This window comes from Anaerobacillus sp. ABD4_527 (assembly GCF_056160805.1).
This window is the reverse complement of the sequence record NZ_JBSWXZ010000001.1, coordinates 1,608,562-1,723,904: the sequence shown is the minus strand read 5'-3', so window position 1 is coordinate 1,723,904 and position 115,343 is coordinate 1,608,562. Positions and strand designations below refer to the sequence as shown.

113 protein-coding genes, 1 tRNA gene, 1 pseudogene and 1 riboswitch (2 of these 116 only partly in view) are annotated in these 115,343 nt (G+C 40.9%); of the genes and pseudogenes, 90 read left to right on the top strand and 25 right to left on the bottom strand.

The window, feature by feature from the left end; genetic code table 11:
- Positions 1 to 595: the 3' portion of a MetQ/NlpA family ABC transporter substrate-binding protein gene (locus ACXAHI_RS08970; protein WP_474847221.1), read on the top strand. It extends 248 nt beyond the left edge of the window; the window shows 595 of its 843 coding nt (coding positions 249-843); its start codon lies off the left edge, out of view; the stop codon is at positions 593 to 595.
- 41 nt (positions 596 to 636) lie between these two features.
- Here ACXAHI_RS08970 and ACXAHI_RS08965 read toward each other — a convergent pair whose 3' ends face one another.
- Positions 637 to 1,587, bottom strand: coding sequence for an L-lactate dehydrogenase (locus ACXAHI_RS08965; RefSeq protein ID WP_474847220.1), 951 nt, complete (start codon positions 1,585 to 1,587; stop codon positions 637 to 639).
- Positions 1,588 to 1,751: 164 nt separating this feature from the next.
- Here ACXAHI_RS08965 and ACXAHI_RS08960 point away from each other — a divergent pair, with 164 nt between their 5' ends.
- From ACXAHI_RS08960 to ACXAHI_RS08895, 14 genes are all read left to right on the top strand, one after another.
- The gene (locus tag ACXAHI_RS08960) at positions 1,752 to 2,123 is read left to right on the top strand and encodes a carboxymuconolactone decarboxylase family protein (protein WP_474847219.1); all 372 of its coding nucleotides are present in this window, start codon (positions 1,752 to 1,754) and stop codon (positions 2,121 to 2,123) included.
- 246 nt (positions 2,124 to 2,369) lie between these two features.
- Positions 2,370 to 2,522 carry a YuzK family famiily protein gene (locus ACXAHI_RS08955; RefSeq protein WP_474844473.1) on the top strand — a complete coding sequence of 51 codons (153 nt, stop codon included), beginning with the start codon at positions 2,370 to 2,372 and terminating at the stop codon, positions 2,520 to 2,522.
- A 317-nt stretch (positions 2,523 to 2,839) separates the two neighbouring features.
- Positions 2,840 to 3,625, top strand: coding sequence for a Fe-S cluster assembly ATPase SufC (gene sufC / locus ACXAHI_RS08950; RefSeq protein WP_270179913.1), 786 nt, complete (start codon positions 2,840 to 2,842; stop codon positions 3,623 to 3,625).
- An 18-nt stretch (positions 3,626 to 3,643) separates the two neighbouring features.
- Positions 3,644 to 4,951: a Fe-S cluster assembly protein SufD gene (sufD, locus tag ACXAHI_RS08945; protein ID WP_474847218.1), complete on the top strand. Its 1,308-nt coding sequence runs from the start codon at positions 3,644 to 3,646 to the stop codon at positions 4,949 to 4,951.
- A complete protein-coding gene (locus ACXAHI_RS08940; RefSeq protein ID WP_474847217.1) occupies positions 4,951 to 6,174 on the top strand; it encodes a cysteine desulfurase in 1,224 nt (407 codons plus the stop codon). Before sufD ends, ACXAHI_RS08940 begins: the two co-directional genes overlap by 1 nt.
- Positions 6,164 to 6,610, top strand: coding sequence for a Fe-S cluster assembly sulfur transfer protein SufU (gene sufU / locus ACXAHI_RS08935; RefSeq protein ID WP_270179910.1), 447 nt, complete (start codon positions 6,164 to 6,166; stop codon positions 6,608 to 6,610). The genes ACXAHI_RS08940 and sufU overlap by 11 nt, the downstream gene beginning before the upstream one ends.
- A 101-nt stretch (positions 6,611 to 6,711) precedes the next feature.
- Positions 6,712 to 8,109 carry a Fe-S cluster assembly protein SufB gene (gene sufB / locus ACXAHI_RS08930; protein ID WP_474847216.1) on the top strand — a complete coding sequence of 466 codons (1,398 nt, stop codon included), beginning with the start codon at positions 6,712 to 6,714 and terminating at the stop codon, positions 8,107 to 8,109.
- Positions 8,110 to 8,283: 174 nt separating this feature from the next.
- Complete coding sequence (locus ACXAHI_RS08925; protein ID WP_270179908.1) at positions 8,284 to 9,096, top strand: ABC transporter ATP-binding protein; 813 nt, start codon at positions 8,284 to 8,286, stop codon at positions 9,094 to 9,096.
- Positions 9,097 to 9,162: 66 nt separating this feature from the next.
- Positions 9,163 to 10,104 (top strand): iron-hydroxamate ABC transporter substrate-binding protein, encoded by a 942-nt coding sequence (locus tag ACXAHI_RS08920; protein ID WP_474847215.1) that lies wholly within the window; start codon positions 9,163 to 9,165, stop codon positions 10,102 to 10,104.
- Between the two features lie 15 nt (positions 10,105 to 10,119).
- Positions 10,120 to 11,163 carry a FecCD family ABC transporter permease gene (locus ACXAHI_RS08915; RefSeq protein WP_474847214.1) on the top strand — a complete coding sequence of 348 codons (1,044 nt, stop codon included), beginning with the start codon at positions 10,120 to 10,122 and terminating at the stop codon, positions 11,161 to 11,163.
- Positions 11,160 to 12,164 (top strand): FecCD family ABC transporter permease, encoded by a 1,005-nt coding sequence (locus ACXAHI_RS08910; protein ID WP_474847213.1) that lies wholly within the window; start codon positions 11,160 to 11,162, stop codon positions 12,162 to 12,164. Before ACXAHI_RS08915 ends, ACXAHI_RS08910 begins: the two co-directional genes overlap by 4 nt.
- 354 nt (positions 12,165 to 12,518) lie before the next feature.
- Positions 12,519 to 13,196, top strand: a complete 678-nt coding sequence (locus tag ACXAHI_RS08905; protein ID WP_474847212.1) for a response regulator transcription factor — start codon at positions 12,519 to 12,521, stop codon at positions 13,194 to 13,196.
- On the top strand, positions 13,193 to 14,551 hold the full coding sequence (locus ACXAHI_RS08900) for a sensor histidine kinase (protein WP_474847211.1): 1,359 nt from the start codon (positions 13,193 to 13,195) through the stop codon (positions 14,549 to 14,551). The genes ACXAHI_RS08905 and ACXAHI_RS08900 overlap by 4 nt, the downstream gene beginning before the upstream one ends.
- A 68-nt stretch (positions 14,552 to 14,619) precedes the next feature.
- Positions 14,620 to 17,745, top strand: a complete 3,126-nt coding sequence (locus ACXAHI_RS08895; RefSeq protein WP_474847210.1) for an efflux RND transporter permease subunit — start codon at positions 14,620 to 14,622, stop codon at positions 17,743 to 17,745.
- 43 nt (positions 17,746 to 17,788) lie between these two features.
- On the opposite strand, the gene ACXAHI_RS08890 is transcribed toward ACXAHI_RS08895, so the two are convergent.
- Positions 17,789 to 18,835: an NAD(P)/FAD-dependent oxidoreductase gene (locus tag ACXAHI_RS08890; RefSeq protein ID WP_474847209.1), complete on the bottom strand. Its 1,047-nt coding sequence runs from the start codon at positions 18,833 to 18,835 to the stop codon at positions 17,789 to 17,791.
- 484 nt (positions 18,836 to 19,319) lie between these two features.
- Here ACXAHI_RS08890 and ACXAHI_RS08885 point away from each other — a divergent pair, with 484 nt between their 5' ends.
- The 8 genes from ACXAHI_RS08885 to ACXAHI_RS08850 all read left to right on the top strand — a co-directional run bounded on the left by ACXAHI_RS08885 (position 19,320) and on the right by ACXAHI_RS08850 (position 27,473).
- Positions 19,320 to 20,171, top strand: coding sequence for a DUF72 domain-containing protein (locus ACXAHI_RS08885; protein WP_474848120.1), 852 nt, complete (start codon positions 19,320 to 19,322; stop codon positions 20,169 to 20,171).
- Between the two features lie 15 nt (positions 20,172 to 20,186).
- Entirely contained in the window at positions 20,187 to 21,008 is an 822-nt protein-coding gene (locus ACXAHI_RS08880) for a sulfite exporter TauE/SafE family protein (RefSeq protein ID WP_474847208.1), read from the top strand.
- 15 nt (positions 21,009 to 21,023) lie between these two features.
- The gene (locus tag ACXAHI_RS08875; protein ID WP_474847206.1) at positions 21,024 to 22,412 is read left to right on the top strand and encodes a bifunctional metallophosphatase/5'-nucleotidase; all 1,389 of its coding nucleotides are present in this window, start codon (positions 21,024 to 21,026) and stop codon (positions 22,410 to 22,412) included.
- 74 nt (positions 22,413 to 22,486) lie between these two features.
- A complete protein-coding gene (locus tag ACXAHI_RS08870; RefSeq protein ID WP_270179897.1) occupies positions 22,487 to 22,789 on the top strand; it encodes a YunC family protein in 303 nt (100 codons plus the stop codon).
- A gap of 103 nt (positions 22,790 to 22,892) precedes the next feature.
- Positions 22,893 to 23,663 carry a sporulation protein YunB gene (gene yunB, locus ACXAHI_RS08865; RefSeq protein ID WP_270179896.1) on the top strand — a complete coding sequence of 257 codons (771 nt, stop codon included), beginning with the start codon at positions 22,893 to 22,895 and terminating at the stop codon, positions 23,661 to 23,663.
- A gap of 76 nt (positions 23,664 to 23,739) precedes the next feature.
- Positions 23,740 to 23,920: riboswitch (Lysine riboswitch) on the top strand.
- A 116-nt stretch (positions 23,921 to 24,036) separates the two neighbouring features.
- Complete coding sequence (locus ACXAHI_RS08860) at positions 24,037 to 25,608, top strand: Na+/H+ antiporter NhaC family protein (RefSeq protein ID WP_474847205.1); 1,572 nt, start codon at positions 24,037 to 24,039, stop codon at positions 25,606 to 25,608.
- A gap of 232 nt (positions 25,609 to 25,840) precedes the next feature.
- Positions 25,841 to 27,367 carry a sodium-dependent transporter gene (locus ACXAHI_RS08855; protein WP_474847204.1) on the top strand — a complete coding sequence of 509 codons (1,527 nt, stop codon included), beginning with the start codon at positions 25,841 to 25,843 and terminating at the stop codon, positions 27,365 to 27,367.
- A 1-nt stretch (position 27,368) separates the two neighbouring features.
- Positions 27,369 to 27,473 (top strand): methionine/alanine import family NSS transporter small subunit, encoded by a 105-nt coding sequence (locus ACXAHI_RS08850; RefSeq protein ID WP_270179893.1) that lies wholly within the window; start codon positions 27,369 to 27,371, stop codon positions 27,471 to 27,473.
- 30 nt (positions 27,474 to 27,503) lie between these two features.
- Here the strand turns inward: ACXAHI_RS08850 and ACXAHI_RS08845 are convergent, their stop codons facing one another.
- Complete coding sequence (locus ACXAHI_RS08845) at positions 27,504 to 28,496, bottom strand: M23 family metallopeptidase (protein ID WP_474848118.1); 993 nt, start codon at positions 28,494 to 28,496, stop codon at positions 27,504 to 27,506.
- Positions 28,497 to 28,677: 181 nt separating this feature from the next.
- On the opposite strand from ACXAHI_RS08845, the gene lipA reads away from it, so the two are divergent.
- Positions 28,678 to 29,565 (top strand): lipoyl synthase, encoded by an 888-nt coding sequence (gene lipA, locus ACXAHI_RS08840; protein WP_474810668.1) that lies wholly within the window; start codon positions 28,678 to 28,680, stop codon positions 29,563 to 29,565.
- A 33-nt stretch (positions 29,566 to 29,598) separates the two neighbouring features.
- On the opposite strand, the gene ACXAHI_RS08835 is transcribed toward lipA, so the two are convergent.
- On the bottom strand, positions 29,599 to 30,258 hold the full coding sequence (locus ACXAHI_RS08835) for a YhcN/YlaJ family sporulation lipoprotein (protein ID WP_474847203.1): 660 nt from the start codon (positions 30,256 to 30,258) through the stop codon (positions 29,599 to 29,601).
- A 124-nt stretch (positions 30,259 to 30,382) separates the two neighbouring features.
- Here ACXAHI_RS08835 and ACXAHI_RS08830 point away from each other — a divergent pair, with 124 nt between their 5' ends.
- On the top strand, positions 30,383 to 30,688 hold the full coding sequence (locus tag ACXAHI_RS08830) for a YutD family protein (RefSeq protein WP_270179889.1): 306 nt from the start codon (positions 30,383 to 30,385) through the stop codon (positions 30,686 to 30,688).
- A 23-nt stretch (positions 30,689 to 30,711) separates the two neighbouring features.
- Here the strand turns inward: ACXAHI_RS08830 and ACXAHI_RS08825 are convergent, their stop codons facing one another.
- Complete coding sequence (locus tag ACXAHI_RS08825; protein ID WP_474847202.1) at positions 30,712 to 30,987, bottom strand: hypothetical protein; 276 nt, start codon at positions 30,985 to 30,987, stop codon at positions 30,712 to 30,714.
- 49 nt (positions 30,988 to 31,036) lie between these two features.
- Positions 31,037 to 31,309: a DUF3055 domain-containing protein gene (locus ACXAHI_RS08820; protein ID WP_474847201.1), complete on the bottom strand. Its 273-nt coding sequence runs from the start codon at positions 31,307 to 31,309 to the stop codon at positions 31,037 to 31,039.
- A 146-nt stretch (positions 31,310 to 31,455) separates the two neighbouring features.
- Between ACXAHI_RS08820 and ACXAHI_RS08815 the strand changes: the two genes are divergently transcribed.
- Both ACXAHI_RS08815 and ACXAHI_RS08810 read left to right on the top strand, forming a co-directional pair.
- Entirely contained in the window at positions 31,456 to 31,890 is a 435-nt protein-coding gene (locus ACXAHI_RS08815; RefSeq protein WP_474847200.1) for a DUF86 domain-containing protein, read from the top strand.
- Between the two features lie 66 nt (positions 31,891 to 31,956).
- Positions 31,957 to 32,721, top strand: coding sequence for a TIGR01457 family HAD-type hydrolase (locus tag ACXAHI_RS08810; protein ID WP_474847199.1), 765 nt, complete (start codon positions 31,957 to 31,959; stop codon positions 32,719 to 32,721).
- A 35-nt stretch (positions 32,722 to 32,756) separates the two neighbouring features.
- Here ACXAHI_RS08810 and ACXAHI_RS08805 read toward each other — a convergent pair whose 3' ends face one another.
- The gene (locus ACXAHI_RS08805; RefSeq protein WP_270179884.1) at positions 32,757 to 33,254 is read right to left on the bottom strand and encodes a phosphatidylglycerophosphatase A family protein; all 498 of its coding nucleotides are present in this window, start codon (positions 33,252 to 33,254) and stop codon (positions 32,757 to 32,759) included.
- A gap of 167 nt (positions 33,255 to 33,421) precedes the next feature.
- Here ACXAHI_RS08805 and yutH point away from each other — a divergent pair, with 167 nt between their 5' ends.
- A complete protein-coding gene (gene yutH, locus ACXAHI_RS08800) occupies positions 33,422 to 34,423 on the top strand; it encodes a spore coat putative kinase YutH (protein WP_474847198.1) in 1,002 nt (333 codons plus the stop codon).
- Between the two features lie 43 nt (positions 34,424 to 34,466).
- Here the strand turns inward: yutH and ACXAHI_RS08795 are convergent, their stop codons facing one another.
- Complete coding sequence (locus ACXAHI_RS08795) at positions 34,467 to 34,694, bottom strand: NifU family protein (RefSeq protein ID WP_270179882.1); 228 nt, start codon at positions 34,692 to 34,694, stop codon at positions 34,467 to 34,469.
- A gap of 206 nt (positions 34,695 to 34,900) precedes the next feature.
- Between ACXAHI_RS08795 and ACXAHI_RS08790 the strand changes: the two genes are divergently transcribed.
- Positions 34,901 to 35,206, top strand: coding sequence for a DUF1462 family protein (locus ACXAHI_RS08790; RefSeq protein WP_474847197.1), 306 nt, complete (start codon positions 34,901 to 34,903; stop codon positions 35,204 to 35,206).
- A 37-nt stretch (positions 35,207 to 35,243) separates the two neighbouring features.
- Here the strand turns inward: ACXAHI_RS08790 and ACXAHI_RS08785 are convergent, their stop codons facing one another.
- Entirely contained in the window at positions 35,244 to 36,305 is a 1,062-nt protein-coding gene (locus ACXAHI_RS08785; RefSeq protein ID WP_474847196.1) for an NAD(P)/FAD-dependent oxidoreductase, read from the bottom strand.
- A gap of 220 nt (positions 36,306 to 36,525) precedes the next feature.
- Between ACXAHI_RS08785 and ACXAHI_RS08780 the strand changes: the two genes are divergently transcribed.
- The 18 genes and pseudogenes from ACXAHI_RS08780 to ACXAHI_RS08695 all read left to right on the top strand — a co-directional run bounded on the left by ACXAHI_RS08780 (position 36,526) and on the right by ACXAHI_RS08695 (position 52,434).
- Complete coding sequence (locus tag ACXAHI_RS08780; RefSeq protein WP_474847195.1) at positions 36,526 to 36,744, top strand: DUF1450 domain-containing protein; 219 nt, start codon at positions 36,526 to 36,528, stop codon at positions 36,742 to 36,744.
- Positions 36,745 to 36,979: 235 nt separating this feature from the next.
- Positions 36,980 to 38,203: a NupC/NupG family nucleoside CNT transporter gene (locus tag ACXAHI_RS08775; RefSeq protein WP_474810674.1), complete on the top strand. Its 1,224-nt coding sequence runs from the start codon at positions 36,980 to 36,982 to the stop codon at positions 38,201 to 38,203.
- 111 nt (positions 38,204 to 38,314) lie between these two features.
- Positions 38,315 to 38,554, top strand: a complete 240-nt coding sequence (locus ACXAHI_RS08770; RefSeq protein ID WP_270179877.1) for a hypothetical protein — start codon at positions 38,315 to 38,317, stop codon at positions 38,552 to 38,554.
- Positions 38,555 to 38,575: 21 nt separating this feature from the next.
- On the top strand, positions 38,576 to 39,433 hold the full coding sequence (gene dapF / locus ACXAHI_RS08765; RefSeq protein ID WP_474847194.1) for a diaminopimelate epimerase: 858 nt from the start codon (positions 38,576 to 38,578) through the stop codon (positions 39,431 to 39,433).
- Between the two features lie 78 nt (positions 39,434 to 39,511).
- Complete coding sequence (locus ACXAHI_RS08760; RefSeq protein WP_270179875.1) at positions 39,512 to 39,709, top strand: aspartyl-phosphate phosphatase Spo0E family protein; 198 nt, start codon at positions 39,512 to 39,514, stop codon at positions 39,707 to 39,709.
- Between the two features lie 73 nt (positions 39,710 to 39,782).
- Positions 39,783 to 40,139, top strand: a complete 357-nt coding sequence (locus ACXAHI_RS08755) for a HesB/IscA family protein (RefSeq protein WP_270179874.1) — start codon at positions 39,783 to 39,785, stop codon at positions 40,137 to 40,139.
- Between the two features lie 139 nt (positions 40,140 to 40,278).
- Positions 40,279 to 40,518: a hypothetical protein gene (locus ACXAHI_RS08750; protein WP_474847193.1), complete on the top strand. Its 240-nt coding sequence runs from the start codon at positions 40,279 to 40,281 to the stop codon at positions 40,516 to 40,518.
- A gap of 427 nt (positions 40,519 to 40,945) precedes the next feature.
- Entirely contained in the window at positions 40,946 to 42,739 is a 1,794-nt protein-coding gene (locus ACXAHI_RS08745) for a hypothetical protein (RefSeq protein WP_474847192.1), read from the top strand.
- 117 nt (positions 42,740 to 42,856) lie between these two features.
- Positions 42,857 to 42,943 (top strand): annotated as a pseudogene (locus tag ACXAHI_RS08740) (iron-sulfur cluster assembly accessory protein); the annotation flags it as partial.
- Positions 42,944 to 43,085: 142 nt separating this feature from the next.
- On the top strand, positions 43,086 to 43,835 hold the full coding sequence (locus tag ACXAHI_RS08735) for a sugar phosphate isomerase/epimerase family protein (RefSeq protein ID WP_474847191.1): 750 nt from the start codon (positions 43,086 to 43,088) through the stop codon (positions 43,833 to 43,835).
- A 128-nt stretch (positions 43,836 to 43,963) separates the two neighbouring features.
- A complete protein-coding gene (locus tag ACXAHI_RS08730) occupies positions 43,964 to 44,953 on the top strand; it encodes a LacI family DNA-binding transcriptional regulator (RefSeq protein ID WP_474847190.1) in 990 nt (329 codons plus the stop codon).
- A 73-nt stretch (positions 44,954 to 45,026) separates the two neighbouring features.
- Complete coding sequence (locus tag ACXAHI_RS08725) at positions 45,027 to 46,337, top strand: ABC transporter substrate-binding protein (protein ID WP_270179869.1); 1,311 nt, start codon at positions 45,027 to 45,029, stop codon at positions 46,335 to 46,337.
- A gap of 66 nt (positions 46,338 to 46,403) precedes the next feature.
- Positions 46,404 to 47,747 carry a carbohydrate ABC transporter permease gene (locus tag ACXAHI_RS08720; RefSeq protein ID WP_474847189.1) on the top strand — a complete coding sequence of 448 codons (1,344 nt, stop codon included), beginning with the start codon at positions 46,404 to 46,406 and terminating at the stop codon, positions 47,745 to 47,747.
- A 30-nt stretch (positions 47,748 to 47,777) separates the two neighbouring features.
- Positions 47,778 to 48,605, top strand: a complete 828-nt coding sequence (locus tag ACXAHI_RS08715) for a carbohydrate ABC transporter permease (protein WP_270179867.1) — start codon at positions 47,778 to 47,780, stop codon at positions 48,603 to 48,605.
- A gap of 19 nt (positions 48,606 to 48,624) precedes the next feature.
- A complete protein-coding gene (locus ACXAHI_RS08710; RefSeq protein ID WP_474847188.1) occupies positions 48,625 to 49,344 on the top strand; it encodes a ThuA domain-containing protein in 720 nt (239 codons plus the stop codon).
- A 24-nt stretch (positions 49,345 to 49,368) separates the two neighbouring features.
- A complete protein-coding gene (locus ACXAHI_RS08705; protein ID WP_474847187.1) occupies positions 49,369 to 50,397 on the top strand; it encodes a Gfo/Idh/MocA family protein in 1,029 nt (342 codons plus the stop codon).
- A 4-nt stretch (positions 50,398 to 50,401) separates the two neighbouring features.
- Complete coding sequence (locus tag ACXAHI_RS08700) at positions 50,402 to 51,439, top strand: Gfo/Idh/MocA family protein (RefSeq protein WP_474847186.1); 1,038 nt, start codon at positions 50,402 to 50,404, stop codon at positions 51,437 to 51,439.
- 26 nt (positions 51,440 to 51,465) lie between these two features.
- Positions 51,466 to 52,434, top strand: a complete 969-nt coding sequence (locus ACXAHI_RS08695) for a sugar phosphate isomerase/epimerase family protein (RefSeq protein ID WP_474810681.1) — start codon at positions 51,466 to 51,468, stop codon at positions 52,432 to 52,434.
- A gap of 52 nt (positions 52,435 to 52,486) precedes the next feature.
- Here the strand turns inward: ACXAHI_RS08695 and ACXAHI_RS08690 are convergent, their stop codons facing one another.
- Complete coding sequence (locus tag ACXAHI_RS08690) at positions 52,487 to 53,308, bottom strand: SDR family oxidoreductase (RefSeq protein ID WP_474847185.1); 822 nt, start codon at positions 53,306 to 53,308, stop codon at positions 52,487 to 52,489.
- A 724-nt stretch (positions 53,309 to 54,032) separates the two neighbouring features.
- Here ACXAHI_RS08690 and ACXAHI_RS08685 point away from each other — a divergent pair.
- Positions 54,033 to 54,227 carry a hypothetical protein gene (locus ACXAHI_RS08685; RefSeq protein ID WP_474847184.1) on the top strand — a complete coding sequence of 65 codons (195 nt, stop codon included), beginning with the start codon at positions 54,033 to 54,035 and terminating at the stop codon, positions 54,225 to 54,227.
- Positions 54,228 to 54,277: 50 nt separating this feature from the next.
- Here ACXAHI_RS08685 and ACXAHI_RS08680 read toward each other — a convergent pair whose 3' ends face one another.
- A complete protein-coding gene (locus ACXAHI_RS08680; RefSeq protein WP_270179860.1) occupies positions 54,278 to 54,406 on the bottom strand; it encodes a hypothetical protein in 129 nt (42 codons plus the stop codon).
- Between the two features lie 13 nt (positions 54,407 to 54,419).
- Entirely contained in the window at positions 54,420 to 55,427 is a 1,008-nt protein-coding gene (locus tag ACXAHI_RS08675; RefSeq protein WP_270179859.1) for an NAD(P)/FAD-dependent oxidoreductase, read from the bottom strand.
- 370 nt (positions 55,428 to 55,797) lie between these two features.
- Between ACXAHI_RS08675 and ACXAHI_RS08670 the strand changes: the two genes are divergently transcribed.
- The 5 genes from ACXAHI_RS08670 to ACXAHI_RS08650 all read left to right on the top strand — a co-directional run bounded on the left by ACXAHI_RS08670 (position 55,798) and on the right by ACXAHI_RS08650 (position 59,042).
- Positions 55,798 to 57,000, top strand: coding sequence for an NAD(P)/FAD-dependent oxidoreductase (locus tag ACXAHI_RS08670; RefSeq protein ID WP_474847183.1), 1,203 nt, complete (start codon positions 55,798 to 55,800; stop codon positions 56,998 to 57,000).
- A gap of 170 nt (positions 57,001 to 57,170) precedes the next feature.
- Positions 57,171 to 57,641, top strand: coding sequence for an NUDIX domain-containing protein (locus ACXAHI_RS08665; RefSeq protein WP_474847182.1), 471 nt, complete (start codon positions 57,171 to 57,173; stop codon positions 57,639 to 57,641).
- A gap of 140 nt (positions 57,642 to 57,781) precedes the next feature.
- Positions 57,782 to 57,922 carry a YuiA family protein gene (locus ACXAHI_RS08660; RefSeq protein ID WP_270179856.1) on the top strand — a complete coding sequence of 47 codons (141 nt, stop codon included), beginning with the start codon at positions 57,782 to 57,784 and terminating at the stop codon, positions 57,920 to 57,922.
- A 95-nt stretch (positions 57,923 to 58,017) separates the two neighbouring features.
- Positions 58,018 to 58,335 carry a YuiB family protein gene (locus ACXAHI_RS08655; RefSeq protein WP_474847181.1) on the top strand — a complete coding sequence of 106 codons (318 nt, stop codon included), beginning with the start codon at positions 58,018 to 58,020 and terminating at the stop codon, positions 58,333 to 58,335.
- A gap of 101 nt (positions 58,336 to 58,436) precedes the next feature.
- A complete protein-coding gene (locus tag ACXAHI_RS08650; RefSeq protein WP_442865094.1) occupies positions 58,437 to 59,042 on the top strand; it encodes a 3D domain-containing protein in 606 nt (201 codons plus the stop codon).
- Positions 59,043 to 59,079: 37 nt separating this feature from the next.
- On the opposite strand, the gene ACXAHI_RS08645 is transcribed toward ACXAHI_RS08650, so the two are convergent.
- Positions 59,080 to 59,880, bottom strand: a complete 801-nt coding sequence (locus ACXAHI_RS08645) for a cobalamin-binding protein (protein WP_474847180.1) — start codon at positions 59,878 to 59,880, stop codon at positions 59,080 to 59,082.
- Positions 59,881 to 59,889: 9 nt separating this feature from the next.
- The gene (locus ACXAHI_RS08640; RefSeq protein WP_474810687.1) at positions 59,890 to 60,375 is read right to left on the bottom strand and encodes a divergent PAP2 family protein; all 486 of its coding nucleotides are present in this window, start codon (positions 60,373 to 60,375) and stop codon (positions 59,890 to 59,892) included.
- A gap of 85 nt (positions 60,376 to 60,460) precedes the next feature.
- Between ACXAHI_RS08640 and ACXAHI_RS08635 the strand changes: the two genes are divergently transcribed.
- The 3 genes from ACXAHI_RS08635 (at position 60,461) to ACXAHI_RS08625 (ending at position 62,918) form a co-directional block, all read left to right on the top strand.
- Positions 60,461 to 60,829, top strand: coding sequence for a DUF309 domain-containing protein (locus ACXAHI_RS08635; RefSeq protein WP_474847179.1), 369 nt, complete (start codon positions 60,461 to 60,463; stop codon positions 60,827 to 60,829).
- Positions 60,830 to 60,919: 90 nt separating this feature from the next.
- The gene (locus tag ACXAHI_RS08630; protein ID WP_474847178.1) at positions 60,920 to 62,239 is read left to right on the top strand and encodes a Na+/H+ antiporter family protein; all 1,320 of its coding nucleotides are present in this window, start codon (positions 60,920 to 60,922) and stop codon (positions 62,237 to 62,239) included.
- Between the two features lie 82 nt (positions 62,240 to 62,321).
- Positions 62,322 to 62,918, top strand: a complete 597-nt coding sequence (locus ACXAHI_RS08625) for a sulfite oxidase-like oxidoreductase (RefSeq protein ID WP_474847177.1) — start codon at positions 62,322 to 62,324, stop codon at positions 62,916 to 62,918.
- A gap of 26 nt (positions 62,919 to 62,944) precedes the next feature.
- Here ACXAHI_RS08625 and ACXAHI_RS08620 read toward each other — a convergent pair whose 3' ends face one another.
- Positions 62,945 to 64,336, bottom strand: coding sequence for an N-acetylmuramoyl-L-alanine amidase (locus ACXAHI_RS08620; protein ID WP_474847176.1), 1,392 nt, complete (start codon positions 64,334 to 64,336; stop codon positions 62,945 to 62,947).
- A 96-nt stretch (positions 64,337 to 64,432) separates the two neighbouring features.
- Positions 64,433 to 65,017 carry a YiiX/YebB-like N1pC/P60 family cysteine hydrolase gene (locus ACXAHI_RS08615; protein WP_474847175.1) on the bottom strand — a complete coding sequence of 195 codons (585 nt, stop codon included), beginning with the start codon at positions 65,015 to 65,017 and terminating at the stop codon, positions 64,433 to 64,435.
- A 140-nt stretch (positions 65,018 to 65,157) separates the two neighbouring features.
- Between ACXAHI_RS08615 and ACXAHI_RS08610 the strand changes: the two genes are divergently transcribed.
- The 11 genes from ACXAHI_RS08610 to ACXAHI_RS08560 all read left to right on the top strand — a co-directional run bounded on the left by ACXAHI_RS08610 (position 65,158) and on the right by ACXAHI_RS08560 (position 77,573).
- A complete protein-coding gene (locus ACXAHI_RS08610) occupies positions 65,158 to 65,871 on the top strand; it encodes a hypothetical protein (protein ID WP_474847174.1) in 714 nt (237 codons plus the stop codon).
- Between the two features lie 214 nt (positions 65,872 to 66,085).
- The gene (locus ACXAHI_RS08605) at positions 66,086 to 66,775 is read left to right on the top strand and encodes a DUF4867 family protein (protein ID WP_474847173.1); all 690 of its coding nucleotides are present in this window, start codon (positions 66,086 to 66,088) and stop codon (positions 66,773 to 66,775) included.
- Positions 66,768 to 68,549, top strand: a complete 1,782-nt coding sequence (locus ACXAHI_RS08600; protein ID WP_474847172.1) for a solute:sodium symporter family transporter — start codon at positions 66,768 to 66,770, stop codon at positions 68,547 to 68,549. Before ACXAHI_RS08605 ends, ACXAHI_RS08600 begins: the two co-directional genes overlap by 8 nt.
- Before the next feature lie 27 nt (positions 68,550 to 68,576).
- Entirely contained in the window at positions 68,577 to 70,619 is a 2,043-nt protein-coding gene (locus ACXAHI_RS08595) for an alpha-glucosidase (RefSeq protein WP_474847171.1), read from the top strand.
- 93 nt (positions 70,620 to 70,712) lie between these two features.
- A complete protein-coding gene (sftI, locus tag ACXAHI_RS08590) occupies positions 70,713 to 72,056 on the top strand; it encodes a sulfoquinovose isomerase (protein ID WP_474847170.1) in 1,344 nt (447 codons plus the stop codon).
- 13 nt (positions 72,057 to 72,069) lie between these two features.
- On the top strand, positions 72,070 to 73,233 hold the full coding sequence (locus tag ACXAHI_RS08585) for a diphosphate--fructose-6-phosphate 1-phosphotransferase (protein ID WP_474847169.1): 1,164 nt from the start codon (positions 72,070 to 72,072) through the stop codon (positions 73,231 to 73,233).
- Positions 73,223 to 73,951, top strand: coding sequence for a GntR family transcriptional regulator (locus tag ACXAHI_RS08580; protein ID WP_270179841.1), 729 nt, complete (start codon positions 73,223 to 73,225; stop codon positions 73,949 to 73,951). Before ACXAHI_RS08585 ends, ACXAHI_RS08580 begins: the two co-directional genes overlap by 11 nt.
- A gap of 16 nt (positions 73,952 to 73,967) precedes the next feature.
- Positions 73,968 to 74,861, top strand: coding sequence for a class II fructose-bisphosphate aldolase (locus ACXAHI_RS08575; RefSeq protein ID WP_474847168.1), 894 nt, complete (start codon positions 73,968 to 73,970; stop codon positions 74,859 to 74,861).
- 16 nt (positions 74,862 to 74,877) lie between these two features.
- A complete protein-coding gene (locus ACXAHI_RS08570; RefSeq protein WP_474847167.1) occupies positions 74,878 to 76,311 on the top strand; it encodes an aldehyde dehydrogenase family protein in 1,434 nt (477 codons plus the stop codon).
- Between the two features lie 73 nt (positions 76,312 to 76,384).
- Positions 76,385 to 77,293, top strand: a complete 909-nt coding sequence (locus ACXAHI_RS08565) for an AEC family transporter (RefSeq protein WP_474848117.1) — start codon at positions 76,385 to 76,387, stop codon at positions 77,291 to 77,293.
- Positions 77,294 to 77,432: 139 nt separating this feature from the next.
- Positions 77,433 to 77,573, top strand: coding sequence for a hypothetical protein (locus ACXAHI_RS08560; protein WP_474847166.1), 141 nt, complete (start codon positions 77,433 to 77,435; stop codon positions 77,571 to 77,573).
- 31 nt (positions 77,574 to 77,604) lie between these two features.
- Here the strand turns inward: ACXAHI_RS08560 and modB are convergent, their stop codons facing one another.
- Positions 77,605 to 78,267: a molybdate ABC transporter permease subunit gene (modB, locus tag ACXAHI_RS08555; protein WP_474847165.1), complete on the bottom strand. Its 663-nt coding sequence runs from the start codon at positions 78,265 to 78,267 to the stop codon at positions 77,605 to 77,607.
- A gap of 5 nt (positions 78,268 to 78,272) precedes the next feature.
- Positions 78,273 to 79,016, bottom strand: a complete 744-nt coding sequence (gene modA, locus ACXAHI_RS08550; protein WP_474847164.1) for a molybdate ABC transporter substrate-binding protein — start codon at positions 79,014 to 79,016, stop codon at positions 78,273 to 78,275.
- A gap of 416 nt (positions 79,017 to 79,432) precedes the next feature.
- Here modA and ACXAHI_RS08545 point away from each other — a divergent pair, with 416 nt between their 5' ends.
- Positions 79,433 to 79,762 (top strand): hypothetical protein, encoded by a 330-nt coding sequence (locus ACXAHI_RS08545; RefSeq protein ID WP_270179835.1) that lies wholly within the window; start codon positions 79,433 to 79,435, stop codon positions 79,760 to 79,762.
- Between the two features lie 24 nt (positions 79,763 to 79,786).
- Here ACXAHI_RS08545 and ACXAHI_RS08540 read toward each other — a convergent pair whose 3' ends face one another.
- Positions 79,787 to 80,614 (bottom strand): alpha/beta fold hydrolase, encoded by an 828-nt coding sequence (locus tag ACXAHI_RS08540; RefSeq protein ID WP_474810697.1) that lies wholly within the window; start codon positions 80,612 to 80,614, stop codon positions 79,787 to 79,789.
- Positions 80,615 to 80,787: 173 nt separating this feature from the next.
- A complete protein-coding gene (locus tag ACXAHI_RS08535) occupies positions 80,788 to 82,128 on the bottom strand; it encodes a sodium-dependent transporter (RefSeq protein ID WP_270179833.1) in 1,341 nt (446 codons plus the stop codon).
- 300 nt (positions 82,129 to 82,428) lie between these two features.
- Here ACXAHI_RS08535 and yugI point away from each other — a divergent pair, with 300 nt between their 5' ends.
- Positions 82,429 to 82,842: a S1 domain-containing post-transcriptional regulator GSP13 gene (gene yugI / locus ACXAHI_RS08530; RefSeq protein ID WP_270179832.1), complete on the top strand. Its 414-nt coding sequence runs from the start codon at positions 82,429 to 82,431 to the stop codon at positions 82,840 to 82,842.
- Between the two features lie 40 nt (positions 82,843 to 82,882).
- Here the strand turns inward: yugI and ACXAHI_RS08525 are convergent, their stop codons facing one another.
- Positions 82,883 to 83,113 carry a DUF378 domain-containing protein gene (locus tag ACXAHI_RS08525; RefSeq protein ID WP_270179831.1) on the bottom strand — a complete coding sequence of 77 codons (231 nt, stop codon included), beginning with the start codon at positions 83,111 to 83,113 and terminating at the stop codon, positions 82,883 to 82,885.
- Positions 83,114 to 83,273: 160 nt separating this feature from the next.
- Here ACXAHI_RS08525 and ACXAHI_RS08520 point away from each other — a divergent pair, with 160 nt between their 5' ends.
- From ACXAHI_RS08520 to ACXAHI_RS08510, 3 genes are all read left to right on the top strand, one after another.
- The gene (locus ACXAHI_RS08520; protein ID WP_474847163.1) at positions 83,274 to 84,437 is read left to right on the top strand and encodes an iron-containing alcohol dehydrogenase; all 1,164 of its coding nucleotides are present in this window, start codon (positions 83,274 to 83,276) and stop codon (positions 84,435 to 84,437) included.
- Between the two features lie 222 nt (positions 84,438 to 84,659).
- Positions 84,660 to 86,027: a glucose-6-phosphate isomerase gene (locus tag ACXAHI_RS08515; RefSeq protein ID WP_474847162.1), complete on the top strand. Its 1,368-nt coding sequence runs from the start codon at positions 84,660 to 84,662 to the stop codon at positions 86,025 to 86,027.
- A 106-nt stretch (positions 86,028 to 86,133) separates the two neighbouring features.
- Complete coding sequence (locus tag ACXAHI_RS08510; RefSeq protein ID WP_270179828.1) at positions 86,134 to 86,544, top strand: YugN-like family protein; 411 nt, start codon at positions 86,134 to 86,136, stop codon at positions 86,542 to 86,544.
- Here the strand turns inward: ACXAHI_RS08510 and ACXAHI_RS08505 are convergent.
- A complete protein-coding gene (locus ACXAHI_RS08505) occupies positions 86,535 to 87,527 on the bottom strand; it encodes a potassium channel family protein (RefSeq protein WP_474847161.1) in 993 nt (330 codons plus the stop codon). The two genes, ACXAHI_RS08510 and ACXAHI_RS08505, sit on opposite strands and share 10 nt — an antisense overlap.
- Positions 87,528 to 87,646: 119 nt before the next feature.
- Between ACXAHI_RS08505 and ACXAHI_RS08500 the strand changes: the two genes are divergently transcribed.
- Both ACXAHI_RS08500 and ACXAHI_RS08495 read left to right on the top strand, forming a co-directional pair.
- The gene (locus ACXAHI_RS08500) at positions 87,647 to 87,961 is read left to right on the top strand and encodes a YggT family protein (RefSeq protein WP_270179827.1); all 315 of its coding nucleotides are present in this window, start codon (positions 87,647 to 87,649) and stop codon (positions 87,959 to 87,961) included.
- Positions 87,962 to 88,121: 160 nt separating this feature from the next.
- Positions 88,122 to 88,194 (top strand) — tRNA-Ala (locus ACXAHI_RS08495).
- Between the two features lie 157 nt (positions 88,195 to 88,351).
- On the opposite strand, the gene ACXAHI_RS08490 is transcribed toward ACXAHI_RS08495, so the two are convergent.
- A complete protein-coding gene (locus ACXAHI_RS08490; RefSeq protein ID WP_474847160.1) occupies positions 88,352 to 88,759 on the bottom strand; it encodes an endonuclease domain-containing protein in 408 nt (135 codons plus the stop codon).
- Positions 88,760 to 89,153: 394 nt separating this feature from the next.
- On the opposite strand from ACXAHI_RS08490, the gene ACXAHI_RS08485 reads away from it, so the two are divergent.
- The 10 genes from ACXAHI_RS08485 (at position 89,154) to ACXAHI_RS08440 (ending at position 104,644) form a co-directional block, all read left to right on the top strand.
- Positions 89,154 to 90,980 carry an AAA family ATPase gene (locus ACXAHI_RS08485; protein ID WP_474847159.1) on the top strand — a complete coding sequence of 609 codons (1,827 nt, stop codon included), beginning with the start codon at positions 89,154 to 89,156 and terminating at the stop codon, positions 90,978 to 90,980.
- A complete protein-coding gene (locus ACXAHI_RS08480; protein WP_474847158.1) occupies positions 90,967 to 91,965 on the top strand; it encodes a hypothetical protein in 999 nt (332 codons plus the stop codon). Before ACXAHI_RS08485 ends, ACXAHI_RS08480 begins: the two co-directional genes overlap by 14 nt.
- 586 nt (positions 91,966 to 92,551) lie before the next feature.
- Positions 92,552 to 93,544 carry a DUF4062 domain-containing protein gene (locus ACXAHI_RS08475; RefSeq protein ID WP_474847157.1) on the top strand — a complete coding sequence of 331 codons (993 nt, stop codon included), beginning with the start codon at positions 92,552 to 92,554 and terminating at the stop codon, positions 93,542 to 93,544.
- Positions 93,545 to 93,758: 214 nt separating this feature from the next.
- The gene (locus tag ACXAHI_RS08470) at positions 93,759 to 97,667 is read left to right on the top strand and encodes an nSTAND3 domain-containing NTPase (protein ID WP_474847156.1); all 3,909 of its coding nucleotides are present in this window, start codon (positions 93,759 to 93,761) and stop codon (positions 97,665 to 97,667) included.
- A gap of 73 nt (positions 97,668 to 97,740) precedes the next feature.
- Positions 97,741 to 98,193, top strand: coding sequence for a hypothetical protein (locus ACXAHI_RS08465; protein ID WP_474847155.1), 453 nt, complete (start codon positions 97,741 to 97,743; stop codon positions 98,191 to 98,193).
- A 763-nt stretch (positions 98,194 to 98,956) separates the two neighbouring features.
- Positions 98,957 to 100,924, top strand: coding sequence for a lipoteichoic acid synthase (gene ltaS / locus ACXAHI_RS08460; RefSeq protein WP_474847154.1), 1,968 nt, complete (start codon positions 98,957 to 98,959; stop codon positions 100,922 to 100,924).
- Between the two features lie 245 nt (positions 100,925 to 101,169).
- A complete protein-coding gene (locus tag ACXAHI_RS08455; protein WP_270179815.1) occupies positions 101,170 to 101,490 on the top strand; it encodes a metal-sensing transcriptional repressor in 321 nt (106 codons plus the stop codon).
- 12 nt (positions 101,491 to 101,502) lie between these two features.
- Positions 101,503 to 103,908, top strand: coding sequence for a heavy metal translocating P-type ATPase (locus tag ACXAHI_RS08450; protein WP_474847153.1), 2,406 nt, complete (start codon positions 101,503 to 101,505; stop codon positions 103,906 to 103,908).
- A 27-nt stretch (positions 103,909 to 103,935) separates the two neighbouring features.
- Positions 103,936 to 104,142: a copper chaperone CopZ gene (gene copZ, locus ACXAHI_RS08445; RefSeq protein WP_270179813.1), complete on the top strand. Its 207-nt coding sequence runs from the start codon at positions 103,936 to 103,938 to the stop codon at positions 104,140 to 104,142.
- A gap of 172 nt (positions 104,143 to 104,314) precedes the next feature.
- The gene (locus ACXAHI_RS08440; protein WP_474847152.1) at positions 104,315 to 104,644 is read left to right on the top strand and encodes a four-helix bundle copper-binding protein; all 330 of its coding nucleotides are present in this window, start codon (positions 104,315 to 104,317) and stop codon (positions 104,642 to 104,644) included.
- A 149-nt stretch (positions 104,645 to 104,793) separates the two neighbouring features.
- On the opposite strand, the gene ACXAHI_RS08435 is transcribed toward ACXAHI_RS08440, so the two are convergent.
- Positions 104,794 to 105,300, bottom strand: a complete 507-nt coding sequence (locus tag ACXAHI_RS08435; protein WP_474847151.1) for a DoxX family membrane protein — start codon at positions 105,298 to 105,300, stop codon at positions 104,794 to 104,796.
- Positions 105,301 to 105,537: 237 nt separating this feature from the next.
- On the opposite strand from ACXAHI_RS08435, the gene yiaA reads away from it, so the two are divergent.
- The gene (gene yiaA, locus ACXAHI_RS08430) at positions 105,538 to 106,005 is read left to right on the top strand and encodes an inner membrane protein YiaA (RefSeq protein WP_474847150.1); all 468 of its coding nucleotides are present in this window, start codon (positions 105,538 to 105,540) and stop codon (positions 106,003 to 106,005) included.
- Between the two features lie 104 nt (positions 106,006 to 106,109).
- On the opposite strand, the gene ACXAHI_RS08425 is transcribed toward yiaA, so the two are convergent.
- Positions 106,110 to 108,638 (bottom strand): PIG-L family deacetylase, encoded by a 2,529-nt coding sequence (locus ACXAHI_RS08425; protein WP_474847149.1) that lies wholly within the window; start codon positions 108,636 to 108,638, stop codon positions 106,110 to 106,112.
- A 346-nt stretch (positions 108,639 to 108,984) separates the two neighbouring features.
- Here ACXAHI_RS08425 and ACXAHI_RS08420 point away from each other — a divergent pair, with 346 nt between their 5' ends.
- The 5 genes in view from ACXAHI_RS08420 to argH are tightly spaced (at most 26 nt apart) and all read left to right on the top strand, a layout consistent with a single transcriptional unit that may run on beyond the window.
- Entirely contained in the window at positions 108,985 to 110,148 is a 1,164-nt protein-coding gene (locus tag ACXAHI_RS08420) for an ROK family transcriptional regulator (RefSeq protein WP_474847148.1), read from the top strand.
- 18 nt (positions 110,149 to 110,166) lie between these two features.
- Entirely contained in the window at positions 110,167 to 111,249 is a 1,083-nt protein-coding gene (locus ACXAHI_RS08415) for an extracellular solute-binding protein (RefSeq protein WP_474847147.1), read from the top strand.
- Between the two features lie 26 nt (positions 111,250 to 111,275).
- Positions 111,276 to 112,355: an ABC transporter ATP-binding protein gene (locus ACXAHI_RS08410; protein WP_474847146.1), complete on the top strand. Its 1,080-nt coding sequence runs from the start codon at positions 111,276 to 111,278 to the stop codon at positions 112,353 to 112,355.
- Positions 112,356 to 112,361: 6 nt separating this feature from the next.
- Positions 112,362 to 114,047 (top strand): ABC transporter permease, encoded by a 1,686-nt coding sequence (locus tag ACXAHI_RS08405; RefSeq protein WP_474847145.1) that lies wholly within the window; start codon positions 112,362 to 112,364, stop codon positions 114,045 to 114,047.
- A 16-nt stretch (positions 114,048 to 114,063) separates the two neighbouring features.
- Positions 114,064 to 115,343: the 5' portion of an argininosuccinate lyase gene (argH, locus tag ACXAHI_RS08400; protein ID WP_474847144.1), read on the top strand. 202 nt of this gene lie beyond the right edge of the window; the window shows 1,280 of its 1,482 coding nt (coding positions 1-1,280); its start codon is at positions 114,064 to 114,066; its stop codon lies off the right edge, out of view.

Genomic DNA, 115,343 nt, shown 5'->3' with positions numbered 1-115,343 from the left:
CGGTGAGTTAGATGCGAACTACTTCCAAACAGTGCCTTATATGGAGCTACAAATGGAAGAAAACGATAACTATGATTTCGTAAACGCTGGTGGAATTCATATCGAGCCGATCGGTGTCTATTCACAGGAATATGAAAACCTTGATGCACTTCCTAAAGGTGCAGAAATCATCATGAGTAACTCTGTATCAGACCATGGTCGTATGCTTCAATTGTTAGAAGCAAAAGGTCTAATTAAAATCAAAGAAGGTATCGATCCAACAGATGCACAAGTTGAAGATATTGCTGAAAATCCAAAAGACCTTACCTTTAAAACAAACGTTGAAGCTTCCCTTCTTCCTCAGATCTATAAGCAAGGCGAAGGCGATGCTGTTATGATCAACACGAACTATGCGATCGATGCTGGCTTAAATCCACAAGAAGATGCAATTGCACTTGAAGGGTCTGACTCTCCATACGTGAACGTCATCACTGTTAACAAAGGTGATGAGGATAACGAAGCTGTAAAAACTCTTGTTGAGGTTCTCCGTTCTGAAGATATTCAAACCTTCATTAAAGAAGAGTATGATGGAGCTGTTGTTCCTGTAAACGAATAAATAGCAAGAGGGTTCTCCATATTGGAGAACCCTCTTTTCTATCATTTGTTTAAGAGTACAGGTTTCATCGCATCAGTCAAAGTCTTTGCTGAATGATTTAGCTGATCCATTTCTTCACGAGTAAGATCTAGTTCAATAACTTCTCTTATTCCATTTTTATTAACAATGGCTGGTACACCAATATAAAGGTTCTCTAAGCCATACTCTCCTTCTAACAAAGTAGAAACGGTAAGAATAGAATTTTCGTTACGTAGAATGGCTTTTGTTAATCGGAGAAGTCCCATAGCAATACCAAAATGTGTAGCACCTTTGCGGTTGATGATGTGATAAGCGGCATCACGAACATCAGTGAACAAGGAATCAAGCTCTTCTTTCCCATTCGGGTAATCTTCAATTAATGAAAGTACAGGTCTACTACCTATAGTAGCGTGACTCCACACTGGTAATTCAGTATCACCGTGCTCTCCTAAAATGTAGCCATGAACATTTCTAGAATCTACATGAAAATACTCTCCCAATAAATATCGGAATCTTGCCGTGTCTAAAATCGTTCCGGAGCCAATGACTCTCTCTTTTGGAAGTCCTGAAAATTTCCATGTAGCATAACTAAGGATATCAACGGGATTCGTAGCGACAATGAATATTCCATCGAACTTACTTGCCATCACATTATTTACGATTTCTTTAAATATCTTCGTGTTTTTATCGATCAAATCAAGTCTAGTCTCGCCAGGCGCTTGATTCGCACCAGCGGCAATCACAACGATATCAGCATCACGACAGTCGCTATAATCACCTGCCCAAATTTTCATCTGCGCACCAAAAGGAATGCCATGATTAAGGTCCCTTGCTTCTCCTTCAGCTTTTTCTTTATTGGCATCAATCAATACGAGCTCATTTGCAACTTCTTGATTAAGCAAAGAAAATGCATAGCTAGTCCCTACGAACCCTGTTCCAATGACAACAACTCGTGTTGTTTTACCTTCAAACATATCATCCACTCCTTTATTTCTTATAGTTATATCTTAACGAACATTTCCCTTTATTCATGTGATAAATCTCACATATCGTTTAAATTTTTTTCTCTTTAAATTTATGGATAGCATTGTGATTGTCTTCTCATACTAACTCTGAATAATTGAAGGAGGAATGTGACGTGACGCAAGAACAACAAAATACAAATTTTGCACAAACAGCATTGCATGACTACAAGGAAGGTCTTGGAGTCTTTACTGAGAAAATGCCCCAAATAGCTAAGAAATATAATGCTTTTACAGAAGCTTGTTTTAGAGAGGGTGCGGTTACTAAGAAGGAAAAGCAGATGATTGCTCTTGGAATCTCCATTTTCTCTCAAGATGAGTATTGCATCATCTACCATACGAAAGGGTGCTTAGATCAAGGATGCACGGAAGAGGAAATCCTCGAGACAGTTGGAGTAACTGCAGCTTTTGGTGGAGGAGCTTCCATGAGTCAGGCTGTAACCCTCGTTCAAGAATGTATTACGGATCTTAATCAAATGAAGCATTAAACAACGAGTTTCTTCCATTATATATATGCACGGTAATGGAATTGCTTCTTAAACGAAGGAAAGATAAGATTTATACTTTTCAATATATTCAAAACATAGAAGAGCAGGTTATTTCCTTTGTAATTGGTGTATATGGCATTTGTAGGCGACTGTATTAAAGTGGTAAATTAAGTGAGTAAATAAATAACCAATTACTGAAAGGATTGATTCATTATTAGCCCCTTGCGGTTAAACCACACACCTGAAATGGAAAAGGCAATGTTCCAGTCTCACGGAGTAGGATACGCAGAATATAGCAGGAATTTTAACAAACGAATGCAAGTAGAGCGCGATCGTGACATGGATCATCGCCAAAGTCTGATGTTGGTAAGTGAATTCGACCGTAAATTGCAAAAATGAATCAGCAATACGTTTTTAAAACCAGTCGCTGACTGGTTTTTTATTTTGAAATGAGTACAACATCCGTTGTTTCCCTTATAAGGAAATGATACGCTTATTCTTGGATGAGATTTGAGGTCTGAATAGGACACATAGATGTTGTTAACTCTAGTTAAGGACGCATTTCTCGTTCCTTGATAATAGTTTGGATTTGTTATAAAATTAGAATGAAAATAGATTGAGAATGACTCAGCACACATTCCTTGACATAAACCTTATAGCTAATACAATAAGGAAGGAAGAAGGAATAGTATAAACGTTATTGGAGGTATTCACAAATGGCAGCATCAACTCTTAAGATTGAAAATCTTCATGTTTCCATTGAAGGAAAAGAGATTATCAAGGGACTAGACCTTGAAATAAATGGTGGCGAAATTCATGCAGTAATGGGGCCGAACGGTACAGGAAAGTCTACCCTTGCTTCCGCTATCATGGGACACCCGAAATATGAAATCACTCAAGGTAAAGTATTTCTTGATGATGAAGATGTGCTTGAAATGGAAGTTGATGAGCGTGCGAAAGCGGGCCTCTTCCTTGCTATGCAATATCCAAGTGAAGTAAGCGGGGTTACAAACGCTGATTTCCTACGTACATCAATCAATGCTCGTCGTGAAGAAGGCGATGAAATTTCTCTTATGAAATTCATCAAAAAGCTAGATAGCAAAATGGCTGAGCTTGATATGGGCGAAGAATTTGCTCAGCGTTACCTTAACGAAGGATTCTCAGGCGGTGAGAAAAAGCGTAACGAAATTCTTCAGCTTATGATGCTAGAACCAAAGATTGCAGTTCTTGATGAGATTGACTCTGGTCTAGATATCGACGCTCTTAAAGTTGTTTCAAAAGGTGTTAATGCAATGCGTAATGAAGAGTTCGGTTGCTTAATCATCACTCACTATCAGCGTCTTCTTAACTACATTACTCCAGATAAAGTACACGTAATGATGCAAGGACGCATCGTGAAGTCAGGCGGAGCTGAACTAGCTCAGCGTCTTGAAGCAGAAGGTTACGATTGGATTAAAGAAGAACTAGGTATCAAAGACGAAACAGTTGGCCAAGAAGCGTAAGCAGTAAGGAGGATGACAATGTCAGTGGATACGAAGATTGCATTCGATCAAGATTATGTTCGGTCTTTTTCAGAGAAGCGACAAGAGCCACAGTGGCTCACTCAGCTTCGCCTAATGGCACTAGAGAAGTCAGCAGACCTACCTATGCCAAAACCTGATAAGACGAAAATAGATAAATTTAATTTCACTTCGTTTAAGCACGATGTACCGACAGATGGTATTTCTTCATTAGATGAACTTCCTGAAGATATTAGAGAACTGGTTGCAAAAGACAAGCAGTCAGGTAACCTTCTCGTGCATCGTAATTCAACGCCAGTTTTCAATCAGCTTTCTGATGAACTTAAAAATAAAGGTGTTATTTTCACAGACATCCTAACGGCTGTACAAAACCATAGTGAGCTTGTTGAGAAGTACTTCATGAAGGATGTTATGAAAGTCGATGAGCATCGTTTAACAGCACTTCATACAGCACTTCTTAATGGAGGAACATTCCTATATGTACCTCGTAACGTGGAAGTAGACGTTCCAGTTCAAGCTCTATACTGGCAAGAAGATCCTGAAGCAGGATTATTCAATCATGTGATTATCGTTGCTGAAGACAACAGTTCAGTAACATACGTTGAGAACTATCTATCTTATTCTCATGACGTTGAATCAGTTGCTAACATTATCGCTGAAGTTCACGTTGGGCAGAATGCTCGCGTTACGTTTGGTTCAGTCGATAACTTTGCAAAAGGTGTTACAACGTATGTCAACCGTCGTGCAAACGTAGGACGTGATGGCAAGGTCGATTGGGCTCTTGCTCAGATGAATGATGGAAACACAATTTCAACGAACTCAACGAACCTAGTTGGAGACGGCTCTTATGGTGATTCTAAGACGGTAACGATCGGTCGTGGTGATCAGAAGCAAAACTTTACCAATGAGATGTTCCACCACGGAAAGAACTCTGAAGGTGTTCTTCTCGTTCATGGCGTTCAAAAAGAAAGTGCAAGTGCAATCTTTAATGGCGTTACAAAGATTGAGCACGGCGCTACAAAATCAAACGGTGACCAGACTCAACGCGTTCTTATGATGAATAGCAAGGCAAGAGGGGACGCTAACCCTATCCTTCTTATCGATGAAGACGACGTAATGGCTGGACATGCTGCATCTGTAGGTAAAGTAGATCCACTTCAGCTCTTCTATCTACAAAGCCGCGGAATCAACCGTAAAGAAGCAGAACGTTTGATCATCCATGGTTTCCTTGCTCCAGTTATTAACGAACTTCCAATCGAAGGCGTTAAAAACCGTGCGATCGAGGTAACTGAAAGGAAAGTAAATTAATGTTCGATGTGCAGGATATACGCAAGCAGTTTCCCATTTTACATCAAGAGGTAAATGGGAAACCTCTTGTTTATCTTGATAGTGCTGCAACGTCTCAAAAGCCAAAGCAAGTCATCGATGCAGTTGAGCGTTACTATAAAGAAATCAATTCGAACGTACACCGTGGTGTTCATACGTTAGGGACATACGCCACTGATGCATATGAAGGTGCCAGGGAAAAGGTACGTGAATTTATTCATGCACCTTCCACTGAAGAAGTTATCTTTACGCGTGGTACGACCACAGCTCTGAATATGGTTGCATCAAGCTATGGCCGTCCGAACCTTCAGGAAGGTGACGAAGTTGTCATCACCCCTATGGAACACCACAGTAATATTATTCCATGGCAGCAAGCTGTCAAAGCTACAGGAGCCACGCTTAAATACATTCCTCTTCAAAAAGACGGATCGATTTCGCTTGAAGATGTGGAGAATACGATAACTGAAAATACGAAGATCGTATCTGTTATGCACGTGTCGAACGTCCTCGGGACAATCAATCCGATCAAGGAAATCGCTGCGATCGCTCACCGAAAAGGTGCTGTGATGGTCGTAGATGGTGCACAAAGTACGCCACATATGAAGATCGATGTACAGGACTTAGACTGCGACTTTTTCGCATTTTCTGCACACAAGATGTGCGGTCCTACTGGCATAGGTGTTCTATATGGTAAAAAGCATCTCCTTGAAAACATGGAGCCGTTTGAATTCGGCGGAGAAATGATCGATTTCGTTGGTTTATATGACTCGACGTGGAAAGATCTACCGTGGAAGTTTGAAGGAGGAACTCCTATCATTGCTGGAGCTGTCGGCCTCGGTGCTGCGATCGACTTTTTAAACGAGATCGGAATGGATAACATTAAAGCACATGAACAGCACCTTGCTCATTATGCAGTGCAGCAAATGTCTAAAATTGAAGGTGTAACGATTTATGGTCCTGAAGAACGTGCTGGAGTAGTTACGTTTAACAGTGACGACGTTCACCCTCACGACCTTGCGACAGTGCTTGATACAGAAGGCATTGCTGTTCGAGCAGGACATCACTGTGCTCAACCTCTTATGAAGTGGTTAGAGGTATCGGCTACAGCTCGTGCTAGCTTCTATTTATATAACACTGAAGAAGACGTGGACACTTTTGTAGCAGGGTTACAAAAAGCAAAGGAGTTTTTTGGTCATGTCTTTTAACAATCTTGACCAGTTGTATCGACAGGTCATTATGGATCATTATAAAAACCCTAGAAATAAAGGGGAGCTTGAAGAAGGCGACCTGAAAATCAATATGAACAACCCAACATGTGGAGACGCTATTCAGCTTCAGTTAAAAGTTGATGAAGGTAAAATCTCAGACGCCAAGTTTATTGGAGAAGGGTGCTCGATTTCTCTAGCATCCGCATCCATGATGACAGAATCTGTGAAGGGCCTTGAAGTTGATGAAGCACTCCGTATGTCTAAGATCTTCTCTGATATGATGCAAGGGAAAGACTACGATGAGGAAGAATTCGATCTAGGTGACATCGAAGCGCTTCAAGGAGTTTCTAAATTTCCTGCTCGTATCAAATGTGCAACACTTTCTTGGAAAGCGATGGAGAAAGGGTTTAAGGAACAGAACGACCAGGCTTAAGCCCTTTCCAGGTGTTGTAATAGATGCTTATTCATACTAGAATGATGGAAAGAGAACGTAAGCCAAACACTGACATGTAATATGTCTAGGAGGGAAATACTATGGCTAAAAAAATGCCTGAAGTTGGCGATTACCAATATGGTTTTAGTGATAAAGACGTTTCAATTTTCCGCTCACAGCGTGGCTTGACTCCTGAAATCGTTAAAGAAATTTCTCGAATTAAGGATGAGCCGCAGTGGATGCTTGATTTCCGTTTGAAATCTCTTGAAACTTTTTATAAGATGCCTATGCCTCAGTGGGGCGGCGACCTTGCTGATTTAGACTTTGATGAGATTACGTACTACGTAAAACCTTCTGAGAAGTCCGAAAGATCATGGGATGAAGTACCTGAAGAAATCAAAACAACGTTTGATAAGCTTGGAATTCCTGAAGCTGAGCAAAAGTACCTCGCTGGTGTATCGGCTCAGTACGAATCCGAAGTTGTTTATCACAACATGCAAGAAGACCTTGAAAAGATGGGGATTGTCTTTAAGGACACTGATACTGCTCTTAAAGAAAACGAAGACTTGTTCAGAGAACATTTCGCTAAAACAATTCCTCCAACTGATAATAAATTCTCTGCTCTTAACTCTGCTGTATGGTCTGGTGGATCATTCATTTACGTTCCAAAAGGCGTAAAAGTGGATACACCTCTACAAGCATACTTCCGTATTAACTCTGAAAATATGGGGCAGTTTGAGCGTACGCTTATTATCGCTGATGAAGGTTCATCTGTACACTATGTTGAGGGTTGTACAGCACCTGTTTATACAACGAATTCACTACACAGTGCTGTTGTTGAAATCGTTGTTAAGAAGGATGCTTACTGCCGTTATACAACGATCCAGAACTGGGCGAACAACGTCTATAACCTCGTTACAAAGCGTGCAGTTGCAGAAGAAAACGCAACGATGGAATGGATCGATGGTAACCTAGGTTCTAAACTTACGATGAAGTATCCAGCAGTTCTTCTTAAAGGCGAAGGTGCACGTGGAATGACACTTTCCATCGCCCTAGCTGGTAAGGGACAGCATCAGGATGCAGGTGCAAAAATGATTCACCTTGCTCCAAATACTTCTTCTACAATTGTTTCGAAGTCCATCTCTAAACAAGGTGGTAAAGTAACGTACCGTGGTATCGTACACTTTGGCCGTAAAGCTGAAGGCGCACGTTCTAACGTTGAGTGTGACACGCTTATCATGGATAACGAGTCTACTTCTGATACGATTCCTTACAACGAAATCCTTAACGATAACATTTCTCTTGAACACGAAGCGAAAGTATCGAAGGTTTCTGAGGAACAGCTCTTCTATCTAATGAGCCGTGGGGTTTCAGAAGAAGAAGCAACAGAAATGATCGTAATGGGCTTTATCGAGCCATTTACAAAAGAACTTCCAATGGAATATGCGGTCGAAATGAACCGCCTTATCAAGTTCGAAATGGAAGGTTCGATCGGTTAACATTTATAAAGACCCTGGTGGTTACTCCAGGGTCTTTTTTTATTGTATAAGAATGCTGATTATTCGGTTGACAGTATAAATAGGATAGACTAGAATAAGTTATGACATTGATAATCATTTTCATTTGGTGGGTTGGAGTTCAGTGATACTCGAGAATTTCTAAGGAGGGGAACCATGTCCAGACTATATGCAGAGGATTTAAAGGTTGGCTATGGTGAAAAAAATATCGTTAAAGATTTAAAAATTGAGATTCCAGATAAAAAGATTACGACGATTATCGGCCCGAATGGGTGTGGTAAATCAACGGTTCTTAAAACGTTATCACGCATACTCAATCCGAATGCTGGAACAGTTTACTTAGACGGTAAAAGCATAAGCAAAGAATCTACTAAGAAAATCGCGCAAAAAATGGCGATCTTACCTCAGTCACCGGATTCACCTGCTGGTCTGACTGTTGGAGAACTTGTTTCTTATGGCAGGTATCCATATCAAAAAGGATTCGGTAAGCTAACGAAAAAGGACTATGATGTGATCGACTGGGCACTTCGTGTAACGGGTATTCTTGAATTTAAGGAAAGACCTGTAGATGCTCTTTCTGGTGGTCAAAGACAGCGTGTTTGGATCGCCATGGCACTCGCGCAAGAAACCGATATCATATTATTAGATGAGCCTACCACATATCTAGACTTATCTCACCAATTAGAAGTACTCGAGCTATTACATCAACTGAACCGTGATGAAAAGCGTACCATCGTAATGGTCATACATGATTTAAATCACGCGGCGAGGTTTGCTCATCACATGGTGGCTATGAAAGACGGCTCAATTGTAAAAGAAGGAAGAGCTGAAGAAGTGATGACGTCTAAAGTCCTTTACGATGTGTTCAATATCGATGCTGAAATCGGAATGGACCCAAGAACGAGAAAGCCAGTATGTTTGACGTATGATCTCGTAAAAACTGAGCAGTTCATAGAGAACTTAGCGTAACTGCTTTTTTTATTTTCATCATATGAGAATGATTCTTATTATCATACATTCAGGAGGAAGAACAACATGAAAAAAGGATTTAAACAACTTTTACTTAGCTTATCTTTATTAGCTTTAGTTTTCGCATTAGCAGCGTGTTCTGAGAACACATCAGGTGAAAGTTCTGCGGAAAAAGACGAGAGTGATGCTAAAGAAACAAGGGTTTATGAAGGTGAAAATGGAGAAGTTGAAGTTCCTAAAGAACCAGAGCGCGTTGCGATGCTAGCGGCTACATATGCAGGAAACTTGTTGGAATTAGGCATTACACCGATCGCTGTAAATGAATATCCAAAATCTAATAAATTCTATGGAGATAAGCTTGATGACGTTGAAGTCGTTACTGCAGACTCATATGAAAAACTTTTAGAACTTAATCCAGATCTAATCATTACGTATTCTGATGATAAAAATTTAAAGAAATATGAAGAAATCGCTCCTACAGTAACGATGTCATACGATAAGTATGATTACATGGAACAGCATGTTGAAATCGGGAAAATCGTAGGAAAAGAAGATGAAGCAAAAGCATGGGTTGAAGAGTGGAAGGAAAAAGCTGCAGATGCTCGCGAAAAAGTAAAAGCTGCTATCGGAGAAGACAAGACGTTCATGGTTATGGAAGCATACGGAAAAGATATGTACGTTTATGGTGAAAACTGGGGACGTGGAACAGAGGTCATCTATCAAGCTCTTGAATTAAAAGCACCTAAGAAATTAGAAGAAGATGTCTTCGGTCCAGGTTGGAAAGCCATCTCTACAGAAGTGATTCCTACTTATGCTGGAGATTATATCTTTGTTGGAACTGGAGCAGGTAATCCAGACAACTCCTTTATGGAATCTGATGTTTGGAAAGAGCTTCCTGCTGTAAAGAATGGAAATGCAATTCAGTTTGACTCAGAATCGTTCTATTTTAACGATCCGATCTCTCTAGAGAAAGAATTGGAGTTTATCGTCGAAGAATTAACGAAATAACAAAGGATAATTTCAATGTTCAAAACGAAGACGAAGGTTATAAATGATGTAAAAGTGTATTCAAGACCTGAGGTAGGCCTGACCATCTTGCTTTTGGGGTGCTTACTCCTCTTATTAAGTATCGGTCTTGCTATATCAGTTGGAGCTGCAAAGATTGATTTTCGAACAGTTTGGGAAGCTATATTTAATTATGATGCTAGCAGAGAAACAGATCGCATTATCGTAAGTCTCCGGTTACCAAGAGAGCTTGGAGCTGCAGTAGTCGGCGCTGCCTTTGCTGTGAGTGGAGCAATCATGCAGGGAATGACTCGAAATCCTCTTGCAGACCCTGGTTTACTCGGTTTGAACGCTGGTGCAAGTTTAGCCCTCGCTTGTGTGTTTGCATTTAACCTAGGTTCGTCATACTTCACCGTTATGCTGCTTTCGTTTGTTGGAGCGGGAGTTGGGGCGTTATTAGTCTTCGGTTTAGGTTCAATGACTAGAGGAGGGCTTTCTCCTATACGTATCACGTTAGCAGGTGCAGCTGTGTCTGCACTGCTTTCTTCGTTAGGTGAAGGCGTTGCGATCTATTATAAACTTTCTCAAGATCTTGCTTTTTGGACAGCTGGTGGTGTTTCTGGAACGAACTGGACACAGTTGAAAATTATTGTTCCTGTTGCTTTAGTAGGAATCTTAATTTCTATTATGCTATCTAGGCAACTAACGATTCTTAGCTTTGGAGAAGACTTAGCTAAGAGTCTTGGACAACGAACCCTTTTAACGAAAACGATCTTGATGACCGTAGTATTGATTTTGGCAGGAGCGGCTGTGTCACTGGCAGGTGCGATTGCTTTTGTTGGTTTGCTCGTGCCACATATCGTTCGCTTTCTAGTTGGAACAGATTATCGTTGGATCATTCCCTGTTCAGCTGTTTTTGGCAGTGTACTCTTAGTCCTAGCAGACACATTTGCTAGAACGGTGAATGCTCCATATGAAACGCCCGTAGGAGCTGTTGTCGCTATGGTCGGCGTTCCTTTCTTCCTTTATCTCGCTAGAAAAGGAGGGAGGAAGCTATCATGAATGCACAACAGGTCAAACGGTTTCGAATTACTGCGATCACTGCCACTGTGTTATTAGTCCTTGCGATTATCATAAGCATCGGAACAGGTTATGCTTCTTTAACTCCGGGCGAACTTTTTCGTACGATCATCGGGCAAGGGACTCAGCGGGAAAATTTAATTCTATTTCAATTTAGAATGCCAAGAATCTTCGTTGCGGTACTTGCTGGAATGGGACTTGCCGTCTCTGGTGCGATATTACAGAGTATTACGAAGAACCCACTCTCTGATCCTGGTATCCTAGGTATCAATGCCGGAGCAGGCTTAATGATCGTAGTCTACATCATGTTCTTTTCGGTAGAGTCTACAAGCTTTCTATACATCCTTCCTCTTTTTGCGTTAGCAGGTGGAATGGTGACTGCTGCCATCATTTATGTTATGTCATACATAAAAGGTGAAGGTGTTGAGCCCACGAGGTTAGTGTTGATCGGCGTAGGTTTAGCTGCTGCATTGTATGGAGCTACGTTGGTGCTATCTACTCGGTTAGAGATGGAAGACCATGCGTTTATGGCCAATTGGATGGCGGGGCGTATTTGGGGAGATGATTGGATCTTCGTCCTTTCATTAGCACCTTGGATCCTGATTCTTTTCCCGATTGTTTTTATGAAAGCGAACGTGTTGAACACGTTAACACTTCATGAAAACGTATCGATCGGTGTGGGCGTAAACATTGGTAAAGAGAGGATCTTATTAATTATCATCGCTGTTGCGCTAGCATCTGCTTCAGTAGCAGTAAGCGGTGGTATCGCATTCGTAGGCTTGATGGCTCCGCATATTTCTAGGTCTCTCGTTGGACCTAGACACCAGGCGTTCCTTCCAGTCACCGCACTATTAGGAGGCATCTTACTACTAACCGCAGACACGATTGGGCGTGTCATTTTAGACCCAAGTGGTATACCGGCTGGAATTATTGTTACCATTATCGGAGCACCTTACTTTATGTATCTATTAGCGAAAAAGTAGTAAGGATACAAGCTCGTTACTGTTATTCTCTATCAAGGCTATGAAAATAAAGCCACATCTTAATCCTTAGCTGGATCAAGATGTGGCTTCTTTTTATATATCCACTCTCGTTATTTGAGATATATACTTGAAGCCATAACGCATCTTATTTTAATTGTAGAAACGCTTGTAACAAGTTCATGTGATGAACTAGTAGTTGCAGGATTCAAAAAACTCGCGTGTAAAGATACAATCAAGAGCTAAAATAGAGAGAGGACTATTTTTTCCTACTATCCTTTTTATTGCTTAGCGCAATATGAAACTGTTCTCGTATCGCCACAGTAGTAACATTCATTTTTATAAAGGGGGAGAAGCATGATTCGTGTTTTAATTACAGATGACGATCCAAATATTTTACAGTTAGTATCTCTATATATGAATCATGAAGGGTATCATGTAGTGCAAGCTGCAGATGGCGAAGAAGCGTTGTCGCTCCTAGCATCTCAGCTCATTGACCTCGCAATCATTGATATCATGATGCCAGGATTAGATGGCTATAGCTTATGTGAAGAGATTCGACGCTACTACGAAATTCCAGTATTGATGCTGACTGCGAAAGGTGAAACACACGACAAAGTAAAAGGCTTTCAAGTGGGGACAGATGACTACGTCGTCAAGCCGTTTGAACCAACTGAGCTAGTGATGCGTGTTAAGGCTTTACTCCGGAGGTATCAGGTCCAGGCTTCTAAATCACTCCAAATTGGCAATATCAGAATGGAGACAGAAAAAAAGGAAGTGAAAGTGAACGAGGAGCTTGTTCAATTGCCACTGAAAGAATTTGAACTACTATATATGTTAGCTAGCTATCCTGAACGAATTTTCACCCGACAACAGCTGATCGAAAAGATTTGGGGATTCGATTATGAAGGAGACGACCGCACCGTCGATGTTCATGTGAAACGGATAAGAGACAAGCTTAAACAAAGGGATGCAACAGTATCGATTAAAACCATTCGAGGACTAGGGTATCGGATAGAGGGGGTCGAAGCGTGAAGAGCTTATATGTTCAAATCGTTGCTACCTTCCTTATTGCTATCTTTTTTAGTCTTTTCGTTACCTTTTTGATTTCAGGTCGTTTGTATGAACATCAGATTTCAGATCGTGTGGAACAACGGATGCAAAGTGTTGGAAAAGATTTTATTGAAATTTTTCAATCAAATCCAGATCTCGATATTTCTACATACTTGGATGCGATATCTTCTATTAGCTTTGATATCGCATTGTTCAGCGAGAAATTAGACACCGCAGTTTATGAGAGTCGACCGATTCGAAATCTTTCTCAAGAAGCAATTAGTGAGGTATTGAATGGGGAGCCGTACAAGACACAAGAACAACTCCGTCGAACTATCGTTGGAATACCTTTTGAGGTAGAAGGTCAATCCTACGCTATATTCATCACTCCAAACTTCCAATTTATCTTTAATGATTTTAGAAAAGTGATGTTAACGCTATTTTCATCCATTCTCTTATTGGGCAGTGCTATTTTTATTATCACAACAAAATACACAATTCGCCCTATAAAAGAGATGACCACATTAACGAAGAAGGTAGCACGGGGAAATTTTAATGTATCAATCAAGAGTAAGCGAAAAGATGAGCTTGGAGAATTAACGCATCATTTTAACCACATGGTGAAAGGGTTAAATGAGCTTGAGGACATGAGGCAGCAGTTTGTATCTAATGTTTCTCACGAGATTCAGTCGCCACTAACGTCTATTCAAGGGTTTGCTAGAGCGTTAAAGGATGATGTTGTGAAGGACGAAAGTGAACGTAAGGAATATTTATCGATTATTGAACATGAGAGTATGCGATTATCTTCATTGAGTCAGAACTTATTAAAACTTGCTACGCTAGACTCCGAACATCCACCGTTCGAATCGTCAGCGTTCTATTTGGATGAACAGTTGCGCAGAGTGGTTGCTTCCTTAGAGCCTCAATGGGCTGAAAAAAATCAAACGATTCAACTAGATACGGTCGATTACAAAATCCAAGCTGATGAGGACCAATTAAAGCAAGTGTGGATCAATTTAATTACGAATGCTATTCGATACACTCCTGAAGATAATAAGATCACTGTAGCAATGCAAGAAAGGGAGGATGCAATCGTAGTTTCTATTTCTGACGAAGGTGTCGGTATTTCACCAGAAGAGCAAGCGAGGGTGTTTGAACGCTTTTATAAAGTAGACAAATCTAGAACAAGAAACGAAGGAGGTAACGGCTTAGGACTCTCGATCGCGCGTAAGATTATTCATCTTCATCAAGGTTCTGTGGAAATAGAGAGTGACATAGGAATCGGCACGACTTTCCTCGTTACGCTTCCGCAATTAAAAAAACCTCATAAATCTTAATTTGTTCATATTCAGTTCATAATAAGTGGGTATGCTGACTCTAGGTATTTGAAAGGAGAGAACCCACTATGAGTTGGATTACAAAGCTAAGTTTAAAAAATACAGTAGCTATTATTATTTTAACGTTACTTGTTGTCGTCAGCGGAGTGCTGGCAGCTGATAAAATTAAAGTTGAAACATTCCCAGACGTATCTTTTCCTGTGTTAACTGTTCAATCCCCATATCCGAATGCTTCTACAGAGGAAGTAGAGGAAAAGGTTACGACTCCACTTGAGGATGCACTGCTTAACATGGAAGGGTATGACTCAATATCTAGTACAACGAGAGAAAACATGTCTATGATTACCATCATGTATCCTTTTGGTCAGGACATTGAGGAAGCTCAATCTGATGTTGAAAACGTGGTGAACGGTGTATCGCTGCCTGATGATGTGGAAGCTGATGTAACGGCTATTTCGATCAATTCCACCCCAGTGTATCAAGCAGCACTTTCATCTACGGATATAGAAAAGCTACAAAATGATATCGAATCGAACATCGTTCCTACGATTGAGAATATGGAAGGTGTATCAAGTGTTCAAATTACAGGGGTTCAAGAGACGAGTTTACGAATAATCGTCAACGAAGAAAAAGCATCTCAATATGGGTTATCGCTATCTAACATTAAAGATGCCATTCAACAATCACAATATAAATTGCCAACTGGTTCATTGAATGAAGAAGGAAACTCCATTCCTGTAGAGATTAAAGGCGACTTGCAAGATGTTGAAGACTTAAAAGCGGTTGAGATTCCCTTATCCCAAAATCAGGCGATTCAGCAGCAATCTCCTGGCGAGGAACGTAAGAATGGCCAAGGACAATCTCCCACTCAGCAAGGGGAGCAGCCCTCTGGGATTGGAAAACAGAGTGTCGTATTGTCGGATATAGCTGAGGTGAAAGAAGCAACAGAACGACCTGAAATCTCCCGTTTTAACGGAGAGGATTCCATTTTAATCGAAATTACGAAAGGACAAGAAGCAAACACAGCTGATGTAGCTAAATCTGTCAAAACGTATTTAAATGAACGTGTAGATGAGCAAGGTTATGAGCTATACACTGTGTTGGACCAAGGGAAAGAAGTTGAAAAATCGATCTCTGCACTATTAAAAGAAGGCGGATTTGGTGCTTTGTTTACCGTTGTCGTGATTTTGGTGTTCTTACGAAATATCCGTGCAACTTTCATTGCTATTCTTTCCTTACCTATTTCCATTCTAGGAACAATTGCACTTCTCAATCAGTTTGATTACACGCTAAATATCATGACTTTAGGTGGAATGGCTGTTGCAGTCGGTAGGATTGTAGATGACTCGATCGTTGTTATCGAAAATATTTATAGGTGGAAGCAGAACTATCCTGATATGAAGGAGCGGGAACTCGTGTTTCGTGCAACAAGAGAAGTGATGGGTGCGATCGCCTCTTCTACGATTGCTACGGTGATTGTATTTATGCCTCTAGCTTTTGTAAGTGGTATCTTAGGAGAGTTCTTCCGACCATTTAGTTTAGCAGTTGTTTTTTCTGTTCTCATTTCACTCCTTGTAGCAGTGATGCTCATTCCAGTGCTTGGAAAGACCTTCTTTAAGGAAGTAGGTAAAAAGCCTAATCATTCTAAAGGGTCCTCCTGGTACGAACGGTTCCTACAAGGGGCTATGAAGCGAAAATGGATCGTATTTACTCTATCAATCTTTTTGTTGGTTGGCTCATTCTCGCTTATCCCAGCATTAGGCGTATCATTTCTACCAACAGAAGGGAACGAATCGTTTGAAGTAGAAGTGACCTTACCGAAAGAAGTGACATTAAAAGATACAAATGAGCTTGCTCAACAAATTGAACGCGTCCTAAGTGATGAAGATGCGATCGATTACAATCAGGTTTCGATTGGCTTTACGAGTCAGCAGCAAATGCCTGGGTCCACTGCAAACACAATGGAAAACGTTGCCCGATTTTTCGTTCAGTTAAATGAAGATGAACCGATCGATAAGTGGATGACAAAATATGAACAGGAAATACAGACTATCGCTCAAGATGAATATGAGTCAGCGACTGTCAAGGCAACAGAAATCCAACAGGAAGGACCACCATCTGGAAATAGTATAGATGTAAACCTCTACAGTGATGATCTGGATCAATTAAATCAAGCATCGAATCAAATTGAAACGTTATTAATGCAAGATGATAGGCTGAAAAATGTTCAAAACGGTATGGAAGATTCGCAAATAAAATATCGGATTCGTCTCAGCGAAGAAGGAGAGGAACTAAAGCTTAGTCCATACCAGCTCATACAACCTATCCAGGAACGTTTGCATACGGTTGATGGTGGAACGCTAACGCTTAACGACCAAAGTTGGGAAACTGAGCTTGTTTTCGACGATATGTTGTCTTCTAAAGAAGAATTAGAAGCGTTCTCTTTAAAGACAATTGAAGGTGAAAAAGAGTTGAGTGAAGTGGCGACGATTGAAGAGATTAACGTTCCATCGTCTATTGAGCACCAAGATGGAGATACAGCAAATACGATTTCTGCTACGATCAAAGGGGATGATACTGCAGCCACCTCGAGAGACATAGAAGAACGTATTCAGGAGCTTTCTTTACCAGATAATGTCGAGGTAGACCTTTCTGGTGGTATGGAGATGATTACAGAAGGATTTTCAGATCTTGGTTTAGCAATGGCCGCAGCTGTCGGCTTAGTGTTTCTTGTATTGAGTATTACATTCGGTGGCATTATTACCCCAATCGTTATTCTATCGTCTCTTATTTTTGTTCCAATCGGAGCGTTGGCTGGACTCCTCATCGGTGGTCAGACTCTGTCGATGAGTGCGATGATTGGAATGCTCATGTTGATTGGTATTGTGGTAACGAATGCGGTCGTTCTTCTTGACCGTGTAGAAAGTAATCGACGAGAAGGGATGGACTTAACCGAATCCATCGTTGAAGCTTCAACAACAAGGTTACGCCCAATTCTAATGACGGCACTTGCGACCATCTTTGCATTAATTCCACTAGCCCTTTCCAATTCTGCTTCTGGTTTGATTTCAAAAGGATTAGCCATCACGGTAATCGGAGGGTTAACAACATCTACCCTGCTAACTCTCGTGTTTGTTCCTGTCTTTTATCAAGCTATTGGGAAGTATAGAAAAATAGGAGTCGTTGATAAGTGAATAGTAACTAAAGAAGGACCGCCCTGTAGAGCGGTCCTTCTTCTTATATCATTCGTTTGATCAGCTCACGATTTCGCTCCTTAAACACTGAGTTGTGTGAAGAAACCATGCCAACAGCTTGTGCTTCCGGCTGAATATGCTGCTTTGCCTTGTTTATAGCATTTGCTGCATCTTGGAATGCGCCGGCAATAAGGTTTAATTTTCCATCGTGTTTCAAGATATCTCCAGCTGCATAGAGTCCTGGAATAGATGACTCACTCGTTGAATTTCCTTCAATAAAAAACTGATCGACTAGTTCAATATTCAAATCACTATTACCAATTAACGAAGAATCCCTTTCATACCCATGATTAATAACCACTTCATCGATAGGGAGATAGGAAACCTCACCTGTAACATGGTTGGTTAATTCGATCTGTTCAATCGTTTCATGGTTACAGCAAGCGATCAGTTTAGAGATCGAAGTGTTAAAGATACAGTCTACACAGCTTTCTTTAAGTTTTGAGACTTGTGCTTCATGGCCAGTAAGAGCATCTTTTCTATAGGTAAGGTATATTTTCTTTGCGACAGGTATTAATTCGTTCGCCCAATCGATCGCTGCGTTACCACCGCCTGAAATGACAACCGTTTTATCTTTAAAATGTTTCAAAGACTTGATCGTATAATTCAAGTTAGAAACCTCAAACCTTTCTGCGCCTTGAATCTCAAGTTTTTGTGGTTTTAGGATTCCACTCCCAACAGCGACGATAACGGTTTTTGAGTAGTGCTCCTCTCCTTCAGCACTCTTTAAAGTGAAAATTCCTTCTTCATCTCTTGAGATACTTTCAACTTTTGTATTTAAAATTACTTCTGGGTCGAATGTTAATCCCTGCTCAACTAAGGATTCGATGAGATCTGCACCAGATAATGGCTTGTGTCCTCCTACATCCCAAATCATTTTTTCAGGATAAACATGAATCTTGCCGCCTAATTTAGGCTGGAATTCTATAATTTTGACTTTAAGTTCTCTTAAGCCGCCATAAAATGCAGAATAAAGCCCAGCAGGACCTCCACCAATTATCGTTACATCGAATACATCTCTATTAAACATTTACAGTCCTCCCCAGAAAGTAAACAGTAGTGATTATCATTATCAATTAAAATATATACTACATTCTTAACATTTACAATACATAGGGGGTATTTGCGAATGTGATTGAAGGGTTATTGTCCTTGTTGAAAGGGTTCCAGCGCTTGTCGGGTCTTAACGCCCACCTCCGCTTTTCTGATCTAGCTGCGACTCGCAGAAACTACGATATTTCACTCTTTCAACAGAACACAAAAAGCGTGTTCTATTTCAAGAGTTCCAATATCTCCGTTTCTAAACGCTCGCCTCCGCCTTTCTGATCCAGCTGCAGGGGGCAGGTCCTCGGGTCACTTCACCTTTACGATTGAACACAAAAAGCGTGTTCATTCGAAAATGTTCCAGTGCCTGTCGGACCTAAACGCCCCCTTCCGCTTTTCGGGGTTTTTCCCTTGCTATTTCTCCTCTAAAGTCAGAAAATAGAGGCAGAGAAAGAGAAGGGAAGGATTTGATGATATACATAGGTGTTACCGGGTGGGGGGATCATGATGATTTGTATCCTCCTGGTGTAAAGAGTAATGAAAAGTTATCGATTTATAGTTCGCATTTTCCAGTTGTAGAAGTTGATTCTTCTTTTTATGCGGTACAGCCTATAAGAAATTATGAGAAATGGGCGAGTGAGACGCCTGAGGGGTTTCAGTTTGTTGTGAAAGCTTATCAAGGAATGACAGGACATGAGCGGGGAGAGCTTCCTTTTGAGACGAGAGATGCTATGTTTAAGGCTTTCAAGGAGTCAATCGTGCCTTTACAACGTTCTGGAAAACTTGCGATGGTCCTTTTTCAGTTTCCACCATGGTTTGATGTGAACAAAGATAATGTGAATTTATTGCGAGATTGTAAAGAAAGAATGGGAGATATCCCTTGTGCGGTAGAGTTTAGACATCAATCCTGGTATCATGAGGCATTTCGGGAGAAAACACTTTCTTTTCTTGAGGAACAAGGATACATACATTCAATCTGTGATGAGCCTCAAGCTGGAGAAGGTTCGATCCCAATCGTCATGGAGACGATTTCGAATGATGATGTACTTGTCCGACTTCATGGAAGAAATGTTAATGGGTGGCGGAACCCTGGGAACAATCAAAAGTGGCGAGAAGTCCGCTATCTTTATGAGTATGATAAAAATGAGCTTAAGGAATGGAAAGAAAGAATTGAGCAGCTACGAAAAGAATGTAAGAATGTGTATATACTATTCAATAATAATTCTGGTGGTCATGCGTCGGGGAATGCGAAAGAGATGATTCGAATGCTTGATATCGAGTATACGAACCTTAACCCAAGACAACTTGATCTTTTCGACTAATAAGGAGTTCTTTTCATGTTAACTTGGGTCTTATTATTCTTTATCGGATTAGCTGCGGGTACGATAGGAAGTTTGGTTGGTCTTGGTGGAGGGATCATCATTGTTCCTGGGCTTTTGATCATAGATAAGTATACGAATTGGCTACCTGAGTTATCTCCACAGCTTATCGTAGGTAGCTCGATCGTCGTACTGGTAGCGATTGGATTATCATCAACATTGTCTTATATGAAGAAAAAGACAGTCGATTATAAAAGTGGTGGCTTGTTTTTTCTTGGAAGCGGTCCTGGTGCAATTGCAGGAGCTTGGTTAAACAAATTTATCGCCGTTGATCAATTTTCTGTATATTTTGGGGTATTTATGGTGCTTGTTTCCATATTATTAATGGTAAGGGGACGTTTGCGACCATTGAAGTTAGATGGACGTTTTTCGCGATCGATTACTGATTTGGATGGGAACGCTAGTGAATATCGGTTTTCAGTAATAGCTGCCTTAGTTGTTTCGTTTATCGTTGGGATTCTATCAGGGCTTTTCGGTATCGGCGGTGGGTCGTTGATGGTTCCTGCCATGATCTTATTATTTGGTTTTCCAACCTCTATAGCAGTTGCAACATCGATGTTTATGATCTTTCTATCGAGTATAATCGGTACGATGACGCATTTAGCCCTTGGGAATATCGCAGGATCTTTATTGATTGGATTAGTTCCAGGCGCATGGATTGGGGCAAAATGTGGCTCTTTCATTAATCAGAAACTGTCAGATAATACGATTGTCGTTATTTTAAGGTGGATGTTAATTCTCGTCGGGATACGATTGGTCTGGCAGGGAATGACGGGTTAAGAAAGGAAGAGTGTCTTGACTTCAAAAAAGGTACATTTATATTATACGAACGATCTTCATAGTCACTTTGAGAATTGGCCTAAGGTGGCTGGCTATATAAAAGATAGAAAAAGAATTCATGATTATCATCATAATCATTACTTATTGTTAGATCTTGGTGATCACGCGGATAAAGTTCACCCGATTACTGAGGGGACCTCGGGAAAGGGAAATGTACATTTACTAAATGAACTAAAATACGATTATGCAACGATTGGAAATAACGAGGGAATCACATTTTCAAAACAAGAATTGGATGAGCTATACACTGATGCCAATTTTCAAGTCATCGTTTCGAACTTATTCCACTCTGATGGAGCGAGACCTGCCTGGGCAGTTCCGTACGCGATCAATGAGAAAGATGGCGTTAAGGTTGGACTCATAGGGATAACGATTCCATATGAGCAGTTCTATAGTCTTCTTGGCTGGTCGATACAATCTCCATGGGAAATGCTTCAACAGGTCGTTGATGAAGTGCGTTCGAAAGCAGATGTAGTTGTGTTGATGTCACACATGGGACTCGGAAACGACGAGCAGATCGCAACGGATATCGAAGGAATCGATGTGATCATCGGATCTCATACCCATCATGTTCTAAAACATGGAATGAATGTGAACGGTACATTAATTACTCAAGCTGGTAAGAACGGAAATTATGTAGGTGAAGTCGTCCTGAACTATGATACCGAGCAGTGCAAGTTAGTTGAGGCAGAAGCTTATGCGATTTCTGTGCGTGATCATAAAGAAGATCAAGCGACAAAGGAACAGCTGGATCGATTAGGAACGAATGCACAAAACTTATTAGACGAGGTCGTATGTCGTCTTGAACAACCCTTAGAAGCAGAGTGGTTCAGACGCTCTGTCCTTCCTGACGAGCTGTCTGCTGCTCTTAGAGAATGGTGCAATGCTGATATTGGAATGATCAATTCAGGTATGCTACTTGATGGTTTAAGTGAAGGAAAGGTGTCGAGAGAAGACCTACATCGTATATGTCCACATCCAGTCAATCCATGTAAAGTTATCCTAAAAGGAAGTGAATTACGTGAGATCATCGCATATGCAATGTCTGACGAACTCGTACATTTGACGTTTAAAGGATTAGGCTTCCGAGGAGAAGTCATGGGTATCATGGCTTTTGATGGACTTGAAGTTAAAACAGTCGTAATGGATGATGGCCTTCATCACGTAACAGAAATTCTCCATAATGGTAATCAGCTATCTCCTGAAAAAGAATATTCAGTGGCTACAGCGGATATGTTCACCTTCGGAAAATTTTATCCGCAGATGAAGCACGCTAGAAAGAAGTACTACTTACCAGAAATGCTTCGGGATCTTCTTGCATGGAGACTTGAGAATAGATATTAATCTTTGATTGTCAAACATGCCTCCGCGCTCATATAAATAGAATGACAACTTGTTAGTCAGGAGGCGGAGGATACGTGATCAATGTTACACCTATCATGATCGATGGTCATCCATTTACAGCGATTAGCATGAAGCTACCTAAGACTAATTTTCTTGCTGTTACAAATGAAAATGGCTACATCATGTGTGGAGCACTGGATATTGCGTTACTTAATGAAAAGTTAAGTGATCGCAAAATAATTGCAGGCAGAGCTGTTGGTGTAAGGTCCATCGAACAGCTGCTAGAAGCACCACTTGAGTCAGTAACGCTTGAAGCAGAGGCAAGGGGCATCAAAGTAGGAACCATTGGAAGAGATGCGATGCTCAAAATGTTATAAGAAAAACCACAGCTTGCGGGCTGTGGTTTTTCTTTAGGGAAAATATGTCCATACTTCTTTCTTTCTTCGCATATACATGTTGAGGAGAAGGGAGGATATTGGCTTGTTCCGAACTCGAAGAAGGTTCATTCGAAAAGGTCCGCTTCCTTTTCGATATGTGTTTGTTATCTCGTTCATTCTATTTATTTTTATGACAGTTCAAGGACTATGGATCGTTGAAAAAGGTATTAAGCCTACTCTTATCGAAATAGCTAGAACAGAAACGAACCGAATCGCAACGCTCGCGATCAACCAGGCCATCAACAAAAAAATCGTTGAAGAAGCAGATAGCACAGAAGAGCTGATCAAAAAAGAAACGGTTAACCAAGTAGATATTGTACAAATTAACCAAAGCGCTGTAAATAAAGTACTTGCTCAATCGACTGACAAGGTGCAAAAGTTTTTGAAGAGCGTTGAAGATAACTCGATCGACTATTGGGCAGAGGAAAATGGGGTCGAGCTTCAAGTTGATGAAGATGTACCATTAAGTAAAGGAATCATCCATAACATTCCAATCGGGCAAGCGTTTAATAATACGTTACTCGCGAACTTCGGGCCAAAAGTTCCTGTAAGATTTACAGCGATTGGAGAAGTGAAGTCTGATATCAAACATAACATTCAGCAGGTAGGGATCAATAACACTTGGGTTGATATCCGCGTCCATATCGAAGTGCATGTAAAAATCGTTATTCCATTTGCTACCGATTCGGACGTGGTTACAACGGATATTCCTGTAATCGCAACGTTTATCAAAGGAGATGTGCCGAACTTCTACAATAATGGATCTGGTACAGGATTGCCTGATCCGGCTATCGATATTGGAGGAATGGAATAAATTGTGTTTGCATAGCACATAGAACTAAGCTATAATAACGAATTGTATTAAACTAAATAATGTTCCTTATCTTATACGATGAGGTAGAGGAGCAGATACTCATTAGTACGTGTTGGGAGAATGACATCCATGATCAGCATCGAAAGGGAGATCTGCCGAAGCAGAAATAATCGTCACATTATTTTTGTTGGGGCGACATTGAATAAATGTCGAACTGTCATTATGAGGCTTACTTATAATGGAGAACTACTGATCGGGATGGACACTTGACATTGTATCCGCAAAACGGGCAATGATAGGACCATATCCTGTCATTGCCCGTTTTTTTGTTTATCCAAAAGTAGTGAACCATAACTTGAAAAGGATGGTGAATATGGAAAATACGATTTATTCGATTATTCCGCCGCTCATCGCATTATTGATGGTAGTGGCAACCAGGAAGGTTTTGCCTTCACTAGGGGTGGGAATTATCCTTGGTGCGTTGATGATCAACGACTGGAGTATTGGTGGTTCTATTACAGAAATTTATACGATTGTGAAGGGCATTTTTATTTCTGACGGTGGGTTAAATACCTGGAACATGTATATTATTTTCTTCTTACTTCTATTAGGCATAATGACTGCATTTATTTCAATTTCAGGTGGTAGCCGAGCGTTCGGTGAGTGGGCCATGAAGCGTGTGAAAACGCGAACTGGTGCTCAAATCGTTACTGCAGTCTTTGGAGTTATTATTTTTATTGATGATTACTTCAATTCTCTAGCGGTTGGGAATGTTAGTCGTCCTATTACAGACAGGCACAAAGTTTCGAGAGCCAAGCTTTCTTATATCATCGATTCAACTGCTGCTCCGATGTGTATCATTTCCCCTATTTCTAGTTGGGGAGCTTATATTATTGCAATTATAGGTGGTATTCTTACTACACACAGCATCGTTGGTGTTGGAGCTCTAGAAGCTTTCATAAAAATGATTCCTATGAATTTATATGCGATCTTCGCACTTGGAATGGTTTTCTTCGTAAGCTATTTCGATATTAACCTTAAGGCGATGAGAGTTCATGAAGACCGTGCACAAAAAACAGGAGAAGTACTCGACCCTTCAAAAGGTGCTGTACCAGGAGAAACAACTGGCTTACCTGAAAGTGATAAGGGGAAAGTAGCAGATCTTGCTTGGCCAATCATTATGTTGATCGCAGGTACGGTCATCTTTATGATCATCACAGGTATTCAGGCTGTAAATGGAACGGATGCTGCCGTAACGCCGTTAACGATTTTTGAGAATACGGATGTTGCAGCTTCGTTATTATACGGTGGTTTGATCGGTTTAGGTACGTCTTTAGTGTTCTTCTTCTTTAAGAACATGGGAGGAGCAGCGTTTGGAAAAGGTGTCGTTGAAGGGATTAAATCGATGCTTCCTGCAGTTTACATCCTTCTCTTTGCATGGACGTTGATCGAGATTATTGGAACACTTGGAACAGGTAAATATCTAGCTGGTCTAGTCGATCAGCATATAGCGATCGGTTTCCTTCCAGCAATCTTATTCTTATTAGCAGGCGTAATGGCGTTTGCTACTGGAACATCATGGGGAACATTCGGTATTATGCTTCCGATAGCAGGAGAAATCGCTGCTGCGACAGACCCAACCTATATGCTACCTGTACTAGCCGCTGTACTAGCGGGAGCGGTGTTTGGAGACCACTGCTCGCCGATTTCTGATACAACGATCCTTTCTTCTACAGGTGCCGGAAGCCATCATATCGATCATGTGTTGACGCAGCTTCCTTATGCTCTAACTGTAGCTGGAATCGCGCTCGTAGGCTATCTTGTACTTGGATTTACAGGAAGCTCGATTGCTGGGCTGCTTGCAACAGCAGTAGTTTTTGCGGTTGTTGTCTATATACTAAAAACAAAATACGAAAATCGTACGGTTGAAGCCGTGAACGAATAATCGAACAGGGGGGACCATCCTCCTGTTTTTTTTATGTCATCCTACAAAAAAGGGGTGTTTTTGGCTAATTTTCGAAGTGATTTTACAAATTAACTGAAAGATTGCTTTGACATGGCCAATAGTACTAGATATACTATAAACAAAATAATCAGAATTTAAATAAAAATCTAAACCTTTTTCTGGGAGGAGGAGAACATGGAGAAGGGTTACAACGTCTAAGGGGGTAATACAAGTGGAAAAAAGAGCTCAGTGGGGAACAAGAGCTGGCTTTATCTTAGCAGCTGTTGGTTCTGCAATCGGACTAGGTAACATCTGGAGGTTTCCAGCCGTTGCATATGATAACGGTGGAGGGGCATTTTTTATACCATATTTATTTGCACTAATAACAGCGGGTATTCCGATTCTTATTTTGGAGTTTACGATTGGCCATAAGTTCAGAGGTTCAGCTCCGCTTTCGTTCTTCAGAATGAATAAAAAGACCGAATGGCTCGGTTGGTGGGGCGTTATTGTTGCGTTTGTTATTTCTACGTATTATGCGGTCATTATAGGTTGGGCAATTTCGTATAGCTATTTTGCATTCAATTTGAGCTGGGGTTCAGACACAGAAGGTTTCCTATTCAATGACTATCTGCAGCTGACGGTTAATCCTGGTGAAACAGGTAGCCTTGTGCCAGGAGTATTTATTCCGCTTGTGGCAGTTTGGATTATTACGCTAGGCGTTCTTCTTGCAGGGGTTAAGAAAGGGATCGAACGTGCGAACAAAATCTTCATCCCTACGTTGATCGTACTTTTCTTAATCATCGTAATTAGAGCTGTGACGCTTCCTGGAGCAGCTGAAGGTTTAAGTGCATTCTTTACACCGAATTTTGACTCCATTACGTCCGGTAGTGTTTGGGTAGCAGCGTATGGACAGATCTTCTTCAGTTTATCGATTGCTTTTGCTATTATGATTACGTATTCAAGCTATCTTCCGAAGAAATCAGATATTACGAACAATGCGTTTATTACAGGGTTTGGTAACTCTTCATTCGAGCTTTTAGCAGGTATCGGAGTTTTCTCCGCATTAGGATTTATGGCTACTCAACAAGGTCTAGGTGTCGATGAAGTTGTAAGCGGTGGAGTAGGACTAGCGTTCGTCGTATTCCCTCAAATTATTAATGAATTCCCTGCACTGAATGGTATGTTTGGATTCCTTTTCTTTGCATCACTCGTACTTGCTGGTTTATCTTCACTAATCTCAATTTCAGAAACGTACGTTGCTGGTATCTCTGAAAAGTTTGGCATTTCTCGTACGAAAGCAGTATTGATCGGTGGAGGTGTTGCATCACTCATCTCAATCTTGTTCGCGACACAAGGTGGATTGTTCTTCCTAGATGCAGCGGATTACTTCATCAATCAGTTTGGTATCGCGTTTGTAGGACTTGTAGAAGTCGTTGTTGTAGCATGGTTCCTACGTCAGCTTCCTGGTCTTGAAAATCATGCAAATGGCATCTCAGATATTCCGCTTAACTACTGGTGGAAAGCATGTCTTGGTGTTATTACACCTATCGTGCTTGGCTACATGATGTTCGATCTATTTAAAACGAACCTTCTTAAAGAATTTGACACTCCAACAGGAAACTATGAAGGCTACTCAGATGGTTTCATCCTGTATAGTGGCTGGTTCGTAGCTGGATTTGCTCTTCTTGTTGGTATCCTATTCAGCGTAAAGAAATGGGACGCTAAAGTAGAACAGGAAAAGTATAAGGAGGTAAGTTAATATGGGTGGTAGCGCAATTTTCATGATGATTGTTGGAATTGTCATTATATGGGGAGGCCTTGTAGCAAGCATCTTAAATGCTGTTCGAGTCTCTAAAAACCAATAGATCAAAAAAAGAAGAACTAACGTTGTGGCGTTAGTTCTTCTTTTTGTATGATCTCTCTTGTCTTTCCCACAACCGTAATGACGGATAAGGATCGTAGGACCATTCGGTTCTACCATTATCTTTATAGATGCCATAGTGAAGGTGAGGAGGAAACTTCCCAGCAGTGCCTTTTGGTCCATAACCAGAGCTACCTACATAACCGATTATTTCCCCAGGCTGTACGACACTTCCTTTGTCGATTCCTTTCTCAAAGCCATTCAAATGCGCATAGTAATGGTAATTTCCGTTTATGTCTCGAATTCCAATTCTCCAACCACCATAGCGGTTCCAACCTTTTGTTTCAACTGTTCCATAGCTTGTTGCTTTAACAGGAACACCGTACGAAGCAAAGATATCGGTTCCTTCATGAATGCGAAGTCCTCCCCAGCCTCGACGATCCCCCCACGTACTCCGATAGCTGTAATTTGCAGTTAACGGTACTGGAAAGGCATGTTTCTCGAGCTTCAACGTATTGAACGTTTTATAAACTAAGCTATTGCTTGTGATTGTTCTCACGGCTTGATCTCGCTGATAGTAGTCCCATAAACCAATACGAATATCTTCCATATTCGTCCCATATTGTTGTAGAAACGAGCCTATCGTAAAGAGCAAATCTTCATCATCTGTTCGTGTTGCTTTGCCATCTTCATTTCCATCTAAACCGATCCCTCCAAAGAAAGAGATCGCTTCTGGGGATGAGTCATCTTTATTTGGGTTAGTAGCTCCAGCCCATTTTTCTGGTGAAATGTTGATGGCGATCGACCCGGTTTCTCTAGGAATATCATTTCGAGATCTTCTTATGCTTCTTTCGTATTGATCTATTCCAGCAAAGACGTACCATGGAAGTTGTGTAACAGTTTCCATTTTATTAAAAAGCATCATTCGTGTCTTTCTTAACTCGTCTTCATTTTGCTCATTAGCAGAGAGATTCGCAGGGAATAGGAAAAAAAGGATAAGGATAAGAAAGCTGTATTTTCTCACGATTCTTCTCCTTTCAGTTTATTGTCGTTATGTATAGTGTGGTTTTACAGTGGTAAATCATTATGTCTAAATAATGGAAGAGAAGTCTGGGACATTTGTCATTAGATGCCTACTTTTTCTAGAAAAATCCAACATACGTATGTTATTCTTTAATACAGAAAAGCAATTTTAGGGGGACACAATTATGACGAAGAAAGAAGAGCATCTACGGAAACCGGAATGGCTAAAAATAAAATTAAATACGAATGAAAACTACAAAGGTCTTAAGAAGATGATGCGTGAGAAGAACTTACATACCGTTTGTGAAGAAGCGCGTTGTCCTAACATCCATGAATGCTGGGCTGAGAGAAAAACAGCAACATTTATGATTCTTGGAGATGTGTGTACGCGAGCTTGTCGTTTCTGTGCGGTTAAGACAGGGTTACCAACTGAGCTTGATTGGGCTGAACCAGAGCGAGTGGCAGATTCCGTGCAGATGATGGGTCTGAAACACGTCGTTATCACAGCAGTTGCAAGAGATGATTTAAAAGATGGTGGAGCTGCCGTTTTCGCAGAAACCGTACGTGCCATCAGAAGAAAGAACCCTTTCTGTTCGATCGAAGTGCTTCCATCCGATATGGGCGGTCAATTTGAAGCTCTGAAAACTTTGATGGATGCAAAACCTGATATTATGAACCATAATATCGAAACCGTTGAAAGACTGACTCCAAGAGTCCGTGCCAGAGCAAAATACCGCCGTACACTTGAGTTTTTACAGCGTGCGAAAGAGATGAATCCAAACATTCCAACAAAATCAAGCATCATGCTAGGTCTTGGGGAAACGAAGGAAGAAATTATTCAAACGCTTGATGATCTTCGTGCTCATGACGTTGATATCGTGACATTAGGGCAGTACTTACAACCTTCTAAGAAGCACTTAAAAGTAATGAAGTACTGGACACCTCAGGAATTCTTGGAATTGAAAGACATCGCTCTTGAAAAAGGCTTCAAACACTGTGAATCTGGTCCGATGGTACGTTCTTCTTACCATGCTGATGAACAAGTTAATGCTGCAAAAGAAGCTACGAATTAATTAAGAAATCGGCCCCGAATGAGGGCCGATCTTTTATTCACTCTTCATTTCTTTTCCACTCATGTCGTTTAATTCGTCGTTCGATTCACCGACCATCTCACCGTTTTCGTTCTCTCCATCACTTACTTTTTTCCCTTGTGGCGCTTTTTTCATCTGAGCAATCGTCTGATCGATGCTCTTGTCCATTTGACCATTTGCAGCTGATCCGTTTTGATAGCGTTCGATCTCTGAGATGATTCCTTCCATATCAGAAACGTACACATGGTAATACCTAGGGATTACGGAAAGAGCTGTTTTCTTAACTTGGTCTGCAGTAGCGTCACGATTTTTAGTTGTCGTTTTATACCCGATCAGAACTTCTTCATCGGTTACAAGAACAGCAGTGTCATTTACGTAAGGCAGCTCGACCGCCATAGAACTGATCATCTCAGCCAAACGATCGCGATCAAGATAAACAACGTTTGATGGTTTTTTTGCTGATTTCATGTTGTTTGTGTTTCTAGAATGACGCACATAACCATATGAGCCTTTTCTTGCTTTTTCCTGTGTATTCGCATGGTTCATTCCGTATTCATCAGGATCTGTTTTAACCGGTGATAAGTCCGCATGGTCGAATGGGTCTGTTGCCTGCTCGCCTTGGCAAGCAGCTAGGCCAAACAAAAGCGGAACGATAAGCAGGGTTTGCTTTTTCAAAAGATTCACCTCCATACTGTTATCATCACCGATTGTAAGATCTTTTTTCCTAGCAATACTTGGACATTTGGAATAAAAAAGGTATGATTATCTTAACGAGCCATATCAAAGTGAGGGAAGTAACATGATAAAAGTTAATCAACACTCCTATGAGTTGGTAAAAGAAGAACGGGAAGGCTGGAACGAAGAAGCGTTTCAAAATCGTTACAGCGAAATCCTCGATAAATATGATTACATCGTTGGTGACTGGGGATATGGTCAATTAAGGTTGAAGGGATTTTTTGAGGATCGCAACCAGAAAGCCACATTTGATACAAAGTTCAGCACGGTTCTTGACTATCTATATGAATATTGCAATTTTGGCTGCCCTTATTTTGTATTAAAGAAGCAGAAGAAAGAGAAAACGAAAAAGCAGTATCAAGAAGCATAACCCTCCAGAGGTGGAGGGTTTTGTTATGCTTTATAAGGTTTTTCAGATTCACGATCTGGATCATCGTGCGGAGGATGTGATGCAGGATCTTGACGAGGAAGACCTTGGTGAAGGTTCTTATTTTCGTAATTAAACGCACTGTATGAGCGTTGTCCTTCTCTCCAAGGGGTCGTTTTACCAAGCTTTTTATTCACCGGTGAACCATAAGGGCCTTCAGGAGTATCCTCTGGAAGGACATAGTTTCTACCTTTTTCAACATTTGCAAAATCTGTATACGTTTCATCATCATCGTAAAACATGAAAAAACACCACCTTCATCAGGTAGTGTATTCATAATGAGATTATTTATTAAACGAGTGCGCCACGAAGAAATTCCCGAAGTTCTTCTGCATCTTCTTCATTAAGCGTATAGGCATGTTCTAAGTATCCTGGTTCATCGAGATCATCTTGTCCAACGATCGCAAATTTTCCACCTTGAATATCTAACACGAGGGACTTTCCATAAAATCGATCTGATTTCACGATGCACAAGTCGAACCGATGATTATGTCCCATAAAACAAATGAACCTTGATTCCGTGCTTTCTTTTTCATCATAAATGAGCTGATCATCTTCTAACATATTCTACACCCTCTCTTAATTATCTTTAGCAGTTTTTATCCTTATCATACCAGACTCTAAGGCATTCTCAAATTCCCGATTAACTGCTATCTCATTCGAGATTATGATAAACTATATTCAGTTCTCGTCGAAGGTAGGGGATATGAATGTATTTTGTAGATCGAAAGAAAATCGAAGAACAGCTTGTCTTTCTTGAAAATAATCTAACGCTTCTAAAGGAAAGTTCGTTTCAAACCCCTCTAGAAAAAGTAGCGTTAGAAAGACTTCACCATGTATTTATTGAAAGCATTATCGATGTTGGTAATACAATTATCGATGGATTTATCATGAGGGATCCAGGAAGCTATGAGGATATCATTGAAATTCTTACTGATGAAAAGGTGATTCCGGCAACGAGCAGTGAACCGTTAAAACAAGTTGTTGCAAAGAGAAAATCACTTATGCAGGAATTTACCAATATAGACCATAGCGCTCTCTTTACGAACTTAACGAACAACTTACGTGTACTAGAATTATTTCCAGAACAAGTGAGAAGATATCTAAATGAAGAACTTGGCGCTGTTTCAGCTTTTATGCCTTAAGATTCATAGAAAATGCTAACCGCTTTCATTGTGAAAGCGGTTTTTAGATAAGTGGAGGTAGACATTATGAAAAAGTATAAAGGATATTTGATCGATTTAGACGGTACGATGTATCGTGGCACTGAAAAGATACAAGAAGCTGTAGATTTTGTGAAAAGGCTAGAAATAGCTGGAATTCCATACTTGTTTGTGACGAACAATTCTTCAAAACGAAAAGAACAAGTAGCAGAGAAGCTTGTAAACTTTGGCGTTCCTTGTACAAAAGAGCATGTATTTACCACCAGCATGGCGACGGCAAGCTATATTTCTAATGAAAAGAAAGGTGCTTCTGTGTATGTGATTGGCGAAGAGGGAATTCGTGATGCCTTAACGGATAAAGGACTAACCCTTCGGGACGATAACCCAGATTATGTAGTGGTTGGGATCGACAGGGAGATTACATATGAAAAATTAGCGAAGGCATGTATCGCAGTACGGAACGGTGCAACATTTATCTCAACGAACGGTGATATCGCAATACCAACAGAAAGAGGACTGCTTCCAGGCAATGGCTCCCTAACAGCTGTTATTACTGTGTCTACAGAAGTAGAGCCGATTTTTATTGGTAAGCCGGAACCAGTGATTATGGAGCAAGCGCTTAAACAGCTTGGCACGGACAAAGATGAGACGCTAATGGTTGGGGATAACTACAGAACAGATATTATGGCAGGTATTCAGGCAGGTATGGATACATTGCTTGTCCACACGGGTGTTACGACGAAACAGCATTTAGAAAGTGTAGAAAAAGCACCGATTTATACTGCAAACTCACTAGAAGAATGGGAAGTATAAATGAAAATGCCCTAGGCTATCGCCTAGGGCATTGTTTAGTTAGACTCTGTCGAACGATGGGCAAGGCGACTTGAAGCGGCAGCGGCGATTGCTCCTACGATATCATCGAGGTACGTGTGACAACTTCCTGATGACTTATCGTTTAATTTCTCTAGAATTCCGGGCTTTAATTTATCGATATATCCATAGTTGGTAAAACCGATCGATCCATATACGTTTACGATCGATAGCGCAATAATCTCGTCGACCCCGTATAATCCTTCGTCTTTCATTAATATATCTTGAAGAGGCTGATCGAGCATATTCTTTTCAGCGAGCTCATCGAGCTGGATGCCGGTAAGGACTGCATTTTGTACTTCTCTCTTCGATAGTACGCGATCAACGTTTGTTCTACATTCATCCATCTTTAGGTTAGGGTGATATTTTACTTGCAGGTAATACACTAGTTCTGCGATATCCTCTAATTCTACTCCTCGTTCTTTTAACTTTGATCGAGCAGCTTTTTCTACAGCATCTACAGGTTTTTCGCCCATTCTTGTCCCACCTAACTTTATAGTAAATTGGTATTGTTGTTTGGTTAGTTTTATTAGTATATGGTTAGAAGTTGTGAAATATGACAATTGGTAGCACCCATAATTCATACACGAATTGGGCGGTCGGGCATATCTTACATATATATGACGCAACGTGGAGGGCGAAGATGCTAGAGCGAGAGCTATTTCACCAGTACGGAATCGTGGTCAACCATGTATATCGAGTGAACGGTGGATACGTACTTCAGACCACAGAATTGGGTGAATGTATCCTAAAACGTGCAGAAACAGAGAGAGAAGAGGATTTCCCTTGGTACGTCCTCATCTCACAATATTTTAATCAGCAAAACGAACCAACACTACTACCTATCTCTACAAAAAGGGGGAGGTACATTGAGACGATTGGGAACGAAGCGGTTACGCTCTATCAGCTGCCGTGGAAAACGCGCACGATCAGAGAATCAGATGGTCATCGATTGGCACTCCTTCATCGAAAAGGTGGGTATTTATTAAATAACTATAGTGAGCTTCCAGAAGTTCAGCCATGGCAGCTTAGGTGGCAACGACGAATCGACCAGTTAGAGGCCTATCGATTTTCGTTGATGAAGCAAGAGCAACCGTTAGGGGAGTTTGACACGTTGTTCATCGAGACATTTCCTTATTATCTTGGGCTCGCAGAAAATGCGATACAGTATCTTGTCGACGCTTCGATCGATGCTGGCGTGAATCCGTTCGATGTAAGAACATTGGTTTTTAGAAGGTTTAATGCTCAAAATATCGGAGGCACTGACTTTCTATTACCATCAGAATTCATACTCGATCATCCTGCGAGAGATCTTGCTGAATGGACACGGTATAAGTTGTTTGATGAGAGAGCGGGATATGATGAAGTGAGAGCATTTATTGAGGAGTATCATCAAAGAAGATCGATGAATGCGATGGAATGGAACTTGCTATATGCGCGTCTGTTGTTTCCGATTACGTATGTGGAGGCAATCGAACGTTATTATAGTGAAGAAAACCTTAAAGAAAAACAAGAAATTACCCATATGCTACAAAGCTATGTAGACCGTGAAGGAGAGCGAGAGTATTTGTTCAAAGGGGTATTCACTGAGCTGATCGGTGAGCGGGGCAATACGATGAGACAAATCGAATGGTTGATGTTATGAAAAATTCCCTCCAAATGTTGGAGGGAATGAATTTTATCGGTTATTAAAATACCTGTTCAAGTTCAGTCACGCCTGGGACTTCTTCAAGAAGTGCGCGCTCGATTCCTGCTTTTAGAGTGATTGTGGAACTAGGGCAGCTGCCGCACGCTCCCATCAAACGTACCTTTACCACGCCTTCTTCGATGTCTACCAGTTCTACGTCTCCACCATCACGTAGGAGGAATGGACGCAGTTTATTAAGTACATCCTGGACCTGTTCGTGCATATTCATCGACTCCCTTCATACTTTCATTATACTAATGATTAGCGAAAAAATCTATGTGCTATCGCGGAATGATAATTGTTATCACTATAAATTTATCATGCAAATAGGCAACAAGCAATAATGAATTAAAAAAAGGCGAATGCTTCTTTTCGTTCTATAGAGATTGAGGTACAATAAAAGCAACAGATGGTATAGAAAGGGCGTTTTGCATCATGGAAGAAGTGCTAGTATATGGAGCAGGTGAACGTTGTGCAAGCTGTGTCAACCTCCCATCTTCAGAAGAAACGGCGGATTGGTTACAAGCCGCGTTATCCCGTAAATACCCGGAACGAGACATTTTAGTGCGCTATATTGATATATTCGGCGAACTTGAGGGCACAGAAGCTGTTTTTGCATCGAAAGTGATCGAAGAAGATCTTTTCTATCCTGTGGTCGTTTACCAACATCAAATTGTATCAGAAGGTAACCCTCGTTTAAAAGATCTATATGCAGTACTTGATAAGCGTGCGACAGCGTAAAGGAAAAGGTCAGTGGGGAGTCCCACTGACCTTTTTTTTATCCATTATGATTTTTGTACATCCATAAAATACCTGATTTAAGAAGGCGAGGTACTCTTCCTGTTAGGGGTCTATTTGCCATGACCCCAAAACCGTGCTTGCTCCCAAGTGAACCGAGTGTTCCTTTTACCTTAATCGCTGGTAAAGAAGGCAACGATTCTTGCTTCCATTCTTTCTGAAGGACGAGGGCGATTTGTTCCGCTTGCTCTTCAGCTAGTTGAGCACTTGGAGAGAATGGAAGACTGGCGCAGTCTCCTACAACGAATGCGTTCGTATGACCAGGTATTTTGTGATGCGAATCGAGGGCGATGCGGCCCTGAGTGTCTTTCTCTACATCAAGATCACGAACTAATTTGTTCGGTTGGATTCCAGCCGTCCACACGATTGCATCGCAGTGGACGGGTTCGCCATGATTATAAAGGGTATTCGGTTCGACCTGTGTAATGTTGGATTCACTTACGACCGTAACATCTCTCTCTTCAAACCAGGATTGTACATAGTTTCCAAGACGATCAGGAAATGCCGAAAGTATCGTTTTCCCACGGTCAAACAGTTTGATTTCCAAATCAGGGCGGCTTTCATGAAGTTCACTCGCAAGTTCTACGCCACTTAATCCTCCGCCTACGATGCCAACCACAGATTTCGCACCAAGGTTATTCAAGACCTCGTACGCTCTACGAGAAGCATCGATTGTTTGAATACTCATCGTATGTTCTTTCGCACCTGGTACATTGTGGTACTTATCTTCACATCCTAAGCCGATAACAAGAGAATCGTACGGTAAAGGTTCATTGTCTAGCAAAACAACATTTTCTTTTAGATCAATCCCTGTAACTTCCCCATACTTGACTTCGAGGTTTGGGTGCTTCGGAAATTGAACGCGAATATGATGATCACTCGCTGTCCCAGCAGCAAGTGCGTAGTATTCTGTTTTTAAGCTATGGTATGGATTTCGGTCTACTAGCGTTATCGTTACATCTTTCGGTACATCTTGAGCAAATAATTTTTGGAGTATACGCATGCCGCCATATCCTCCACCTAAAAGCACTAGCCTTTTCATAAGAAATTTCCCCTTTATAAGACATATTCAATAACGCTGCATCCTAATTAGTGATTTTTGGTAATAAAATGATAAGGAAATGAAGGAAGTAAGATGATACACGCGTTATAATGTTAGGTAGAGCTTGTTTTTCGATCTACTTCGACAGTTAAAAGTATAGCGAAACTGCCACTTTTCTACAATATGAATTCTGAAAAGGTTGTAAGGGGGATGTTTACGTTTGCATACGATCGAGTTTTGCAGAGGAAACTTAAGAAACAATAAGAAAGTGTGGAAAGAGCTAGAAAGTTATGGAAATGTCGAGCTCATAGACTACGGATGTCTTGGGTATTGTGGAAACTGCTTTGAAGAATCTTTTGCTATTGTAGACGGGGTTTTGGTGAGTTCAACAGATTCAGATCAACTTTTAGATAAGATACTTTCTGCTCTAGAATTATAAAAAATAAATCCTTTTCATAAAAACGATATGTGTTATAATGACAAAGGTCAAAAGAAGTCTGATAGAGAGAGAACAGGCTTTTTCTTTTGCCGCATTTGCGAAAAATGTCGAATTTTTCAGAAAATGTTTGTAAGCGCTGTATCCAAACTTTTGAATTATATATGCTTTCTTATAGGAATGAATTGGGTACGCTAAGCTTATGACTGGTACGAATATTAATTAAGGGGTGTAAGACATGCAAATATTATGGGGTTTAGGCGGTATGGCTGTACTATTTGCCATCGCGTTAATCTTTTCGACGAATCGTAAAGCGATTAACCTACGCACAGTTTTCGGTGCGCTTGCGATTCAAATAGCATTCGCTTTTGTAGTTCTTAAGTGGGAAGCTGGTAAAGCTGGTCTGAAATGGCTATCACTTCGTGTGCAGGATATTATTAACTATGCGAATGATGGAATCACGTTCCTATTCGGTGGTTTGATTGGTAACGAGCAAGTTGGATTTATCTTTGCTTTCCAAGTACTAACGATCATTATCTTCTTCTCTTCATTGATTTCAGTTCTTTACTATCTTGGAATCATGCAGTGGATTATTCGTCTACTAGGTGGAGCGATCTCTTGGGCACTTGGTACGAGTAAAGCAGAGTCGCTATCTGCTACAGCGAATATCTTCGTTGGACAAACAGAAGCACCATTAGTTGTAAAACCATATTTAGATAAAATGACAAAGTCAGAACTATTCGCAGTTATGACTGGTGGTCTTGCATCAGTAGCCGGTTCTGTACTTATCGGGTACTCACTACTAGGTGTACCACTAGAATACCTACTTGCAGCAAGCTTCATGGCTGCGCCTGCAGGTCTATTGATGGCAAAGCTAATCATGCCTGAAACGGAAAAATCAGAAACAGCTGATAAGATCAAGATGGAAAGAAACGAAGATCATGTAAACGTTATCGATGCAGCTGCACATGGTGCATCAGATGGTCTAAAGCTTGCACTTAACGTTGGTGCGATGCTACTTTCTTTCATCGCTTTGATTGCACTTCTTAACGGACTCATCGGCGGAATCGGTGGCTGGTTCGGAGCTGGTGACATTACGATCGAACAAATTCTAGGGTACGTATTCTCTCCTCTAGCGTTCGTAATCGGTGTACCTTGGCAAGATGCTGTACAGGCTGGTAACTACATTGGACAAAAACTTATTCTTAACGAATTCGTAGCATTCTCTTCTTTCGGACCAGAAATTGGTAGCGGAAGCCTTTCGGATAAGTCAGTTGCAATCATCAGTTTCGCACTATGTGGATTCGCAAACTTTTCATCTCTTGCGATCTTGCTAGGCGGACTTGGTGGACTTGCTCCTAAACGTCGTCCGGAAATTGCTAAATTCGGTATGCGTGCGATCCTTGCAGGTACGCTTGCAAACCTTCTTAACGCAGCGATCGCTGGTATGCTTATCTTTTAATTTTTAAAGCCTCTTTTATAGAGGCTTTTTTTCTTTTAGTGCGAGATGATTGTATTTTGTAGCTTTTGTTGTATACTTGTTTCAATAACTGACATGGGGAGGCGAGCACGCATGACGAGCTTTAACCATACACTGCCATATGACAGGATGATGGGCGACGTTTATGTGAATGAATGCCCTTTTTGTCATAGTGAAAATGTATTGACTCCTATGACCGAAAGAGACTTTGAACAGGGGTTACAAGAGATTAAAACTCGATTGGTGATGCCTTGCTGTAATGGTAAGGTTCATATCGTAAAAATAGATGATGACTATTTTTGGACAACTCAAGCTGTTCGAAAAAGCAATTAAGATATAGAGAGAGTGAAATCATTGCCTGAAATTACGTATACAAAAATGCACGGATTAGGAAACAACTACATTTATATCGATCTGTTTAAGCAACACTTAGATGAAGAGCGGCTGTCGCAGTATGCGATCGATGTGTCAGACGTACATACTGGCATCGGTTCAGACGGCATGATCTTGATCTGTCCTTCTGAAAAAGCGGATGTTAAGATGAGGATCTTTAACAAAGACGGGTCAGAAGGAAAAAACTGTGGAAATGGACTGCGGTGCTTAGCAAAGTACGCTTATGAGCATCAAATCGTTAAAGACACATCATTTAAAATTGAAACGCTCGGAGGCATTGTTCAAGCTGTTGTACATGAAGTAAACGGAGAAGTAGACTCTGTCACGATCAACATGGGGATTCCTAAATGGACGAAAGGGAGCCTTCCGATGGTTGGAAATCCAGAAGATGAAGTGATCGGGGAAACTGTTCACTATGACGGCACACCTTTTACCATGACAGGCGTCTCAATGGGCAACCCACACATGGTGATGTTTGTAGACAACATTCATGAAGCGCCTTTAACCACTGCTGGGCCGTATTTTACAAATCATGAGCTATTTCCTGAAAGCATCAACGTCGAGTTTGTTGAAGTGAGTTCAAAATCTGAATTTCACTTTCGCGTTTGGGAAAGAGGATCTGGCATCACTCAGGCTTGTGGAACAGGAGCTTGCGCAGCCGTAGTAGCCGGGGTATTGAACGGACATACGGAAAAAGGGTCACCTGTCACGGTTCACTTAGCTGGCGGAGACCTCGAGATCACATGGAAAGAAGATGACCATGTGATGATGACAGGACCTGCGACGACGATTGCTACGGGAACGTATTATGCCTCTTAACAATTTTAAGTATGTTTGTTAATAAAAGGATATTCATGTAGAATGGAAGGAGGTACTTATAGAGAGGGGACGCAGGCATTGGACGGTATTGAAATCCAGCAATACAATGACGAAATTGAATCTCTACGAACGAAAATGATGCAAACCGCAGTAGCAATGGGCTTGAACCATCCAAAAGTTCTAGAGTACAGTCAAAAGCTTGATGAAAAGCATAATCTAATATTGCAGATAAAATATAAACAGCGTTCTGAAGAAATGAGTGTATCTGCCCGATAAGGTCGGATTGTTGAGCTAAAAGACTAAGCGCGGTATACTAGAAGTAGCATTATGGTGAAATGGAGGGATACGTATGATCCATTTATCTGAAGCTGCAGCAGCACAGGTAAAAGAAATGATGAAGCAAGAAGAAGGTGACACCCTTTACCTGCGCGTCGGTGTGAAAGGTGGAGGCTGTACTGGCCTAAGCTATGGAATGGGCTTCGACACAGAAATGAACGACGATGATCAAGCGCTCGAACCACAACATGGCGTCACAATTATTATGGATAACGAAAGCGCACCGATCTTAAACGGTGTGCAGATCGACTATAAACAAAACATGATGGGCGGCGGGTTCACAATCGAAAACCCGAACGCGATTGCATCATGCGGCTGCGGTTCTTCGTTTAAAACAGCGACGAACGCTGGTACGCCGGAGAATTGTTAAGGTTTATAAGTTGTATAGAGTAATCTTAAGGGAATAACTTTGAGTGTACACAATCCTGAAATGTGTATCAACGTTTGTGAATTACATGCCTTCTCGATAGTTAATGATTTAAAACATTACTATTTGAGGAGGCTTTTTTATGTCTTTAAACAAGCGAATTAGGAAGAAACCAGTTGGTAAGTTTTCAAACCAAAAGGAATATCCGAAGATAACCATGGAGCAACCAATAGACGTTGTTATCTCTGGAAAGAGTGCAGAAGGACTAAGAGAAAGAACTTGGTTCGATTCCGAGGGCGTACCAAAGACCTTGTGTTTGTTGAGTCATCAGCAGTCAAGAGGTCTTTTTTTGTTCGTTTATACCACGCAATGGGAGCACTAGCACCAAGTATTAAATACGTTAGCTCCAAAGAAAGAGAAGGTATCGAAAGATTTTCAGACTGTGTCAACAGAGTGTTTTTTAGACATTGTACGACGATGAAAAGGCGTTCGCAAGATACAAGATACAGTTAAGCTTTACGACAATGAGGAAATTTAAATTCATTTACTAATTCGGTTTTACCTTAGAAAGTGCAAATCTTTAACTCAACCATTGTTTGTCTCCTTAGCTTTACTTTGTTGAGAATGCTGGTGATTAAGAATAAGGTAAGACTGAGAAACAGATGTTGGCTAAACCCTGTTTTGTGAAACTTATACTTTATATATAGTATAAAACCAAAATCGGACTTATAAGTAGTTTCAATAAAATCCGTTGCACTAATTTGAATTTTCAATTAATATTAGGGTAATTAGGCGAGGAGGGGAATGGTTTGGCTAAAAAAAAGACACACCAACAGTTCATTGAAGAAGTCTACAATCTTGAAGGGGACTCATATGAAGTAATAGGTGAATACATAAATACAGGTGAAAAGTTAGTAATGAGACATGTTCCTTGTAACCATGAGTATCTGGTTTCTCCTAATAAGTTTTTAAATGGTAGAAGATGTCCCAAGTGTTCGCAAAATAAGGGTAGGCAAAAGCGGTCAAAGACACATCGGCAGTTTATAAAAGAGGTTAAAGACTTAGTTGGTGATGTTTATGAAGTTCTAAGTGAATATAAAAAATCCAAAGAAAAGGTGGAATTCAGACACAATACATGTGGGACGGTCTTTATGATGCAGCCGAGTAACTTTCTGACAGGTCAACGCTGTGTTTTATGCAGTAGACAAGAGGGCGCACAAAGACAACGGCATACTTCAGAATTTTTTATAAATGAAGTTTTTAAATTGGTAGGCGATAAATATACTGTGTTAGGTGAATACTTGAACAATACTACACCAATTCTAATAAAACATAATGATTGTGGATTTGAATACCCTGTTAGACCATCTAATTTTAAGAGTGGAAAAAGATGCCCAAAATGCAGAAGGGGAGTCCAGAGAACCCCTGATATGTATAGAGAGGAGGTTTTTGACCTAGTTGGAAACGAGTATATTATTATTGGAGATTTTAACACTACCTCTGAGGGCGTGCTTACTAGACACAATGAATGTGGATTTGAATGGAGTCCCACACCGTCAAACTTTTTAAAGGGGAAGAAGAGGTGTCCTAAATGCTACGGCAACATTTTGAAAACTCAAGAGCAGTTTGCTGAAGAGGTTTATGAGTTATCAGGTGGAGAATACACTGTTCTAGGACAATACCAAAGCTCAAAAACGCCAATTTTAATGAAACATCTTGTATGTGGGAATGAATTTATGTCTTATCCAAGTAAGTTTGTTGGTCAAGAGCAAGCAAGGTGTCCCAAATGCTCTCTTGAGAGACGGGCAAAAGCTAGATTAAAAACCACCCATGAGTTCAAAATGCAACTATATGAAGTGTATGGTAATGAATATGAAGTATTAGGTGAATACACCGGAATAAGGAAGAAGATTTTAATAAGGCACAAAGTATGTGGGAAAGAATACTATAAGTCTCCTATAGAAATTCTTAATAGGAACTGCAAGGTTTGTTCAGATATTGGTCAAAGGAAAACTCATAACGAGTTTTTAGCTGAAGTATTTGACCTAGTTGGGAACGAATATGTTGTACTTGAAGAATACAGTGGAATATTTGATAAAATTAACATAAAACACAATATTTGTGGGAACGTTTGGAAAGCGTCTCCTCATAAATTTTTGAACGGTGGCAGAAGATGTCCTAGGTGTAATTCATCAAAAGGTGAGTTAGCTATAGCAAAATACCTTGAAACTAATAACTTTAAATATCAGCACCAAGCAAGATATGAGGATTGTAAGAATGAACGTCCCCTCCCTTTTGATTTCAAGGTATTTGACTCGAATAATCATGGAGAGTTCCTTATTGAGTTTGATGGGATTCAACACTTTAAGCCATTAGAGGTGTTTGGAGGACAAGAAGGTTTCGATTATAGGATCGCTTGTGATGAAATTAAAAACAATTTTTGTACGAGTAGAAATATCCCTATCCTAAGAATAAAATATACCGCTCTAAATGAGATAGATGAAATTCTTAATCAGTTTATGAACACTCCTTCTTCATTATCAAAATTTTCTTCTGTAGAATATATGACGAATGATAAATGTAATTACTTATTCCTTGTTTAACATAATTTCCAGAATTTTTGTCCCTTGTCATGAAATTTTAACCTTACTCTTGTCTTAATATAAAGAGCCAGATCAATCGTATCTGGGTTTCTGGATTTGTGTAAAAGTTAACTCAATATCGAGAATCCGAACGCGATTGCATCATGCGGCTGCGGTTCTTCGTTTAAAACAGCGACGAATGCTGGTACGCCGGAGAATTGTTAATAATCATTACCTTCCCTTTTATAGGGAAGGTTTTTTTATTTGAGAAAGGATTTCGACAAATTATCTAGAACTCTGAACGTGAAGGGGTGGAAAACATTTCTATCCCTTACGTTTTGTTTCGTAGAGAAAGGAGCATGTCAAAATGAATAAGATCGGCGTACAGCTTTACACGCTAAGAAATGAATGTGAAAAAGATTTCTTTAAGACTCTCGAACGGGTAGCTGGAATCGGCTACGAAGGTGTTGAACTCGCTGGACTATACGGAAAACGACCGGAAGAAGTGAAGAAAAAGTTGGATGAGCTTGGTTTAGAGGTGGTTGGCCACCACGTTCCGTTCGAACGCATCGAACAGGATCTTGAACAGGTGATCTATGAGCAGATGAAACTTGGAAATACGCGTATCGTTTGTCCATGGCTTCCTCCTGAAATGAGAAATAAAGAGAGCTATCAACACGTTGCTGACGTATTAAAAGAAGCGGCAGGAAAATGTGCCGAACATGGTATGTCGGTTTCCTACCATCATCATGATTTTGAACTTGAGACTGAAATGAAGAACTCACCACTCGCCATGATTTTAGAAAGTGATGAAACGATTCAGGCAGAGTTTGATATTTACTGGCTGCAGAGAGCAGGGCACGATCCGGTCGAATGGTTACAAACATACAAAGGTCGTACGCCTGTCGTTCATTTGAAAGATCGCTCGGATGATGAAAACGAAGACACGGTTATTTTAGGAACAGGAAATATTGAGATTGAAAAGGTTCTTGAGCAGGGGTCTGCTAGCGGCGTACAGTGGTGGGTTGTCGAACAGGACGAGTGTCAGTTAGATCCGATCGAAAGTGTGTCTCGAAGCTACCGCTATTTAAGAAAAGTTGAAATAAAGAGCGAATAATCGTGATAATTTTCTAAAAATAGTCTTGAACGTCAAAAAAAGATGGGGTACAATGAATGCAATCGATTCCATGTAATCGATTACAAAAAACGGGGGGAGGCTATTGAGCTTTCTGGGGAGGTTAATTGATGGCTACAATTTCAGATGTCGCCAAACAAACCGGACTTTCGAGTGCGACAGTATCTCGCGTCATAAATAACTATCCTCACGTATCGGAAGAGAAGCGAAGGCTTGTACATGAAGCGATGCAAGAATTAGGTTATTTTCCTAATACCTCAGCAAGAAACTTAAGGAATAGGAAGACGAATCTAGTAGCTGTACTGATACCGAGACTAACGAATCCATTTTTCACTACGATCCTTGATGGGATCGAAAAGGTTGCAGAGGAAAAAGGATTTCAACTGCTCATTTGCCAAACACAGTCTAGCAAGAAGAAGGAATTGGACTTTCTTACGTTATTAAAGACAAAGCAGGTAGATGGGGTAATCTTCACTTCGATCGAAAATGATTGGAGTAAGATCCAACCATATACTGAATCTGGTCCAATCATTCTATGTAATGAGTATCACCGGGATGCAACCGTTCCGATCGTTCGTCTTGATCAAGCCTATGGAAGTTATTTAGGCACTCGTCATCTGATTGAGAGAGGTTACAAGAAAATCGCATTTTGCCACGGTTCTAAAAGCGGTCTTTCAAATGATCGCCGTAAAGGATTTGAGCGTGCCATTGCAGAAGCTGCACTTCCACTCAACCGAGAATGGGTATTCCATGATACATATACAATGGAAGATGGCAAAAAGGTGCTAAAAAAAATCATAAACCTAAAGAATCGTCCAACAGCGATCTTTACAGGTGGAGATGAAGTTGCTTCAGGGGTATTAAAAGAAGCAAAGCGCCACGGACTTAAGGTCCCAGAAGAACTTGCAATTTTAGGGTTTGATGATCAGCCTATCGCTAGTTTGATAGAACCTGAGCTCACAACAATCCATCAACCAGGAGAAGAGATTGGTTCACGAACGATGTCTGTATTTATCGACTGTTTGAATGGTGTGATTGAACGTACGCAACAATCGGTGATTGAACTACCGATCTCACTTGTTAAAAGAAAGACAACTTAAGACACACTTTTTTGAAATCGATTACAATCATTTTTGAAAACGATTTCAACAATTAAAAGGAGGAATTTCTATCATGCGTTTTTTGAAGAACAGTAAGCTGTTGATCATTGTAATGGCCTTTATTCTTGTGTTATCCGCTTGTGGATCTAATTCTACTTCAAGCAACAGTAACTCTAATTCAAATGATGAAGAAGCGAAGACTGATGAAGAACAAGTAACGATCGTCTATGCAAGAGGTAAGGATGCGACAGGTGCAACCGATGTGATGGTTGAAGAATTCATGAAGCAAAATCCTAATATTAAAGTCGAGTTCCGTGAAATGCCAACAGACACAGGTGCACAGCACGATGCATATGTAACGATGCTTAACGCTGAATCATCTGAAATCGATGTGTTCGATATCGACGTTATCTGGCCTGCTGAATTTGCTCAAGCTGGATATGTACTTCCTCTAGACCGTTTCATCCAAAAAGATGGAATCAACATGGAAGATTACAACCAAGGACCAGTGTCAGCAGCTACGTTTAACGGGAAGCAGTGGGCGATGCCTAAATTTATCGATGCTGGTATGCTTTTCTATCGTTCTGACCTAGCTTCTGAAGCGCCAAAAACGTGGGATGACCTTATGGCACAAGCATCTGAGCTAAAAGGACAAGATGGAACACAGTTTGGTTACTTAATGCAAGCGAAGCAATATGAAGGACTTGTTACAAACGCAGTTGAGTTTGTAGCATCTTACGGTGGAGAGTTCATCGATGAGAATGGTGAAGTAGCAATCAACTCACCTGAAGCAATCAAAGGTCTAAGCAAGATGGTTGAAATTGCAAATGCTGATTTCGTTCCAGATAACATCACAACGTTTACTGAGCCAGAATCTCACACTGCTTTTATCGAAGGACAAGCACCATTTATCCGTAACTGGCCTTACCAATATTCACTAGCTAACGATGAAGAGCAATCTAAAATCGTTGGAAACGTAGAAGTAGCGCCACTTCCAGAAGGCGATGCTGGATCAGCAGCTGCACTTGGTGGCTGGATGGCTGCGATCAATAACTACTCTGAGCACCCTCAAGAAGCTTGGGAGTTCTTAAAGTTCATGACTGGTCCAGAAGGACAGAAGATCGATGCGATCGAAGGTTCTCATGCTCCAACACTTCCAGCATTATTTGAAGACGAAGAAATTATTGAAGCTAACCCATTCTTTGGTGAAGAAGGATTCCAGAACGCACTTGAAGGTGCAGTGTCTCGTCCGGTAGCTCCAAACTATCCTGAAATCTCTGAAATCATCCAAATCAACGTGTCAAAAGCGATCTCTGGTGAATTAACTCCAGAAGAAGCTGCAGCTGCGATGGAAAAAGAGATGAAAGAAAAGCTAGTCAAGTAAATCTAAATGAACATTAGCCTTCATATGTGTGAAGGCTAATGTCTTTCATAAGGGAGGAGCGGCGGCATGCCACAAACGGATATTGATCCTCATAAGCCTATTAAAGTTGATAAGAAGACGAAAAAGAAGAAAAGTGATGCAAAAGTAGGCTACTTACTTGTCGCGCCTGCATTGCTTTTAATTCTAGCAATCTCGATTTGGCCAGTTATTCAATCCTTTTATTTTAGCTTATTTGACCTTAGGTTGAACGATCCGACGAAATCTTCTGTTCACCTCGATTATCAGCTCGACATGGACCGCTATTTACAGAACTACCCGTTCTTAATCGGTGCGATCGATTCAGAAATCAATAAAGGCAATGCAGCAGGTGAGCTTGGTGAAATCAAAGCGACGCTCGAAGATTTGGATGGTCGTATCCAAGAGAAGCCAAAAGCTGCTGAAAACTATGATTTGATCAATGAAAAACTCGATAACTTTGAGAACATTCCCGAAGATCTGAAGTATGTTGAAATCGAAGAAGGTGTTGCTGAAGACTTAGTAACTTCAGTGAAAGATATCAATTCGGAGTTAAAAGCGATCAATGGAGCAGGAGAGCTTGAGCAAGGCGATAAAATCGTTGGCCTCTCTTCTTCACTCAACGATATTGTCGTTGAACCTAACTTTATCGGCTTCAAACACTACCAAGATAATTTCAGTGATAGTCGCATGTGGAAAGCACTTTGGAATACAGGTGTATTTACGTTCATTTCCGTTTTAGCTGAACTGATTCTTGGTCTCGCAATCGCATTATTGATCAATAAAGCATTTATCGGTAGAGGACTTATCCGTGCGAGTATCTTGATTCCATGGGCAGTGCCAACCGCCGTAGCCGCTCTTATGTGGAAGTTCTTGTATGATGGTCAGAATGGTATCGTTGCAAAGCTATTTGCTGACGTCGGTCTAGTAGAAAAGATGACTGTCCTATTGACCACTGATACAGGCGCGATGTTCTCCGTTATCTTTGCAGATGTTTGGAAAACAACGCCGTACATGGCCCTACTTATTCTTGCTGGGCTCCAAACGATCCCATCTTCACTTTACGAAGCGGCGTCGATCGATGGAGCAAACAAGTGGAAACAGTTTTTAACCGTAACGCTTCCACTTTTAAAAACTAGCATTCTTGTAGCCCTTTTATTCCGTACACTTGATGCGTTCCGAGTGTTCGACTTGATCTACGTATTGACAGGTGGAGGTCCAGCAAACTCAACTGAAACGATATCGATACTAGCTTACAAGGTGATGTTCTCACAAACCAACTTTGGTGAAGGTTCAGCACTTTCCGTTATCGTCTTTCTCTGTGTTGCGATCATTTCCGCTATCTTCATTAAATTACTTGGATCTGAATTAATCAAGGACGGTTCTGGAAAATAATGAGTGAAATCGAGAAGGAGGCCAAGTAAAATGAATAAGAAAGCGGGACCATTATTTTACGTTTTTCTAGTGTTATTTGTATTTGTCGTCATGTTTCCATTCTTATGGATGCTTGCGAGTTCGATTAAACCGTTGTCAGAGCTATTCGGGGAAAAAGCCTTTTCTCCATTTACATCTAATCCGACTTTGCAAAACTATGTATCCGTTTTCGTAGACTATCCATTCATGCGCTATCTATGGAACAGTTTCGTTGTAGCGGGGATCACAACCGTGTATACCGTACTTGTGGCATCGTTCGCAGCATATGCGATCGCACGCTTAAACTTTCGCGGGAAGCCGATCATCCTCGGTGTTGTGCTATCCGTATCGATGTTCCCGCAGATTGCTACCATTTCACCGATCTATATTTTTTTGAAGAATCTAGGACTTACGAATAGCTACCTGGGACTGATCATCCCTTATACAACGATCACGCTCCCCCTATCGATTTGGATTCTCGTAACCTTCTTTAGGAAGATTCCATTCGACCTAGAGGAAGCTGCTAGAATCGACGGCGCATCTCTCTGGCAGACTTATTGGAAGGTCATCATGCCTCTTGCAGTGCCTGGGATCTTCACGACAGCGATTCTAGTTTTTATCGCAGCATGGAACGAGTTCTTATTCGCCCTAACCATCAACACGGCGGATAAGTTTAAAACGGTTCCAGTTGGAATCGCACTCTTCCAGGGACAATTTACGATTCCTTGGGGAGAAATCTCAGCTGCAACAGTTGTCGTTACGGTTCCACTCGTCATCATGGTACTTATATTCCAGAGAAGAATCGTATCTGGTCTAACATCAGGATCTGTAAAAGAATAGAGAAAAGGAAGTGGAAGAGATGCTTAATGTAACAGTATGGAACGAAAATCGTCATGAGCAACAAAACGAGGAAGTAAGAAGCGTATATCCGAACGGGATTCACGGTGCGATCTCTGACTTTCTAAAAGGCGGCCATCATGTTCGGACTTCAACGCTCGATGAGCCGGAACATGGATTATCTGAAGAGGTTCTAAACGAAACAGACGTTTTACTATGGTGGGGACATATCGCACATGAGGAAGTATCAGATGAAGTCGTTGAGCGAATTCACAATCGTGTGCTAGACGGGATGGGGTTAATCGTGCTCCACTCTGCACACTTCTCAAAAATATTTAAGAAGCTGATGGGCACAGGTTGTGATTTAAAGTGGCGTGAAGCAGATGAAAAAGAACGGATTTGGGTAGTCGATCCTTCTCATCCAATCGCTGAAGGGATCGGTGAGAAGATCGAGTTAGAGAAAGAAGAGATGTATGGAGAGCACTTTGATATTCCAGCACCTGACGAGCTTGTTTTTCTAAGCTGGTTCGAAGGCGGCGAAGTATTTAGAAGTGGCTGTACATATAAGCGTGGACAAGGGAAAATCTTTTACTTTAGACCTGGACATGAAACGTATCCAACGTACTATAACAAGGAAATCCAGCGCGTAATTCAAAATGCGGTGGTTTGGGCAACGCCTACGAAACGCACGAAGCCTGTCTATGGAAATGCAAAGCCACTTGAAACCATTACAGCAAAATAAGAGGGAGAAAGAGGAGGAGAAACCATGAAAACATTAAAGATTGGTGTTATCGGGTGTGGAAGTATTGCGAAGCATCGTCATTTACCAGAATACGCAGCGAACAAGGACGTTCAGATCGTTGCGGTGTGTGACATCGTTAAATCTAGAGCTGATGAAATCGCTTCTCTATATGGTGCGACATCATACGAGAATGTTGAGGATGTTTTACAAATTGAAGAAATCGACGCAATCAGTGTTTGTACGCCAAACTACTTACATGCTCCGATTTCCATTGCTGCGCTAAAAGCAGGGAAGCATGTTCTTTGCGAAAAACCGATGGCGACATCGAAAGAAGATGCTGAGCTTATGATCGAGACGGCACGTGAACACGGAAAGCAGCTTATGATCGCTCATAACCAGCGATTCGTCCCGTCTCATGCAAAAGCGAAGGAGTTACTAGCAAGCGGTGAACTCGGCAAGGTGTATAGTTTCAGAACTGCATTTGGACATCCAGGACCTGAGGGATGGAGCGTTGACGGTAAGGAAAGCTGGTTCTTCGAAAAAGAAAAAGCATTTATCGGAGCAATGGGAGATCTAGGTGTTCATAAAACAGATCTTATTCGCTATGTACTAGGTGAAGAAATCGTAGAGGTAGGCTCGTTCGTCGAAACGAGTGCAAAAGATTTTGCGACAGTGGATGATAACGCGGTATGTATCTTAAAGTCTGAAAGCGGAATCGTTGGGACGCTTGCTGCGAGTTGGGCGTACACAGCGAGTGAAGATAATTCTACAATCATCTATGCAGAAAAAGCGATTCTTCGTTTAGAAGATGATCCGGTCAACTCACTCGTCGTTCAGTATCAAACAGGAGAAGTCGTAAAATACGAGCTCGGCGGTATTCAGACGAACGAGAGTGGTGGACAAACAAGTTCACAGGTTATCGATCGCTTTGTTGATAGCATCGTTTCAGATAAAGAAAGCCCAGTAAGCGGAGATGAAGGGATGAAATCACTTCAAGTCGTACTAGCAGCACTCGAATCAAACGAAACAAAGAAAATCATTAACCTGAGGTGATCACGTGAGTAAATTACGAATGGGGATCATAGGATCTGGCGGGATTGCTCAAGGTCGCCATATTCCAGCATACCAACAACTCTCTGAACAAGTAGAGTTGTTTGGTGTGTATGACGTTAACACTGAAAGAGCAAAAGAAGTTTCACTTTTATTCAACATACCGAATGTCTACGAAGAAGTTGCTGACATGCTGAAAGAAGTGGATGCGGTAACGATTTGTACACCGAATAAATTCCATGCGGACCTTGCGATACAAGCGCTCCACGCAGGGGTACACGTTTTATGTGAAAAGCCTATGGCCATGACCGTTGAAGAATGTGATCGAATGATCGAAGCGGAAAAAGCGTCAGGAAAAGTGCTTTCGATCGGCTATCACTATCGCTTTATGAAGGAGCCGCGCGCCGCTCGTCAAGTGATCGTTGAAAGAGAAATCGGTGATCCGATGGTAGCGAGAGTACAAGCCCTTCGCCGCCGAAAAGTACCAGGCTGGGGAGTGTTCACAAACAAGCAGCTTCAAGGTGGAGGAAGCTTGATCGACTACGGCTGTCACTTCCTTGATCTCAGCATGTGGCTAATGGGCAACCCGAAGCCAGTAGAGGTGACAGGCACCACGTACAACCGATTAAGTAAAACCCCTGAGCAAGTGAACCTTTGGGGCGGATTCGATCATGAAACGTTCAATGTTGATGATCACGTCACAGCTTATATTAAATTCGATAACAACATTTCTCTCTTGTTCGAAACGTCCTGGTCCGCGAACATTGCGGAGGATAAAGAGACCGTCAGCATTTCAGGAAGTGAGGGAGGACTCGATGTTTTTCCTTTCGAACTGAACAAAGCGAAGTACGGCATGCTTCTGAACAGTAGCAGTCAGTGGGTGCCAGGTGAGGACGATCCAGGCTTACCTCAAGCGGCGAACTTTGTGAATAGCTGTCTCGGGTTAGAAGAACCGATCGTGAAAGCGGAAGAAGCAAGAGCCGTTTCACAAGTGATCGAAGCCATTTATGAAAGCTGTGAAACAGGAAGAAGCGTTCGTCTATAAATTATTTTAAAAATAGGAGTGAGACGATGAAACTCGGCGTATTTACTGTTCTTTTTTCTGATAAATCATTTGAAGAGATGCTTGACCACGCCAAAGCCTCTGGACTAAAAGCGGTTGAAATCGGCACGGGTGGTTATCCAGGTAATGCCCATTGTAACCTTGATGAACTGCTAGAGAGCGAAGAAAAACGTGCTGAATACCTTGAAAAAGTAGAAGAGAGAGGGCTTGAAATCAGCGCGTTCAGCTGCCATGGAAACCCGATTTCTCCTGATAAGGCATTCGCTGAGGAATGTCATGAAACTTTTGTTAAAACAGTGAAGCTCGCTTCATTGATGAATGTTCCAGTCGTGAACACATTCTCCGGTACACCGGGTGATCATGAAGATGCGAAGTTCCCCAATTGGCCAGTTACACCTTGGCCAGCGGAATATTCAGATGTATTGACTTGGCAGTGGGAAGAGAAGCTCGTTCCATATTGGAAAGAGTGGGGTCAATTTGCGAAGGATCATAACGTTAAAATCGGATTAGAGCTACACGGTGGCTTCCTCGTCCACACGCCTTACACGATGCTGAAGCTTCGTGAGCTAACGTGTGACGCAGTCGGAGCAAACCTTGACCCAAGTCATATGTGGTGGCAGGGGATCGATCCTGTTGCAGCGATTAAAATCCTTGGTAAAGAGAACGCTATTCACCATTTCCATGCAAAAGATACTTATATCGACCAAGATAATGTAAACATGCATGGCTTAACGGACATGCAGCCTTATGGTGAAGTGAAGACTCGAGCATGGACGTTCCGTTCTGTAGGCTGTGGCCACAGCAATCGTGAGTGGTCAAACATGATGAGTGCACTTCGCACCTATGGATATGATCATGTTGTAAGTATCGAACATGAGGACCCGCTCATGTCGATTGAAGAAGGTTTCCAGCGCGCAGTAAGAAACTTGCAATCTGTTTTGATCGAAGAACAGCCGACCGAGATGTGGTGGGCTTAAGTTACAGCATAAAACCCCCGATTCCATTGGTGATGGATCGGGGGTTTTATGGTTATTCGGTTCCTTCTTTCCATTCGTTATCGATTAGCATCTTACCAGGCCACGTGTAGGCCATGATCCCACCATCAGCGGCGATGTCTTCCCCAGTAACGTAAGAGCTATCGTCAGAGGCTAGGAAGAGAGCTACCTTTGCCATTTCCTCAGGACGTCCCAATCTTCCCATAGGCGTTACCCATTTGTTAGCTTCTCTGAACTTCTGACCCATTTCTTCATCCTTTGATCCAGCTAATTTATCGATGAGCGGGGTTTCAATTGTACCAGGTGAGATGGAGTTGACTCGTATGCCCTCTCTCGCATAATCGATCGCCATCGCTTTTGTGAAGTTCGTAATGCCGCCTTTTGCTGCATTGTATCCAGAGCGATCGAGGTCAGCTGCTCGTCCTGACATAGAAGACGTATTGATGATCGATCCGCCCTTATCGAGCATAAGTGGAATTAAGTATTTACTTGTTAGGAACGTACCGCGTAAATCCACCGATATAATACGGTCGAATAATTCGGTTGGGTATTCGTGTACCTTGCCACCTTCCTGATCCACACCAGCGTTATTGAACAGCACGTCGATCGCACCGAATTCTTCCTTCACTTTTTTTGCAAAAGCTGAGACGCTATCTTCGTCAGAAACATCGACTTCATAAGTTTTAACGTGTGCCCCTTCGCCATTTATTTCTTTAGCCGTTTTTTCCATTTCTTCCGTATTTACATCTGCCAACAGGACAGTTGCCCCTTCTTTAGCAAAAAGCTCTACCGTTGCTTTCCCAATTCCAGTAGCGCCACCTGTTACGACAGCGGTTTTATTTTCTAATCTCTTCATACTTGTGCCTCCCCATATAAACTTAATAGGCTCTTTCCCGCTGGTAGGGAGGTGTAATCATAGGATTGTGCCGGGATGGCGTAGAGTGGGATGGAGGAGGTTCGTATTGGTTCGCTGATATAATTGCAGAATCGCTGATAAAAGTAGGGGTTTCGCTGATATAATTGGATTTGCGCTGATATAAGAGGGGTTATCGCTGATATTATTCAAATTTCGCTGATATATGGTGCGGGAGGTGTACTAGGCTGAGCTGGTTTGGCCAATAAAATTGATTTTTGGACAATAAATGCTGGTTTTGGCTAATAAATCTTCATTTTAGCTAATAAAAAGGAAAAGTGGACAATAAACAGTGAACCGCACCACTGCAGTCACAGCAGAAGATTCTGTTTCGCGGATAAAATCTCATTTCCGCGGAAATATTTCAAATTTCGCGGATATCTGGTCAAGTTTAGCGGATAAAATCTAAATTTCGCGGATATCCCATTAAAAATCGCGGATATCACCCTCACTAAGGCCTTCAATCCAACCTGAAATTACCCAAAACCCACTCGCTGCACCTTCAATTCGAACAGCAATCCCTACAAGCCTCCTCCAACCACGTCCAGCGAAAAACCAGCCACAACAAAAGGTAAATACTGGGCACTATGTAAACTTTTACGCATATCTCCCTATCTCTCAGGATGATAAACTTAATGTATTATGTAATGAATTTGGGGGGATCATGTTGTTCTTGTTAAAGATACGTGAGGAGAATTCAGGTCATTCAGAAACAGAAAGTATCGATATTCGCTATCGTGCAAATGTGGAGTTTAAGAGGCGCACGTTAGATTATTCGAACCGACCTGGTCGTTATGAAATATCGTTACATCATGAGTCAGGTGAATCGATCTTTTCTACAAAAGTAGGGCTTGGCTGGTAAAACACTATACATATTGAAACCCCGTGCCATGGCACGGGGTTTTCGTATGGTTAATGAGAAGAGTGGAAAAGGTGGTGTCGAACGGATTTCCAGTCTGGTTTAGGTGTATGTTTCAGGCTTTGGAACAAGGAGTAGCCGAGACCTGCGGCCATTACGATGATAAAGAGTAGTTTGACCATCAAGATGCCTCCTTTATTTTTTCTTATCGAACAAGCTCGTACTGTGCATCGGCTGTACTTTTGCATCCGGATCCATATACGATTTTGCGTTATTTACTGCTGTAGGTGCTTCGCCAAATCCTGAAGCGATAAGTTTTACCTTACCTTCGTATGTAGCGACGTCACCAGCGGCGTAAATCCCTGGGATGTTCGTTTCCATCTTAGAGTTTACAACGATGGAGTTCTTCTCGATATCGAGTCCCCATTCTTTAATAGGACCAAGTGAAGAAATGAAGCCATAGTTCACGATGACAGCATCAACGTCTTTTGTGATCGCTTCGTCTTCTTTAGCATGTTTCAGAACAACTTGATTGATACGCTCACCATCACCGATAAATTCGCTAATGTTGTATGGCGTTTGAATGTTAACAGAAGAGTTCATCAACTGTTCGACACTGTGCTCATGAGCTCTAAACTTGTCTCGACGGTGAATGAGCGTCACTTCTTCTGCAATCGGCTCGAGCATGTTCGCCCAGTCGACTGCGGAATCTCCGCCGCCTGCCACTAGCACTTTTTGTCCAGCGAATTTCGTTAAGTCGTTCACGAAGTAGTGAAGGTTTTTACCTTCATATTGATCTGCGCCTTCAACCTTCAGGCGGCGAGGTTGGAACGCACCTACGCCTGCTGTAATGATAGCGGCACGCGTGTAGTGCTCTGCTCCAGTATTCGAGCGTAAGTAAAGTGTGCCATCTTCCATCTGCTTCACTTCTTCAACAGATTCCTCAAGCACAACATCAGGATTGAATTGGTCAGCTTGTTCGATCAAGTTATCAACGAGATCTTGAGCCAACACTTTCGGAAAGCCAGCGACATCGTATATATATTTTTCAGGGTAGAGAGCAGATAGCTGCCCTCCAAGCTGAGGCATACTTTCTATTATCTTAACGTCTAGCTGACGCATTCCACCGTAAAAGGCAGTGAATAGTCCAACTGGACCGCCACCAATTATGGTAATATCATAAACCTTTTGTTGGTCAGTCATTGTCAGTCCCCCTCATAAATTAATGAACCTTTCATTATTATAATCTTAATAAAATCGGAACTAAACCCCAATCATGAAAACACCCCTAGAAGTTTTATTATAAGGGTTGAAAAACAAAATAAAAAAGAATATGATTAAAATTGAGCGTCAGAATTGAAGTATTTATGACAATATGCGTGCTAGAACAGCATTTTTTTCGATCTAGAACGTGAAATCTTTAACAATCTCTCTGATTCTTTTCTATTAAAATTTGAACATTGAGGGATAATATCCATAATCATAACGTTTATTGACGTTTCACGAATGGTCAGAACAGGAATCCAACCTGTAATGTCCAAAAAATTTCGGTAAAAAGGTGGATGTGATACAAGTGAGTAGGCCAAAAATCGCAATCCTAGGTGCAGGTTACGGTGGAATGATGACAGCGGTTCGCCTTCAAAAGGAAATGGGAACCAATGAAGTGGAAGTTACGCTTGTAAACAAGCATGACTATCACTACCAAACAACATGGCTTCATGAACCAGCAGCGGGAACAATGCATCATGACAAAACACGTATCATGATCGAAGATGTGATCGATACGAACAAAATCAAATTTGTACAAGACACTGTTGTAGAAGTTAAGCCAGATGAGAAGCGCGTTATTCTCGAAAACGGCGAGCTTGAATACGACTATCTCGTCCTTTCTCTTGGATTTGAACCAGCAACATTTGGTATCAAAGGCTTGAAAGAAAATGCGTTTAGCATCCGTAGCGTTAACTCCGTTCGTAAGATCCGTGAGCACATCGAATATCAATTCGCTAGCTACAACAATGAACCCGAACGTCGTGACGACCTTCTAACGATCATCGTCGGCGGAGCTGGATTTACAGGAATCGAATTTGTTGGTGAACTAGCAGAGCGCGTTCCTGAACTTTGTAAAGAGTTCGATATCGACCGCGATCGTGTAAGAATCATTAACGTTGAAGCTTCTCCAACAGTACTTCCTGGCTTCGATGAAGAACTTGTAGAATACGCGATGAACCTTCTCGAGCGTAAAGGCGTTGAGTTCCGTACGAACACAATGATCAAAGAAGTAATGGAAGACGGCGTTATTCTTGGTGAAGATGAAGAAGTGAAAGCAGCAACTGTCGTATGGACAGGTGGTGTTCAAGGTAACTCTATCGTAGCGGACTCTGGTTTCGAAACGAACCGTGGCCGTGTACCTGTTCGTAAAGATCAGCGTACGCCAGACTACGATAACGTATTTGTTGTTGGTGACTGTGCACTTATTATCAACGAAGAAATCGACCGCCCATTCCCACCAACTGCTCAGATTGCAATTCAAGCTGCTGGTGCAGTATCCAAGAACATCCTTAACCTTGTAAGAGGGAAAGAAACAGAAGGATTTGTACCTGATATTAAAGGTACAGTTGCTTCTCTTGGTAAAGGCGAAGCGATCGGTAAAGTTGGTAACAAGAAGCTATACGGTACAACTGCTTCCGCTATGAAAAAGGTAATCGATAATCGTTACCTATTCATGCTTGGCGGACCAGGGCTTGTATGGAAAAAAGGTAAGCTTAAGTTATTCTAAAAAATGAATGAGCTAAGAGGGCAAAGACGCGATGTCTTTGCCTTCTTTTTTAAGCGTACATAAGGAAAAGCAAAGGCTTAGAAGTAAGCCTTGCTTTTCTATAATAAGGATAGGGGCTATAGTAAAGCTTATGAACGCACTGTTGAGATTATACCGGGGGGAATGATTGCTTGACTAAGAGAGGAAACGTCTGGTTAGGTGCAGCAGGCATCGTTGAAGAGAATGGAAAATATTTAGTTGTGAAAAAGAAATATGGTGGTCTAAAAGGAAAGTGGTCGTTTCCAGCTGGGTTTGTTGATGAAGGCGAAACGGTCGATGAAGCGGCGATTCGTGAAATTCATGAAGAAACCGGGATCGTGGCTGAACCGGTTAGGATTGCAGGGATCAGGACTGGCGTCATCAAAAACGAAATAAGCGACAACTTAGTCGTGTTTTATATGAAGAAATGTGGAGGAGACTTGAAAGCAGAAGAGGGAGAGATCGAAAAAGCGTGCTTTCTAACGAAAGACGAGCTTCTTCGAGACCCAGATACATCTTCAATGATTCCATATTTCTTAGGCGACAAGGACGAATTCAAAACTGAAATGAACCCAGGAAATCAGTTTGGCTACACAACTTATAAGTTATTTCATAATCCGTAAAAACTGTTAGATTACAGACGGAATATTCTGATAATAAAGGTTGTATTCGCTTACATGGACGTATTTGGTCAAATTTGAGGTTTTTCTTTTTCAACCATTCTTGTTATATTATCAGAAAATTAAGAAAAGGAGTGGTTGATTTGAGAAGACAGCAAAGAAAAGTAAAGGCAACTGATTGTCCTTACTGCCAGGGGAAGGGGTACTTTCAACTACTTCTTGGAGGATCGGAAACATGCGATAACTGTGGAGGTAGTGGAGCAAAGCAAAATCCAACAAACTAAGCGCGAATCGCGCTTAGTTTTTTTGTTCACGCTGTGTTCATTGACTAAAAGGGCGCAATCCAGTAAACTAACATTGATTAAATGGAGGTGAAAGGATGGCAATTCCACAGCTAATCATCTCGATGCTGCTCTTTATCGTATTGTTTTTTGGAATCGGATTCTTGCTCAATATGCTGTTGCGTTCAACGTGGATCATGGCAGTCGCATATCCGGTTATCGTAATCATGATCGTGGATAATGTTCCGTTTTTTAATTATTTTTCTCAACCAGGCACTTCATTGCGAGCGCTTGGATCTGACTTGATATCTTTAGGGAGTGCAGATACAGTTATATTACTTTCTGGTTTAGTTGGAGCTATTTTTGCGGGTATCGCAATTCGTATGCTTCGTGTCAGAGGATATCAAATGTTCTAGAAAAGCTTCGCCAGCCACTGGCAGAAGCTTTTTTTCGTATAGGTTTCTGAATAGCTTTGCTTTTCTCTGGACATGAATAGACCATGAGAGGAGTGAAGCAAGTGCGAGTTTTGATCGTGATGACAAAGGGCTTGTTTTTCACAAGTCTAGTTTTAGCAGCCCTTATCTCAACATATTTACTACTTTCCGGGGTACCGTTGAACGATTTGACCAACTGGTTCTTTCCGGATCAAAAAGTACTTACAACAGAAGAAAAGCCGCAAACACTTGATAATTCACAGGATTGGTCACAGTTTCCTGTTCATACCGTAACAGCAACTGGATATACAGCAGGTGTAGAATCTACCGGGAAGAAACCAGATCATCCTGCATACGGGATTACGTATTCTGGTGTTAAAGTGACGAGAGATCTGTATTCTACAATTGCAGCAGACCCAGATACATTTCCAATTGGAACGATCTTGTTCATACCAGGGTATGGATATGGTGTAGTGGCAGATACCGGAAGTGCGATAACAGGAAACCGAATCGACCTTTATTACGATACCGTTCAGGATGTATACGATGAGTGGGGGAAGAAGACGATCGAAGTGTATGTTATCAAAAAAGGGGACGGTTCACTAACAGAAGAAGTGCTGCAGTCTTTGAACGAAGATGAATCGATGCAGGTATTCAGACAACAGTTATTGAATAAAACAAGTGATTAAAAACGACGGAGATCATGATCTCCGTCGTTTGTGCTATCTATGAAAGGAATGGGTCTTTTCCGTCGTAAGCAGGATAGTGATCAGGATGTAGAATAGAGGCAAGTTTTACTAACCCTGTAAGTAACCGTGGTGATGGCCGACAATAAAGCCACTCTTCAAGGATGTGGATCGGCGTTTCACCGAGCTCATCCCAACCTTCCCGCTTTTTAACTACGACTGGGTTGACCTTCTTCTGGTGTACGCCTACCCAGGCGAGACAGATGTGGTCTGGCTTCCGACGAAGTACATCTTCCCAATCCGTTTGTACGGATGCAAGCTCTACGTCTCTGAAACTGTTTCTTGCTCCAGCTAGTTCGCTGATTTCAGTCAGCCAGTTGGTTTTCCCAGGCGTGAAGATCGGTTTTGGCCACCATTCCCAGTAAATCTCTGGCTTATGTTCGATCGAGGCACTGATTTCTTTATATTCTTCGATCATGTGCTGTATACGATCTGTCAATGCAACTGCCTCTTCCCGTTTATTGGTTAATTCTCCGAGTGTAACGAGATCGTTGCATATATCGTCTAACGAGTTGGGATTTAGGACAGTGTAATTCAAGTTTAGCGCTTCGAGCGCTTCAATATTTTTCTCCATTCCCGGTACGCTTAAGGAAGCGAGAATGAGATCTGGCTCTAACGCTTGAACTTTTTCCATATCGATCGAAAGGTCAGGACCTAGCCTAGGAAGTTCTTGAATCGATTCTGGCCAATCGGAAAAGTCATCAACACCAACAAGTTGAGAAGTTAAGTCAAGGTACGCACAGAGTTCTGTATTGCTTGGGCATAATGAAACGATTCGCATAGGTCCTCCTTATGAGCCGATTTTGAATAAGTAATAAAGAATGATTGTTGCGACGATACCTAGAAGTCCGCCGACCAATACTTCGATCGGTTTATGACCAAGAAGCTCTTTCAGTTCTTCTACTTTCTCGCCCTCTTGTTTCTGAGGCCAGCTTTTGGCTTCTTCAATGAATTTGTTGAAGTCGATTACGAGCTGATTGAGTACGATCGCTTGCTCTCCGGTTTGTCTTCTAACACCAGTCGAGTCGAACATCACGATGATACTAAACATCGCAGCGACGGCAAACACTGGAGAATCAAGTCCTGTTTCAAATGCTACACCTGTAGCGAGAGCTGTTGTTGCCGCCGAGTGAGAGCTTGGCATACCTCCCGTTGAATTCATCAACGACCAATCGATTTGTTTGGTTGCAATAAAATAGATTGGTACTTTTAAGAACTGAGCGAAAAAAACACCGAATAGTGCAGCCCAAAGTGGGAAATTAAATAAGATCTCCATTGGTGAAACATCTTCCTTTCTCATCTTACGTATGATTTACCCGAAGTCATTTCAACTCAATCACATGTAAGGGGGTGACCTCAAGGTGAAGTACCCGTATCCACAAGAGTTTTATGATTTTCTTGTGGCGTTCAATGAACAAGAGTTTTATGTATGTCACGATCTATTAGAAGAAATCTGGTTAACAGATCGATCGAACACGTTCGTGAAAGGCTTATTGCACCTATCAGTAGCTCATTACCACGACAGCTATGGGAATGGAAAAGGAACAAGGTTGATGATGCAATCTGCTAAGGACTACCTTACTCCCTATAAGCCTTTTCACTGGGACATCGATGTATGTAAAATCATCGCTCATATTGAAAATTGTCAGTCTATTATACCACATTCCGAGGCACGCTCAGCTGAAAAAATTGATCAACAATCCTTGTTGCCTTACTTACTTATCGAGTAAGTAAATTGAGTTTGACACATATCCTCTTTCGTGTTAACTTATTAGTGATTTACCAAACTAAAGCAAACGTTATGAAAGGTTGTTACATCAATGAACGCTGTTATTATAGCCGTACTCATCATGCTAGGGCTTAGCCTTTTTCGTATACATGTTGTTGTCGCTCTCGTTATCGGTGCAATCGTAGGGGGCCTGTTAGGCGGTATGTCACTCGATGACACGGTTGCCGCATTCACCTCTGGACTCGGGGGAGGAGCAACAGTTGCCTTGAGCTATGCATTACTAGGGAGCTTTGCAGTAGGATTATCAAGAACGGGATTACCGGAACTCATGGTTGAAAAGGCTTTGAAAGTCGTCAACCGACAAGGTGGAGATCGAAGGAAGGGACTTGCAAAAGTACTTATCTTGTTCATTATCTTATTGATTTCTTGTTTCTCTCAAAACCTTGTACCCGTGCATATCGCTTTTATCCCAATTTTAATTCCACCTATTCTACAGGTGCTAAATGAATTAGGCGTTGACCGTAGAGCTGTAGCATCTGTTCTTACGTTCGGGTTGACTGCCCCTTATATTCTATTACCAGCTGGATTCGGGAAAATCTTCCACGGAATCCTTCAGTCCAACATGGCTGATAGTGGCATGGAGATCGAACTCTCTTCTATTCCAACCGTTATGCTGCTACCGACCGCTGGACTTGTGGTGGGACTATTCATCGCTGTCTTCATTACGTATCGAAAAGCTAGAACGTATAAGCAGCTATCGATCTCACAAGAACCACAGAAAGAACGTACGTATTCAAAACGCTCGATCACGTTCGCACTACTCTCAGTGGTAGTCACTCTAGCGGTTCAACTTCCGACTGAGTCGATGATTCTCGGTGCGCTCGCAGGTATCATCGTCTTATATGTGACAGGAAGCATCCGTTTGAACGAATCAGAAGAAGTGTTAACAGACGGAATGAAGATGATGGCATTCATCGGATTCGTGATGCTAGCTGCAAATGGATTTGCTGAAGTACTAAGACAAACAGGAGAAGTGGAACAGCTCGTCACGCAGGTGTCTGGCGTTATCGGTGATAACAAAGCACTTGCAGCGCTATTGATGCTGATCGTCGGATTGTTCATCACGATGGGAATCGGCTCATCATTCTCCACGATTCCAATTATCGCTGCGATTTATGTTCCGCTCGCAATGGAACTAGGGTTCAGTCCGATGGCAACCATCGCACTCGTAGGAACAGCAGCAGCTCTAGGAGACGCTGGATCGCCTGCATCAGATAGTACGCTCGGACCAACATCCGGACTAAATGCGGATGGTCAGCACAATCACATCTGGGACACGGTCGTTCCAACGTTTCTACACTACAATATTCCGCTTATCCTATTCGGATGGATTGCGGTCATGATCTTTTAATATGCAAACACAGGGGAGGTATTCCCTGTGTTTTTGTTATGATAGAAATAGTTGGAAATGCTGAGGATAGGGAGGGTGAAAAATGTACTTTGGAAAAGAAAAAGAGCAGAACGAAGGTCGAGTACCGCCGAATCAGAAGGTGACGTCAGGGTGGCCCGTTCTTCACGTCGGAAATGTTCCTTACTACAACGATGACTTATCGAACTGGAGTTTAGAAATCAATGGGTTAGTCGAGCGACCGACTGTGCTATCGTTCGAAGAGGTGCTCAAGCTTCAGGGAGTGGAAAAACAGAATGATATCCACTGCGTAACAGGATGGTCGAAGTTCGATAATCGCTGGACAGGCGTATCGACACGTGTACTTGCAGAACACGTGGGTCTGAAAGAAGAAGCGAAGTTCGTCATGCTCATTGCAGAAGAAGGGTGGACGACGAACCTTCCGATCGAGGATTTCTTGCATGAAACGAGCATGCTGGCACATTCTCATAACGGTGAGCGCCTGACGCCTGAGCATGGGTATCCTCTGCGTGCAGTGATTCCACATCTCTACTTCTGGAAAAGCGCGAAGTGGATCAGAGGCATCCGATTTCAATCTCAGAATGAGCAAGGATTTTGGGAGCGGAACGGCTATCATATGTATGGGAATCCGTGGAAAGAACAGCGTTTTGCGTGGGACTAAAAAAACGTTCGGATCGAACCGAACGTTTAGATGATGATGTCTTTAAGAACCTTATTCAGTTTCTCGATCGCCGTCTCCATGTCTGTGATCGACGATTGAACCATTTTCTTGTAAAGCGTTAGGATCATTTCACCATACGTGGTGCCTGGCACCGCCCATTTCCCATTCAATGCTTGCCACGTTGTCGCAGATCCTCGTTTTACTAATGAGAAGCGAGGGTCTACTAGTTTTTCGCCAGCTGGAATCGGATCTTTAGAGCTGTATGCATAAAGGTGCTGGATGTGTGCGAGTACGCCGTCGGAAGGTGTATCAAATGAAGCGCCTTTTGCTCCTCCGCCTGTAGCGCCTATCCCTGCATAGTTGTTTTGTTCTGGCGTCACATCTCCTGTGAAGCGGAAGAAGTTCGTTTCATGTAACGCTTGAGCGAATGCGATATCTCCTCGAATGCCATAGCGTTTACTGTGTACGAGATAATAAGCGGCGAGTAATGGGGCTTCTGGGTTTACCGACCTAGCATAATTGTTCATATGTGCTGCAGCTAGTTCGCTGTTACCAGCGATCGGATACCCTTTGTCAGGTTCTGGCTCGGGAGGTTCTGGCGGGGGCGGTGGTTCGACTGTACCTTCTGTATAGATGAATGAATCGATCCCAATCGCCTTCAATTTCGCAACGAGATCTTCTGCATTCGATTTCTCAGAGAAGGCACCGACTTGAACGCGGTAGTAAGTGGTTCCCTTGATAACGAGTGATGTGATGAATGAATCGAAACCTTTGGTAGCTAAGAATGCTGCTCTTTCTTCTGCATTTTCTCTTTCTGTAAATGATCCAGCAATGACTTTATAAAGCGTTCCTGAAGGTGGCGGCGTCTTTTTTGGTAGGTTCAATGCCTTAGCAGTACCTTCTGCAATCGCAGTAGACACATCTTTTATAAAAATTGAATTGTTTAATAGGTTCAGGTCTGTGTCATTGTCTACAAACAAGACTTCAAGTAACAGGGCATTCATTCTTGTTTCGCGCAACACATGGAAATTCGCGCGTTTCTTTCCTCTGTTCGGGATTTTGTATTTATTGAGAATAGTAGAAGCGATGGTATCGTGAATAACATTCTGGATTCGAACGGTTTCCGCAGGGACGGTTCGGTTGTAGATGAAGCTTTCAAAACCTCGTCCTCCAGCGGCGTTGTTGTGGATACTAAGATAAAAATCAGCATTCCTTGCATTCGCAAAATCAGTTCTCTGTTTTAGCGAAACCGTTTGATCCCCTGTTCTCGTTAAGATGATATCTACTTCATATCTTGATTCGAGCGTAGCTTTGACGAGTAGAGCGATCGATAGGTTATACGTTTTCTCAAAAAACCCCTTATACGTTGCACCTGAGTCAGACCCCCCATGTCCAGGGTCTATGATGATTCGTTTCAACCTAATCCCTCCATTAACTTTGCATTAATAATAGTATATTATTTCCAATTTTATGCGATTGGACGAAGTGTACAAGTTAGAAGAGAAATAGGCACATTAAAAACGTAATTGGTAGAGAGGCTGAACGTCTGGCGCTTGAGCAATATGTTTAGGATAAATAAATCCTCGTCCATCATCAGGAAAAATAAGACCAGCCTGCTTGTAGCACTCATGGATAAACTCTGAACAAATATAGCGTTCATTAGGAATCGAGCGTAAGTCGCCCATCACGACACTTGCGAGTATCTTCAGTATTTCTTCGTGATCGTAACGTTTCCCTGATAAGTCCGCTCCACGTTTTAGCATCGCTTCCGTTTTTTGATTCGTTAAATGCTTTACACCACTATGTCTCGCAAGGTATAGATCTCCCCTGTATGGTGCGCCAGTATTTTTATAATCTTGTATATAGTGAGAAAGAGGGATGATGCGTACACCGTAACTTTCTACGCTTTCCATCATCATGACGCGATCCATCCACCTGAATAATAGTCCTACGTGACTAAAGCGAGAGTTCGAAACTTTTTTTATAATATTACTTACTGGATAACTTCCGCTGCAAAGTAGAAGATCTGCAGTAACGATCTCTACGCGCGCATCTTCATATTTCTTTACTGGTGCGTGTTCAAAACGGTCTGTTGTCATGAACGTTACCCTCCTTCTTAGGTCCATTACTAAAGTAGTTGGATAATTTTTCTTGTATCCCTCTTTTTCATGTAAAAATTTCATAAAACAGTTGTCTACGACCGGTGCTCACACTATAGTTAAGGGAGGAGGAGAATGATATGGACGTTTTGAAAATCATCGTTATACTTGCCTTTTTGTTTATGACAATTAATATTATTAAGCCGTTCATCGGTTCAGTTACGAGGAAGCGAGCTGCGTTATATGCAGGCTTTTGGGTCATTCTTTATTTGCTCGTTTGGGGAGTCCCTGGATTTATGGATTCATCTGAAGAAGTTTCAGGTAAAAAAGGTGGAGACGTCGAGCAAGAACTCCCTAAGCATGAAGAAGAAGTACCTGCTGAGGAAAAAGCGGAAGAAGCGAAGCTCGAAGAAGAGGTCGATTTTGATATCGATTCAATTGAACAAATCATCGATGTTCCAGGTTTACTCGGGCTAACTCGAGAAGAATTTAAGAATAAATTAGATAAAGAGCTTGAAAACAATCCAGAAAACGCAATGGTCATGACGTTTGAAAATGGAGAAGTAACGTTTGAAGAGAATATCGCAAAGGAGATAACGTACTATCCAGAAGGGCTACAATACCCAGAAGATAATCGCATGTTGCTCGCAAGCCTCGGATTCGATATTAAAGAATTGAAAAAAGGCTCGAATCCCTTCGAAGACCCTGTGACGTTTTATTTGATCGGCGGGTTCTCAGATGTAACAATTTCCGCTGTGGAAGGTGAGGGAACAGAAGGGGCGATCGAGAAGATCTATATCAAGAAAGAAATCTATCCAACACCTGTCCCTGATGAAGAGGACGAAGATAACTAAGTTATTATTTGGAATCATATAAGTTTTATAGTTTAGATATTGGCGTTCCTAAAAAAGGAACGTCTTTTTTAATGCCTACTAAAATATGTTCCATTCAATTCCATTTATATAATTTTCTAAAAACTGTTGCATTTTTGTATGCGGTTACAATATAATGTGAAAAAGGTTATGACGTTTAATTAAACGTTATTACTAATGAACGGAGGGATTCGATGTGATTGATGTGTTAGCGGAATTGAATCAGCACCTTGAGTTAGAAAACGTACATAGCGAAGCTTTCAGTCCCTATGGAAAAGTCCTTAGTGACTTCCCATATGCTGAGGTGGCTGAACATATGGAAAAGACGGTTATTCCTGAAGAAGGGAATCGATACGTCCCATCTCATCCAGAACTAGAGGATGAAGCTCTCAAAAACTTCGTTGAAAAACGCTATTATGGAGGGATGAAAATACAAATTGGTTATTGTAATGGAAATAATTCTTCACTTGGGGGTCTTGAGTATCATAAAGGAAGTGAAATTAACGTTGCGATAACTGATTTGGTTCTCTTACTTGGTCATACGAGTGATATCTTCGACAAAAGTTACAACGTAAAGAAAATCAAGGCATTCTTTGTTCCAGCAGGTTCTACAGTTGAAATGTATCAGACCACACTACACCTTGCGCCATGTAAAGTAAGCGAAGCTGGGTTTAAATGTGCAGTGATTCTACCAGAGGGAACGAATACGCCGCTAGATGATGATGAAAAAGGATACGATCCTCTGCTTTTTATGAGAAATAAATGGCTTCTTGCACATAAAGAACATGAGCGCTTCATGAAACTGGGAGCACATAACGGAATTGTTGGTGAAAACATCACGGTTGAATATCCGAGTAAAGAACAAAGGAGGAAGTTGAATGTCTAGTATCACCTTTACACTTGTCTCATGCGTTTTCTTCATGGCACTCGTAGCCTGGGTCTCCTATTTGAAAACTAGAAATTCAGTCAATGATTCAGATGGGTACTTTCTAGCTGGTCGCGGACTTACAGGAGGCTTCATCGCTGGTTCACTCTTATTAACGAACTTATCAGCGGAGCAGCTCATCGGACTGAATGGACAAGCTTACCGAACGAATTTATCCAACATGGCATGGGAAGTCACTGCTGCATTTGCAATTGTCATTATGGCTCTCATATTATTACCTAGATACCTTGGCGGTGCTTTCTCTACGCTTCCTGAGTTTTTAAGTAAACGTTATGATGAAAGCGTTCGCAGGTATACGGTGATTCTGTTTATGCTAGGATACGTATTTGTCACGATTCCTTCTGTTTTATACTCTGGTGCTCTAGCCATTCTTAGATTGTTCGACGTGCCATCATTATTTGGCATCTCATTTGAATCATCGGTTTGGCTCGTTATTTGGGTGATCGGAATTATTGGCGCGTTATACGCGATCTTTGGCGGGTTAAAAGCAGTTGCTGTTTCTGATACATTGAATGGAATCGGACTTCTATTCATCGGCTTGATCGTTCCTGTTTTAGGGTTCTTCGCACTAGGTGATGGCGATTTTCTTAAAGGAATGAAGACGATCGCTACAGAAAGTCCTGAAAAGCTAAACTCAATAGGCTCGAGTACAGACTCTGTTCCGTTCTCTGCGATTTTTACCGGTATGATCTTTATGAACATGTTCTACTGGGGGACAAACCAGTACGTTATCCAGCGGACGCTTGGGGCAAAGAACCTTGCTGAAGGACAAAAAGGTGTTTTGCTGTCAGGCTTCTATAAGTTGACTGTTCCGTTCATGATGATGATCCCTGGTGTTATTGCTTTTCATCTGTACGGCAGTTCGATGGATCCTGTCGATCTCGCTTATCCGACCGTCGTATCAAACTTGCTACCAACATTCATGTCTGGTTTATTCCTTGCTGTTCTACTCGGAGCAGTATTCTCAAGCTTTAACTCACTTCTAAATAGTGCAGCAACCATGTTTGCACTTGATGTGTATAAAGCTGGAATCAACAAAAACGCAACTGACCGTCAATTGATCAACGTGAGTAAGTATTTTGGAAGCGTTCTCGCGCTCGTTTCGTTCTTCATCGCGCCGATGTTGATGAACGCTCCAGATGGTCTTTGGGACCTCATCCGACGCTTTACTGGATTTTTTAACATTCCGATCATCGCAATCGTTCTGGTCGGTATCGTTTCAAAACGAATTCCAGCGCTCGGTGCAAAGATTGCGATTATCTTCCACGTCGTCACGTACTATATGCTCGTATGGGGCTTAACACAGATGTTCGGTATTGAAATCACCATGAACTTCATCCACATTTCAGCAATCCTCTTCGTGATCGAAGTGGCGATCATGATGGTAGTAGGTCGAATTCGCCCGCTAAAAGAGGCTTATCAGTTCCGAGCGAATCCGAAAGTGGATATGGTGCCTTGGAAATATACGATGCCGGTTGCAGTCGTTCTTATCAGTCTTGTTGTGATGGTATACATTCTGTTTTCACCGATTGGCGTGGCGTATGCAGGAGGAATCGTGTCCGGATGGTTCTGGCCAGCCATGCTAGGAACAACGTTAGCAGGGGTCCTTTGCTACGTACTTGCTCTCAAATCTTGGAACAAGAAATATTCGAGTTATGTAACGCGGAAGCACAATGAAGCCGTTGAAGTAGATAAGAAGTTTAGAAGTGCTTAAATCACTATGTTGTAGGAGGCGTTTATTTTGAAAACAAAAGAGGCTCAAAAATTATTTGAAGTGAACCAGAATGGAGAAGAATTCGACGTACAACTCGACGGTCGTTTATTGTTTAAGCACTCTCCAGCGAAACCTTTCATCTTTGTAGGGAGTGGCGAAGAAACGATCGATATGTACCGAGGGAATTTCAAAATAAAAGATTACGTGGTTGAGAGAGTAGCGCTTCGATATGCAACTGTAAGACACGAGGGAGAAACGTGTAGGATATCGTTCCGTCACTTTTCTCATGATCACGAGCTTTTAACGATGGTCCTGAAAAAAGATGGAGAAGGTCTGCGGGTTTCATTTGAACTCGTTGATCCCCTCTTCAATCGTTTCTGGGTTCGTGTCGCGGCAGATTCAGAAGAGAAGGTTTATGGTTGTGGAGAGCAGTTATCTTACTTCAACCTGCGTGGAAAGAACTTTCCCCTCTGGACATCAGAGCCGGGTGTTGGTCGTAACAAGTCTACGTACACCACATGGCAAGCAGACGTGAAGGATCAAGCGGGTGGAGATTATTACAATACTAACTACCCTCAGCCAACCTATGTATCTACTAATAAATATTTCTGTCATGTAGAGACAACTGCCTTCGCAGATTTTGATTTTCAGCGTGATGATTTCCACGAGCTTCATATTTGGGAAGCACCTGCATCGATTCTTTTTGAAACAGGTGAGTCGTATAAACGTTTAGTAGAAAAACTAACGGCTCGTCTTGGAAGGCAACCGGAGCTTCCTGACTGGACGTTCGATGGCATCTGGCTTGGTATGCAAGGTGGCACGGACATCGTTCAAAACAAAATTGATCGTGCACTAGAAAAAGGAATGAAGATCGGTGCTCTTTGGTGTCAAGATTGGCAAGGGAAACGGGAGACGTCATTTGGCAAGCGACTGATGTGGAACTGGAAATGGAACCCTGAAATGTATCCAGAACTCGATCAAAAAATTAAAGAGTGGAAGCAGCAAGGGATTAAATTCCTTGGCTATATCAATCCATACGTTGCAGTTGAAGGACACCTTTATAAAGAAGCCTATGAAAAAGGGTATCTTGCGACAGCACTCGATGGAAGCGATTATGTAGTAGACTTCGGTGAGTTCGATTGTGGCGTAGTTGATTTTACAAATGAAGATGCTTGTGAATGGTATCAGAATGTGATCAAAGAAAACATGATCGACTTCGGTATGGACGGCTGGATGGCTGACTTTGGGGAATATCTCCCGACAGATCTTAAGCTTCATAGCGGAGAGTCAGCAACAATGATGCACAATGCGTGGCCGGTGATGTGGGCGAAGGTTAATCATGATGCTGTGAAGAAAGCGGGTCGTTGGGGGGATATCGTATACTTCATGCGTGCAGGTTATTCCGGTACCCAGGGGTATTGTCCACTTCTATGGGCAGGAGATCAAAGCGTAGATTGGAGTCTTGATGATGGTCTCGCATCTGTTATTCCGGCAGCGCTATCTGCTGGGATGAGCGGTAACGGTGTTCATCACAGTGATATCGGCGGATACACGAGTCTTCACGGCAACAAACGGAACAAAGAGCTTCTCCTTAGGTGGGTCGATATGGCGGCATTTACACCAGTGATGCGCTCTCATGAAGGGAATCGTCCCGATGATTGCTGTCAGTACGATCATGACGAGGAAACGCTGAATCACTTTGTGAAGATGACGAATGTATTCACGACGTTAAAGCCTTACTTAAAAGCTCTATCAAAAGAAAATGCGGAAAAAGGAATTCCGATGCAGCGTCCATTGTTTATGGAGTATGAACATGACGAGAAAACGTATGACATTAAGTATCAGTACATGCTAGGGGCTGACCTTGTAGTTGCACCGGTATACGAAGAAGGAAAAGAAACGTGGAGTGTTTACCTTCCTGAGGACGAGTGGGTGCACTTTTGGAGTGGGAAAGAGACGAATGGTGGCACGATTGAAGTAGACGCACCACTCGGTGAAACGCCAGTTTTTTATCGTAAAAACTCTACGTACGCAGATCTTTTCAAAAAAGCTGCCGAAAATAAATCATGAAATAGAATAATAAAAGGTAATAACCTATTTTAAAAGGTTATTACTTATGATACAGTGTAGGTAACGAACAGCGTAGAAAGGTTGTGACCAATCGTGCCAAAAACGAGCATTTTGTATGTACCGATCGGAAGAAAAACATTTGATCTTGAAGCGGGGGAAGTTCAGAGGAAGAAAAGCTCTGAATTTCTCCATAATGTAACAGAGAATGTCATTGAACCGGATGAGATCATCACTTCTCCAGAGGACCTTGATGCGTTTCTTGATACCGTTAACAATGACGAAATTATCGCAAGTATTTATCAGAGCGTTACGTTTGCAGATGGGGAATTTGTTGAAGCACTCATTAAGAAGGTAGACGCGCCAGTTGTCGTTTGGTCAGTAAGAGAGCCGAGCGTTGGCGGAAGGTTACGATTGAATTCACTAACTGGCGGCAATAGCACGAGTCATGTTCTCAGGTGTGCGAGTCACCCGTTCAGTTTTGTGTTTGGAAATGCAGATGAAGCACAGGTTCAAAAGCGCTTGAAGGTTCAACTCAAAGTCCAAAAGGTAATTGAAGACCTCAAAGGACTACGAATCGGTGTGATCGGAGAACATCCTCCAGGCTTTTTCTTCTCAGGAACAGATGAAGAAGCTCTTCATAAGCAGTTAGGAGTCACCGTGAAGAATTTTGACCTTAACAAAGCGTTTGAAGAGTGTGTGAAGCTTCCACGTGAAAAATGGGAAGGTGCGATCGAACGAGCAGAACAGCAGGTCATCGGACTGAATCGTAACGAGGAGACGGTACAGCGTTTCGCTCAGTTTACTACATACGTTCAGGAACAAATCGATGAAGCAGACGTTTCTGCCCTTGCTATTCGCTGTTGGCCAGACTTTTTCAATGAACTCGGAGCGGCAGCTTGCTCGACACTGTCTCAATTTACAGAAGATGGTGTGGTGTCGTCGTGTGAGTCAGACATTCACGGCTCTGTCTCCATGTTCATCCTGCAACAGCTAACAGGTAGCGCACCATACCTTGGTGACATGGTACACGTGAATGAAGCGAGTAATTCTGTTGTGTTCTGGCACTGCGGAGCAGGAGCTTATTCACTCGCACATCCTGATCAAGGTGCAAAACCTGGTGTACATCCAAACCGTAAGCTTGGTTTCACGATGGAGTTTGGATTGAAGCCAGGGCGCGTGACGATGTTCCGAGTAGGATATACGCCTGAGGGATACCGTCTTCTCGTGATGCGAGGAAATGCGCTCGATACACCACAGCGTTTTAACGGAACGTCAGTGGAAGTTGAACTTGAAACAGATATTAACGACACGTTGTACGGTTTGATGGAAGAAGGTTTCGAACCGCACTATGCGATCGTTTACGATGACGTGGCTGATGAGCTAGTCGAGCTAGGTAAACAGCTAGGACTAGAGACCACTGTCTATACAAAGAACTGAAGGAGTGGGGTGCATGAAGAAGGTCGCTGTTGGCCAGGCGGGGGGACCTACGGCCGTAATTAATGCTACTCTCGCAGGGTTTGTTAAAGAGCTTGAACGCGATCACGCCCTGCTTTTTATCAAGAATGGCTATGAAGGATTGGCAGAAGGCAGCTACTTTGGAGGCGATGATGAAACGGTCAGGAGCATTTCTCTTCATCGAGATGTTCCAGGTGCGTGTCTCGGATCAGGCCGTTATCCTCTCACAGACGAGCATATTGAAAACGGTGTTCGTCTACTTAAAAAAGAAGGCGTCGATGCGCTTGTCTTTATTGGTGGCAACGGCACGATGGAAGCACTGAAAAAAGTCGATAGAGAAGCGAAGAAACAGAATTATCCCTTACAAGTCCTGGGCCTTCCGAAAACGGTCGACAATGATCTTGGTGAAACGGATCACGCACCTGGATTTGGAAGCTCAGCAAGATATGTTGCGCAGGCAACGAGAGATATGAGCCGCGACCTCGCATCCATGAAAAACTTTGAGAAAGTTCGCGTGCTCGAAACGATGGGGAGAAATGCTGGATGGCTAGCAGCAGCCTCAGGTCTTCTTCAGAAATACGAAGAGGATGGACCACATGTTATCGCGATTCCAGAACGGCCACTTGAGCGAGAGGTTCTACTGGAAGGAGTCACGAGCGCGCTCAGTCGTTATGGTCATGCGACTGTTGTTGTGAGTGAAGGTGTTACGTGGAGCCAGGGCTCACAGGTGCAACGGGAAATCGTCGATGGGCGACCAGTTCTTGGTGGAATTTCAAATGACATTGCCGCTTATTTAAAAAAAGAGTGCAACGTCATGACGAGAGCAGAGCTTTTAGGAATGAATCAGCGCAGTTTTTCAGCTGTTGTATCTGACATCGATCGTGAAGAAGCTTATACTGTAGGTAGAGTTGGTGCAGAATGGATTCGTGATGGGTTATCGAATGTTATGGTTTCCATCACTCGTCATTCCCACCATCGATACGCTGCTCGCATGATTCCTGTTCAGCTCGAAGCTGTTGTAAAAGCAGGTGAACGTGTGATGCCTGAGCAGTTCATACAAAATCGAAAGCTGTACTATGAGTGGTTGAAACCGCTGATAGGAGAGGATGTGTCAGTCTATCCTCCACCGCTAAAAGGAGACGAAGTGTATGTCGAATGAACAGTTTACTAAAGGTGAAGCCCTCTACCTACAAATAAAAGATATCTTGATCGATCGGATTCAAAGCGGAGCATGGAAAGCGAATGAATTGATCCCGACTGAACAAGAATTAATAAAAGAATTTGGTGTCAGTCGGACAACGATCCGTCAGGCGATCACCGTCCTTGTACAGAATGGTCTTCTTGAGAAGAAACAGGGCAGAGGAACAGTCGTTAAACCTCAACAGCTCGTCGGTAACCTTGGCCAGCTAAAAGGATTTGCAGAAGAAGTAATGGATCGAGGTTCTGTTCCAAGATCAAAATTGATTCGAGCAGAGTTTAAAACGAATCTTTACCATGAAAAAGAAATGCTTCAAGTACCAGAAGATGCTCCTATCCTTTTAATTGAGAGAATCCGTTTTTCCGATGATACCCCGGTTGCACTCGAGCGTAGCTGCTGGCCGGAAGAAATCGGACAACTTTTAATGAAGCATGACTTGAATGAAGCAAAGTACTACGAAATTTTAGAGAACGATCAAATCTATTTGAATCGTGCGAACGAACGTATCGCTGCGATGAACGCGACGATTGATGAAGCAGATTTGCTTGCGATTCGACCTGGAGAGGCGTTGCTAGAAATGACACGACTTAGTTATGGGCTGAATGATCATCCAATGGAATACACAAGAACAAAATATAGAAGCGATCAGTACCACTACCACATTGAACTGAAACGATAAGAAGGGAGCATATCACATGCCATTTATTGATGGAAAAACGATGCTTGACCATGCTTTTCAAAACGGGTACGGAGTAGGTGCCTTCAGTGCACATAACGCAGAGACTGTCGTCGCGATATTGGAGGCGGCAGAAGAGGAAAAAGCCCCGATCATGATTCAGGTCGGCCAAAAGGTTATCCAAACACTTGGAATGGAAGCATTAAAAGCGCTGATCGACACGTATGAAAAAAATTACAACGTTCCAGTCGCAATCCACCTCGATCACAGCCGTCAGTTCGAACAAACGATGCAAGCCGTTCAAATGGGCTTTCAATCTGTGATGTTCGATGGCTCTGGTCTTACGTTTGAAGAAAACACCGCTACTACGAAAAAAGTCGTCGATATTGCAAGAGCCCTAGGAATTGGATCAGAAGGTGAAATCGGTAAGATCGGTGGAACTGAGGATGACATCACGGTTGATGAAAAAGATGCACTCATTACAACGACCGAAGAGGCCGTCGCTTTCGTTGAAGCAACTGATGTGGACTATCTAGCTGTATCGATTGGAACGGCGCATGGCATCTACAAACAAACGCCGAACCTTCGCTTTGATCGCTTAAAAGAAATTGTTGATGCGGTAAAGCGCCCGGTTGTTCTTCACGGTGGCTCGGATGTTCCTGATGAGCAGGTACAACGTGCCATCTCACTTGGAATCGCAAAGATCAATGTTGATACAGAACTTCGTCAAGCATTTACAAGAGGCGTGCAGGAAGCGTTTGCTGAGAACCCTGACGATATCGTACTTGCAAGTTCCCTTGGCCGAGGTCGAGAGAGAATGAAGGAAAAAGTTCAAGAGAAGATCCGTGTCTTTGGTAGCCAAAACAAAGCAGAAGAACTTTTAATAAACAAAAAGGTCATGACCATTTCTTGAGGAGGATGATGAATCGATGAGCACACAAACTTCAGTACGTACATATGGCTTGTACATTAATGGCGATTGGCGAGAAAAAACACAGACAGAGGATGTATTAAATAAATACACGCAAGAAGTTACCGCAAAAACAGCTGCAGCAGAAGAACAGGACGTTAACGACGCAGTCCAGGCAGCTAAAAAAGCTTTGAAAACCCCTTTTTCACCATATGACCGCTATACTGTATTGATCAAGGCAGCCGCAACCTTACGTGCTCGTCAGGATGAGCTTGGTGAAGTGCTCGCTAAAGAAGTAGGGAAACCGCTTGCGGAGTGTAAAGGTGAAGTCGGACGTGCGGCACTTACGCTTGAAGTATCTGCAGAAGAAGCGAAACGTATCCACGGTGAAGGGATTCCGGTTGAATCAGCTCCTGGCTCTGAACAACGTCAGGCATTTACAAGACGTTTTCCAATCGGTGTCGTAGCGGCGATCACTCCGTTTAACGTTCCTCTTAATCTCGTTTGTCACAAAATCGGTCCAGCGATTGCGGCGGGAAACAGTGTGGTTCTAAAGCCAGCAGAAGTGACCCCAGTGAGTGCGATTCTCTTAACTGAAATCATGGAAGAAGCTGGTCTTCCTGCTGGTCGATTGAATCTTGTAACAGGTGAAGGTTCGACTGTCGGTGAATGGTTGATCGCAAACCAAGACGTGAACATGTTTACATTCACAGGAAGTCCACGTGTAGGACAGTACATTCGGGAGAAAGCAGGACTTCGTAATGTCTCACTCGAGCTTGGTAACAACTCGGCGACGATCGTTCACCACGATGCTGACATCGAAACGGCAGCAACGCTAACAGCACAGAAGAGTTTTAACAACGCGGGTCAAGTTTGTATCTCTGTTCAGCGCGTGTATGTTCATGAGGATCGTTACGAACCATTTCTGAACAAAATGAAGGAAGTTACGGAAGGGTTGGTCCTCGGTGACCCAATGGATGAGGCAACGGATATCGGTCCGATGATCGCAGAGCGTGAAGCGATTCGTGTTGAGGGATGGGTGAACGAAGCGATCGAGCAAGGGGCATCAGTTGAAACCGGTGGAAAACGAGACGGTGTCTTCTATCAACCTACGATTCTCACAAACGTGAACGATGATATGAAAGTTTGTCGTCAGGAGGTCTTCGGTCCAGTGGTTGCTGTGAGTACGTACAAGTCAGAGGACGAAGTAATCGCTCGTGTAAACGATTCGGAGTACGGTCTTCAAGCAGGTCTATTCACAAACGATTTAGCATTCACCCTAAAAGCGATCAATGAGATTCACGTTGGTGGACTAATCATCAACGATACCTCAGGATACCGGGTTGATCATATGCCATACGGTGGCGTAAAGAAGAGTGGAACTGGAAAAGAGGGACCACGTTACGCAATCGAAGAAATGACAGAAGAAAAAATCGTCGTGTTTAACGGGTAGAAGGAAAGGGATCCATTACTTTGGATCCCTTTTTATCAGTAGTGGATGCGTTACAAGGTGAAGGAGAATGAGTATGTCGATCATCACGATTTTGTTACCGATCTTTTTTGTGTTTGGTGTTGGGTATGTTGCGCAGCGTTTTCTGCAACTTGAGACGAAAGTATTATCAAGACTCGCGCTTTATGTCCTCGTACCAATCTTAGTGTTTCGAACGTTTTATGAGCAGGAAATCGACTCGTCTTATGGATATCTTTCACTCTATATGCTCGGACTCTGTTTTGCATTGATCGCAATCGTTAGCATTCTATCGAAAATCTATCGCTTCACAGAATCTGAGCGTTGCGGACTTGTCCTATCGAGCGCTTTTATGAACAACGGAAACTACGGAACCCCACTCATCCTGTTTTTATTTGGAACAGTTGCAATGGAAACGGCCATTGTATTAATGGTTCTACAGCAGCTTTTGATGAGTACGCTCGGCGTTTATTATGCTGCGAAAGGTAGTCCAGATCATGATGGATTCAAGGCAGCGCTTCGAGCAGTGCGGCGAATGCCGATGGTGTATGGCGCTATCGTTGGCTTGCTGTTTCAATGGTTAAACGTCCCACTTGGCACAATTGCAGGCGGTGTCGACTTGATTGCGGATGCTGCAATTCCAGTCATCATGGTAACGCTCGGTATGCAACTTCGTAATATCACCGTGAAATCGATCGACTGGCGAAAACTATCGACTGCTCTTTCTCTAAAACTAATGATCGCACCTGTCATCGCAACAGGAATCGTCTTACTGATGCCAGTGGATACAATGACAAAACAAATCATGATCATCATGGCAGCGACACCAACAGCTGCAAACACAACGATGTATGCGATCCAATTCCAAACTGAACCTCAGAATGTCTCGAGTGCCACGTTAGTTTCAACCTTATCGAGTCTCGTGACAATGCCAGTGGTGATTTACTTAGCTACAACTCTAATGTAAGGGCGTTCCTTAACCAAGGAACGTCTTTTTATGATGGATGATCTTAAATTGGAAGTAAAAAGTTGTGTGTAGAAAAGAGGGGATTTGTAAAAGATATGGAAGATTAACGTGTACTGATAAAACGCAAGGAGGCGATTGAATGAACGACAAACCGATCCATTATGATGGTAGCTCTGTTCTTCCCTCTAATACGTCCGGCGGCGAAATCAAACCACCATTCAAACTTACAGATGATACAAGAAAAGTGATCAGCGGTAATCCATTTCACCAGCAGAAATAAGTAAAAAGGTGACGAGTGCCCGTCACCTTTTTTATGTCCTCGCGCTTACGCGGTAGCTAAGTAACAGCATCACCATCGAGATCAGAATTGTAATCGCGACCCATGACCATGCTAATCCCATTTTTCCAGAATCGATGGCCACGTAGATCGCTGTTGGCATCGTCTGAGTTTTACCAGGCAGGTTACCTGCGAACATCAGCGTTGCCCCGAATTCTCCTAATGCACGGGCGAAGCTAAGAATGACCCCTGATAGCAGTGCATTCAATGAGAGCGGAAGAGAAATATACCATAGAACGTTCCATCTCCCACCTCCGTCAACCCTTGCAGCATCCTCTAAATTCGAATCGATTGCTTCAAAGCCAATTCGTGCCGTTTGATACATGAGTGGAAACGCCACGACACTTGACGCTAGAACGCCAGCTTGCCAGGTAAAGACGAGCGGATGGTGAAAGATCGCCTCGATCCATCTCCCGACGGGACTGCTTGCTCCAAATCCAATTAACAGGAGAAATCCGACAACAGAAGGAGGCAGGACGAGGGGGAGCATGAGCAGTGTATCGACTATACTTTTTCCCCGAAACGTTCGGTTCGCCATAAAACGACTAACGGCTACGCCAAGAATCGCAACGATGACCGTTGATACAGTCGCGATTTTTAAAGAGATAAGGATAGGATCGATAAAAGAAGAGGGCACGTGAATCACTCGTTTCGTTTAAATCCATAGTTTTCAAATGTTTGCATCGCTTGATCACTTTTTAAATAGGTGAAGAATGCTTGAGCAGCTTCCGGTGCATCTTTCACAACACCAGCAGGATACGTGATCGGTGAATAGTGTTCTTCGGGTACTTCAGAAACAATCTTAACATCCTTTGAAACCTTGTGGTCACTACTATAGACGACTCCTGCTTCTGCGTTGCCTGTTTCGATATATGTAAGAACTTGTCTAACATCTTTTCCGTAGACTAGCTTTTCCTCTAGTTCGTTCCAAATGCCCAACGAGGTGAGGGCTTCTTTTGCATATGCACCTGCTGGAACCGTTTCAGGCGTCCCAATCGCGATTCTTTTCGTTTCTGAAGAGAAAAGGTCATCCCATTCGGTAATCGGTGAATTCTTTTTAGAAATAAGAACTAAAGAGTTACTTAAAAGTTCTGTTCGATAGGAAGCGTCAATGTCATCTTTAACAGCGCTGAAATGTTCGCTTGAGGCAGAAACAAATACATCAACCGGCGCTTCTTGTTTGATCTGATTCGCTAGTACCCCTGAAGAAGCAACGTGTAGGGAGATATCAATGTCATTTGTCTTCTCGTAAGTTTCGATCGCTTCTTCCATCGCATCACTTAAACTAGAAGCAACAGCGATCGTGATCGTTTCTTCTGAATTCTGATTCGATTGGCAACCGGCGAGAATAAGGAATGTGATCGCTATTAAAATACGGAACGTCATATGTGAAAATCCCCTCAATTAATCTCTCATTTATTATAGCGAAAAAATCTTTTGTTTGTGTTATATCATTTTTGAATGGAAGATGGTAGATTTATGTCTTGGAGAGATACGCAACATCTTTTAAGGTAATGCGAAAAATGGATGAGTTTAGCAATTTTAATCCGTCATTTCCTTGGAAATATTGACGAATTATATAAGAAATTACCGAATAGCTAGTGCTTAATTGTAAGATAACTACTAAAATGGAAATAAGAACAATTCGATGATTTAATGCATGTTATGTTTCTAATTCTACCTCTAGCTCCTACACATTTCATGATAAAATAGATGAATGTAGATAAAGAAGGCAGGATGAACGACGGTTAAATCGAATTAGTTTATATGACTCAGCTTCCGAATACGAGAGAGGGAATAGAATGAAACAAAAACGCATGTTTAGACTGGCACTAGCTGGTAGTGTTTTGAGTGTCATTGCAGCAGTGCTTTCCAGATTCGATATTATACCTCTATTTCACTTACAAGATCTTTCATCTATAATCGCGTTTCTTTTTCCTATTGTGGCGATCAGCGGTTGCTATCTCGTGAGATCACGTCCGATCGTCGGGGGATTCTGTTTGCTAGTTTCAGCAGTAGGAGGCATTATCTTTTTATCCGTCTTTTATATTATACCTGCTGCGTTTTTAATCACTTCAGGGTTCTTGAGCATCCTTCTTAAAGATGAAACACAATTAGTTACAGACAAGTAACCGCTCCAACTTATGGAGCGGTATTTATTTTGCCAAAAACGATCGGATGGCATCTGCGGTTTTCTCAGGATGCTCTTCTGATATGAGATGGCCTGTATGTGGAAAAACGAGAAGTTCAGCATCAGGTAAATCCTTTTTCATTCGTTCACCTACACGCAAAGGGACGAGACGATCATCTTCACCCCAAATGAGCAGGATTGGAAAATTGATCTTATTAAGCGTACTCGTAGACAGATCTTCTTCACGTTCTCGAACCAATTTGGCAAGGGCATTGTAAAATCCTTTTTCACTAAAACTCGTTGTATACCCATCGATCACCTCTTGCGTGAGGAGCTTATGGTCATAGACAAGGTGTTGAAAGTTCTTTTGGATGTTGATCGAACTCATGCCGATACTGAGGCAAAAAGGGAAAAAAGGGAGATACGAGCACAGTCTCAGTGGCAGCGATGACGATTTAATGTAGCTTGAGCTGCAGAGAAGAATAAGCTTTTTAACCCGTTCTGGGTGTTGGATGCATGTACGAAGTGCGATTTGCCCACCCATGGAATGACCGATCAAAATGGCTTTCTCGATGTTGAACCTTTCCAACAAGTCATTTGCAAGGCTCGCGTATTCATGAAGCGAGTAGTGGATCGAACTGATTTTCTCGCTTTCACCGAACCCGGGTAAATCAAAGCAGAGAAGGTTGAAATCCGTATAGAGGAGAGGAAAGAGTTTTCGAAAGCTAAATGAACATGAAAGAAAGCCGTGGATGAACACGAGCGTGTCTGCATCTGGCTTATTTGCACGATAATACTCATACGAAATCGTCACATTTTGTATATCGATCGTTTCTTTAGACTGTACGAACATGTTCCCTCGTCCTCCCTCCTATACTCTGTATCATAAGTTTGGCTTAAAAGAGAGCTGATTATGAGCAAAAAAAAAGACGAAGCATACGCTTCGTCATCAATAAGGGGGAATATAGATAGCTTAATAATACTGTTATAGCCATTTACTCCGTCTTTTATACATGATTTCGTAAATTAATATGAAAGTAGTGATGTAATCAGTACGATCGTGATCGCAGCTGGGACAAAATAGCGAATCAGTACGTACCAGATCGGGAAAATGGTTTTTCCGATTTTTGAGCTCATCATCACTTCATTCGCAAGGATGTCTTTTTTCATCTTCCACGATACGAAGATTGAGATGAATAATGCGCCAATCGGCATCAGCAAGTTACTCGCAAGAAAATCCATCACATCGAATATCCCTCTTCCCAAAAGAGAGACTTCCGCAAATACCCCGAACGAAAGGGCAGAAGGTATTCCAAGAAGGAAGATGAAGAACCCAGAGATCCAAGCTGCTTTTTTCCGATTTCCTTGTCGTTTTGTGACAGTCGAAACGATGATCTCGAGCAGAGAGAACGCCGAGGTTAACGTTGCGAACAAAAGCAGTGCCATGAACGTACCTAGGAAAAGGTTTCCGAACGCCATCTGATTAAAGACGGCTGGTAGTACGGTGAAGATCAGTCCAGGTCCACTCGAAGGTTCGAAGCCAAATGAAAATACGGCTGGGAAAATCGCGAGACCTGCAAGAAACGAAATAAAAATGTTCAAGCCTACAACGGAGAAGACCGATCCTGTAATATTCGAGTTCTTATCGAGATAAGAACTGTACGTTACCATAAGGGAAATCCCGACACTCAGAGCAAAGAATGACTGGCCAAGTGCATCGAGCACGCCTTCAGCAGTCAGTTTTGAGAAATCTGGTTGAAGGAAGAAAGCCACACCTTCTATCGCGTTCTCAAGTGTAAGAGATCGAACAACAAGTACAATAAAAAGGATAAAAAGTGCTGGCATCATGTACTTACTCGCTGCTTCGATTCCTCTCTTAATGCCGAATTGAACAACAGAAATCGTAATGGCTAGAAACGCCGCCTGGGATAACAGAGCGGTTGCTGGATTTCCGATGATGGATTCAAATAGAGAGCCATACACGTCATTTTCGAGGCCAGTTAGTGACCCTGAGAAACTTCTTAGTAAGTATGTTAAAACCCAACCGCCGATAACGCTATAAAACGAAAGAATGATAAATGAAGCTACAACTCCAAGGTATCCGAGTGCTTTCCACTTTGGATTTCCTGAAATGTCTTCGTAAGACGCTACCGCATCTTTTTGTGAATGTCTTCCTACTACAAATTCTGCAAGGAGCATAGGCGCTCCAACTAAGAATGTGAAAAGTAAGAAAATAAGGAAGAAAGCTCCTCCGCCATTCGTACCTGCCATGTAAGGGAACTTCCATAGCGCACCGAGCCCGATTGCTGATCCTGCTGATGCTAGGATGAACCCGAAGCGGGAAGACCATTGCTCGTTCGTACTCATATTGTCACCTCTATTGTAATAAGTCGCATTTACACACTATAGCCAACAGTTCATCCAGCGTCAATATCAAAAAATTCTGTTATGATTTACCACTTCGCAGTAAAGCAGGTATGACTGGATTTATAGCGGATATTCTTGTTAAAATAGTTTTGAAAAAAGTTTGAGAAACGCCATATTCTCTCTCTTGATATTCCCTATTATGAACGGTATGATTCTAGTGAGTACAAATCGTGTCTTTTGTTTTAGAAGGAAATCTGTGTTATACTAGTTAAGTTGAAAAAATTTGTTAGGAGTGTTTTCATGGCAGAACAATATAACGTCGGTGATATCGTAGAAGGGAAGGTAACAGGTATTAAGCCTTTTGGTGCTTTCGTAGCAATCGATGACCAAAAGCAAGGTCTTGTTCACATCTCTGAAATTTCTCACGGCTACGTAAAAGAAATCGAAGAACATCTTTCAGTAGGAGACGAAGTTAAAGTTAAAGTTCTTAACATAGAAGAAGATTCTGGTAAGATCTCTCTTTCTATCCGTGCTACTCAGCCGAAACCTGAAAGACAAGAAAAGAAACCTCGTCCAGCTAGCGGCGGTAACAAGAAGCAACAGCAACAAGCTTCTTCTCCACAAGGTTTCAACACGCTTGAAGACAAGCTAAAAGACTGGTTGAAAGAGTCTAACGACCGTCAAGCGCAACTTAACAAGCGTCTTAAGAAGTAATGATTAACGAAGAAGGCAGCCAACATGGCTGCCTTCTTTTTTAGGTTGTGGAACGATCAGGTTCTCTTGATAGTTCTTCTGTTGGCTTGAATAAGAGTGTTAAGCAATAAAGACCACTAAGTCCTACAAGACCATACACGATTCGAGCCAGTGCCGTGTTCTGCCCTCCGAAGATGGCTGCCACAAGGTCGAACTGGAAGAAACCGATCAGCCCCCAGTTGATCGCTCCAATAATAACAAGTGCAAGAGTAAATCGTTGTAGAGTACTCATGAGTATACCTCCTTTAGTTCTACATAGGTGTTCTTGTATAAGATAACTCCAATTTGAAATGTTATACCTTTCACAAAAAATATTGCCAAACAGATTTCTTTATTTTAGTACAGAGTTAAGGCATAATAAGACGTGATTTAGCTTGAAAGGAGAGAAAGCATTGAATAACTTTACTTTTCAAAACCCAACGAAACTAATCTTCGGAAAAGGGCAACTAGAGGCCCTGAAGACAGAAATACCGCAATACGGTAAGCGTGTCTTAGTCGTTTACGGCGGAGGAAGCATTAAGAAGAACGGTATTTACGATAACGTGATGAATATATTGAACGAGCTTGGCGCAGAGGTTTCTGAGCTAAGCGGTGTAGAACCGAACCCGCGTCTTACAACGGTACACAAAGGTGTCGAGATCTGTAAGAACGAAGGCATCGATTTCATTCTTGCTGTTGGTGGCGGTAGTGTGATCGACTGCACGAAAGCGATCGCTGCTGGTGCAAAATACGATGGCGATGTGTGGGACTTCGTAACGAAGAAAGCTGCTCCTGAAGCTGCACTTCCGTTCGGAACGGTTCTAACTCTTGCAGCAACTGGATCTGAAATGAACCCAGGTTCTGTTATCACAAACTGGGAAACGAATGAGAAGTACGGCTGGGGTCACCCACTCGTTCATCCTCAATTCTCAATCTTAGATCCAGAGCATACGTACTCTGTACCAACAGACCAAACGGTTTACGGTATGGTGGATATGATGTCTCACGTACTTGAGCAATATCTCCATTCCGAAACGGACACAGAGCTACAAGAAAACATGCAATTTTCTGTACTGAACACGATTAAAGATGCAGCACCTAAGCTACTTGAAGATCCAAAGAACTACGATCTTCGCGCAACAATTATGCTAAGTGGTACAGTTGCTCTTAATCAGTCTTTACAAATGGGCGTTCGCGGTGACTGGGCTGCTCACAATATCGAGCATGCTGTTTCAGCTGTATACGATATTCCACATGCGGGTGGTCTCGCAATCCTATTCCCTAACCTCATGAAACATGACCTTGAAGTGAACGTAGAAAAATTCAAGCGTCTTGCAGTTAACGTGCTAAACGTTAGTGAAGAAGGTAAAACAGATCGCGACATCGCTCTTGAAGGAATCGATAAGCTAAGCGAATTCTGGACAAGCCTTGGTGCACCAAACAGACTAGCTGACTACGACATCGATGACAGCAAGCTAGATTTAATCGCAGATCGCGCGATGGCAAATGGTGCTTTCGGTAACTTTAAATCACTTGAGCGTGATGATGTTATGGCGATTCTAAAAGCTTCACTATAAAAAATGTAGAAAGGCCGTTCGATCAGAACGGTCTTTTCGTTTGGAAAAGCAGCTTGAAATATCTTTCTTAAGTAGTTAATTTTAGCAAGTGGAAAGCCCTTTTAAAGAAAATTTCAAAGCGTAATCGCTTACATGGGTCAGTCTTCTTGATTTAAAATTCTTCTTTCGATAAAGTGAAGGTGAACATCTATAACGAACAAAATTCGATATTGGAGGCTAACCATGACTTCAAAAGTAAGTTTTGATTATTCAAAAGCATTGTCGTTTGTCGGCGCACATGAAGTAACATACATGGCGGATGCAGTAAAAGCTGCGCATGAAGCACTACATAACCAAACAGGAGCTGGAAATGACTTTCTAGGCTGGCTCACACTTCCTCATGACTATGACAAAGAGGAATTCTCTCGCATCGAAAAATCTGCAGAGAAAATCAAATCAGATTCTGACGTTCTTCTCGTTGTAGGAATCGGTGGCTCATACCTTGGTGCACGTGCTGCGATCGAGATGTTAAACCACTCTTTCTATAACACGCTAGCAAAAGAAGAGCGCAAAACACCTCAAGTTTTCTTTGTAGGAAACAATATAAGCTCGACGTACGTGAAAGATCTCTTCAGTCTGCTTGAAGGAAAAGACGTTTCCGTTAACGTGATTTCTAAGTCAGGTACAACGACTGAGCCTGCGATCGCATTCCGTATCTTCAGAAAGTTCCTTGAAGAAAAGTATGGCGTTGAAGAAGCAAGAAGACGCATCTATGCGACAACGGACAAAGAGAAAGGTGCTCTTAAAACACTTGCAGACGAAGAAGGCTATGAAAGCTTCGTTATTGCTGATGACGTTGGTGGACGTTACTCTGTCCTAACAGCTGTTGGACTTCTTCCAATCGCAGTAAGCGGCATTTCGATTCAAGACATGATGAAAGGTGCACAAGACGCTGCAGATGATCTTAATACACCTGACCTTGCGTCGAACGAAGCGTACCAGTATGCGGCAGTTCGTAATGCTCTATACAACAAAGGCATCAACATCGAGCTTCTTGTGAACTATGAGCCATCTCTTCACTACTTTGCTGAGTGGTGGAAGCAGCTCTTCGGCGAAAGTGAAGGAAAAGACAACAAAGGGCTATTCCCAGCATCCGTTGACTTCTCAACTGACCTTCACTCGATGGGTCAATACGTTCAAGACGGACGTCGCAGCCTATTCGAAACGGTTCTTAACGTAGAGAAAGCACGTCACGAGATCACGATCGAAGAAGATGACAAGAACCTTGATAAGCTGAACTACCTTGCTGGTGAAACGATGGACTACGTGAACCAGAAGGCGTTCGAAGGAACGTTGCTTGCACACACAGATGGTGGCGTACCGAACTTGATCGTCAACATCCCAGAGCTTACTCCTTACCACTTCGGTTACCTTGCATTCTTCTTCGAGAAAGCATGTGCGGTATCCGGTTACCTTCTAGGCGTGAATCCATTCGATCAGCCTGGAGTAGAAGCATACAAGAAGAACATGTTCGCTCTTCTAGGGAAGCCAGGATTCGAAAAAGAAAAAGCTGAGCTTGAAGATCGTTTAAACTCGATGGGAAATAAATAATTAGCGAAGAGAGTGCCGAGGCACTCTCTTTTGTTTTATCATCACATGAATTTCTCTGTCTTTGGATACGATAAACGTAGACCACTTATACAGGGAGGAAGAGACCATGATTGAGATGGACTCCGTACTTGAAGGAAAAACGATTGAACTCAGCATTATGGAAGATAAATTACGACAGCTCGGCTATAGCTACGGCGGTGGCTGGGAGTATGACCACGGTTACTTTGATTATAAAATCGATGATGAAGACGGGTACTTGTATCTCCGTGTTCCAATCAGAGCTGTGAAGAAAGAGCTTGGTGTGGATGGCGCGATCGTCCAGATCGGTCAGCCGTTCATGCTTCACCATATGTATCAGGCTGGCGTCGACCCGGGCGGAAACATTGGGAACATCACCGCTTCGTTCAATCAGTTTCAGGAACCTGTCGATAAGGACGCTGAAATTGACGAGAAGTGGATGAAATATGGTGAACGCTATGTGAAGCAGCTCGAGGCTGCGCTTATGCCTTATGTGTGAATCACAAACAGGCGATCTTCCTTATCGATCGTCGTAGAAGGAGTGGGGTTCATCATCAATTCAGAGCCCCTTTTTACTCCAATGAGTAAAATATCCTCTTCGTTCATCCGCTGTGCTGCATCACAAAACGATTCTCCGACATATCCCTCTGCATTAAGAAACCCAAGCTGATTCGGCTTTAAGTGATCCAGCATCTCGAGGAGCGTTGTTGAAATACCATGAGAATAGACGCTATTGATCATCACTGTACTAAGTAGGTGCGCACTCTCAATAATTTCATCAGCCCCAGCTCGCTTTGCATTGGCCATTTGTTCAGGTGATAGAATCTCAACGATTGTATACACATCAGGATTGATTCCTTTTACAGTAAGAAGCGTCAACATCGTCTGCATATCAACTTCAAGCTCACTCTTGTACTGGTCCGCCGTTATCAAAACCGTCTTTGCTTCATTTAAATTCGCTTTCTTGAACGTCGCATCTTCCCCAGGATTTCCTCTGACAAAATGAACGCCTTCTGCTTGAAGCGGATTTTCATGTAGTGAAAAATCGATCAACACAATCGAGCGTTCTGGCTGATGCTGAAGCATATGATTGATCGTATGATTGCTTCTTGAATTCCATCCGACCACAATCAAATGATTGCTCTTTTCATAGCTCCGTTCCCCTCTGCTCAATGCACTTTGCGAAAGAACAAAGCTTGACGCAAGTTTCGCCATATAAAACGTCATAAATCCTGCACCAAACATAATAAAGAACATAGCAACAACTTTACCTAACCTGCTTTCAGGTGAAACGTCCCCATACCCGATCGTCGAAGCCGTCACGATCGCCCACCAGATCCCTTCAAAGATATTCGGAAAAATCTCCGGCTCGATCAAATGCATGATAAAACCCATGAAGCATAAAATGAAGACAATAAGAAATCCTAACTGTAATATAAGTGGATAGCGCGATATATAATTAATAACATCTCGAAAATTCAAGTAGAACGTCTCCCTTCTCATCCCCATTATGTCCACTTATTACTGGAAAAAAACGACACGTGTGCACGAGCTTCAAACGGGGTAAAGGAAAGAGACGACTGGTCAAAAGGGTGATAACAATGGAACAAAGACGGAAACCGTCATTTTTAATAGCGCTCATTCGTTTTATAGTAGGCATCGTAGAAGCAATCATAGGGCTGCGCATCTTACTGACGCTGTTCAGCGCGAACCCCTCAGCGCCTTTCGTGCAGTTGATTTATGACTTATCAGAACCACTGCTCTATCCGTTTCGAAATATCTTCCCGACACGAGAATTCGGGGATCAATTTGTGATTGAGTTCTCGGCAGTGTTTGCACTGATTATTTATAGCATCATCGGTTCTATTCTGGTGAGAGCGATCGTTGCACTTGAATCGGGAGCGGGGAAACGATAATAGAGGAAGGACGTCGTTGGAGCGGCGTTCTTTTTTGATATGTAATAGGGCAGCCCAAAATGCATATTATTGGAGAATAGTACTTGATGGATGTAAGCCGTTTCAGTATAATGAAAGCTAGCTGGAAGAACAGTTTGTTGTACAATGAACAACATAATACGGGGCATTAGCTCAGCTGGGAGAGCGCTACACTGGCAGTGTAGAGGTCAGCGGTTCGAGCCCGCTATGCTCCATCAATGGAAACCCTTGCGGAAGCAAGGGTTTTTTCTTTTGCATTTTTAGAATCAAGGGGAAGGGTCTAGTAATCGATGTAATAAAAAGAATGACATTATTGTAGGGATCAGATAGCGCCTATTCTACTTTCACTATATTGTTTTAAAGAATATATGTTCACTTCACGTTTACTTCTTTTTCTATTTGATATAGAACGAGGCTCATTTTATTATTTATTTGTCGACCACTAAAACGCATTACCTTCCATCCGCTTTTTCTTAAATAAGCATTTTTCCTTCGATCATGCTCTCTTTGTTTTACTGAAGAATGAAATAATTTTCCATCGCATTCAATTGCAATCTTGTAAGCACGTAATACGAGATCAATTCGGTATGGTCCACAAGGAACTTGGGTTTCCAGTTGGTAACCATTATGTCTCAATGCTCTATATAGTCGACGTTCGATAGGGCTCTCACATTTTCTGAATTCCATATCTTGTGGATGCGATGTTTCTCTTGGATTGTGCATATAAAATATGATAAAACTGCTTAATATTAAACCGAAGAATACTAGATAATCTACCATTAATAACACCTTTGTTTTTTTATTAATTATTTACAATAGCACTAGATAATAATCAATGGTTACATCATCTAGGTTTCTTAATTATGGATGAGAGTGAATTAGTAGAACTGTCCCACTGATTCCCAGTAAATGCTGTTGAATGAGAAAAAGGTTGCAAAAAAAAGCGGAAAACAACGCATGTTGATATGTAGAATTATATACAAAACTAAACTCATAAAATCATTGAACTTCCCCATGGAATTCTATAGTAACTTTTGCAAATTAGTGGTGCTATTCAATTTCGTTGGGATCATCACATCATCTAAAAGGTTTATAACTATTAATCACGAAGTTATATTAATAATGTAATATTATTCTCTGTCTTTATTAAAAAATACTTATAAAGGAATTAACTATGGAGATATTATTTGTATGGATAGACGAGTATAAAAATTTAAAAAATCTCTCAATGAATTTTGGTAGTAATTACGCATTTTCATTTGATGAGAAAATTCTTGCAATACATAACAATGAACTGTATGTTGATGAATTTTACAAAATTCCAGGACATTCTCCTAAAGATAGTCTAATTGTCAAAAATATCACTGGTATAGTTGGTGAAAATGGTACGGGAAAATCCACAATTTTAGACTTCCTATTACATTTAAATTGTGATAAAAGCTTTAGCGATAGCAGTTACTTAATCGTTTACGAACATAATTCTAAATTATATTATGAATATAGTGTTATAAACTCTCCTGATAAAATTTTAAAGGTTTCCAACTACACTGATGTTAAATTAAGGTCAAAAAGATTCTATTCAATTAAAAAGAGTGTTCTATTTTTCTCAAATATATTCGACGCAAGGGCTGCGAAGGTTGAAGACTTTGATGGATATGATAATTTAATAAATTTATCAACTAATTATTTGAGTAGTAATTCCAATGCTGAAAGTAATTTAAGATTTTTAAATGAAGAATTCACTAGACAAATATACTTTGTAAAGAAATTTATTGAGTCGTTAGACATCAAAGATTTTGTTAATATCCCAGAGAATATAACCATTGAGGTTCAAAAATTTGATATGGAAGGATTTAACCATTACTTTGCAGAAGCAATATCTATATTTGAGGAGGAAGGAATCCCTACATTGTTGGATGAATATAAAACTAATATATTTAAATATAACTTTCACAATGCTTTAATTCACTCAACTTTAATAGATATCAGTGATTATATAACAGGGATTGATAGTAAATTATACGAACACTTTACAGATGCGGTGATAAATTTCTCTTATCATATATCTGAAAACAATCAATATCAAAAATTTGATTCTCATTATCTAGAAGATTTACTTGATCATATCGATGAAGAAATGAAAACCCATACTAAGACTGGTATATTTAAAAAATATATTAGTCAGCTTAATGAAAGAATACAATTAAGGATTATGCTACTAAAATCACTAGACAATATGGAAGTAGTATCTGTTGGTGATTATACTGTTAGAATCCGAACAGAATCTGATACACTGACAGATTTTTTAGAGATATATAATAAATTATCGATTAGATATGCTTTCCTAGACTTTACTTGGTCTGAACTTAGTAGTGGGGAATATGCTTACCTAAGTCTTTTTGGTAGGCTTTATTCAGCAAAAGAGAGTGATAAATTAGCTGAAGAGGTTATTTTTCTTATAGATGAAGGCGATCTATATTATCATCCACAATGGCAAAAAGAATGGCTTTACTATTTTTTGAGAGGAATAAACAAAATATTTTCTGAGATGAAAATTCAGGTTGTTTTAACGACTCACTCTCCATTTGTGCTTTCAGATCTTCCGAGATATAACGTGATATTTCTTGAGAAAACCTCCAATAACTTAACTAAAATAAGCGACGGTCTAGAGGGCAGTCAGGTTACATTTGCTGCAAATATACATAGTTTATTGACTAATTCATTCTTTATAACAGGTGGTTTAATTGGTCTTTTTGCAAAAGAAAAAATAAATTTTCTAATACATGAATTACTTACATATTCAACTCAACATATAAAAGACAATAAAAATAGGATAAAAAATCAAATTGATATTATAGGAGAACCAGTGGTAAAAAAGAAATTATTAAGCATGTTAGAAGAAAAGGCGAAATTGGAAGTGTTAGATATTGATGAAAAAATAATAAAGCTCCAAAAACAAATTAATCATTTAAAAGGAATAAGAACTGATGATGAAAGTTAATATGACTTCTAAAGCGTTAGATAGACATTTGGAATTTGGTTATTTTAAAAGGGATGGTAGACGACGAGAAACCTTGTACGAATGTTTGAACAGTCATATTGAAATTGTAGAAAATGTTTCTATTAAAGAAGTGCTAGTATTCCTATGTAAAAATCTGAGAAGGCTCCTTATTGGCAGTCCATATTCTCTTAGCTTATTAATTAAAGATGTTGAGGAGAAAATAAATAGATTAAATATCAATAGAGAAGAATTGAATATAGTTTTAGATAATATTTTCGGAGCAGAATATGATTACTTTGTTAGTAGGGCTCCAGGGTCAAAAAATCTTTGGTGTGCCTATGCTTATGTCAGAGAATTAGATATATCAGTGTGCCCTTATTGTAACTCTCAATTTATATTCCGTTTTGAAAGTGATGATGGAAACGGTAAAACTAGGCCAGTTCTTGATCATTTTTTTGGAAAGAGTTCCTATCCATACTTAGCAATTTCAATTCAAAACTTAGTACCATGTTGTAAAGTTTGTAATTCGGATTTTAAGAATACAGAAAATATGTCTTATCATAAATATATACACCCATTTGAAAAAGGGTTTGGTGATGATATCACCTTTAAAAAAGTACTTAAAGACGGAGGTGATCAAGATCATCTAAGTGCCCTTTTGGGAGAAGGGTTCGATTTCTGTTTAGAACTGGATTTAACTAATACTTCTAAAGATTTAAAAGAAAAAGCACAGAATAGTATAAAATTATTCCATATAGAAGATATATACAATGGTTTTCACAAGACCTATGTTCAAGAAATTATCTTGAAATCAAGAATTTATAATGAGGCGTATAAGTCACAGTTGCACTCAGCCTTTGGTAAAATATTTAGAAGTAAGGAAGAATTGCATAATATATTAATTCCTCATGAAGATAGTTCAAATAAGACTATATTATCTAAGCTAACAAAGGATATTTTACAAAATGAAATTAGTGATAATTAGTAGTTTGATGGTGAACTACTAACTATATTAATGGTAAAGTATTCACTTTCTGAATTTAGAATTTCATCTAAAACCAGATTGTGAACGCTTGTATTTCTACTAGAGCGAAAATCATTAAGTTTTTTATTCTTATCATTTGATGAACTAACTGAAAATCATATTCTCTAAAGAAAACTTCATTAGCATTAAGCCTTCATGATAAACTAGGCTTGGGCCAGTCATTTTCTGATTAGCTATCTGTTTTTTCTAATTTGTAAGCACTTTTTGGTTGCATAAAAATAAAATGTAGTAATTGAGCCAGCTCTTTCTTTCAATATTGAAATACAGTAGCATTGAATTGGAGAGGGAACAATTGATGAGAAGTTGTTTACAGAAATCGTTATTGAGATTCGGTAATAACTTCTTTAAAAAATCGTGAACTTTTGTGTTTGGTTCATTTATGAAAACAGATATTGCTTATGAAAAAGGCGATTCAATAAAAAAGCATTATTATTTTAAAGATTCATTTGATATTAATATCAATACATAAAAATACATATTAATGCATACTAATGCATACGTAAATTTAGTGAGGAGAAAAATTGAAATGCAAAAAAAGTTACAAGTCTTTATTTCATCTACATTTGAAGATTTAAAAGAAGAAAGACAAAAAGCAGTAGAAGCAATATTACACTTGGATCATATTCCAGCGGGTATGGAATTGTTCAAAGCAAGTAATGTATCACAACTTGAAACAGTAAAAAAATGGATTGGTGAGTCGGATATTTATATGCTGATATTAGGAGGTAGGTATGGAAGTATTGAACCTGAAAGTCAGCTTAGTTACACAGAAGTTGAGTACGATTATGCTATTGAAAAAGGAATTCCAGTCTTTGCTGTAATTTTTAAAGATGCTTATTTGTATGGTAAAAAAGCTACAGAACAAAATCTAGAAATATTTGAAAAGGATAATAAGGAGAAATTCACAGCTTTCAAAGAGAAAGTCAAGATGAAAATGATTAGAGAACTTTCAAGTATTGAAGAAATAGCTACAGAGATTGGAAAGTCTATAAACTATTTTGAGCGAGACCCTAGCATAGAGTTTAGAGGATGGGTTAGACCAAGTGTAAACACTTATCAAGAAGAAAGCCACTTAAACTCCAATAATAACCAAAAGGACAGTGATTTATTAGAGGAAATAATAAATTATTTTGAGGATAAGAATAAAATAGATATCATTGAAAGGATATCGACCTATTGCTCATATGAACGTGAGTGGTTCTTTGACTTAAACGAATTTTTGGAAAATAGTAAAAAACCTTCAAATGAATTTTTAAATGATAAATTACAACAAGAATATAATGTTTTTCTACGAAAATTAGAGAATTTTATATTGTTTTTGTCATTAAATTTCTTTCAAATTAGAGGTGACCGGCATTCTGAAAGAAAACATTTATATCCGGATCTTAACCCTGATATTTCTGGTGATACAGATAATGGGGAATATTACTTTAAATATTTGAAAGAATTCAAACAAATTTCAGATGAGGTTTTAAGGGAATATAAAGTATTTATTAGAAAGGCTCGTAGGTTGATTTAAAGAGAAAGAAAAATTATTAAGGGAGAGGGACAGGTTCCTTGTCCCATTTAATATGTCTAAAAGCGATGATGTTTGTGAGTTCACTAAGCCACTTTAATTCTGTGTGCAAAAGAAATTACTTCATGCACTATGATTTATTAAATCATTGTTGGATCGGTCTGCCTGTCCCACAGTACTCCAACCCGTCCCGTTGATTCCTAAGAAGGAGGGCATTATGTCAGTTGAAATAACAGGCCAACAAGGTTATGACTATCAATATTTAGTAACAGCGTATATAGCATTGTCTCACATAAGGGAAGGTAAATCTAAACTGATTGTAGAAAAGAAAAATGGCGAGGATGCCGAGCTAATAATTGATGACGACTCTAAAGAAATTACCCTTGAAATACAGGTTAAAAGCACAAGAAAAGATTTAAACTTAGGGGAATTAACTTTTTGGCTAAATCATTTTCCAGAAAACTCATCAGAAAACAATCTTATTGAAAGACTAAAAATAGATGATAATAAAATAGCATTATTTGTAACAAGAGCTAGAGGAACTGATTTAATTCGTCCTTTTTTAACACAAAATATTTTAGAAAATAATGGTACATTCAATAACGACTTATTAAATGAAATTGTTAATAATCTAGAGTCTAGTAATCATTCAGACTCGAACTTGAAGAAGAAACGATCTGAGTACTCTAATATGCAAGCTAGATATTTTAAAAGCCATAAGTCTATCTTGCGAAATATTTGTAAACGAACCTTGGTCTGGGAAATGGTTAGTGAAGATACAGTGCTAGATAAATGTTATGAAATAATGAGCAAAAAATTTTTTGTGCCCTCTAATAAAGCCGAAAGTGTGCTACCAGTAATTATAGAACTAGTGAAAAAAGCGAGAAATGAGCGTATAGACGTAATCCCATCAATCACTGAATTTCTTGAAAAATACAATGTAAACCAAATACACTTAAATCCTGTTAATGTAGATAGAGACGATATACAAGAAAAAATAAGAATACTAGAAGAAAATAATGTACTACTATTAACAGGAATTTCATTTTGCGGTAAAACCCATATAGCAAAAAAAATTGGAAGCGAATTACAACTTGCTGGGTATAATTGCTTGATTGAATCTGATGTTAAGGAAGCAACTCGTTTTTTAATGCAAAATTCTTTGGAAAATAGGTTATGTATTATTGAAGACCCATTCGGTCAAGTAGAGCTAAAGGATAATTATTACGAAGCTTGGAGTTTGCTAGCAGATTTGATTAATAATTTAGGATTTAATAGAAAAATTATTGTAACCTGCAAAAAAGAGTTACTTAGAAGACTCTCCAATTCAAGTAATGCTTCTGATTGGAAAGTTGCAGGGAATGCATGGGTAGATCTAACAGTAAAGGATCACATTTTTATTAAAAACGTTTGGGATGCTTATTGTTTTGAGAAAGAAATTCCAAGTGATATTGCCAATTTGGTAAGTGATGGCCTTAAAGTAATGCCGAAGGATAACTTATTACAGCCTGGCCAATTAAAACATTTAGCTTACCAAAATAAAGCAGAGTTGTTCCAAAAGGATATTGACGACTTAATTCGAATTGCTACAGTTGATGGAGAGACACTTGGTATGTATTTTGATTCAAAGTCCAATGATTTCAAAAAAGTTCTAATTGCTTTGGGCTTAGGGTCTAGTCCTAGCCAAATAATTAATACTAAAGAGCTTACGTATATATTATCTGATACCGAGAATCAACCTAGTTTAGTTTTCCTTGAAGAAGATTACATTACTATGGATATTCCGGGAAGGAGGTCAAACCCTTCTTTTCCTACATATGATGTTGATACAGAATTACCAGACTGGATATTAGAACAATTAGATGAGTTGGAAGTTCACGGGTATATATCTATAACAGGTGATAATATCCTATTCACTCATCCAACCTATCATCAGGCAGCAAAATATGTAATTAATCATCAAACAAGATTAAGGCTTCGAGGAATATCCAGTATTTTAAATAAAGGTATAGCTTGTCTAGTACCTGGTACAGCATTTATATTTACAGAACAATTAAGAGGATTATATTCTCATTATCTTTCCAATGAAGAATTTAAGGAACAACTGAAATTGTTATCATTTAAATCATTAAACTCAATTTTCCCATCTGTAAGAGATTCAGCATTTATTTTTCTGGTTTCTATTATTGAGGATTTAAGTGATCACTTCCAAAAGAAAGTATATAGGTTCTTAAAAAGTGAAGATATAGAAAGTAAAAGGGTACTTTGGCAAAATGGCGAACCTTGGATTGATATTACAAGTTCATATAGCTTATTGGATGGTATAGATAAGCTTTTAGGGTTCCAAAAGGAGTTGGACGTTGAAGAGGTAGCTAAAAAACTAATTTATCCCAGCGAATCAAAAAGGGTGAGTTCAGAAGAGGCATGGCATGTTGCATCAAGTGGATTTTTGTTCGATGAAGAAGTAGATAATCAACATTTCATAAAACAACTACTAACCTTTAAAGATTCATTTATACGTTCAAGAATTGCTTTCACGGCTATTAAATGCTTAAGTAATAAAGAACTTGCAGATATTGTGTTTACAGATGAACATCCTAATGTTGTTTATCAAGCTATAAGGGGAGCTTTAAGCGGGTGGAACGAATTCTCTGAGACCCATCGTGCTTTTTTATTAAGAAAAATGAAACAAGCAATGACAAACAAAATCGTAGTGGCGAAAATAAGCCCTTTCTTGATTGATTTTGGGGATAATTACGGTACAGATCATATAGATTGGGATAGTTTTACTGAAAATGAAAAGAAAGAAGTTTGGTGGGTATGGAGTCAAATTTTCCATATGTTTTTAGAAGCTGTACCTTATGAATTTGTTTCTCTAAATGAGTATCATTTATTTGATACAGTCATGAAATCTGCTAATTATATTGGTTCAATAGATGTATTAGAAATATCAAAATCATGGTTAAGTTGGATAGAGAAGCAACTGGATAGTAGGTTGCTCCATGAGTCTGGTTATGCAGTTTGTGATTACCTTCTTAAGAACACTAATCCCGTTCAAAGGCAAGAATTATCTGTAAGAATTTTAAATCAAAGCGATACCAATTTTTTGACAGTTGCATTTGCTGAGTACATCAATCAATGGGATTTATTAAGTGAGGAAGAACGCCAAACTATATTAATTTTGTTACAGAGTAGTAGAGAGGATGTTAGATGGTTAAAGGCTATTAGTTTGACAAGAACTAATGTACCTGCAACAATTTCTTCTGCTTTAGTAGGAGATAATTGTATATTCGATAAAGAGATTGATGATATTATTAAAAGTTTTCCCGAAAATCTTCTTACTGATTGTTTGAGAGTATTTACTGGTGAGCCTCAGCCGCTTTGGTGGTTAGGCTATCACCATACAAAAGGTACTAAATGGCCACAGATATTACAAAACCTCTTAAAAACACCTGAACATCTGAGTTTTGATCTTGCATTTAAAAATTTCCTGGAGCGATTTATTGAAGGTAGGTTCAGTAATGAGCAACGAAAGGAAGCTTTAGAGGATTGGAAAGATCTTATACTCAATAAGGATGATATTCATGAAAGGATGTTTCGAGAATTAGAATATAAATGCATTTCCTATAATGGAGCAGATAGTGAAGATTTATGGAAAGTATTTTTTGAGAATCTTGATAATCAAAAGAAATTACACTATTTGAAAGAGATTACTCAGAATATTGAAGCATATATTTACTTTGATGAAATTTATGAAGTTTTTGGAAAGAAACTATTTCAAGAAGAGATTTTACCTAAGTTACCATTTGATAAAATGATGATAGAGATGATTCTTCAAACTAAAGATATTCTTGATGGTGGGTTTAAAATAGAGCATGTTATGACTGTCGTAGAGGCGTTATACTCTGAAAAATCACCAAGGTTAAATTTAACAAATGAAATTGTAGAACACTTTTTTAGTGAAGTTGAAATTGAAAAACAAAACGATTTATTAAGATTAATTAAAAAATCTAATGAACAAATTACTAAAGAAGGGAAAAAGAAAAGAGAAAGCATAGTTGAAGATTATTATAAAAATTACTCTTATTCTATTTCAGACTGGACTTCCAAATATCAAGAAAAGTAGCTTTAGTAAACTTGTAAGTATATTAAAGTAAGAAGATTATTTATCAATATTTATAATTGAAGGAGATTCCATAATGGAATTTAAGGATGTTGTTATTAATATAGCAATTGGGTTAATTAGTGGGATAATTTCAGGTGCTGCTGTAAGCGAGTATTATAGGTCAATAGATCGGCAAAAGGCCTTGAGAACAGGCTTGTATGAAATGCATATGTACTTATCAATTGTCAGGTATGCCTTAGAGGATGCAATAAAGGGAGATTATTCGACTATTACTAATGTGTTAAGAAATGAACCTTATCCATTACTTGATAAATTTTCTGAAGAGGAAAAAAAGAATATAGGAGAATCTACTCTTACTGGAATATATAAAGCAAATACAGTAATTAGTGATTTAATAATAATTTTCCTTAGGGATGAAAGAACCACGTTCAACAAGACAGAACTGATTAAATTAAAAACAAAAGCATTGCAATCTTCGTTAGACTTATTAACTGCTAGACAAATCCTCTTGAAGAAAGGCGAATGAACTGGATAGTACCAAGGAAATCTTAACTGTCCTTTGATAAATTTATACAACGTTAGATGATGGAAGGGATAAAATAACATCTTTTAGAAATTGCCTATATCAGTAATTTAACCAGGCAGTACTGAAAAACAATTTTCATAGTTTTAAGATGGACAAACACTGCTACATTGGTTAAATATTGGTCATGCACTATGGATAACTAATGGAAATTATTGAGTGAAAGTGTAAGAGTTAAAACGATATAAGTCTTGTTAATGTAGGCATTTAAAACATTATAGCTTACTTTAATTAATGTTAGCTTCTACACTGGCAGTGTAGAGGTCAGCGGTTCGAGCCCGCTATGCTCCATCGATAAAAAAGTAACCCCTCTTGCAAAAGCAAGAGGGGTTACTTTTTCTTTGTAAATTCGACTTCCATCCGTGGTAATTATTAGGAGGGTTTCTATAATGAAATCCTCTTTTTTATATTCAATTAATGTAAAAGCGAATAATTCAGTCAATCGCTAAACTTTCCTTTTAACTATAAGAAAGCAAGGATCTAATAGGCTTCGGCGGTATCGATTATCAGAATGATTCCCTGAAATCCACCAGCTATTTCGAAAACTTTTAGCAATATCTACTCAAAAATTTATTAAATACATCCTTCAATACATATTTGACATTAACTCAATATGGTCGTATCATACTCGAGTATTAACCATTATCCAATTAATTTACATTTATTTCATAAATCATATTAAGCGGTGCATTCCGCTAGGAGGCTGATGACAGTCATGTTTGAACAATTAAAAGGCCAGTTGAATAAGCCGTGGACATTGTTCTTTGGCGTCATTCTATTATTCTGGTTAAAAACCTATGCAATCTATCAAACGGAATTTGAATTGGGTATCAAGAACGGTATTCAGTCATTTTTACTTTTATTAAATCCAATAAGTTCATTATTGTTCTTCTTTGGGTTTGCACTATTCTTTAAAGGACGCAAACGATTGTGGGCAATGCTGATTATCGATTTCTTGCTCTCATTTGTCCTTTATGCAAATGTTGTTTACTATCGATTCTTTAATGATTTCATTACGTTACCAACCGTGATGCACTCGAATGATGCAGGAGAGTTAAAAGACAGTGCATTTGCGTTGATGCAATTCACAGATGTTTTCTACTTTATTGATACACTGCTAATCCTTGGATTGATTCTGTTTAAGGTTGTGAAACCACAGGCACCATTGAGAAGAAAGAAGATCGCGATGATCTTTGCATCAGCAGCAGTCTTTTTTGTGGTCAATCTTGGTCTAGCTGAGACGGATCGTCCGCAGCTTTTGACACGTTCGTTTGATCGTACGTACCTTGTGAAGTATCTTGGACAGTTTAACTATCAAGTCATCGATGCAGTTAAAACAATTAAATCAAACTCTCAAAGTGCTTTAGCGAGCAGTGATGATTTAACGGAAGTAATCAACTTTGTTGAAGCAAACAGAACGGAACCGAATCCTGAGTACTTCGGTAAAGCTGAAGGAATGAATGTGGTTTATATTTCACTCGAATCCCTCCAAAGCTTTGTTATTGGAAAAGAAGTAAATGGAAAAGAAGTAACACCGTTCTTAAATAGTCTTATTGAAGATCAGAATACGTTCTATTTTGATAACATTTTCCAACAAGTTGGACAGGGGAAAACGTCTGACGCAGAGTTTATGTTGGCGAATTCACTTTATCCGTTACCAAGTGGATCTGTAGCGATGGAGAAAGCGCGTAATACGTATCAAGCGCAGCCTGCGATTCTTGAACAAAAAGGCTATTCAACTTCTTCTCTACACGGAAACGGGAAAACGTTCTGGAACCGTGACGAAATGTATAAGTCATTTGGCATTCAGAAGTTCTTTGACTCAAGCTACTATGATATGAACGAGCAGGATGTTCATAACTATGGTCTGAAAGATAAGCCATTCTTTAAGCAGTCCATGCCTTATCTTGAAAGTCTAGAGCAACCGTTCCATGCGAAGATTCTTACACTATCGAACCACTTCCCATTTACGATGGATGAGGGAGATGTTGATTTCCCTACGCCTGAAACAGATGATGCAGTGGTAAATGGCTACTTCCAGACGGCGAAATACATGGACGAATCGATCGAACAATTCTTTAATGACCTGAAGAAATCTGGTCTTTATGATAATACGATGATCGTCATGTATGGAGATCACTATGGTATTTCGGATAACCACAACAAAGCCATGAGTGAAGTAATGGATAAAGAAATCAATCCGTACGAAAATGCACAATTGAAGCGTGTGCCACTTTTCATTACCGCACCTGGGCTTGAAGGAAAGCAGGTACACGAATACGGCGGGCATATCGATATTCGAGACACTGTTCTTCACTTGTTAGGTGTAGAAACAGATGAGTTCATTTCATTCGGTTCAGATCTTCTATCAGAAGATCACCGTGAAATTGTACCGTTTCGAAATGGTGACTTCGTAACACCTGAGGTCACTTCAGTAAACGAAAAATGCTACGAGAATCCTACAGGTGAAAAAGTAGATGGTGAAGCATGTGAACAGCCTGGCAAGTTTGTCGAAGAGTCTCTTGAACTCTCTGATAAAGTTGTTTACGGCGATCTCCTGCGCTTCTACAATCCAGAAGGTTTCGAGCCTGTTAATCGTGATGATTACAATTACAACGTTAATCAACTAGATCCTGAAAAGGAAGCACCCCAATCTCAAGAAAAAAAGAAATAATAAGCACTAAATGAAAAAGGTTCCGGTCATCGTATGATGATCGGAACCTTTTTTTACTAATGAAGACAAAAATAGTGACTATATCTTCAGCGTTCAGCGTTTCTGTTATGAGTTAAAGGATTACCCCTTAAGGGTAAAGTAGATACATATTAGTATTCACTATTAAATACAAGGTGCTTCACTTGACCAATATACCTAACGGGGGTATATTTGAAGTAAGATATTGAAAAAAGGAGATGACTACTATGAACAAAGATTTAGATCTTGAGCTTCAACCAGATAAACAGCCATCTGAGAATCGGACCGAAGAAGAAAAGCAGCAGCTGCAAAATCGCTTGAAGCGAATAGAGGGGCAAATTCGTGGGATTCAGAAAATGGTCGGTGATGATCGTTATTGTGTGGATATTCTGATTCAATTATCAGCCATTCAAGCTGCTCTAAAAAAAGTAGGATATACCTTACTCGAAAGGCATACAAAAACTTGCGTGGCAAGTTCGATTCAAGAAGGCAATGGTGATCATCATATAGAGGAATTGATGAAAGTAATTCAACAATTCTCCAAATAAGAAGGTGATAAAATGGATGCTGGAAAGAAAACGTCACTCGATATAACAGGTATGACATGTGCTTCATGTTCGCAGCGCATTGAGAAAGTACTAAACAAAATGGACGGCGTTGAAGCGAATGTAAACCTTGCGATGGAAAGAGCGGATGTTCAGTTCGACGAACAAAAAGTTAACCCTTCTGACATCGTCAACAAAATAGAAAAGTTAGGATACGGGGTTCGTGAAGAACAAGTTGAGCTAGACATCCATGGGATGACCTGTGCTGCTTGTTCAACTAGAGTCGAAAAAGGATTGAACCGAACCTCTGGAGTAGCGTCAGCTTCGGTAAACCTGACAACAGAATCGGGAGTTGTCGCGTATCAGCCTGGTGCCATTACGGTAGGTGAGATCATCGAGAAGGTAAAGAAACTAGGGTATGATGCCGTCGTTAAAGAAGATCGAGAAGAGAAGAAATCGCACAAGGAAGAAGAAATTAAAAAGAAAAAAGTAAAGCTTGGTATTTCGGTCTTGCTTTCACTACCGTTACTATACACCATGATCGCTCATCTTCCGTTCGATGTTGCTCTTCCATTGCCTGACCTCTTTATGAACCCTTGGTTTCAATTTCTATTGGCTACTCCTGTACAGTTTTATATTGGTGCTCCGTTTTACGTAGGTGCTTACCGTGCTCTTATTAATAAGAGTGCCAACATGGATGTCCTCGTAGCTCTTGGGACATCTGCTGCTTACTTTTATAGTGTGGTGGAGGGTATTCGATTACTACTTACGCCAGGGTACCGTCCGGAATTGTATTTTGAAACGAGTGCTGTTTTAATCACACTAATTCTTGTCGGGAAGTTGTTTGAAGATCTTGCCAAGGGCAGGACGACGCAAGCGATCACGAAGCTTCTCAACCTGCAGGCGAAAGAAGCGAGTGTTTTACGAGACGGCGAAGAAGTGAAGGTTCCAGTCGATCAGGTAGTCGTTGGTGATACGATCATCGTCCGGCCGGGTGAAAAGATTCCAGTGGATGGCAGCGTCCAAAAAGGGAAGTCCTCAGTAGATGAATCTATGATTACAGGAGAGTCGATCCCTATTGAAAAGACGGACGGTGATGCGGTCATCGGTTCAACCATTAATGAAAATGGTACATTGACGATCACAGCTGAGAAAGTAGGAAGTGATACTGCATTAGCAGGAATCATCAAAATTGTAGAAGAAGCTCAAGGTTCAAAAGCCCCTATTCAAAGAATGGCAGATATCATCTCAGGTATTTTTGTTCCGATTGTTGTAGGAATTGCCTTCATAACGTTCCTTGTCTGGTATTTATGGGTGAACCCATACGATTTACCTCAGGCACTAGAAGTTGCGATTGCCGTTCTCGTGATTGCTTGTCCATGTGCACTGGGTCTAGCAACACCTACTTCGATCATGGTAGGCACAGGAAAAGGTGCTGAAATAGGTGTGCTGTTCAAAGGCGGCGAATTTCTTGAGGGCACACATAAAGTCGATGCGATCTTGTTAGATAAAACAGGAACGATTACGAAAGGGAAACCGGAAGTAACGGACTTCACAGTGTTTGATGGAGAAGAACAAGAAGTCTTATCCTATCTTGTAGCCGCAGAAAAAGCCTCGGAGCATCCACTTGCTAGGTCGATCGTTCAATACGGTGAACAAAAACAAATCAAAGTGGATGAAGCTGAGAGTTTCGAAGCGATTCCGGGGCACGGTATTACGTCTCTGATCGACGGTAAGAGGGTGCTGGTCGGAACGAGAAAATTAATGGAACGAGAAAACATTCAGTACACGCAACATGAAGAAGTGATGGCAGCTTATGAAACAGAAGGAAAGACCGCTATGTTCATCGCCATCGAGCAAAACATTAGCGGTATCATCGCCGTTGCTGATACAGTGAAAGAAACATCGAAACAGGCGATACAAGAATTACGAAATCTCGGTATCGATGTTTACATGATTACTGGAGATAATAAACGCACAGCAGAAGCTATTGGAAAACAAGTGAACATCACAGGTATTTTTGCAGAAGTTCTTCCAGAAGACAAAGCAAACAAAGTAAAAGAGTTGCAAGGTCAAGGGAAACGAGTTGCCATGGTTGGTGACGGGATCAACGATGCGCCAGCTCTTGCAACGGCTGATATAGGGATGGCGATCGGAACAGGTACCGACGTTGCGATCGAAACAGCTGATGTTACCCTTGTTGGAGGCGACTTAGAGCATATTCCAAAGGCAATTAACTTAAGTCGAAAAACGATGAAAAACATTCGCCAGAACTTGTTCTGGGCACTATTCTACAACTCGATCGGTATCCCGATCGCTGCAATTGGTCTATTAGCACCGTGGGTAGCTGGAGCAGCAATGGCATTCAGTTCGGTATCAGTTGTGACGAACTCACTTCGATTGAAGCGAGTTAAATTATAATTTTATTCTTGAAGGGAGATTTTAAACATGGAACAAACAACGATCAAAATTGAAGGTATGACGTGTAACCACTGTAAATCGGCAGTTGAAACAGCATTAACCGAGTTAGAGGGTGTTTCAGGTGTTGAGGTTGATCTGAAGCAAGGAAAGGCGGATGTATCGTACGATTCAGCTAAAGTCACTGTATCTGATATGAATGAAGCAGTAGAAGAGCAAGGGTATGATGTGAAGTAACGATACTTGAATAGATTAGGAAGCAAGGGGAAACCTTGCTTCTTTTTTATTGGAAAAAATGTGCAAAAAATAAAATTCCTTTCTATGGAAATTTTGTTCAAAATATCGTTTAGATCGCTAATTTATTGGAAAAATACCATAGTGTATACAAAATATAGGGAGGAATTTGATTATGTCACACGAAAAATACGGTTCAATGATCGAAACGCTTCATGAATGCATGACGGCATGTAATCATTGTTACGATTCTTGTTTAAAAGAGGATGATGTCAAGATGATGGCTGAATGTATTCGTCTTGATCGCGAATGTGCTGATATTTGTGGATTCCTTGAACAAGCTCTAGTTAGAGGTACACCATTTGCAGCTGAACTTGCTCAAGCTTGTGCAGCTATTTGTGAAGCATGTGGGAATGAGTGTAAGAAGCACGACCATAAGCATTGCCAAGATTGCGCAGACGCTTGCTTTAAATGTGCAGAAGCATGTAAGAAGCTTGCAGCTTAATGAATATTTGTACTTATAAAAAGCTACACCCCTCTTTCAGAACGGCATGGGGGCTGTAGCTTTTTTTGTTTTTTAATAAAGTCTTATTAGAGATGTAGAATGTGGAATGCGCAGTTTCCTTTTGTGATGAATGAATTGTAAACATTCTTTTATTTATGTTCAAGCACGGGCTTAACCTGACGAATGTGGAAACCTTGTTTAACAAACGGGATCACCCATCGATCAAGCCCAATCTTTGCTGCATTATAACCAGCAATCAGAATCAGCACTCCAAGGATCACCATCATCGGGTTCGTGCTTGTTGTTCCACTAAATAGGAAGGCAAAATTCATGATAACTCCCATTAATGCTGCAAGGGTTGTGAAGGTACCAAGAATTAGGCCAAGTCCAACAAGCAATTCTCCCCAAGCAACTAGTACATTGAAAAGCTCGACATTTGGGATCGCTAACCCTTCTAAGAATGCAGCCCACCATCCTTGCACAGCAGGATGTTCACCGGTAGCCTTCGCAACTGCTTCTTGAAGATAGCCATTTGCATCAAAACCACCTGTGATCTTTCCCCAGCCAGCAGTTAGCCATTGATAACCTAGGTATAAACGTATGAACAATAGAATACCAGAAGCTACTTTGTTTTCTCTTAGAAATTGAATAAACATTTTCTCACGCTCCTACTTTAATAGTCTGATCACATGTTTATTATCGCCAATCCTTAAACCGTCTTCTGTGATAAGTATCACAATCTTGACGATTAATTTAAATAGAGGATATAAACTTGCCTTATTTTTAAATAACAAAAAATTCATACAATAATAGTGTTGAAATGTAAAATATTGCTATAATAGTCGGTATAGGATAGTAAAATAGCCTACGTATAGTAAAAAGGGGGGCGGGTAATGTCAGAAGTAAATGGAAACCCGTTAGTGAAGGATGAAAAAAAGCCAAAGGTGAAAGTGGAAAGAAAAGAAGGGGAACCAACTGCAGCTTTTAAAGGGGCAAGCTGGGCAGCTTTGGTCATCGGTGTTTCCGCTTATTTAATCGGTCTTTTTAATGCTGGGATGGAACTGAATGAGAAGGGGTATTACTTTGCTGTATTGGTATTTGGACTGTATGCGGCTGTTTCCCTGCAAAAAGCGGTTAGAGACAAGGAAGAAGATATCCCTGTCTCGGGCATTTATTACGGACTAAGTTGGTTTGCAGTAATTACCGCTATTTCTTTGATGGCAATTGGGCTTTATAACGCTGGAAGTATCATCTTAAGTGAAAAAGGGTTTTACGGAATGTCATTCGTTCTTAGTTTATTTGCGGCGATAACGATTCAGAAAAATATTCGTGATACGCAGATGGCTAAAGAGAGAGGATAAGGACTTATTTTGTGGAGGCAGTTTGTGAACATAACATTCTCCACAAAAACACCTTCAAAGTTTGTGCAACTTTGAAGGTGTTTTTAAAGCTATTCTGTTTTTAATTACTCACCATAGTAAGGATAGCTTACCAAGTTAGTAAAAATGCGATACCCACCAGGAACTTGGTTCTGAATCTGACGGTACCAAACTAAGTTCGTATAAATGTAAGTACCATCTCCATAATCAGCCTTCAAGATTCCGCCTTCGAATGGCTCTTCACCTGGATCCGCGACGCTTACGTATGTTTCAAACTCCTCTGACCAATTCATCGGGAAATAAAGTCCTCGTTCTTGTACCCAGTTATCCCAATCAGATTGATTGATTTTATTTGGATAATTAAAAATCGGTGCTTCAGGTTTTAATACGTTAATCGGAGCGTCTTCATCTGTAACGCGCCACTCGATGGAAGGTTGTCCGATCTCGAGCTCATATGGAGCGGTTGTGTTCGTGTCCCAGTTATCCCATGGTTTATTGTATTGTACGACAAGGTGACCACCATTGTTCACATATTCCAATAACCGCTCATTATGCTGCAGCAAATCTTCTCTTGAAAGATACGCTCTTATGCCAGTGACGATCGTATCATATTGAGAGAGGTCTCCTGAAGCTAAATCTTGCTCGGTTAATTGTGTAATATCCATGCCAACGTTAGATAATTGATCGGCTACTTTATCAAACCCACTATCTACATAACCGATTTTGAGATTCGCTGGGTATTCAAGTGGGAATGCTACGCCGCTCACAGACGCATCGGATACATAATAATTTGTCCCGATGTGGTCGTACTTGATCATTTGGACGTTTTTACTGATCGTTTCGTTTCCGACTTCGGCCTTAGGCACGATCTTAAATTCACCTTCTTCAACAGTATCTGAAGGGGTTAGTGTAAACGAAATGGTTTTTGCCTGTTCATCTGATGCAAAGGAAACAGACTGTATTTCAGGCTCAGATGTCCATCCTTCAGGTAATTGAAGTCCGACGTCTGTTTCTAAAGCTCCTTCTGCAAACTTCTCGATGTCTACATCCATTGTTACGTTTTCATCTATGTCTTTGGTGTTTATAACTAAATTCTCAGGAGATGGTTTGACGGATACTTCTGGTAGCAAAGCAACTCGTTTTTCTGGCGTAAAGGTTTTTGTAGCGGATTTTCCTTTTGTTTTAAAGCTGATATTGGCTTTAATTGCGCTTTGTGCATACGCCTCATAATAGTTTGTTGATGTTGCTTTGACGTTGAAGTCAAACGTTATTTGATCTCCAGGTGCTAACGATGAAGAGTGGTGCTTCCCTTTTACTATCCAGTCTTCAGGAGTGGAAAGAGAAGCCGATAGGCGTTTGATTTTAGATGAACCATTATTTGTAATCGAAACACTTACGTTTGTTGTATCGTCCAGAGTTAACTGCGGATCAACAACCTCAACATCGACTTGTAGCTGTGCTGCGGTAAACATCGTGTTTGTTAGTTGTTCTTCCTTTACTAAAAGTTTATGGAGTAGTGTGTTTCTTAAATCATCAGATAGCTTCTTGTCTTTCTCAATTTTCTTGATAAGCTTTTGGAGTTGCTTGTAAGTTTTTTCTGATCGAGAAAGAACTTCTTTATGGTTCGGATGCGCACTTTTTACTTGTTCGAGATCCTTTTGAAGGTGAATAAGTTTTTGTTTGTACTTATTACCGCTTTTCGAAAGAGCCTTGGCGTATTCTGTGAAATTGTAAGGGATGTTTTCGAAGATGCTATCTTCATGTTCTGGTATATCGCTAACAGTTGATTTAACGAGCTGTAAATCTACGGTTTCTGGTCCATCTCCAACATCTCTTCCCATGCCTTGTGATTCGTGTAAGTAACGCGCTTTTTCACCAAGCTGTGGGTAGGTCATGTCATAATGTTCGTCGTAAATACCGATCTGGATAGAGGTAGTGGTTTGGGCTTCTGTTTCAGCAGGGAGGTAGAGTTTCTTGATTTGCCAAGTGGTTAGTCCATTTTCAAGCTGCTCGGGGAAAATGGAAGGATCTGCTGCATCTTCAAAAGCTTTTTGAGTAAGTAACGTCATGGCGCGGTGATGACCATGCTGGGTGTCTACGTTACGGAATGAGGGCATGACGATATCGGGTTTAAAGGTACGGATATACTGAATGAGGCGTTCATACGTCTCCGTTTCTCCCCACTTGTTCAATGTTTCTTCGGGTGTTTTAGAGAAACCGAAGTCTTTGATGCTATCTTCGAAGTCTTCGTTTAAGAAGAAGGTTTCAATGCCAAGGACTTTGGAGGAAGCTTGTAATTCGTTTGTTCGGATAATACCGAGTGCGTCCCCTAGCTCGCTACCGATTTCATTTTGACCGCCTTGACCACGAGTAGATAGGAGAAAGGACGTATCAACACCTTGTCCACGTGATAAATAAGCAAGGAAATGACTTCTCTCATCATCAGGATGAGCACCTGTATTCATGAAGCTTGCTGTTGTTGTTAAAGGTACAACAGATTCCCATAGAGCTAAATCGTTGTTAGACGACTCTTTTGCAAAACTTAGGGTAGAACTTGTACTAAAGGCAGACATGATTAAAATCAACGATAAAAATACTTTCCCCAGGTTCTTCAAATAAATCCTCCTTCATCTCTAAGTGAAATTAGTTAGTAATGCAACGTAACTAACTTAAAACCATTATAGGCAGACTTATCCAATAATTGGAACCTACTTTCGTACTGTTTGGATAGTTCGATAGTAATGATTTAACAAAATAAATGAAATTTTCTAAATTTAAACCAAGATAAAGAATATTGAAGCATAAATGAGCATCTTTACTCTCTATGAACGAGAATGCTAATAAACAGTATTTTACATTTTTGCTTGTGCGCTTTATAAAAGAAAGTAATCGTTAGTAAATTTTCTTAACTAACTAAGAGCCGTACTACCATATTTATCATTTATAAAGGAGTACACATCTATGCAAAAGAGCGATGCCGCATCTATCAAAAATACGAATAAGCAACTCGTGTTGAAATGTATTCGGGACTTTGAGCCGATTTCTCGTTCACAGATATCAAAAAGGCTTCAAATTAGTAAACCATCAGTATCAATGATTGTCGAACAGCTGTTGCAAGAGGGGTGGATTGAGGAAAAAGGGCCAGGCCAATCAACGATTAGCGGTGGCCGCAAACCTGTTCACCTTGTTTTTAATCCTCGAGCTGCCTACGTGATCGGAGTTGATATAGGAGGTACAAAAGTAGCCGCTGGAGTAACGTGTTTAAATGGAGAGGTGCACGCATATCGAGAATTTTCAACAAACGAACATCTTAAAAAGGGTTTGTTTGATCGCTTGCAAAAAGAGGTAGCGAGTATGCTTCAAGAACTCGATTTAAGTAATCAGGATATTCTTGGGATGGGGATTGGGGTGCCTGGTGTAACCAATGTAGAACATGGCATCGTGTTAGACGCTCCAAGTTTGAATTGGAAACGTTATCCCGTTCGAAAAATAGCGAGTGAATACTTCCCTTATCCGGTCTATGTTGAAAATGATGTGAATACAAGTGTTCTTGGTGAAAAGTGGCTTGGTGCTGGTAAGGCACTTCAAAATATTATTTTCATTGCTGTAGGTACTGGGATCGGCAGCGGCATGATTCTTAATGGCAAGCTGTTTCGTGGCAGTAATTACAGTGCAGGGGAGATGGGATACATAGTAACAGATTATCAAAGTGCTAAAAGCTATCATCCAACCTATGAAGGTTATGGGTTTCTTGAGAGCGTTGCAAGTGGTTCATCGATCGGAAATAAGTTATCCGAAATAAAGAACACACGACTAACGGCAAAAGAAGCCTTTATGAGTTGGAGAAAAGGGGATGAGGATGCGAAGGAAGTAATCGAAAATGCCATCGAACATTTAGGATTTGGTATTGCCAATTATGTGTCTTTATTCGACCCAGATCTCGTTATTTTAGGAGGTGGTGTTAGCGAGTCATTCGAGGACTATAAGCATTCGTTAATTGAAATTGTTGAGCATTTCACACCACAGAGTTGCAAAATTGTACCGTCCACGTTTGGAAAGGAAGCCGGCATTGTTGGGGCAGTGGCATTATTCCTTGAAGAACATAATTCAATCATTCAATTATAAGAAGGGGGAAGAGAGTTTATGAAACGTCAATTTCGATGGATGATGTTCGTAACAATGGTTGGCCTTATCTTATCAGGCTGTATGGCAGGGAATGAACAAGCAAGTGGAGATGGAGATAGCTCTGGTAATGAAGGGAATTTAGAGGATAAGGTTGTTGTTTATTCCCCGCACGGAAAGGATATTTTAAGCGAATTTGAGAAGCAGTTTGAAGCGGAATATGACGTTGATATGGAGTTTCTTGATCTTGGCTCACAAGAGATATTAGACAGAGTTCGTTCAGAAAAAAATAATACGCAAGCTGATATTTGGTGGGGTGCTCCCCAAGTGATGTTTGATGAAGCTAAATCAGATGAGCTTTTGCAGAAATATGAGCCAAGCTATGCAGACGCATTAGATGCTATGTATCATGACGAAGATTGGTATTGGTCAGGGACTTCTCAAACCCCTGAAGTCATTCTTTACAACAACAAAGAAATCTCTGAAGAAGAAGCGCCAAAGGACTGGGATGACCTCGTAGACCCTAAATGGGAAGATGAGCTGATCATTCGTTATCCACTTGCTTCTGGAACGATGCGTACGATTTACTCCTCGATGATCTATAGGGATTATAAAGAAACTGAAAGCCCGGATGCTGGGTATGAGTGGCTCCAGAAATTAGATGAGAACACGAAAGAATATGCAGCGAACCCTGAGATCATGTACAACCAGGTCGCTAAAGGTGTAGGGAATCTTTCTGTTTGGAATATGCCGGATACTGTTATGTTAGCTGAAGAAAAGGGTTATCCGTTTAGCTATGTAATTCCTGAGAGTGGAACACCAGTCTTAACAGAAGGAATTGCGATTGTCGATGGAGCACCACATCCAGAGGCAGCGAAAGCTTTTTATGAGTTTGTTAATTCGGAAGAAGCAGCTAAGCTACTAGCCGAAAAATACTACAGAATCCCAACTAGAAATGATATTAGTGACCTCCCAAGTTGGATTGAGGAAACTGAAATCAACGCCATGGAAATTGACTGGGAAGTTTTTCAAGAAAAGTCTGATGAATGGATGGAACACTGGGACAACAACATTAAAAACAGTGAGAAGCAAAAAGAAGAATAGATCTCCAGAAAGAGGAGTTGTTGGTCATGACAGCAGTAACCTTATCTAAGATTACAAAACAATTTGGCGATATCACTGCCGTTAAAGAGTTGGATATCACGATTAAAGAAGGGGAGTTCTTTACTTTCCTTGGGCCAAGTGGATGTGGTAAAACAACAACCCTTAGGATGATCGCAGGATTTTATTACCCTTCAGCTGGAAAGGTAAAATTCGATGATCGAGATATGACGACAGTGTCACCTGAAAAAAGAAATACGGGCATGGTTTTTCAAAACTATGCCCTTTTTCCTCATATGACAGTTTTTGAAAATGTAGCCTTCGGATTGAAAGTAAGAAAAGTGAACAAAAGTGAAGTGAAAAGAAGAGTAGAAGATGTATTAGAGAAAGTGCGCTTGAAGCCTTTTATTGATCGTCAGGTTAGTCAGTTAAGTGGAGGTCAGCAACAGCGGGTGGCTTTAGCAAGGGCACTCGTCATTGAACCAGATATCTTATTACTTGATGAGCCATTAAGTAACCTTGATGCGAGGTTACGAGATGAAATGAGAAATGAGATTTTACGCCTTCAGCGTGAGTATGGTATCACCACTATTTATGTAACACATGACCAAGTTGAAGCACTCACGATGAGTGACCGAATCGCGGTATTCAACGTTGGAAATTGCCAACAGATTGGGACGCCAACAGAAATTTATAATCAGCCGGTCAATGATTTTGTTGCAGAGTTTATTGGAGAAACGAATTTGTTTGCAGTGACCAAACGTGACGAAGGCTTTTTTTGTGAGGAATTAAACCTTCTTGTTCATACGGATGCTCCCAGTGAGGATGAATCGTTAAAGAATCAATCGTTAAAAATGTCCGTTCGCCCCGAAGCGATCACCTTATCAAAAACAAACATAGAAGAAGTGAATGCACTAAAGGGAAAAGTAGATCTTGTTCAATTCACAGGAGAATCCGTTCATAGTTTCATAAAAGTCAATGAAGGTCGCGCCACATTGAAAGTGACTGATTTGAACCGGGGTCCGAGCACCTATCTTCAAGAAGGATCTGATGTTTATGTTCAACTTCCTCCCGAACAGGTTCGAATCGTTCCAGTGGCAAAGGAGTGATGTAGGATGTTAAATGCAGAGAGAAGAAAAACGATCCTTCTACTAATCCCGATTATACTAGTTCTTGTTGGCTACGTCTTATACCCAACGATCGAAACATTTATAGAAAGCTTTAGAATGAATGGCTCCTTTACCTTACAAAACTATGTAGATTTCTTTGGCCCAAAAGCACAGGCTAATTTAGAAGCGTTATGGAATTCGGTTTACATATCCTTGTTATCAGTTTTGCTAAGCGCATGTATAGGAGTGCCACTAGCTTTTATTTTTACACGATATAACTTTCCTGGACGCTCTTTTTTCTCCGGAATTGCCATTATGCCTATTGTCTTGCCTTCACTTGTTGGTGTTATGGCATTTATGTGGTTGTACGGAGAGGCGGGCATTGTACCAGTAGCCCTTCAAGACTTACTGAATTTAGAAGAAGTTCCGTTTAGCATTGGTGGTGTGACAGGTATTCTACTCGTTCACGCCTATACGATGTACCCATATTTTTATATGACAGTATCGTCCGCACTTAACAATGTAGATCCGTCACTTGAAGAGTCAGCAGCCAATCTTGGGTCAGGACGTCTTGGGGTGTTTTGGAAAGTAACGTTTCCGCTATTAACACCTGCATTAGTTGCTGCATCTCTCCTTGTGTTCATGGTTTCGATGGCTTCCTTTAGTGCACCGTTTTTACTTGCTGGTGGCTACCGAGTGCTAAGTCTTCAAATCTACTTCTCAAAAATTAATGGAGATCTAGAAATGGCCGCAACGCAATCTGTTATACTCTCAGCTGTTTCGATTACTTTCCTCTTATTTATGAGGTGGTTCCAAAATCGAAGAGACTATCGGATGGGATCAAAAGGGATAGGTGCACACCGAAGTGAGGTCAATAACCCTCTTCTAAAATGGGTGATGGTGTCCCTTGGCGTCGTAGCGATGATCGTCCTATTATTACCACATGCAGTTTTAGCGATCTTATCCTTTGTACCAGAAGGATCCTGGACGTGGCAGAAGTATCCGACCACTTTTAATCTAGAAAACTATCGTTTGTTATTCGAGGATCCAAATATTTGGGACCCTGTGCGGAATAGTTTGATTATGGCTTTCTTTGCTTGTTTAGGGTGTTTTGTGTTCGGTATCATCACTTCCTATGCCCTTGTGAAAAGAAAATTCTTCGGTAAGAACTTACTTGATATTCTAGTTATGCTTCCTTGGGCATTACCAGCAACCGTTGTTGGAATGAATCTTATTTTAGCGTTCAACAGTAAGTCGATTTTCTCTTTTGGTCAAGTACTAGTTGGGACGTTCTGGATTTTACCACTAGCATACTTTATACGGTTTATCCCGCTTGTCGTGAGGTCAACAAATGCTGTACTTGAGCAAATGGATGATTCGATTGAAGAAGCGGCACAGAACCTTGGGGCGAAATGGCTCTATACGTTTCGAAGAGTCGTGTTACCAATAATCATGCCGGGAGTTTTAAGTGGAACGTTACTTGCCTTCGTACAGGCGGTAGGCGAATTCCCAACCTCGGTCTTACTCTATACGTTAGATAACAGACCTATATCAATCGAGATTATGAACCAGCTAAGGATGTTTAACCTTGGACAAGCGGCAGCTTATGGCATGATTCAGGTTGGACTTATCGCGATCGTAATGATTATTTCGTATAAATTCTTTGGAGTTAAATCTGAAAATACGCTCTAGCAAACGGGGTGAAAACGTGAATAAGCGAAAGATAGATTTTGAATTAGAGGATGGAGACTGTTTTCCTGGCAGAACATACGTAGACGAGCTGCTAAAACCGGTTTTCAAAGATCAGCGCGACTACTTGTTTGATGCGATGTTTATGATTCATCGTGCTCATACCATAATGCTGAAAGAACAACAGATTATTTCAGTTGTTGAAGCAAAGAAGATCTTAGACGGGATCAATCAAGTTGCAAGTATGGAAAGAAAATTACTGAACTATATGCCAGAGTATGAAGACCTTTTCTTTCTCGTAGAAGCAGAAATAGCGAAGTTAATAGGACACGATTTGGCAGGGAAAATGCATATCGCTAGAAGTCGTAATGACATGGGTGAAGCCATGTATAGGATTGTAATACGCGATCATATACTTGAACTTTTAGATAACATACGAAAGCTGGGACAAGCCCTTGTTACACAAGCAGCAGACCACGTTCACACAATCATGCCTGCACACACTCACACACAGCCTGCTCAACCTACAACATTTGGCCATTATTTACTAGCGATTTCGGATAACCTTTCAAGAGACGTTGATCGTTTATGGCAAGCTTACTATACAGTGAATCGTTCACCGATGGGGGCAGCAGCCATTACGACAACTGGATTTCCCATCAGTCGTGAACGCATGGTGGAGCTTTTAGGATTTGATGACTTGATGGAGAACTCTTATGACGCGATTGGAACTGGAGATTATTTGCTTGAAACAGCTCTTACGTTAGTAAGCGTCATGACGAACATAGGAAGATGGATTCAAGAACTTCTTCGTATGGCATCCAATGAAGTAGGCCTACTCAAAGTTTCTGATGCATATGTGCAAGTAAGCAGCATTATGCCGCAGAAGAGAAATCCAGTATCCTTGGAACATTCAAGAGCTCTTGCTAGTAGCGCAGTAGGAGAAGGATTAAGCGTGGTTCAAATGATTCATAACACGCCATATGGCGATATCGTGGATACTGAAGATGATCTCCAGCCACATCTTTATAATGGCTTTCATAAAGCGAATCGTGTGATAAAACTCCTCACAGCGGTTATAACAACAATGAAATTCGATAAAGAGCGCGCACTACAGCAAGCAAAAACTAATATGATCACGATTACCGAGTTAGCCGACGTCTTAGCAAGAGATTATGACGTGCCTTTCCGAAAAGCTCATCAGCTATCAAGCTTCGTAAGTAAAAAAGCAACAGAGGTAAAGAAGGAGTTATATGAAGTGACCACTGATGAAGTGAATGAGTGGATTGGTGACGTAAA

Bases quoted from the DNA above. Each gene is read 5' to 3' on its own strand.
- ACXAHI_RS08525 (WP_270179831.1), bottom strand. From the start codon at position 83,113: ATGAGTACTCTACAACGATTTACTCTTGCACTTGTTATTATTGGAGCG.
- ACXAHI_RS08755 (WP_270179874.1), top strand. From the start codon at position 39,783: ATGATCCATTTATCTGAAGCTGCAGCAGCACAGGTAAAAGAAATGATG.
- ACXAHI_RS08455 (WP_270179815.1), top strand. From the start codon at position 101,170: ATGAACAAAGATTTAGATCTTGAGCTTCAACCAGATAAACAGCCATCT.
- ACXAHI_RS08420 (WP_474847148.1), top strand. From the start codon at position 108,985: ATGCAAAAGAGCGATGCCGCATCTATCAAAAATACGAATAAGCAACTC.
- ACXAHI_RS08585 (WP_474847169.1), top strand. From the start codon at position 72,070: ATGAAGAAGGTCGCTGTTGGCCAGGCGGGGGGACCTACGGCCGTAATT.
- ACXAHI_RS08705 (WP_474847187.1), top strand. From the start codon at position 49,369: ATGAAAACATTAAAGATTGGTGTTATCGGGTGTGGAAGTATTGCGAAG.
- ACXAHI_RS08815 (WP_474847200.1), top strand. From the start codon at position 31,456: ATGTATTTTGTAGATCGAAAGAAAATCGAAGAACAGCTTGTCTTTCTT.
- ACXAHI_RS08785 (WP_474847196.1), bottom strand. From the start codon at position 36,305: ATGAAAAGGCTAGTGCTTTTAGGTGGAGGATATGGCGGCATGCGTATA.
- ACXAHI_RS08715 (WP_270179867.1), top strand. From the start codon at position 47,778: ATGAATAAGAAAGCGGGACCATTATTTTACGTTTTTCTAGTGTTATTT.
- ACXAHI_RS08450 (WP_474847153.1), top strand. From the start codon at position 101,503: ATGGATGCTGGAAAGAAAACGTCACTCGATATAACAGGTATGACATGT.
- ACXAHI_RS08680 (WP_270179860.1), bottom strand. From the start codon at position 54,406: ATGGTCAAACTACTCTTTATCATCGTAATGGCCGCAGGTCTCGGCTAC.
- ACXAHI_RS08795 (WP_270179882.1), bottom strand. From the start codon at position 34,694: ATGAATATGCACGAACAGGTCCAGGATGTACTTAATAAACTGCGTCCA.
- ACXAHI_RS08925 (WP_270179908.1), top strand. From the start codon at position 8,284: ATGTCCAGACTATATGCAGAGGATTTAAAGGTTGGCTATGGTGAAAAA.
- ACXAHI_RS08775 (WP_474810674.1), top strand. From the start codon at position 36,980: ATGCAAATATTATGGGGTTTAGGCGGTATGGCTGTACTATTTGCCATC.
- ACXAHI_RS08725 (WP_270179869.1), top strand. From the start codon at position 45,027: ATGCGTTTTTTGAAGAACAGTAAGCTGTTGATCATTGTAATGGCCTTT.
- ACXAHI_RS08690 (WP_474847185.1), bottom strand. From the start codon at position 53,308: ATGAAGAGATTAGAAAATAAAACCGCTGTCGTAACAGGTGGCGCTACT.
- ACXAHI_RS08830 (WP_270179889.1), top strand. From the start codon at position 30,383: ATGATAAAAGTTAATCAACACTCCTATGAGTTGGTAAAAGAAGAACGG.
- ACXAHI_RS08535 (WP_270179833.1), bottom strand. From the start codon at position 82,128: ATGAGTACGAACGAGCAATGGTCTTCCCGCTTCGGGTTCATCCTAGCA.
- ACXAHI_RS08880 (WP_474847208.1), top strand. From the start codon at position 20,187: ATGTTAACTTGGGTCTTATTATTCTTTATCGGATTAGCTGCGGGTACG.
- ACXAHI_RS08675 (WP_270179859.1), bottom strand. From the start codon at position 55,427: ATGACTGACCAACAAAAGGTTTATGATATTACCATAATTGGTGGCGGT.
- ACXAHI_RS08435 (WP_474847151.1), bottom strand. From the start codon at position 105,300: ATGTTTATTCAATTTCTAAGAGAAAACAAAGTAGCTTCTGGTATTCTA.
- sufC (WP_270179913.1), top strand. From the start codon at position 2,840: ATGGCAGCATCAACTCTTAAGATTGAAAATCTTCATGTTTCCATTGAA.
- ACXAHI_RS08485 (WP_474847159.1), top strand. From the start codon at position 89,154: ATGGAGATATTATTTGTATGGATAGACGAGTATAAAAATTTAAAAAAT.
- ACXAHI_RS08415 (WP_474847147.1), top strand. From the start codon at position 110,167: ATGAAACGTCAATTTCGATGGATGATGTTCGTAACAATGGTTGGCCTT.
- ACXAHI_RS08710 (WP_474847188.1), top strand. From the start codon at position 48,625: ATGCTTAATGTAACAGTATGGAACGAAAATCGTCATGAGCAACAAAAC.
- ACXAHI_RS08560 (WP_474847166.1), top strand. From the start codon at position 77,433: ATGAACGACAAACCGATCCATTATGATGGTAGCTCTGTTCTTCCCTCT.
- sufU (WP_270179910.1), top strand. From the start codon at position 6,164: ATGTCTTTTAACAATCTTGACCAGTTGTATCGACAGGTCATTATGGAT.
- yutH (WP_474847198.1), top strand. From the start codon at position 33,422: ATGCTAGAGCGAGAGCTATTTCACCAGTACGGAATCGTGGTCAACCAT.
- ACXAHI_RS08410 (WP_474847146.1), top strand. From the start codon at position 111,276: ATGACAGCAGTAACCTTATCTAAGATTACAAAACAATTTGGCGATATC.
- ACXAHI_RS08490 (WP_474847160.1), bottom strand. From the start codon at position 88,759: ATGGTAGATTATCTAGTATTCTTCGGTTTAATATTAAGCAGTTTTATC.
- ltaS (WP_474847154.1), top strand. From the start codon at position 98,957: ATGACAGTCATGTTTGAACAATTAAAAGGCCAGTTGAATAAGCCGTGG.
- ACXAHI_RS08720 (WP_474847189.1), top strand. From the start codon at position 46,404: ATGCCACAAACGGATATTGATCCTCATAAGCCTATTAAAGTTGATAAG.
- ACXAHI_RS08615 (WP_474847175.1), bottom strand. From the start codon at position 65,017: ATGACAACAGACCGTTTTGAACACGCACCAGTAAAGAAATATGAAGAT.
- ACXAHI_RS08825 (WP_474847202.1), bottom strand. From the start codon at position 30,987: ATGTTTTACGATGATGATGAAACGTATACAGATTTTGCAAATGTTGAA.
- ACXAHI_RS08600 (WP_474847172.1), top strand. From the start codon at position 66,768: ATGTCTAGTATCACCTTTACACTTGTCTCATGCGTTTTCTTCATGGCA.
- ACXAHI_RS08965 (WP_474847220.1), bottom strand. From the start codon at position 1,587: ATGTTTGAAGGTAAAACAACACGAGTTGTTGTCATTGGAACAGGGTTC.
- ACXAHI_RS08915 (WP_474847214.1), top strand. From the start codon at position 10,120: ATGTTCAAAACGAAGACGAAGGTTATAAATGATGTAAAAGTGTATTCA.
- yiaA (WP_474847150.1), top strand. From the start codon at position 105,538: ATGTCAGAAGTAAATGGAAACCCGTTAGTGAAGGATGAAAAAAAGCCA.
- ACXAHI_RS08470 (WP_474847156.1), top strand. From the start codon at position 93,759: ATGTCAGTTGAAATAACAGGCCAACAAGGTTATGACTATCAATATTTA.
- ACXAHI_RS08955 (WP_474844473.1), top strand. From the start codon at position 2,370: ATGGAAAAGGCAATGTTCCAGTCTCACGGAGTAGGATACGCAGAATAT.
- yugI (WP_270179832.1), top strand. From the start codon at position 82,429: ATGGCAGAACAATATAACGTCGGTGATATCGTAGAAGGGAAGGTAACA.
- ACXAHI_RS08750 (WP_474847193.1), top strand. From the start codon at position 40,279: ATGTCTTTAAACAAGCGAATTAGGAAGAAACCAGTTGGTAAGTTTTCA.
- ACXAHI_RS08570 (WP_474847167.1), top strand. From the start codon at position 74,878: ATGAGCACACAAACTTCAGTACGTACATATGGCTTGTACATTAATGGC.
- ACXAHI_RS08440 (WP_474847152.1), top strand. From the start codon at position 104,315: ATGTCACACGAAAAATACGGTTCAATGATCGAAACGCTTCATGAATGC.
- ACXAHI_RS08625 (WP_474847177.1), top strand. From the start codon at position 62,322: ATGTACTTTGGAAAAGAAAAAGAGCAGAACGAAGGTCGAGTACCGCCG.
- ACXAHI_RS08630 (WP_474847178.1), top strand. From the start codon at position 60,920: ATGAACGCTGTTATTATAGCCGTACTCATCATGCTAGGGCTTAGCCTT.
- ACXAHI_RS08475 (WP_474847157.1), top strand. From the start codon at position 92,552: ATGCAAAAAAAGTTACAAGTCTTTATTTCATCTACATTTGAAGATTTA.
- ACXAHI_RS08910 (WP_474847213.1), top strand. From the start codon at position 11,160: ATGAATGCACAACAGGTCAAACGGTTTCGAATTACTGCGATCACTGCC.
- ACXAHI_RS08895 (WP_474847210.1), top strand. From the start codon at position 14,620: ATGAGTTGGATTACAAAGCTAAGTTTAAAAAATACAGTAGCTATTATT.
- copZ (WP_270179813.1), top strand. From the start codon at position 103,936: ATGGAACAAACAACGATCAAAATTGAAGGTATGACGTGTAACCACTGT.
- ACXAHI_RS08770 (WP_270179877.1), top strand. From the start codon at position 38,315: ATGACGAGCTTTAACCATACACTGCCATATGACAGGATGATGGGCGAC.
- ACXAHI_RS08655 (WP_474847181.1), top strand. From the start codon at position 58,018: ATGGCAATTCCACAGCTAATCATCTCGATGCTGCTCTTTATCGTATTG.
- ACXAHI_RS08885 (WP_474848120.1), top strand. From the start codon at position 19,320: ATGATATACATAGGTGTTACCGGGTGGGGGGATCATGATGATTTGTAT.
- ACXAHI_RS08730 (WP_474847190.1), top strand. From the start codon at position 43,964: ATGGCTACAATTTCAGATGTCGCCAAACAAACCGGACTTTCGAGTGCG.
- ACXAHI_RS08515 (WP_474847162.1), top strand. From the start codon at position 84,660: ATGACTTCAAAAGTAAGTTTTGATTATTCAAAAGCATTGTCGTTTGTC.
- ACXAHI_RS08805 (WP_270179884.1), bottom strand. From the start codon at position 33,254: ATGGGCGAAAAACCTGTAGATGCTGTAGAAAAAGCTGCTCGATCAAAG.
- ACXAHI_RS08610 (WP_474847174.1), top strand. From the start codon at position 65,158: ATGGACGTTTTGAAAATCATCGTTATACTTGCCTTTTTGTTTATGACA.
- ACXAHI_RS08545 (WP_270179835.1), top strand. From the start codon at position 79,433: ATGAAACAAAAACGCATGTTTAGACTGGCACTAGCTGGTAGTGTTTTG.
- sufB (WP_474847216.1), top strand. From the start codon at position 6,712: ATGGCTAAAAAAATGCCTGAAGTTGGCGATTACCAATATGGTTTTAGT.
- ACXAHI_RS08735 (WP_474847191.1), top strand. From the start codon at position 43,086: ATGAATAAGATCGGCGTACAGCTTTACACGCTAAGAAATGAATGTGAA.
- ACXAHI_RS08510 (WP_270179828.1), top strand. From the start codon at position 86,134: ATGATTGAGATGGACTCCGTACTTGAAGGAAAAACGATTGAACTCAGC.
- ACXAHI_RS08820 (WP_474847201.1), bottom strand. From the start codon at position 31,309: ATGTTAGAAGATGATCAGCTCATTTATGATGAAAAAGAAAGCACGGAA.
- ACXAHI_RS08565 (WP_474848117.1), top strand. From the start codon at position 76,385: ATGTCGATCATCACGATTTTGTTACCGATCTTTTTTGTGTTTGGTGTT.
- sufD (WP_474847218.1), top strand. From the start codon at position 3,644: ATGTCAGTGGATACGAAGATTGCATTCGATCAAGATTATGTTCGGTCT.
- ACXAHI_RS08575 (WP_474847168.1), top strand. From the start codon at position 73,968: ATGCCATTTATTGATGGAAAAACGATGCTTGACCATGCTTTTCAAAAC.
- ACXAHI_RS08645 (WP_474847180.1), bottom strand. From the start codon at position 59,880: ATGCGAATCGTTTCATTATGCCCAAGCAATACAGAACTCTGTGCGTAC.
- ACXAHI_RS08500 (WP_270179827.1), top strand. From the start codon at position 87,647: ATGGAACAAAGACGGAAACCGTCATTTTTAATAGCGCTCATTCGTTTT.
- ACXAHI_RS08790 (WP_474847197.1), top strand. From the start codon at position 34,901: ATGGAAGAAGTGCTAGTATATGGAGCAGGTGAACGTTGTGCAAGCTGT.
- ACXAHI_RS08850 (WP_270179893.1), top strand. From the start codon at position 27,369: ATGGGTGGTAGCGCAATTTTCATGATGATTGTTGGAATTGTCATTATA.
- modA (WP_474847164.1), bottom strand. From the start codon at position 79,016: ATGACGTTCCGTATTTTAATAGCGATCACATTCCTTATTCTCGCCGGT.
- ACXAHI_RS08890 (WP_474847209.1), bottom strand. From the start codon at position 18,835: ATGTTTAATAGAGATGTATTCGATGTAACGATAATTGGTGGAGGTCCT.
- ACXAHI_RS08920 (WP_474847215.1), top strand. From the start codon at position 9,163: ATGAAAAAAGGATTTAAACAACTTTTACTTAGCTTATCTTTATTAGCT.
- ACXAHI_RS08860 (WP_474847205.1), top strand. From the start codon at position 24,037: ATGGAAAATACGATTTATTCGATTATTCCGCCGCTCATCGCATTATTG.
- ACXAHI_RS08695 (WP_474810681.1), top strand. From the start codon at position 51,466: ATGAAACTCGGCGTATTTACTGTTCTTTTTTCTGATAAATCATTTGAA.
- ACXAHI_RS08640 (WP_474810687.1), bottom strand. From the start codon at position 60,375: ATGGAGATCTTATTTAATTTCCCACTTTGGGCTGCACTATTCGGTGTT.
- ACXAHI_RS08810 (WP_474847199.1), top strand. From the start codon at position 31,957: ATGAAAAAGTATAAAGGATATTTGATCGATTTAGACGGTACGATGTAT.
- ACXAHI_RS08580 (WP_270179841.1), top strand. From the start codon at position 73,223: ATGTCGAATGAACAGTTTACTAAAGGTGAAGCCCTCTACCTACAAATA.
- lipA (WP_474810668.1), top strand. From the start codon at position 28,678: ATGACGAAGAAAGAAGAGCATCTACGGAAACCGGAATGGCTAAAAATA.
- ACXAHI_RS08405 (WP_474847145.1), top strand. From the start codon at position 112,362: ATGTTAAATGCAGAGAGAAGAAAAACGATCCTTCTACTAATCCCGATT.
- ACXAHI_RS08465 (WP_474847155.1), top strand. From the start codon at position 97,741: ATGGAATTTAAGGATGTTGTTATTAATATAGCAATTGGGTTAATTAGT.
- ACXAHI_RS08905 (WP_474847212.1), top strand. From the start codon at position 12,519: ATGATTCGTGTTTTAATTACAGATGACGATCCAAATATTTTACAGTTA.
- ACXAHI_RS08940 (WP_474847217.1), top strand. From the start codon at position 4,951: ATGTTCGATGTGCAGGATATACGCAAGCAGTTTCCCATTTTACATCAA.
- ACXAHI_RS08540 (WP_474810697.1), bottom strand. From the start codon at position 80,614: ATGTTCGTACAGTCTAAAGAAACGATCGATATACAAAATGTGACGATT.
- ACXAHI_RS08480 (WP_474847158.1), top strand. From the start codon at position 90,967: ATGATGAAAGTTAATATGACTTCTAAAGCGTTAGATAGACATTTGGAA.